The sequence below is a fragment of the Acinetobacter sp. YH12142 genome (assembly GCF_013418435.1).
In the GTDB taxonomy this organism is placed as follows: Bacteria; Pseudomonadota; Gammaproteobacteria; order Pseudomonadales; family Moraxellaceae; genus Acinetobacter; species Acinetobacter amyesii.
Window position 1 is genome coordinate 57,246 of the sequence record NZ_VPCB01000004.1, and the last position, 115,343, is coordinate 172,588.

The 115,343-nt window shown below is 39.9% G+C and carries 107 protein-coding genes, 6 tRNA genes and 5 pseudogenes (2 of these 118 cut by a window edge); 61 read left to right on the plus strand and 57 right to left on the minus strand.

The window, feature by feature from the left end; all coding sequences use genetic code 11:
* The 3 genes from FTU77_RS04855 to FTU77_RS04865 form a co-directional block, all read right to left on the minus strand.
* Positions 1-128 (minus strand): IS3 family transposase gene (locus FTU77_RS04855; protein WP_180054983.1); it reaches 1,095 nt to the left of the window's first position. Within the gene, positions 1-128 belong to an annotated coding region that runs on past the window's edge; the region does not span the whole gene.
* Positions 129-225: 97 nt separating this feature from the next.
* Positions 226-1,299, minus strand: coding sequence for a hypothetical protein (locus FTU77_RS04860; protein WP_180009941.1), 1,074 nt, complete (start codon positions 1,297-1,299; stop codon positions 226-228).
* Positions 1,300-1,386: 87 nt separating this feature from the next.
* A tRNA-Asn gene (locus FTU77_RS04865) sits at positions 1,387-1,462 on the minus strand.
* 251 nt (positions 1,463-1,713) lie between these two features.
* On the opposite strand from FTU77_RS04865, the gene FTU77_RS04870 reads away from it, so the two are divergent.
* Complete coding sequence (locus FTU77_RS04870; protein ID WP_180054985.1) at positions 1,714-2,172, plus strand: hypothetical protein; 459 nt, start codon at positions 1,714-1,716, stop codon at positions 2,170-2,172.
* 51 nt (positions 2,173-2,223) lie between these two features.
* Here the strand turns inward: FTU77_RS04870 and FTU77_RS04875 are convergent, their stop codons facing one another.
* Positions 2,224-2,661 carry a PaaI family thioesterase gene (locus tag FTU77_RS04875; protein ID WP_180055192.1) on the minus strand — a complete coding sequence of 146 codons (438 nt, stop codon included), beginning with the start codon at positions 2,659-2,661 and terminating at the stop codon, positions 2,224-2,226.
* A 91-nt stretch (positions 2,662-2,752) separates the two neighbouring features.
* Here FTU77_RS04875 and FTU77_RS04880 point away from each other — a divergent pair, with 91 nt between their 5' ends.
* Entirely contained in the window at positions 2,753-3,262 is a 510-nt protein-coding gene (locus FTU77_RS04880; RefSeq protein WP_180054987.1) for an MATE family efflux transporter, read from the plus strand.
* Positions 3,263-3,311: 49 nt separating this feature from the next.
* Here the strand turns inward: FTU77_RS04880 and FTU77_RS04885 are convergent, their stop codons facing one another.
* Both FTU77_RS04885 and map read right to left on the minus strand, forming a co-directional pair.
* Entirely contained in the window at positions 3,312-4,538 is a 1,227-nt protein-coding gene (locus FTU77_RS04885; protein ID WP_111883988.1) for a pyridoxal phosphate-dependent aminotransferase, read from the minus strand.
* Between the two features lie 270 nt (positions 4,539-4,808).
* Positions 4,809-5,636: a type I methionyl aminopeptidase gene (gene map / locus FTU77_RS04890; protein WP_180003232.1), complete on the minus strand. Its 828-nt coding sequence runs from the start codon at positions 5,634-5,636 to the stop codon at positions 4,809-4,811.
* 207 nt (positions 5,637-5,843) lie between these two features.
* Here map and rpsB point away from each other — a divergent pair, with 207 nt between their 5' ends.
* From rpsB to FTU77_RS04905, 3 genes are all read left to right on the plus strand, one after another.
* Positions 5,844-6,590 (plus strand): 30S ribosomal protein S2, encoded by a 747-nt coding sequence (gene rpsB / locus FTU77_RS04895; protein ID WP_078190314.1) that lies wholly within the window; start codon positions 5,844-5,846, stop codon positions 6,588-6,590.
* 141 nt (positions 6,591-6,731) lie between these two features.
* Positions 6,732-7,607 (plus strand): translation elongation factor Ts, encoded by an 876-nt coding sequence (gene tsf, locus FTU77_RS04900; protein WP_078190313.1) that lies wholly within the window; start codon positions 6,732-6,734, stop codon positions 7,605-7,607.
* 174 nt (positions 7,608-7,781) lie between these two features.
* Positions 7,782-8,291, plus strand: a complete 510-nt coding sequence (locus tag FTU77_RS04905; RefSeq protein ID WP_168378020.1) for a DUF3465 domain-containing protein — start codon at positions 7,782-7,784, stop codon at positions 8,289-8,291.
* Positions 8,292-8,544: 253 nt separating this feature from the next.
* On the opposite strand, the gene FTU77_RS04910 is transcribed toward FTU77_RS04905, so the two are convergent.
* From FTU77_RS04910 to FTU77_RS04940, 7 genes are all read right to left on the minus strand, one after another.
* A complete protein-coding gene (locus FTU77_RS04910; RefSeq protein ID WP_180054989.1) occupies positions 8,545-9,000 on the minus strand; it encodes a DUF962 domain-containing protein in 456 nt (151 codons plus the stop codon).
* A 152-nt stretch (positions 9,001-9,152) separates the two neighbouring features.
* A complete protein-coding gene (locus tag FTU77_RS04915; protein ID WP_078190310.1) occupies positions 9,153-9,767 on the minus strand; it encodes a septal ring lytic transglycosylase RlpA family protein in 615 nt (204 codons plus the stop codon).
* Positions 9,768-10,052: 285 nt separating this feature from the next.
* On the minus strand, positions 10,053-11,054 hold the full coding sequence (gene mltB / locus FTU77_RS04920; protein ID WP_078191987.1) for a lytic murein transglycosylase B: 1,002 nt from the start codon (positions 11,052-11,054) through the stop codon (positions 10,053-10,055).
* Between the two features lie 786 nt (positions 11,055-11,840).
* Complete coding sequence (locus tag FTU77_RS04925) at positions 11,841-12,491, minus strand: hypothetical protein (protein ID WP_180054991.1); 651 nt, start codon at positions 12,489-12,491, stop codon at positions 11,841-11,843.
* Positions 12,492-12,508: 17 nt separating this feature from the next.
* On the minus strand, positions 12,509-13,327 hold the full coding sequence (gene queF, locus FTU77_RS04930) for an NADPH-dependent 7-cyano-7-deazaguanine reductase QueF (protein ID WP_180054993.1): 819 nt from the start codon (positions 13,325-13,327) through the stop codon (positions 12,509-12,511).
* Positions 13,327-14,100, minus strand: a complete 774-nt coding sequence (locus FTU77_RS04935) for an ABC transporter permease (protein WP_180054995.1) — start codon at positions 14,098-14,100, stop codon at positions 13,327-13,329. The genes queF and FTU77_RS04935 overlap by 1 nt, the downstream gene beginning before the upstream one ends.
* Complete coding sequence (locus FTU77_RS04940) at positions 14,097-15,032, minus strand: ABC transporter ATP-binding protein (protein WP_180054998.1); 936 nt, start codon at positions 15,030-15,032, stop codon at positions 14,097-14,099. Before FTU77_RS04940 ends, FTU77_RS04935 begins: the two co-directional genes overlap by 4 nt.
* Before the next feature lie 188 nt (positions 15,033-15,220).
* Between FTU77_RS04940 and FTU77_RS04945 the strand changes: the two genes are divergently transcribed.
* From FTU77_RS04945 to FTU77_RS04970, 6 genes and pseudogenes are all read left to right on the plus strand, one after another.
* Positions 15,221-15,296: transfer RNA gene (locus FTU77_RS04945), tRNA-Arg, on the plus strand.
* 454 nt (positions 15,297-15,750) lie between these two features.
* Positions 15,751-17,565: an allophanate hydrolase gene (gene atzF / locus FTU77_RS04950; RefSeq protein ID WP_180055194.1), complete on the plus strand. Its 1,815-nt coding sequence runs from the start codon at positions 15,751-15,753 to the stop codon at positions 17,563-17,565.
* A gap of 19 nt (positions 17,566-17,584) precedes the next feature.
* The gene (gene uca / locus FTU77_RS04955) at positions 17,585-21,184 is read left to right on the plus strand and encodes an urea carboxylase (protein WP_180055000.1); all 3,600 of its coding nucleotides are present in this window, start codon (positions 17,585-17,587) and stop codon (positions 21,182-21,184) included.
* A gap of 2 nt (positions 21,185-21,186) precedes the next feature.
* A complete protein-coding gene (locus tag FTU77_RS04960) occupies positions 21,187-21,873 on the plus strand; it encodes a GntR family transcriptional regulator (RefSeq protein WP_180055001.1) in 687 nt (228 codons plus the stop codon).
* A 156-nt stretch (positions 21,874-22,029) separates the two neighbouring features.
* A pseudogene (locus tag FTU77_RS04965) lies at positions 22,030-22,431 on the plus strand (guanosine-3',5'-bis(diphosphate) 3'-pyrophosphohydrolase); the annotation flags it as partial.
* A gap of 524 nt (positions 22,432-22,955) precedes the next feature.
* Positions 22,956-23,105, plus strand: coding sequence for a hypothetical protein (locus FTU77_RS04970; protein ID WP_180055003.1), 150 nt, complete (start codon positions 22,956-22,958; stop codon positions 23,103-23,105).
* A gap of 30 nt (positions 23,106-23,135) precedes the next feature.
* Here FTU77_RS04970 and FTU77_RS04975 read toward each other — a convergent pair whose 3' ends face one another.
* Entirely contained in the window at positions 23,136-23,831 is a 696-nt protein-coding gene (locus tag FTU77_RS04975) for a pirin-like bicupin family protein (protein ID WP_180055005.1), read from the minus strand.
* A gap of 192 nt (positions 23,832-24,023) precedes the next feature.
* The gene (locus FTU77_RS04980) at positions 24,024-25,244 is read right to left on the minus strand and encodes a L,D-transpeptidase (RefSeq protein WP_180055007.1); all 1,221 of its coding nucleotides are present in this window, start codon (positions 25,242-25,244) and stop codon (positions 24,024-24,026) included.
* Positions 25,245-25,449: 205 nt separating this feature from the next.
* Here FTU77_RS04980 and hemE point away from each other — a divergent pair, with 205 nt between their 5' ends.
* The 5 genes from hemE to FTU77_RS05005 all read left to right on the plus strand — a co-directional run bounded on the left by hemE (position 25,450) and on the right by FTU77_RS05005 (position 31,440).
* Positions 25,450-26,520 (plus strand): uroporphyrinogen decarboxylase, encoded by a 1,071-nt coding sequence (gene hemE, locus FTU77_RS04985; RefSeq protein WP_180055009.1) that lies wholly within the window; start codon positions 25,450-25,452, stop codon positions 26,518-26,520.
* A 40-nt stretch (positions 26,521-26,560) separates the two neighbouring features.
* Positions 26,561-27,352 carry a DUF817 family protein gene (locus FTU77_RS04990; protein ID WP_180055196.1) on the plus strand — a complete coding sequence of 264 codons (792 nt, stop codon included), beginning with the start codon at positions 26,561-26,563 and terminating at the stop codon, positions 27,350-27,352.
* A gap of 150 nt (positions 27,353-27,502) precedes the next feature.
* Positions 27,503-27,973: a DUF3015 family protein gene (locus FTU77_RS04995; protein ID WP_078190276.1), complete on the plus strand. Its 471-nt coding sequence runs from the start codon at positions 27,503-27,505 to the stop codon at positions 27,971-27,973.
* Positions 27,974-28,082: 109 nt separating this feature from the next.
* Complete coding sequence (locus FTU77_RS05000) at positions 28,083-29,957, plus strand: DUF4105 domain-containing protein (protein WP_257223580.1); 1,875 nt, start codon at positions 28,083-28,085, stop codon at positions 29,955-29,957.
* Between the two features lie 106 nt (positions 29,958-30,063).
* A complete protein-coding gene (locus FTU77_RS05005; RefSeq protein ID WP_180055013.1) occupies positions 30,064-31,440 on the plus strand; it encodes a diguanylate cyclase in 1,377 nt (458 codons plus the stop codon).
* A 79-nt stretch (positions 31,441-31,519) separates the two neighbouring features.
* Here the strand turns inward: FTU77_RS05005 and FTU77_RS05010 are convergent, their stop codons facing one another.
* The 7 genes from FTU77_RS05010 to FTU77_RS05040 all read right to left on the minus strand — a co-directional run bounded on the left by FTU77_RS05010 (position 31,520) and on the right by FTU77_RS05040 (position 37,003).
* Positions 31,520-31,876: a cupin domain-containing protein gene (locus FTU77_RS05010; protein WP_180055016.1), complete on the minus strand. Its 357-nt coding sequence runs from the start codon at positions 31,874-31,876 to the stop codon at positions 31,520-31,522.
* 119 nt (positions 31,877-31,995) lie between these two features.
* Complete coding sequence (gene folE, locus FTU77_RS05015; RefSeq protein WP_171525937.1) at positions 31,996-32,544, minus strand: GTP cyclohydrolase I FolE; 549 nt, start codon at positions 32,542-32,544, stop codon at positions 31,996-31,998.
* A gap of 95 nt (positions 32,545-32,639) precedes the next feature.
* Positions 32,640-33,329: a Smr/MutS family protein gene (locus tag FTU77_RS05020; protein WP_180055018.1), complete on the minus strand. Its 690-nt coding sequence runs from the start codon at positions 33,327-33,329 to the stop codon at positions 32,640-32,642.
* A gap of 111 nt (positions 33,330-33,440) precedes the next feature.
* Positions 33,441-34,424 (minus strand): hypothetical protein, encoded by a 984-nt coding sequence (locus FTU77_RS05025; protein ID WP_180055020.1) that lies wholly within the window; start codon positions 34,422-34,424, stop codon positions 33,441-33,443.
* Positions 34,425-34,530: 106 nt separating this feature from the next.
* Positions 34,531-35,337: an indole-3-glycerol phosphate synthase TrpC gene (trpC, locus tag FTU77_RS05030; protein WP_180055022.1), complete on the minus strand. Its 807-nt coding sequence runs from the start codon at positions 35,335-35,337 to the stop codon at positions 34,531-34,533.
* 16 nt (positions 35,338-35,353) lie between these two features.
* Positions 35,354-36,400, minus strand: coding sequence for an anthranilate phosphoribosyltransferase (trpD, locus tag FTU77_RS05035; protein ID WP_078191968.1), 1,047 nt, complete (start codon positions 36,398-36,400; stop codon positions 35,354-35,356).
* 18 nt (positions 36,401-36,418) lie between these two features.
* Positions 36,419-37,003 (minus strand): aminodeoxychorismate/anthranilate synthase component II, encoded by a 585-nt coding sequence (locus tag FTU77_RS05040; RefSeq protein ID WP_078190263.1) that lies wholly within the window; start codon positions 37,001-37,003, stop codon positions 36,419-36,421.
* Positions 37,004-37,891: 888 nt separating this feature from the next.
* On the opposite strand from FTU77_RS05040, the gene glnA reads away from it, so the two are divergent.
* Both glnA and FTU77_RS05050 read left to right on the plus strand, forming a co-directional pair.
* A complete protein-coding gene (gene glnA / locus FTU77_RS05045; protein ID WP_171319222.1) occupies positions 37,892-39,307 on the plus strand; it encodes a type I glutamate--ammonia ligase in 1,416 nt (471 codons plus the stop codon).
* 96 nt (positions 39,308-39,403) lie between these two features.
* Entirely contained in the window at positions 39,404-39,682 is a 279-nt protein-coding gene (locus tag FTU77_RS05050; RefSeq protein WP_078191902.1) for a hypothetical protein, read from the plus strand.
* Positions 39,683-39,766: 84 nt separating this feature from the next.
* Here the strand turns inward: FTU77_RS05050 and FTU77_RS05055 are convergent, their stop codons facing one another.
* Positions 39,767-40,681: a polysaccharide deacetylase family protein gene (locus FTU77_RS05055; RefSeq protein ID WP_180055024.1), complete on the minus strand. Its 915-nt coding sequence runs from the start codon at positions 40,679-40,681 to the stop codon at positions 39,767-39,769.
* A gap of 202 nt (positions 40,682-40,883) precedes the next feature.
* Between FTU77_RS05055 and FTU77_RS05060 the strand changes: the two genes are divergently transcribed.
* The 4 genes from FTU77_RS05060 (at position 40,884) to FTU77_RS05075 (ending at position 44,299) form a co-directional block, all read left to right on the plus strand.
* Complete coding sequence (locus FTU77_RS05060) at positions 40,884-41,369, plus strand: chorismate lyase (protein WP_180055027.1); 486 nt, start codon at positions 40,884-40,886, stop codon at positions 41,367-41,369.
* Positions 41,370-41,391: 22 nt separating this feature from the next.
* Complete coding sequence (gene ubiA, locus FTU77_RS05065; RefSeq protein WP_180055028.1) at positions 41,392-42,273, plus strand: 4-hydroxybenzoate octaprenyltransferase; 882 nt, start codon at positions 41,392-41,394, stop codon at positions 42,271-42,273.
* Between the two features lie 122 nt (positions 42,274-42,395).
* Entirely contained in the window at positions 42,396-43,856 is a 1,461-nt protein-coding gene (locus FTU77_RS05070; protein ID WP_180055030.1) for a S9 family peptidase, read from the plus strand.
* A 182-nt stretch (positions 43,857-44,038) separates the two neighbouring features.
* Positions 44,039-44,299, plus strand: a complete 261-nt coding sequence (locus FTU77_RS05075) for a hypothetical protein (RefSeq protein ID WP_180055032.1) — start codon at positions 44,039-44,041, stop codon at positions 44,297-44,299.
* Positions 44,300-44,374: 75 nt separating this feature from the next.
* Here the strand turns inward: FTU77_RS05075 and FTU77_RS05080 are convergent, their stop codons facing one another.
* The 7 genes from FTU77_RS05080 to FTU77_RS05110 all read right to left on the minus strand — a co-directional run bounded on the left by FTU77_RS05080 (position 44,375) and on the right by FTU77_RS05110 (position 48,015).
* Positions 44,375-44,857, minus strand: coding sequence for a DUF2726 domain-containing protein (locus FTU77_RS05080; RefSeq protein ID WP_218947253.1), 483 nt, complete (start codon positions 44,855-44,857; stop codon positions 44,375-44,377).
* Positions 44,858-44,879: 22 nt separating this feature from the next.
* A tRNA-Asn gene (locus FTU77_RS05085) sits at positions 44,880-44,955 on the minus strand.
* Between the two features lie 257 nt (positions 44,956-45,212).
* Positions 45,213-45,288 (minus strand) — tRNA-Asn (locus FTU77_RS05090).
* Positions 45,289-45,505: 217 nt separating this feature from the next.
* Positions 45,506-45,581: transfer RNA gene (locus FTU77_RS05095), tRNA-Asn, on the minus strand.
* Positions 45,582-45,586: 5 nt separating this feature from the next.
* Positions 45,587-45,662: transfer RNA gene (locus FTU77_RS05100), tRNA-Asn, on the minus strand.
* 811 nt (positions 45,663-46,473) lie between these two features.
* Positions 46,474-47,100, minus strand: coding sequence for a superoxide dismutase (locus FTU77_RS05105; RefSeq protein ID WP_078192384.1), 627 nt, complete (start codon positions 47,098-47,100; stop codon positions 46,474-46,476).
* 156 nt (positions 47,101-47,256) lie between these two features.
* A complete protein-coding gene (locus tag FTU77_RS05110; RefSeq protein WP_180022627.1) occupies positions 47,257-48,015 on the minus strand; it encodes a Nif3-like dinuclear metal center hexameric protein in 759 nt (252 codons plus the stop codon).
* A 169-nt stretch (positions 48,016-48,184) separates the two neighbouring features.
* Here FTU77_RS05110 and FTU77_RS05115 point away from each other — a divergent pair, with 169 nt between their 5' ends.
* The gene (locus FTU77_RS05115; RefSeq protein WP_180026344.1) at positions 48,185-49,363 is read left to right on the plus strand and encodes a S1C family serine protease; all 1,179 of its coding nucleotides are present in this window, start codon (positions 48,185-48,187) and stop codon (positions 49,361-49,363) included.
* Positions 49,364-49,549: 186 nt separating this feature from the next.
* A complete protein-coding gene (locus FTU77_RS05120) occupies positions 49,550-49,807 on the plus strand; it encodes a hypothetical protein (RefSeq protein WP_078191893.1) in 258 nt (85 codons plus the stop codon).
* A gap of 104 nt (positions 49,808-49,911) precedes the next feature.
* On the opposite strand, the gene FTU77_RS05125 is transcribed toward FTU77_RS05120, so the two are convergent.
* The 3 genes from FTU77_RS05125 to lipA all read right to left on the minus strand — a co-directional run bounded on the left by FTU77_RS05125 (position 49,912) and on the right by lipA (position 54,406).
* A complete protein-coding gene (locus tag FTU77_RS05125) occupies positions 49,912-50,298 on the minus strand; it encodes a carboxymuconolactone decarboxylase family protein (RefSeq protein WP_005008801.1) in 387 nt (128 codons plus the stop codon).
* A 159-nt stretch (positions 50,299-50,457) separates the two neighbouring features.
* Complete coding sequence (locus tag FTU77_RS05130) at positions 50,458-52,971, minus strand: acyl-CoA dehydrogenase (RefSeq protein WP_180055037.1); 2,514 nt, start codon at positions 52,969-52,971, stop codon at positions 50,458-50,460.
* 421 nt (positions 52,972-53,392) lie between these two features.
* Positions 53,393-54,406, minus strand: a complete 1,014-nt coding sequence (gene lipA / locus FTU77_RS05135; RefSeq protein WP_180055039.1) for a lipoyl synthase — start codon at positions 54,404-54,406, stop codon at positions 53,393-53,395.
* 206 nt (positions 54,407-54,612) lie between these two features.
* Between lipA and sthA the strand changes: the two genes are divergently transcribed.
* Together sthA and FTU77_RS05145 are read left to right on the plus strand one after the other, a co-directional pair.
* Positions 54,613-56,028, plus strand: coding sequence for a Si-specific NAD(P)(+) transhydrogenase (gene sthA / locus FTU77_RS05140; protein ID WP_078190237.1), 1,416 nt, complete (start codon positions 54,613-54,615; stop codon positions 56,026-56,028).
* 142 nt (positions 56,029-56,170) lie between these two features.
* Positions 56,171-57,283: an AAA family ATPase gene (locus tag FTU77_RS05145; RefSeq protein ID WP_180055041.1), complete on the plus strand. Its 1,113-nt coding sequence runs from the start codon at positions 56,171-56,173 to the stop codon at positions 57,281-57,283.
* 34 nt (positions 57,284-57,317) lie between these two features.
* Here the strand turns inward: FTU77_RS05145 and chrA are convergent, their stop codons facing one another.
* Complete coding sequence (gene chrA / locus FTU77_RS05150) at positions 57,318-58,556, minus strand: chromate efflux transporter (protein WP_180055043.1); 1,239 nt, start codon at positions 58,554-58,556, stop codon at positions 57,318-57,320.
* A 336-nt stretch (positions 58,557-58,892) separates the two neighbouring features.
* Here chrA and FTU77_RS05155 point away from each other — a divergent pair, with 336 nt between their 5' ends.
* On the plus strand, positions 58,893-59,876 hold the full coding sequence (locus FTU77_RS05155; RefSeq protein WP_257223581.1) for an alpha/beta hydrolase: 984 nt from the start codon (positions 58,893-58,895) through the stop codon (positions 59,874-59,876).
* Between the two features lie 94 nt (positions 59,877-59,970).
* Here the strand turns inward: FTU77_RS05155 and FTU77_RS05160 are convergent, their stop codons facing one another.
* Positions 59,971-60,822, minus strand: a complete 852-nt coding sequence (locus FTU77_RS05160; RefSeq protein ID WP_180055046.1) for a pirin family protein — start codon at positions 60,820-60,822, stop codon at positions 59,971-59,973.
* A 102-nt stretch (positions 60,823-60,924) separates the two neighbouring features.
* On the opposite strand from FTU77_RS05160, the pseudogene FTU77_RS05165 reads away from it, so the two are divergent.
* Positions 60,925-61,836, plus strand: a pseudogene (locus tag FTU77_RS05165) (LysR substrate-binding domain-containing protein).
* 107 nt (positions 61,837-61,943) lie between these two features.
* On the opposite strand, the gene FTU77_RS05170 reads toward FTU77_RS05165, so the two are convergent.
* From FTU77_RS05170 to FTU77_RS05180, 4 genes are all read right to left on the minus strand, one after another.
* Positions 61,944-62,900 (minus strand): TauD/TfdA family dioxygenase, encoded by a 957-nt coding sequence (locus FTU77_RS05170; RefSeq protein ID WP_180055048.1) that lies wholly within the window; start codon positions 62,898-62,900, stop codon positions 61,944-61,946.
* Positions 62,901-63,121: 221 nt separating this feature from the next.
* Positions 63,122-63,256 (minus strand): hypothetical protein, encoded by a 135-nt coding sequence (locus FTU77_RS15965; protein WP_257220694.1) that lies wholly within the window; start codon positions 63,254-63,256, stop codon positions 63,122-63,124.
* A complete protein-coding gene (locus tag FTU77_RS05175) occupies positions 63,249-64,460 on the minus strand; it encodes an MFS transporter (RefSeq protein ID WP_168379181.1) in 1,212 nt (403 codons plus the stop codon). Before FTU77_RS05175 ends, FTU77_RS15965 begins: the two co-directional genes overlap by 8 nt.
* Positions 64,461-64,700: 240 nt before the next feature.
* Positions 64,701-65,759 carry an OmpW family protein gene (locus FTU77_RS05180; RefSeq protein ID WP_180055050.1) on the minus strand — a complete coding sequence of 353 codons (1,059 nt, stop codon included), beginning with the start codon at positions 65,757-65,759 and terminating at the stop codon, positions 64,701-64,703.
* A 444-nt stretch (positions 65,760-66,203) separates the two neighbouring features.
* Here FTU77_RS05180 and FTU77_RS05185 point away from each other — a divergent pair, with 444 nt between their 5' ends.
* Positions 66,204-66,383 (plus strand): hypothetical protein, encoded by a 180-nt coding sequence (locus tag FTU77_RS05185; RefSeq protein ID WP_078190224.1) that lies wholly within the window; start codon positions 66,204-66,206, stop codon positions 66,381-66,383.
* A 60-nt stretch (positions 66,384-66,443) separates the two neighbouring features.
* Here FTU77_RS05185 and FTU77_RS05190 read toward each other — a convergent pair whose 3' ends face one another.
* Both FTU77_RS05190 and FTU77_RS05195 read right to left on the minus strand, forming a co-directional pair.
* On the minus strand, positions 66,444-67,901 hold the full coding sequence (locus tag FTU77_RS05190; protein WP_180055198.1) for a sensor domain-containing diguanylate cyclase: 1,458 nt from the start codon (positions 67,899-67,901) through the stop codon (positions 66,444-66,446).
* A 196-nt stretch (positions 67,902-68,097) separates the two neighbouring features.
* Complete coding sequence (locus FTU77_RS05195) at positions 68,098-68,886, minus strand: hypothetical protein (protein ID WP_180055052.1); 789 nt, start codon at positions 68,884-68,886, stop codon at positions 68,098-68,100.
* A 282-nt stretch (positions 68,887-69,168) separates the two neighbouring features.
* Here FTU77_RS05195 and FTU77_RS05200 point away from each other — a divergent pair, with 282 nt between their 5' ends.
* The 8 genes from FTU77_RS05200 to FTU77_RS15970 all read left to right on the plus strand — a co-directional run bounded on the left by FTU77_RS05200 (position 69,169) and on the right by FTU77_RS15970 (position 78,953).
* Entirely contained in the window at positions 69,169-70,038 is an 870-nt protein-coding gene (locus FTU77_RS05200) for an IS982 family transposase (RefSeq protein ID WP_180055200.1), read from the plus strand.
* 126 nt (positions 70,039-70,164) lie between these two features.
* Positions 70,165-72,186 (plus strand): excinuclease ABC subunit UvrB, encoded by a 2,022-nt coding sequence (gene uvrB, locus FTU77_RS05205; protein ID WP_180055054.1) that lies wholly within the window; start codon positions 70,165-70,167, stop codon positions 72,184-72,186.
* A 152-nt stretch (positions 72,187-72,338) separates the two neighbouring features.
* A complete protein-coding gene (locus FTU77_RS05210) occupies positions 72,339-72,929 on the plus strand; it encodes a lipocalin family protein (RefSeq protein WP_180055056.1) in 591 nt (196 codons plus the stop codon).
* Between the two features lie 133 nt (positions 72,930-73,062).
* Positions 73,063-73,995 carry an EamA family transporter RarD gene (gene rarD, locus FTU77_RS05215; RefSeq protein ID WP_180055058.1) on the plus strand — a complete coding sequence of 311 codons (933 nt, stop codon included), beginning with the start codon at positions 73,063-73,065 and terminating at the stop codon, positions 73,993-73,995.
* 209 nt (positions 73,996-74,204) lie between these two features.
* The gene (locus FTU77_RS05220; protein ID WP_180055060.1) at positions 74,205-75,896 is read left to right on the plus strand and encodes a hypothetical protein; all 1,692 of its coding nucleotides are present in this window, start codon (positions 74,205-74,207) and stop codon (positions 75,894-75,896) included.
* 355 nt (positions 75,897-76,251) lie between these two features.
* Entirely contained in the window at positions 76,252-77,709 is a 1,458-nt protein-coding gene (locus FTU77_RS05225; protein WP_180004927.1) for a glyceraldehyde-3-phosphate dehydrogenase, read from the plus strand.
* Positions 77,710-77,916: 207 nt separating this feature from the next.
* Positions 77,917-78,291, plus strand: a complete 375-nt coding sequence (locus tag FTU77_RS05230) for a helix-turn-helix domain-containing protein (RefSeq protein ID WP_125278388.1) — start codon at positions 77,917-77,919, stop codon at positions 78,289-78,291.
* 29 nt (positions 78,292-78,320) lie between these two features.
* Positions 78,321-78,953, plus strand: coding sequence for a hypothetical protein (locus FTU77_RS15970; protein WP_257218977.1), 633 nt, complete (start codon positions 78,321-78,323; stop codon positions 78,951-78,953).
* Positions 78,954-79,003: 50 nt separating this feature from the next.
* Here the strand turns inward: FTU77_RS15970 and FTU77_RS05240 are convergent, their stop codons facing one another.
* Positions 79,004-80,200, minus strand: a complete 1,197-nt coding sequence (locus FTU77_RS05240) for an MFS transporter (protein ID WP_180026330.1) — start codon at positions 80,198-80,200, stop codon at positions 79,004-79,006.
* A 267-nt stretch (positions 80,201-80,467) separates the two neighbouring features.
* On the opposite strand from FTU77_RS05240, the gene cgtA reads away from it, so the two are divergent.
* The 15 genes and pseudogenes from cgtA (at position 80,468) to FTU77_RS05310 (ending at position 92,474) form a co-directional block, all read left to right on the plus strand.
* Positions 80,468-81,682: an Obg family GTPase CgtA gene (cgtA, locus tag FTU77_RS05245; protein WP_180007686.1), complete on the plus strand. Its 1,215-nt coding sequence runs from the start codon at positions 80,468-80,470 to the stop codon at positions 81,680-81,682.
* Between the two features lie 40 nt (positions 81,683-81,722).
* Positions 81,723-82,856: a glutamate 5-kinase gene (gene proB, locus FTU77_RS05250; RefSeq protein ID WP_180040485.1), complete on the plus strand. Its 1,134-nt coding sequence runs from the start codon at positions 81,723-81,725 to the stop codon at positions 82,854-82,856.
* Positions 82,857-83,048: 192 nt separating this feature from the next.
* Complete coding sequence (locus FTU77_RS05255; protein ID WP_180055062.1) at positions 83,049-84,239, plus strand: site-specific integrase; 1,191 nt, start codon at positions 83,049-83,051, stop codon at positions 84,237-84,239.
* 142 nt (positions 84,240-84,381) lie between these two features.
* On the plus strand, positions 84,382-85,098 hold the full coding sequence (locus FTU77_RS05260; RefSeq protein WP_180055064.1) for a hypothetical protein: 717 nt from the start codon (positions 84,382-84,384) through the stop codon (positions 85,096-85,098).
* A 129-nt stretch (positions 85,099-85,227) separates the two neighbouring features.
* Entirely contained in the window at positions 85,228-85,521 is a 294-nt protein-coding gene (locus FTU77_RS05265) for an AlpA family transcriptional regulator (RefSeq protein ID WP_103851209.1), read from the plus strand.
* A 3-nt stretch (positions 85,522-85,524) separates the two neighbouring features.
* The gene (locus FTU77_RS05270; RefSeq protein ID WP_180055066.1) at positions 85,525-85,743 is read left to right on the plus strand and encodes a helix-turn-helix domain-containing protein; all 219 of its coding nucleotides are present in this window, start codon (positions 85,525-85,527) and stop codon (positions 85,741-85,743) included.
* The gene (locus FTU77_RS05275; protein WP_180055069.1) at positions 85,740-86,246 is read left to right on the plus strand and encodes a BRO family protein; all 507 of its coding nucleotides are present in this window, start codon (positions 85,740-85,742) and stop codon (positions 86,244-86,246) included. The genes FTU77_RS05270 and FTU77_RS05275 overlap by 4 nt, the downstream gene beginning before the upstream one ends.
* Positions 86,239-86,607 (plus strand): hypothetical protein, encoded by a 369-nt coding sequence (locus tag FTU77_RS05280; protein ID WP_180055071.1) that lies wholly within the window; start codon positions 86,239-86,241, stop codon positions 86,605-86,607. Before FTU77_RS05275 ends, FTU77_RS05280 begins: the two co-directional genes overlap by 8 nt.
* Before the next feature lie 9 nt (positions 86,608-86,616).
* Positions 86,617-86,859, plus strand: a complete 243-nt coding sequence (locus FTU77_RS05285; RefSeq protein WP_180055073.1) for a hypothetical protein — start codon at positions 86,617-86,619, stop codon at positions 86,857-86,859.
* Positions 86,856-87,170, plus strand: coding sequence for a hypothetical protein (locus FTU77_RS15975; RefSeq protein WP_257223577.1), 315 nt, complete (start codon positions 86,856-86,858; stop codon positions 87,168-87,170). Before FTU77_RS05285 ends, FTU77_RS15975 begins: the two co-directional genes overlap by 4 nt.
* On the plus strand, positions 87,163-87,558 hold the full coding sequence (locus tag FTU77_RS05290; RefSeq protein WP_180055076.1) for a hypothetical protein: 396 nt from the start codon (positions 87,163-87,165) through the stop codon (positions 87,556-87,558). The genes FTU77_RS15975 and FTU77_RS05290 overlap by 8 nt, the downstream gene beginning before the upstream one ends.
* Entirely contained in the window at positions 87,555-88,019 is a 465-nt protein-coding gene (locus FTU77_RS05295) for a hypothetical protein (RefSeq protein ID WP_180055078.1), read from the plus strand. Before FTU77_RS05290 ends, FTU77_RS05295 begins: the two co-directional genes overlap by 4 nt.
* A complete protein-coding gene (locus FTU77_RS05300) occupies positions 88,016-90,133 on the plus strand; it encodes a YfjI family protein (RefSeq protein WP_257223578.1) in 2,118 nt (705 codons plus the stop codon). Before FTU77_RS05295 ends, FTU77_RS05300 begins: the two co-directional genes overlap by 4 nt.
* 240 nt (positions 90,134-90,373) lie before the next feature.
* Positions 90,374-90,697 (plus strand): annotated as a pseudogene (gene ssb, locus FTU77_RS05305) (single-stranded DNA-binding protein); the annotation flags it as partial.
* Positions 90,698-91,955: 1,258 nt separating this feature from the next.
* Positions 91,956-92,474: a GNAT family N-acetyltransferase gene (locus FTU77_RS05310; RefSeq protein WP_180055081.1), complete on the plus strand. Its 519-nt coding sequence runs from the start codon at positions 91,956-91,958 to the stop codon at positions 92,472-92,474.
* 58 nt (positions 92,475-92,532) lie between these two features.
* Here FTU77_RS05310 and arsH read toward each other — a convergent pair.
* The 6 genes and pseudogenes from arsH to FTU77_RS05335 all read right to left on the minus strand — a co-directional run bounded on the left by arsH (position 92,533) and on the right by FTU77_RS05335 (position 96,062).
* Positions 92,533-93,239, minus strand: a pseudogene (gene arsH / locus FTU77_RS05315) (arsenical resistance protein ArsH).
* Between the two features lies 1 nt (position 93,240).
* A complete protein-coding gene (gene arsB / locus FTU77_RS05320; protein ID WP_180055084.1) occupies positions 93,241-94,281 on the minus strand; it encodes an ACR3 family arsenite efflux transporter in 1,041 nt (346 codons plus the stop codon).
* Entirely contained in the window at positions 94,281-94,754 is a 474-nt protein-coding gene (locus tag FTU77_RS05325; protein ID WP_180055087.1) for an arsenate reductase ArsC, read from the minus strand. Before FTU77_RS05325 ends, arsB begins: the two co-directional genes overlap by 1 nt.
* Positions 94,751-95,080, minus strand: coding sequence for a metalloregulator ArsR/SmtB family transcription factor (locus tag FTU77_RS05330; RefSeq protein ID WP_180055089.1), 330 nt, complete (start codon positions 95,078-95,080; stop codon positions 94,751-94,753). Before FTU77_RS05330 ends, FTU77_RS05325 begins: the two co-directional genes overlap by 4 nt.
* Positions 95,081-95,193: 113 nt before the next feature.
* Positions 95,194-95,286: pseudogene (locus tag FTU77_RS16150) on the minus strand (hypothetical protein); the annotation flags it as partial.
* Between the two features lie 74 nt (positions 95,287-95,360).
* Positions 95,361-96,062: an SIMPL domain-containing protein gene (locus FTU77_RS05335; RefSeq protein ID WP_180055091.1), complete on the minus strand. Its 702-nt coding sequence runs from the start codon at positions 96,060-96,062 to the stop codon at positions 95,361-95,363.
* 484 nt (positions 96,063-96,546) lie between these two features.
* On the opposite strand from FTU77_RS05335, the gene FTU77_RS05340 reads away from it, so the two are divergent.
* Together FTU77_RS05340 and FTU77_RS05345 are read left to right on the plus strand one after the other, a co-directional pair.
* Positions 96,547-97,920, plus strand: coding sequence for a diaminobutyrate--2-oxoglutarate transaminase (locus FTU77_RS05340; RefSeq protein ID WP_180035339.1), 1,374 nt, complete (start codon positions 96,547-96,549; stop codon positions 97,918-97,920).
* Between the two features lie 2 nt (positions 97,921-97,922).
* Entirely contained in the window at positions 97,923-99,455 is a 1,533-nt protein-coding gene (locus FTU77_RS05345) for an aspartate aminotransferase family protein (protein ID WP_180055093.1), read from the plus strand.
* 355 nt (positions 99,456-99,810) lie between these two features.
* On the opposite strand, the gene FTU77_RS05350 is transcribed toward FTU77_RS05345, so the two are convergent.
* On the minus strand, positions 99,811-100,863 hold the full coding sequence (locus FTU77_RS05350) for a Rieske 2Fe-2S domain-containing protein (protein WP_180055095.1): 1,053 nt from the start codon (positions 100,861-100,863) through the stop codon (positions 99,811-99,813).
* Between the two features lie 410 nt (positions 100,864-101,273).
* On the opposite strand from FTU77_RS05350, the gene FTU77_RS05355 reads away from it, so the two are divergent.
* From FTU77_RS05355 to FTU77_RS05380, 6 genes are all read left to right on the plus strand, one after another.
* On the plus strand, positions 101,274-102,302 hold the full coding sequence (locus FTU77_RS05355; protein ID WP_373683468.1) for a substrate-binding domain-containing protein: 1,029 nt from the start codon (positions 101,274-101,276) through the stop codon (positions 102,300-102,302).
* Between the two features lie 99 nt (positions 102,303-102,401).
* Positions 102,402-103,781, plus strand: coding sequence for a phosphate ABC transporter permease subunit PstC (gene pstC, locus FTU77_RS05360; protein ID WP_078190189.1), 1,380 nt, complete (start codon positions 102,402-102,404; stop codon positions 103,779-103,781).
* Entirely contained in the window at positions 103,778-105,169 is a 1,392-nt protein-coding gene (gene pstA, locus FTU77_RS05365) for a phosphate ABC transporter permease PstA (protein WP_180055098.1), read from the plus strand. Before pstC ends, pstA begins: the two co-directional genes overlap by 4 nt.
* Positions 105,170-105,182: 13 nt before the next feature.
* Positions 105,183-106,106 carry a phosphate ABC transporter ATP-binding protein PstB gene (gene pstB / locus FTU77_RS05370; RefSeq protein WP_218947256.1) on the plus strand — a complete coding sequence of 308 codons (924 nt, stop codon included), beginning with the start codon at positions 105,183-105,185 and terminating at the stop codon, positions 106,104-106,106.
* A 190-nt stretch (positions 106,107-106,296) separates the two neighbouring features.
* Positions 106,297-107,259 carry a protease SohB gene (sohB, locus tag FTU77_RS05375; RefSeq protein ID WP_180009607.1) on the plus strand — a complete coding sequence of 321 codons (963 nt, stop codon included), beginning with the start codon at positions 106,297-106,299 and terminating at the stop codon, positions 107,257-107,259.
* A gap of 105 nt (positions 107,260-107,364) precedes the next feature.
* Positions 107,365-107,790, plus strand: a complete 426-nt coding sequence (locus tag FTU77_RS05380) for a hypothetical protein (protein WP_252725857.1) — start codon at positions 107,365-107,367, stop codon at positions 107,788-107,790.
* Positions 107,791-108,154: 364 nt separating this feature from the next.
* Here FTU77_RS05380 and FTU77_RS05385 read toward each other — a convergent pair whose 3' ends face one another.
* Positions 108,155-108,820 (minus strand): DUF2238 domain-containing protein, encoded by a 666-nt coding sequence (locus FTU77_RS05385; protein ID WP_180022795.1) that lies wholly within the window; start codon positions 108,818-108,820, stop codon positions 108,155-108,157.
* 212 nt (positions 108,821-109,032) lie between these two features.
* Here FTU77_RS05385 and FTU77_RS05390 point away from each other — a divergent pair, with 212 nt between their 5' ends.
* The gene (locus FTU77_RS05390) at positions 109,033-109,272 is read left to right on the plus strand and encodes a hypothetical protein (RefSeq protein ID WP_180055204.1); all 240 of its coding nucleotides are present in this window, start codon (positions 109,033-109,035) and stop codon (positions 109,270-109,272) included.
* 116 nt (positions 109,273-109,388) lie between these two features.
* Here FTU77_RS05390 and purB read toward each other — a convergent pair whose 3' ends face one another.
* The 7 genes from purB to dacC form a co-directional block, all read right to left on the minus strand.
* A complete protein-coding gene (purB, locus tag FTU77_RS05395; protein ID WP_180055100.1) occupies positions 109,389-110,777 on the minus strand; it encodes an adenylosuccinate lyase in 1,389 nt (462 codons plus the stop codon).
* A 56-nt stretch (positions 110,778-110,833) separates the two neighbouring features.
* Positions 110,834-111,565 (minus strand): high frequency lysogenization protein HflD, encoded by a 732-nt coding sequence (gene hflD / locus FTU77_RS05400; RefSeq protein WP_078190181.1) that lies wholly within the window; start codon positions 111,563-111,565, stop codon positions 110,834-110,836.
* A gap of 12 nt (positions 111,566-111,577) precedes the next feature.
* A complete protein-coding gene (gene mnmA / locus FTU77_RS05405; protein ID WP_168379207.1) occupies positions 111,578-112,714 on the minus strand; it encodes a tRNA 2-thiouridine(34) synthase MnmA in 1,137 nt (378 codons plus the stop codon).
* Positions 112,715-112,718: 4 nt separating this feature from the next.
* Positions 112,719-113,204, minus strand: a complete 486-nt coding sequence (locus FTU77_RS05410) for an NUDIX hydrolase (protein WP_078190179.1) — start codon at positions 113,202-113,204, stop codon at positions 112,719-112,721.
* Positions 113,205-113,449: 245 nt separating this feature from the next.
* A complete protein-coding gene (locus FTU77_RS05415; protein ID WP_257222267.1) occupies positions 113,450-114,043 on the minus strand; it encodes a hypothetical protein in 594 nt (197 codons plus the stop codon).
* Between the two features lie 37 nt (positions 114,044-114,080).
* Complete coding sequence (locus FTU77_RS05420; protein WP_180055102.1) at positions 114,081-114,623, minus strand: gamma carbonic anhydrase family protein; 543 nt, start codon at positions 114,621-114,623, stop codon at positions 114,081-114,083.
* Positions 114,624-114,726: 103 nt separating this feature from the next.
* Positions 114,727-115,343: the 3' portion of a D-alanyl-D-alanine carboxypeptidase PBP5/6 gene (gene dacC, locus FTU77_RS05425; RefSeq protein ID WP_180055104.1), read on the minus strand. 532 nt of this gene lie beyond the right edge of the window; 617 of the gene's 1,149 nt are visible here — the last part of the coding sequence; its start codon lies beyond the right edge, outside the window; it ends in the stop codon at positions 114,727-114,729.

The following is a 115,343-nucleotide window of genomic DNA, read 5'->3' on the forward strand; positions in this document are numbered from 1 at the left end:
CCATATTTTGCCTGAGCTTGTTTATAAGTAATTTGCCCTTTTTCTACTTCATGTACAACCATCATTTTAAAGGCGAAGCTATAATCACGTTGTGTGCGTTTAACTCGTTGTTCTTGTGCATGTTCCATAAAATAAGTCTCTTAAGGTGTAAACTTATTTCAGGACGGGACAGTGATTTAAAGAGAAAAAGCTCTGCGATTTGCGGAGCTTTTTTATGAAAATGATTTAGCTATCTTTAGGTTCAAGATAAAACATCGATAAACCTATCAATAAAATTAAACTGGTTTGAGTGAAAAAGTGTTTATTAAAACCACCATAATATTGCTGCGAATAGCCTGCAATCAGTAAACAACCCGTTAAATAAAGCAATCGATAATATCGGCTCTCAAAACAATAACAGACACTTGCAAAACATAAAATCAGGCAGCCAATCACCATATAATGGATATCCCAAATGATGGTGTTGATTGCAAATAAAAGTGCTGAAAGTGCGCCGATAGATAAATTACGCAGGCTTTCAAACCCTTGAAAAATGTGCATCAAAGCTAATATGAAGAATGGCAATAGAGCAAGTGCATATTTTATTCTTATACTGTTTTGCGTCATGAGCATAAAATTTTGCTGTTTCTCAACAATGGGGCTAGTACTGATGCTTAGCCTAAGCCATTGCAGGGTTAAGTGTTCAGGGATGTTGGCTTTAACTAAAAATTTGAGAGTGGCTTGTGGTGGAATAATATAATTTTCTTGGAATTCATGGCCATAAAACATCCATGACTTATTGGTCTCTAGTGTGTGATATTGCGTATTTTTTTGAGTTGAGATGTTAAAAAGTTGTCCAGTTGCATTTAACCCAGCTTTCATACATGGTGTTTCTTTCTCGTGAACAATACATAACGGCAGTACCGAAATTTCAAGATCTTTTCGAGTTTGTTGCTGACCTGCAAAATCGATATGAACATATAACTGATCAGATTGGTTTTGCAGCGTAATCGGTGTGCTTGACCAATATAGTCCTTCTGTCATCTCGTTCAATACAGATTCAGATATTTCGGGAATAGTATTGTGATTTTGAAACTGCTGAGGTGGAATCAACCATTGTAGCTTGCTGTCAAGAAGGGTGTTCGATTCACTATTATATAAATTGGGTGGTGTTTTGAAATGTTGCTCAATTTCACTTTCGGGTGTGCAGCTCACCAAATAAATTGCAAATGGGCTGATAAAAATTAAAAGAAAAATGAATGCAGTGAGATAGTGTTTTAAGGCAGTTTTATTTGATTCAGCATCAACTTGAATGAACATTTTTTTATTTTAATGACAATGACTTATAGATTATATGTAAATCATAGTCATTAAAAAAGCCCATTTAAATAAATGGGCTTTAGAATTTGGCTCTCCAACCTGGGCTCGAACCAGGGACCTGCGGATTAACAGTCCGTCGCTCTACCGACTGAGCTATTGGAGAATCTGAATGCGATTATAAGCAGATTTTGGGGAGGGTCAAGCTAAAAATACCAATATGAGGAGAAATGCGTGATAGATGTTTTTTATTTGAACAAAAAGAAGGATTTTTTAGAAAAAATGAATCTTAGGCTTGCAAAGAAAAAATTCAATTGATAGTCTGAATGCAACAACAGAGCGTTTAAACATATGTTTAAACAGTGTGGATTTAAACCCAACTTGCCAGCACTAAAATGGCTAAACAGGAGAAAGCGAATGAATACGCTGACTATTTCTCAGATTTTTTCAAAATTTTCTTTTTACCAAGAAAACTATCTTTCCATTATTAGTAATCAAGAGCAATATCAAACACCTGTCGAAGGTGCGTACGTTGACGTTTGGCCTTTGGGTCGACGTGACTTGGCATTGGGTGATTTATTACAACTGTGGTTTAGTGAAAAATGGTTGATCAACACGCCATGTCATTTACGTTTTGAACATCAAGATGATGGCCGTCGTGTGCCTTTGCAACGCAAGCAAGATTTGTATTTATACCAATTGGCCGGTAATGCGTTATCAGGCTCAAATCGTTCTAAAGTATGGTCTATTTCAGAACAACAAGAACTTCGTGTTGAGTTAGATAGTGCTTTAAAATATTACTGCTTTCAAAAGGGCAGTAATCGCATTGATCTAAGCGAAGGCCAATTAATTCGCGCCTTACATTCAGCAATTTAAGTTTGAATCATCATCTGCTCGCATTGAATTGCGAGCAGAAAAATAAAAATATTAAGGACGTATAATCATGCAAGTTGCAGTTGCATGTGCATAAAGTTTGCCATTGTCATCAATAATTTTCCCTTCAGAAATCCCTAAATTTGTACTGATATTAATGACTGTTCCTATCGCTGTAAGTTCAACATCCTTTGGGATTGGGCGACACATTTTTATATTTAAGTCGATGGTGCCATAACCTACACCTGCCTCTAATAACGTGTGAATGGCACAACCTGTCACAGAGTCGAGTACAGTAGCAGCAAAGCCACCATGCACGCCGCCTAGCGGATTTAAGTGTCGTGCATCTGCTTTAGCCTTAAAGCTAATACTGCCCTTAGATACTTCATAAGGCTGCATTGGAATAGTTTCGCTAATACTTGCAGGAGGAATTTTCCCTGCACACATGGCTTGTAGAAGTTGCAGTCCGGTCATTTCTTTTGGGTTCATTATTCTGGCCTATTTTACGAGTTCTAAAAAGGAATCTAAGTTTAACATAGCTAATTGTTGAAATTATTGTCAAGTTGATTCTTTGAAGCTTTCATTGAGTAATCTTGCATTTAGTATTTTGGTATCGGTTAAAATCGGAGAGGGGCGTGTTCAGGAGGCGTGGCATTTAACCGGTATAGCGATGAAGGTGGCTTTCGCGGTCGCCTTAACCGCCTCAATCGTTGTGGCAGTATTTCATCCCTATATGTTGCCCTTGTTCAGTAATGATAAAGATGTACTCAACGTGGTTTTCGCATTGGTGTTTTTATTGTGTTGGATGCATATCTTTGATGCGATATTAGTAGTTTCGGTCAATATGTTGAGGTGTTGGAAAGTTATTGTATTTCCGATGCTGGTTTATAGCAGCATGATTTTGGTTTTCGGGCTTGGTGGTGGCTGGTATTTGGCATTCCATCCTGTGACATGGTTGGGGCGCACGTACGATGCATTCAATATTCAAGGTTCTTGGATCATGCTGTGTGTTGCTTATACGCTGGCAGCAGTTATTTGCTTTATCTGCCTTAAATGGAAACATAGCAAATACTTTAAAATGGCTCAGATATAAAAAAACCCGCGAATATCGCGGGTTTTTTTGATTTGATCTTTAGATCAAATTATTTTTCAGCAGCAATTGAAGCAATCGCAGCGTCTACGCCTTCGATTGAATCAGCAGCTTTCTTGATACGTGCAAGCGCATCTACAAGAACTTCGTCTGCAGTTGCATAAGAAATACGCATGTAACCACCTAGACCGAACGCATCACCAGGAACTACGGCAACACCAGTTTCTTCCAATAACCATGCAGAGAATTCTGTGCAAGATTTTAAACCTTTTGCACGAATCAATGGGCGGATGTTTGCATATGCATAGAATGCACCATCAGCAGGAAGGCAAGTGATACCGTTGATGTCGTTCAAGCCTTTCACAACTAGGTCGTGACGGCGTTTGAATGCTTCAATCATTGGCTCAAGAACGTCTTGAGGACCATTCAATGCAGCTTCAGCAGCAACTTGTGAAATAGAAGTTGGGTTTGAAGTTGATTGAGATTGGATTTTTTTCATCGCACCAATAAGTTTAGCAGGGCCCGCTGCGTAGCCAATACGCCAGCCAGTCATTGCATAAGCTTTAGATACACCGTTAAGAACGATTACGCGATCGTAAAGGTCTGGTGCAACTGTTGCGATGTTGTAGAATTCGTCGTCCCAACGGATTGGTTCGTACATGTCATCAGAAGCAACTAAAACTTCTGGGTATTTACGTAGAACGTCAGCTAAAGCAAGTAATTCTTCTTTAGTGTAGATCATACCTGTTGGGTTAGAAGGGCTGTTTAGAACCACTAAACGAGTTTTGTCAGTGATTGCAGCTTCTAATTGAGCAGGCGTAATTTTGAAACGTTGGTCTTCACCACATTTCACGATTACAGGAGTACCTTCAGCAATGATCACCATGTCTGGGTAGCTTACCCAGTAAGGAGCAGGGATAATTACTTCGTCACCTTTGTTTAACAAAGCAAGTGCCAAGTTAAAGAAAGATTGTTTACCACCACAAGAAACCAAGATTTGGTTTGCAGCGTAATCAAGGTTATTGTCGCGTTTTAATTTAGCAATAATTGCTTTTTTAAGACCTGGAGTACCGTCAACAGCTGTATATTTAGTGAAGCCATTGTTGATAGCAGCAATTGCAGCATCTTTGATGTGTTGTGGGGTATCGAAATCCGGTTCACCTGCGCCTAAACCAATTACGTTTTTACCAGCAGCTTTTAATTCAGCAGCTTTGTTAGTAACAGCAAGTGTAGGGGACGGTTTGATGCTATTTACACGATCAGACAGACGTACGTCCACGGCAGTATTCCTTCTTATAGGGATTAAAAAATAAAAAGCACACTATCTTAGCTTAAATGCACAGTAATGGGGAGTGGCAAAATCAACAATGTGCAAAAAAGTGTGATATTCCATCCTAACCATATAATTGAGAAAATTTACATTGAGTTACTTAAATTTTTAATCAAATTTTATGGCAAATTCTTAAAGTCACGGACAAAAATAGGGCATAAAAAAGGCCACAATATGTGTGACCATTTTTAATAAAATTTTGTGCTTCAAATACTTTGCTTATTGAACAAAACGCGATAGATCTTCTTCAGGGCGAGCAGTTAGCACTTCTACACCATTTTTTGTTACAAGTAGCGTGTGTTCGTACTGTGCAGACAAGCTATGATCTTTAGTCACGACAGTCCATTTGTCGCCAAGAAGTTTGGTTTTCCAGTCGCCACCGTTCACCATTGGTTCGATGGTAAAGGTCATGCCTTCTTCTAAGATCATGCCTGTATTTGGTTGACCGTAGTGTAAAACTTGTGGTTCGTCATGGAAAACGGTACCAATACCATGACCACAGTATTCACGTACAACACCAAAACGTTCTGATTCAACATATTGTTGAATAGCATGGCCGATATCACCCATGGTTGCGCCTGGTTTTACCACCGCCATACCACGGTACATGGCTTCTTGGGCAACTTTGCATAAACGGTTCGCTAAAATAGTGGTTTCACCACCCACGATGTACATCATGTTGGTATCACCGTGGTAACCATCTTTAATCACAGTGACATCGATGTTTAAGATGTCACCTTTTTTTAACTTTTTGCTTTCAGATGGAATACCGTGACACACAACATGGTTCACTGAAGTACAGATCACGTGCTGGAACGCTGGACGACCCGGCGCAGCGCCATAACCTAAACAAGCAGGAATAGCTTCTTGTTTGTTGACAATATAGTCATGACAAATCGTATCAAGTTCTAGGGTAGTCACACCTGGAACAATATGCGGTTTGATCATATCCAAAACTTCTGCCGCCAGTCGACCCGCGACGCGCATTTTTTCAATTTCGTCAGGCGTTTTAATTAATCGACGTGGAGCTTCGTAAGTACTGTTCATGATCTCTAAAAACTTTTGGAAATTTGTATGTGACTATGGTATAAATAGCCGCCCATTTTATCAAATGCTTTTTCGTGAATATCTTTCACGAGCTTTGTGCGATGGGGCAATAAAATCCGCACATATATCGACACATTTCTCTGGGTGCCTTTTTAGGTGGAGAATGCGGGTATATGGAGGCCTAACCCAAACTTTAAGGTAAAGAAAATGGCAGATTACAACGTAAGCATGCGCGACCTTCTTCAAGCAGGCGCACACTTCGGTCACCAAACACGTTTTTGGAATCCAAAAATGCGCGAATACATCTTCGGCGCGCGCAACAAAATTCACATCATCAACCTTGAGCACACTGTTCCTGCGTTAAATGATGCTTTGAACTTTGCTAACAACTTGGCTAGCAAAAAGAACAAAGTTTTGTTCGTTGGTACAAAACGTGCAGCTTCTGCAATCATCCGTGAACAAGCTCAACGTGCAGGTCAACCATATGTTGATCACCGCTGGTTGGGTGGTATGTTGACTAACTGGAAAACTCTTCGCCAGTCAATCAACCGTCTAAAAGACCTTCAAACTCAATCTACTGACGGTACTTTCGCTAAACTTACTAAACGTGAAGCTTTAGAACGTACTCGTGAGATGGAAAAACTTGAGCGCGCTTTAGGCGGTGTGAAAAACATGGGTGGTTTACCTGACGCATTATTCGTAATCGATGTTGATCACGAAGCAATTGCAATTAAAGAAGCTAAAAACCTTGGTATTCCTGTTATCGGTATCGTTGATACAAACTCTAACCCAGACAACGTAGACTACGTTATCCCTGGTAACGACGATGCGATCCGTGCAGTTACTCTTTACGCTTCTGCTATGGCTGATGCGATTCTTGCTGGTAAAGAATATGCTCAATCACAAGCAAATGCACAAGCTAAAGGCGAAGAAGCTCCTGCTTCTGAGGCTTAATGCGTTTGACGTAAGCTTGTCATTTTTGCGACACGTGATGGTGGCAAAGTAAGCGTCATGTATGCAGACGGCCCAAGAGACAGCTCTGGGCCGTTTCTGTTCTAAAAAGAATTCATTTTCTACCGTATTTAGGAGATTAACATGACTGCAGTTACAGCAAGCATGGTTAAAGAATTGCGCGATCGTACTGGTCTTGCAATGATGGAATGTAAAAAAGCATTAACAGAAGCGGGCGGTGACATCGAATTAGCGATCGACAACCTTCGTAAATCTGGTCAAGCTAAAGCTGCTAAAAAAGCGGGTAACATTGCTGCTGACGGCGCGATCACTATCGCTCAAGAAGGCAACAAAGCAATCCTTGTAGAAGTTAACTGTCAAACTGACTTCGTTGCTAAAGACGAAAACTTTGCTGGTTTCTCTGCTAAAGTTGCTGCTGCTGCGCTTGCTGCTGGTGTAACTGACGTTGCTCAAATTGCTGAATTGAAACTTGAAGATGGTGCTACTGTAGAAGAAGCTCGTATCGCGCTTGTTCAAAAAATCGGTGAAAACATCCAAGTGCGTCGTGCTCAAATCGTTGAAGGCGACAACCTTGCAGTTTACAAACACGGTTTAAAAATCGGTGTTGTAGTTGCATACGCTGGTGATGCTGAAACTGGTAAAGGTTTGGCTATGCACATCGCTGCATTCAACCCAGTTGCTGTAAACGAAGCTGGCGTTTCTGCTGAACTTATCGCTAAAGAAAAAGAAATTGCTGAAGCGAAAGCAATTGAATCTGGTAAACCAGCAAACATCGTTGAAAAAATGGTAACTGGTTCAGTTCAGAAATACTTGAACGAAGTTGTTCTTGAGAACCAAATGTACGTTATCGACAACGATAAGAAAGTTGCAGAAGTTCTTAAAGCAACTGGTACTACTGTTGCTAACTTCGTACGTTTCGAAGTTGGTGAAGGTATTGAGAAAAAAGCTGAACTTTCTTTCGCTGAAGAAGTTGCTGCTGCTCAAGCTGCTGCAAAATAATCTCTGATTATTTGTAGAAAAAAGCCCTCGTTTTAGAGGGCTTTTTTTATGGCTGTCGCTTTACTGATTTCAAAGCTATTTAAACTTTATATTGTGTACATTGTTGTTCACAGATTCTATTTTTATCAATTTTAATGACTATAATGAGTTGAAAATTTAGATTTAAACTATCTTATGGCAAACAAAACAAACTTAACCATCGGCGGAATTATTGTTGCGCTTGCAGCAGCTTATTTCGGAATCGATTTACAACAACAAAAAACTGCACCAGTTCAGACGACAGCTGAACAAAACTCACAGCCACAAATAGAACCAGTACAACCCGCAGATGCTCAACAAAAAGGGCAGAGTGCTGAAGATATCATTGCGCATGCATTTAAAAGTAAACTCAGTAATGTTCAGGTTGAAGGTGCAGGTCAAGTGAAAGCGGTACTACGAGATGATAATGAAGGTAGTCGCCATCAAAAGTTCATTTTGACCTTAAATAATGGTCAAACGCTTTTGGTCGCGCATAATATCGATCTTGCTCCACGAATTGACGACTTGCAAAAAGGCGATACAGTTCAATTTTACGGTGAATACGAATATTCAGATAAGGGAGGTGTGATGCACTGGACACATCACGATCCGAATGGACGTCATCAGGATGGTTGGTTAAAGCATCAAGGTAAAACCTATCAATAAAAATCACGTAGTCATTTTTAACTTTAGTCATTTAAATGATCATGATTCAGATGAAGCTATCAACATAAAATTGGATTAACCATATTGAGTAAAAGCCAGTGTTTAAACACTGGCTTTTTGGATGTATAAATAGAAAAAATGATTGGAAATACCAGAGATAAATACACCTATAAACAATAGGGTTTTAAGCATCGAATATGAAGAAAACCGATGTGGAAGAAGTGAAAAAGAGATCTATGAAATTAATCATGCTTTAAATGCTCTTTATTTGCGATTTATGGCGTGCTTTCCAATTACCAAGTACTTTGCCTGAAAATGTATCTAAACACCAAATAGGGCCAATGAGGAGGAATTGGAGATCTTTGAAAAAAGAGGGCTTTTTACCTTCAATTTTATGGCCATAAAATTGACCAATCCATGCGAATACAAAGAGCGTGATATAAAAGCCATATCCAACTGGTAACACCCAAATTAGCCATGCCATGATTAACGTTAACGCGGCCATTGCAACAGCAAGGACAATGTCTAAACGTGCGTAAAAGATAAATGCTAAAGCAAGTAAGACAGCAGTAAGTAGCGCGCTAAAATGCGCCAATATGCCAATGATTGAAAAATAAATCGTGGGTACGCAAATCCAGTGAATCATTTTATTGGTTTTATTTTGATGACTTTCGCTGTATTCATCAAACCATTCGTTGATTGTTTTCATGATAGTCCTTAATCATGGGGAAGGACTTCAATATAAACAAGAATGCGGGAAGGGTCAAAATCAGGATTACTGATGATTTGAAAGGCTAAGAGGCTTCAAATAAAAAACCACGCTAGGCGTGGTCTGTTAACTGCAGTCACTTCATTGGAGAATTAAGAATTTGGACCGTCTACGCGTTCAATGCTCACATTTGCAGTACCTGCACTGGTAATACCCAATTGCTTAGCAGCACCATAAGATAAATCAAGAACACGGTTACCATGGAATGGACCACGGTCATTTACTTTCACCACGACGCTTTTACCATTATTGCGATTCGTAACACGAATAAAGCAATTAAGTGGCAGGCTACGATGTGCTGCTGTAAGTGCGTTCATGTCAAACGTTTCACCGCTTGCTGTTTTACGACCGTGGAATTGACGACCGTACCAAGAAGCAGTACCTGTTTGAGTGAACTTACGAACAGTATTCGATGCAACAGTATTTAACTTTTCAATCACTGAAGGCTCATCTTCAGGAATTTCGATTTTAGCAGCGATTGTTTGACGACGAATTTTATCGCCAGAACGCTCAGTGATTGAAAGGCTACTTAAATTCGTAAAGTTTGAATTGAAGCTTTGAGCTTCTTTATTCAATACACGAGCTGCAAGACGAGAGTTGTCATTATCATGATTGAATGATGACGACTGAACCATCTCAGCTTGTGACTGACTTAGCGCAACTGCCGTGGCAACCGCTAAGGCATATTTAATAATTGATGACTGCATTGTTTATCTCCCAATGGCATATTTACTGGTTCAACTAAGTCGCTGATATCCATGTAAACACGTCTGATATTTCACTTTTGCAACTACATTTAACGAGATGGATAATATTCATGCCATCAATAGGCTGTCTAGTGTTTAATTAAAATACTTTGAAAATGTCTAAAAAATTAACAATAGTTGGTTAAAAAATAATCAATAATGTAACAAGGTGTGTGAAATGACGATTAAATGCTCATTTTAATGAAAATATTTGTTGACTTTTTTCTATATAGGAAATAACCAGTCTTATCGACTGGTAACTTCAGTGCCTAAAAGCCATAGCGCAGTCGCATACATACGGCTTTTGTTATAGGTTGTAATGACCTGAAAATTTGGATAAGTGATGTAATAAATTGGTCCATAACTATCTTGCAATTGGATGACATTGACCAAATCGAGATCATCGATTTTTACTAATGGATTCATAGGGGTTACACCTTGAGCCTTGAGTACACCATATGGTGTTGGCTGGTTTAAATCCTTTGCAATAATAGCATCTGGGTTGTTTCCACTGTACCGAGCAGCAAAAGCAATTGGTTGATTACGCTGCCAACCATAATTTGCTAGATAATTTGCAATTGAACCAATGGCATCGACAGCCGAATTACGCAGGTCAACATGACCATTGCCATCGTAGTCCACACCAAATTTTGGAATGTTACTTGGCATAAATTGAGGATAACCCACAGCACCTGCATATGAACCGACGACAGAGTTGGTTGGAACACCGTCTTTATATGACCAAGCAATCAGTGCAGCGAGTTCATCTTGGAAATATTGCGCACGACGTTCATAGCCAAAACCAAGGGTCGCCAAAGCATCACGGGTGATAAAATTACCTTTATTGCTGCCATAGCCTGTTTCAACACCCAAAATGCCTAAAATCACGGATTGAGGCACACCAAATTGTTGTTCTGCACGATTTAAAGTGTCGGCATATTGATTTTTGAAGCGAACGCCGCGTTGAATTGTACTTTCAGCTAAAAAGTTGGTTTTGTATTGGTACCAAGGCTTTGATTCGCCAGGTCTATTCATAATGCTAATAATGTTGGGTAGGTTTTTACTGCCTTGCATTGCCCAATCAATTTGATTTTCACTCAGACCATAGGTTTGCATTGCATTTTGTTTAAAGCTTGCATATGCCGGATGAGATTGGAAGTCGTTAGCCTGACAAAAACTGGTCAGTGAAATTGAACCGGCCATAATGGCAATATGTGATAGTTTTTTATAAAAATTTCGATTTAGCATAAATAAAAAATTTCCAGTTGCTTTAGCGATGAGTATGAACAAAATTTCGAGGGGAAAAGATCCTGAAAATTGTGATGACCTTCTGGTTTCATAGCTCATTAAAGGTAAACGTTACCAATAGCAACTAAGATACCACTGACAGCGCATGCTTTCATAAATAGATATACAAAAAAAGACAAAGCAAAGGGTTTTTTAGCAGTTAACATATTGAAAAGTGACATATTCATTTACATAACTTGCAAATATTCACAAATCATTTGAAATAAAGATGACTCTAAAACCCATGCGTCATAAAAACGCAGAACGAGTAAACTTTATCGCGTTGCGAAATACTGTTTAGAAGCTACAAAAGTTGCAATGTTATATCTAAAAATAAAGGGACAGGATTAAAAAGGTACCGGTCTAAAACACCCATATGCAAGCAGTGTTTTATTCATTACATAGTTTTTGTTCGCCAGCGCTTCAATGCTGTTGAAAACGTCGCTATATAGTAGAAATATAGACTGAATGATAAAAAAGAAAGAGATTGAATCTTAAAATGGACGCATTGAAATTTAAGCCAAAATGACGGCTCACATTAAAATATGATCTATATTCAGGTTCTTCCTGTTCTTTGTAGATTTTTAAAAATTGTGGATATCAATGTACTGTCTTTCTTTTAATAAAAATCTGTTCAATTCTAGAACTGTGTTTGCATGACTATATAGTCATTGTATCGGGATTCGATTTTATGCATTTAACCATAAAAAAACCTAGCTGAAGCTAGGTTTTGACGAAAAGCGAGATTTATTTGTTAAACATCGCATCATGTGCTTCTGCAAGGGCACCTAGCTCTTCTTTAGTCAGATTTGGGAAAATCTTATCAATTGCAATATGAATAGCTTTAATCACAGCAGAAGAACCGATATCGGCTGCTTTACGTTTAATCATGCCTAAATCGAGAGTTTTATTAAAATCATTCATAAAATGACGCACTGCAGCTTCAGCAAACTGTTTATACAGTTCACCAAAAGCAGCTTTATTGATATCTGCGCCCGATTTAATTTCCGCATAACTATTTTTAAGGTTAGTGACTAGTCCTGCATCTAAGCTTAGACCTACACGATGAGCGCCGACTGTGTCCTGAAATAAACTTCGTTCTGAAAATTCAATGGATTGTTTCACCACATCATTCGGAGATTTACCCAGTAGCTGCTTTAACAATACAGCGACTGTTGATTTGACATAGCCAGCCAGTTTTTCTGCTGTGTCGCGCTTGTCGCTTGCAGGAAACAGATGAACAGGAGCTAATATAGTTGCACCAATGATTTCTTCATTAATCAGCAAAGCTGTTTTATCACGTAAAGGATAAAGTGGTTCACTCGAATTTTTTTTCGCGTGACCAGTTTGGATACTGCTTAGAAGTTCCTCAGAAGGAATAAAACCAAAAAATGGCATCACTAACCTCAATTTTTTTATTGTCGCGCCAATCGAATGGGGCGAGGCATCCATGTTAAATCCGATACACGACAAGGGTTGATATCCAATCCACCACGGCGTGTATAGGCAGCATATACCATCAGCTGACTTGGTTTTAAATGTTGCCAAATATCGGCAAACATTTGCTCCACACATTGTTCGTGGAAACCATTATGCTGACGGTAAGAAATAATATAAGCCAGAATACTACGATAACAAGGCTTAGTGCCTTTATACCGTATAAATACCGTTCCCCAATCAGGTTGACCCGTGACTGGACAGTTACTTCTTAATAAATGTGAATAAAGTTGAATTTCAACTTCATCTTGCGCTGCATCTTCATCTAACGAGAGTAAATCTGCATTTGGATGATTTTCTAACTGGGAGGGTTCTAAGTCATCAATACAGATGCCTTGTGGTTTTGAAATTTCAACATCATCAACATGAAAAAGATCAATAGTCACAGCAGCATTGGCTGCTGCCGATAAGTCTTTTTCAACGGTTGCTTTAAACGCTGCCTGAGAATCAAATTTGGTAAAGTTCATACTATTAAAGTAGAGCTTTAAAGATTTCGATTCGATCAGATTGTCTGTACTTGCAGGCAAAGTTAAACGGCCAATAGCGACTTGAGGCACACCTGAAGCATTTAACCAAGAAATTTCAAAAACATGCCACCAGTCTTTACCTTGGCGGATGCCTTCCACATGGGCATATTGTTCACGTGCAGTGGCACGTGCAATCGGAAACAGAATATCGGGTTGATATTCTGTTGGGTAGTTGGTGTCTTTACCTAAAAGGGATTGTTCTACACTCATTATTCACGCATTCCTGAACCACGAGAAAGTAAATGATACGCCACGCCATAAAGTACAACGCAACATGCAGTAATAACTGTCAGTGAAATGCCGACATTCACATCGCTATGGCCCAAAATACCGTAGCGGAAAGCATTGACCATATACACGACAGGGTTGATTAAAGAGAGATTTTGCCAAAAAGGACTCAGTGATGAGATGGCATAGAAAACACCGCCTAAATAAGTCAGCGGAGTCAGGACGAAAGTCGGGATAATCGAAATGTCGTCAAAAGATTTTGCATAAACAGCATTAATAAATCCGCCAAGAGAAAACAGCAGAGAAGTAATGAGAACTGTATATATAGTTACGAAGATATTGGTTAGGTGTAATTCAGTAAAAAATAGGCTCATCGCAGTGACAATAAAGCCCACTAAAACACCACGGCATACACCACCGATCACATAACCCCAAAGCACCATGTGTAATGGCACCGGGCTCATGATTAATTCTTCGATGCTTTTTTGAAATTTTGCACTAAAGAAACTTGATGCCACATTGGCATAGCTGTTGGTAATGACTGCCATCATAATTAAGCCGGGTACGATGAACTGCATGTAGCTAAAACCGCCCATTTGCCCAATGCGTGAACCGACTAAATTACCGAAAATCACAAAGTACAAACTCATGGTGATCGCCGGTGGGAGAAGGGTTTGCGGCCAAATACGCATGAAACGGCGAATTTCTTTATACACTAAGGTGTAGAGGGCAATACACAGTTGGTTAAAATTCATTGTGCTGCACCTTCAAGATTTTTTTCGACCATACGGACAAAAAGTTCTTCTAGTCGGTTAGATTTATTACGCATACTACGAACCTGAATACCTTGAGATTCCATGAGTTGGAATAGATCATTTAAGGTATGGGCTTTATCCATAGTGACCTCTAAAGTGACGGGGTCAACTAAGTTGAAACGAACACCAATAATTTCAATATGGACCGGTTCAATGGGTTCGGCTAAATCGAAAATAAAGGTTTCTTCATTCAATTGACTGAGGAAACCTTTCATGCTGGTATCTTCTTTAATCACACCACGGTCAATAATTGCGATTCGACGGCACAACATTTCTGCTTCTTCTAAATAGTGTGTCGTTAAAATAATAGACGTGCCTTTTTCGTTCATTTCAGTGAGGAAATCCCACATCGAACGACGTAGCTCAATATCAACACCAGCAGTTGGCTCATCTAAAATCAGCAGTTTAGGTTCATGCATCATGGCACGAGCGATCATTAAACGACGTTTCATACCGCCCGATAGCATACGTGCTTGGGTACTGCGTTTCTCCCAAAGGCCAAGTTTTTCTAAATATTCCTCGGCACGTTTCTCTGCAATCTTTTTGGGAATACCGTAATAGCCAGCTTGAGTCACTAAAATATCAAATGTTTTTTCAAATTGACCAAAGTTAAATTCTTGAGGGACAACACCCAAACACTGCTTTGCATGTGAGGGATGGGTATCTAAATTATGACCAAAGATTTCAACAGAACCAGAAGTTTTACGGGTAAGTGAACTGATAATACTAATCGTGGTAGATTTTCCTGCACCATTGGGACCTAAAAGTGCATAAAACTCACCTTTGGGTACTGTTAAATCAATACCTTTAAGCGCCTGAAACCCATTTTTATAGGTTTTTGACAGCTGCTTTAACGTTAGTGCATCAGTCATAAATAATTCACTCTATAAATAGTGTGAGTATTGTGCGATATCGGGGCAAATAAACCAAGTAAATCGTATGGAATTCTGCATTTTAAAAATAGAACGTTGTATAAAGCTTAAGCAGAAAAAAGCCTAACATCTATATAGTTGCTTTACCTTACAGTTTTTTTTGTTATGATGTGCGCAATCCAAAATAAGCGCTCATAGCTCAACTGGATAGAGTACAGGTCTCCGAAGCCTGTGGCGTGGGTTCGAGTCCCGCTGAGCGCACCATTTTTTAGTTTTGATTGTTTAACTAAATTTTGCAAATCAACTGCTTTTTTTATATCTCTATTTCTATTCATCCCAATCAATTTCAAAAAACAATATTGATGTATCTTTTTCCAAACACATAAATTTCAAAATATTTCTCAATCTTTTTATTGAAAGTTAAAAGTGATACAAAACTTTAAATTGAAAGCTTATAAATAGTGGCAATAGTAATTTCACTGTATTTATATCTGCATCTAAATGAAAAGAATCTATTGAAAACACGATTATAAAAGTCATGCACCAAAATAGTGGAGCTTGGAAACTTAATAGAACACTTATCGTTTTGTATTGCCTAAATAAAATAGGAAAACGATTGGTGTTTTAGTATTAACATACTGAAAAATAACAAAAAATTAATTTTGGCATAATGTGTGCAATACAGTATTCAAACTTGGATACAAGAATGAGCACATCAATGAACCCAATAAAAACTTTAGGCTGGACTTTAGCGGAATGGAAAGCGGGCTACGCAAACAACACACTTCAACTTGAAGACTTATATGCCTTGGTCGAGCAATTTGACCATCCAGATCCAGCATGGATTTCCATTGCATCTATAGAGCAATTAACTGCACAGGTTGACGCTTTAAAACAAATTGAAAATGCGACTGCCTTACCTTTGTTTGGTGTGCCTATTGCAGTGAAAGACAATATTGATGTGGCAGGCTTTGCGTCAACGGCTGCGTTTAAATTATTTACTGAAATTAAAACTGAAGATGCCTATGTGGTACAACGCTTAAAACAAGCGGGTGCGATTATTGTAGGCAAAACCAATTTAGATCAATTTGCCACAGGATTGGTCGGTACACGTTCACCATTTGGTGCAGTGCCAAATACTTTTAATCCTGACTATGTAAGCGGTGGTTCAAGCTCTGGTTCAGGCAGTGTGGTGGCGCGTGGTTTAGTCCCGATTGCACTCGGTACAGATACAGCAGGCTCAGGACGAATTCCCGCAGCATTTAATAATATTGTTGGTTTAAAACCGACCAAAGGTCGCTTTTCAAATACAGGCTTATTGCCTGCGTGTAAAAGCTTAGATTGCATTTCAATTTTTGCCTTAACCGTCGCTGATGCGACTGCTGTGGCAGATGTTATGGAAGGTTTTGATGTAAGCGACAGCTATTCACGTGTGAATCCTGCAACAGCGCCTGCAACGTTCAGCGCACAATTAAAGTTAGCCATTCCAAAACAATTAGAATTTTTTGGCGATGCTCAATCGGCGGATGCATTTCAGCAAGCACTGACTAAATTAAAAAACTTAGGCGCAGAACTGACAGAAATTGATTTCAGCGCTTTTAGTCAATTGGCGAGCCAACTTTACCAAGGGTCATGGGTCGCAGAGCGTACGGCAGCCGTAGCTGAAATTTTAGACAGCCATGCAGATGACTTTGATCCAACAGTTTTAGAAATTATTCAAAAAGGGCAGCAGTACACTGCGGTGGATGCTTATAACGCCGAATATTTAAAGCAAGATTTGGCACGCCAAATTCAGCAAACCTTAGCGCAATTTGATGCTTTAGTGGTGCCAAGTTCGCCAACCATTCACACACTGGCTGAAATGGCAGAAGCGCCAATTGAAAATAATAGCCACTTTGGCACCTATACCAACTTTACTAATTTAGCTGACCTCAGTGCCATCGCTGTTCCTGCAGGCTTTCGTGCCGACGGGCTGCCTTTTGGAATCACATTCATTGCACCGGCTTGGCACGATACGGCTTTAGCAAACTTTGCAGAAAAATGGCAAAACCATCTGAAATTACCACTCGGTGCAGTAGCGAAAACATTGCCTGAAAAAGCTTCAGTCATTTCTGCACCATCTGCACAGCATTTTCGCGTTGCAGTCGTAGGCGCACATCTCACAGGTATGCCACTCAATTTCCAACTGACAACACGTCAAGCCGTGCATGTCGAAACCACAACCACTTCTGCTGATTATGCCCTCTATGCACTGCCGGGCACTGTACCGCCGAAACCAGGTTTAGCACGTCAGGAATCGGGTCAAAAAATTATTGTCGAGCTTTGGGATATTCCAAAAGCACGCTTTGGTGAATTTGTTGCTGAAATTCCAACACCACTTGGTATGGGCAATGTCGAGCTTGCCGATGGACGTTGGGTGAAAGGCTTTATTTGTGAACCTTATGGCCTAAACGGTGCAAAAAATATCAGTGAATTTGGCGGCTGGCGCGCCTATATCCAATCACTGCAAGCAACAACAGCAAAATCAAATTAAAAAATTCGGGGAAATAATCATGTTTAAAACAGTGTTAATTGCAAACCGTGGTGAAATTGCTGTTCGTGCGATTCGTACATTAAAGAAACTCGGTGTTCAGTCGGTTGCCGTGTACTCAGAGACAGACCGTTATGCACAGCATGTCTTAGATGCAGATGTAGCGGTTTCACTTGAAGGTGTTAAACCTGCAGAAACTTATTTAAGTATTGAAAAATTGATTCAAGCAGCCAAACAAACCGGCGCTGAAGCGATTTTCCCAGGTTATGGTTTTTTATCTGAAAGTGCCGACTTTGCCCGTGCATGTGAGGAAAATGGTATCGCCTTTATGGGGCCAACGGCTGAACAAATTTTAGAGTTTGGTTTGAAGCATCGTGCACGTGAATTGGCGGCTGCAGCCAATGTACCTATGACACCGGGCACAGGTTTATTGGCAAGTTTGGATGAAGCGCTCGCATCTGCTGCAGAGATTGGCTATCCCATCATGCTGAAAAGTACTGCGGGTGGTGGCGGGATTGGTTTAACGCGCTGTGATGATGAACAATCATTAAAAGATGCGTATGAAAGTGTAAAGCGTCTAGGAGAGCAGTTCTTTAAAGATGCGGGTGTGTTTCTTGAACGTTTTGTCGATAAAGCCCGTCACGTAGAAGTACAAATTTTTGGTGATGGTTTAGGTCAAGTCGTTGCTTTTGGTGAGCGTGATTGTTCCTTGCAGCGCCGTAACCAAAAAGTCGTTGAGGAAACACCTGCACCGCATTTACCAGAAGCGACCCGTCAAAAATTGCACCGTGCTGCCGTAGAGCTCGGTCAATTGGTGAAATACCGCAGCGCGGGCACGGTTGAGTTTATCTATGATGCTGCCCGTGATGAAGTGTATTTCCTTGAAGTGAATACCCGTTTGCAGGTTGAACATCCAGTCACTGAAATGGTGACAGGATTAGATCTGATTGAATGCATGCTCAAAGTGGCAGCAGGTGATGCTTTGGACTGGGAAAAACTCAGCAATATTCAGCCCAATGGCGCTGCCATTGAAGTGCGAATTTATGCGGAAGACCCAGTGAAAAACTTCCAGCCAAGTCCGGGTGTACTCACGGATGTGTATTTCCCTGAAGACATCCGTGTGGATACGTGGGTATCTACAGGCACTGAAATTTCACAATATTTTGACCCGATGATTGCCAAAATTATTGTGCATGCAGCAGACCGAGACAGTGCGATTGCTAAGCTAAAAACAGCCTTGGCTGAAACCCGCCTGAATGGCATCAGTACCAACTTAGACTATGCGCATACCGTAGTGTCCGATGCACGCTTTGAAAATATGCAAATCTGGACACGTCTGCTGGATGATTTTAAATATGTGCCAAATGTAATTGAAGTGCTGCAACCGGGAACGCAAAGTACGATTCAAGACTATCCGGGGCGTGTGGGCTATTGGGATATTGGTGTACCGCCATCAGGCCCAATGGACGATTATGCATTTCAGTTGGCTAATCAAGTTGTCGGTAATCCAAAATCGGCAGCAGGTTTTGAGTTTACCTTACAAGGGCCAAGTCTTAAATTTCATGCCGATAGTATCGTAGCCCTTGCAGGTGCGCCATGCAGCGCGACTCTAGATGGCGTGAATATAGACTTTTGGCAGCCTATCAGTATCAAAGCCGGGCAAACTTTGGCGCTCGGACAAGTTGAATCGGGTTGCCGTACTTATCTTGCAATCCGCAATGGGTTAAATGTACCTGAATATCTAGGCAGCCGTTCAACCTTTGCATTGGGTAATTTTGGCGGTCATGCAGGACGAGTGCTGCGTGCAGGCGACATGATTAAAATGGTTAATCCAAGCCTGCCTTTAGATGGATTGGAAGTTGCTACAGCATCACCACAAGCTTTGGCAGCAGAGCGTATTCCAAGCTATGGCAAAGAATGGAAAATTGGCGTGCTGTATGGTCCGCATGGTGCACCAGATTTCTTTAAACCTGAATATATTGAAGAATTTTTTGCTTCAACATGGAATGTACACTTTAACTCAAACCGTTTAGGTATTCGCCTAACAGGCCCGACACCAAGCTGGGCACGTGAAAATGGCGGTGAAGCAGGTTTGCATCCATCCAATGTGCATGACTGTGAATATGCCATTGGTGCAATTAACTTCACTGGTGATTTCCCCGTGATTTTGGCGAAAGATGGCCCAAGCCTTGGTGGCTTTGTTTGCCCAGTCACCATTGCCAAAGCAGAACTTTGGAAGATTGGTCAACTTAAGGCAGATGACAGCATCAGTTTCTATCCGATGAGTGTGGAACAAGCCAATGCCTTGGAAGTTCAGCAAATTGCCGATATCCAAAACTTTGCTCAAGCACCTGAAAACTCAGAGGTGGCAAATTTTGAATGTAAGCCTGAAGGGATATTGGCTGTGCGTGAAGCTGATGCACATGCGCCAAAAGCGGTGTACCGTCAGGCAGGTGACAGTTACATCTTGCTTGAATATGGCGAAAACGTCCTCGATTTGGCTTTACGCTTACGTGTCTATCGTTTGATGCAGCTGATTCGTGAAGCGAACATTGATGGCATCTTAGAGCTTTCTCCAGGTGTGCGTTCACTGCAAATTAAATATGATGGATTGCGTTTCAGCCAAGCGAATTTGATCCAGTTTTTATTGGGACTCGAAAATGAGATGGGCGATTTGAGCCAAATCAAAATTCCATCACGAATTATTCACTTGCCGATGGCATTTGAGGATTCGGCCACTTTAGGGGCTGTAGAACGTTATCAAGAAAGTGTCTGTGCAAAAGCGCCTTGGTTGCCAAATAACGTCGATTTCATTCAGCGCATTAATGGCTTAGACAGCCGTGAGCAAGTCAAAGACATCATTTTCGATGCCAATTACTTGATTTTAGGTTTGGGCGATGTGTATTTAACTGCACCTTGTGCTGTGCCAATTGATCCACGCCATCGTTTACTCAGCTCGAAATATAACCCTGCACGTACGTTTACCGCAGAAGGCACAGTTGGTATTGGTGGAATGTACATGTGTATCTATGGCATGGACTCACCAGGCGGTTATCAATTGATTGGTCGTACCTTGCCTATTTGGAATAAGTTTAAAAAGAACAAGCAGTTTAGCGATCAGCAATGGTTCTTACGTTTCTTTGACCAAATTAAATATTATGAAGTGACTGAAGCTGAACTGGATCAATTCCGTGCCGACTTTGCCAATGGTGTGGCTGAAATCAAAATTGAAGAAACAGAGTTTGATTTTGCAGCTTATCAAGCCTTTTTAGAAACAGAGAAAGACAGTATTGCCGAATTTAAAGCACAGCAGCAGCAGGCATTTACAACTGAAGTTGAACGCTGGAAAGATGAGTTCGATGCACCTGCGGAAATGGAAATCCTGCAAGATGATACCGACTATAGCCAATTTGCAGCCTTGAATGCGTCGATGACTGGCAACATTTGGAAAATTTTTGTCGAAGCTGGACAGTCTGTGAAGAAAGGCGATACTGTAGCCATTATTGAAGCGATGAAAATGGAGCTTCCAGTCTATGCCGATGATGACGGTATCGTGAAAGCGATTATTTGCCGTGCAGGACAAACGGTACATAGCGGTGAGCCGCTGGTTTATATGGAATAAATATGACCTCAGCCATTGTTGGGAAAAGCTCAGACAACTTGTCTGAGCTGGTTTTCCAAAAAATAAAAAACGATATTTTTGATTTCCAGCTCAAACCGGGCGCACGTTTTACCGAATCTGAAATTGCCGAGTTGTATGAAGTGAGCCGTACACCCGTACGTCAGGCTTTATACCGTTTACAGCAAGCTGGCTATGTAAGAGTACATTTTCGTAGCGGTTGGGAGGTGAAGCCGCTGAACTTTAAAGCTTATGAAGAACTGTATGATTTAAGGATTTTGCTGGAGTGCTATGCCATTGAGCAACTTTGTAAAATGGAATCAACTCAGCTCAAACTGGCTTTACAAGACTTAGTAAATGTGTGGTGTATTCCGCCTGAGCAGTTTTTGCATGATTTAAAAACTTTATCGATGCAAGATGAAGCATTTCACTGCCAATTGGTTGAGGCAATCGGTAATAGTGAAATGGCGAAAGTGCATCGGGATGTCAGTGAAAAAATCCGTATTATTCGACGTTTAGACTTTTCTAAAGATTATCGAATAGAAGCCACTTATGCAGAGCATCAACAGATTTTACAATTGATCCTTGGACATAATGTGACAGTGGCATTGGAGAAAATGCGCAGCCATATTCAGCAAAGTAAAAAAGAGGTGAAAAAAATTACTTTGGAAATGTTGGCACGAATGGCATAGAAGTATTTTCAAAAGATCTAGCTCACGATAAGCCACGGTAGTGTATTTTACGAGTCAATCTGTGTCGTTCAAGTAGCGCTTAGAGCTACAAATATCTGTATTCATTGGTTAATATGATGGAGAAAAATAAAAAAGACCACGAAGGGGAGATTCTTTATTTCAACTTTAGAAAACGCGATTTCTTTGGCGACTGAACGCCATTTCGGACAAGTCGATAAAGCGGGTCAAGCTTATATTCAGCATCCACTTCGTGTGATGCAAAATGTGCAACATCCCGACGCTAAAATCGTCGCTGTATTACATGACATTTTAGAAGATACAGAGACAACGACGGATGAGCTTCATGCTTTAGGTTTTCAAGCCCATATTATCGACGCAATACAGGCACTGACTAAAACAACAGGTGAGAACCGATTTCAAGCTGCGCAGCGTACTGCTAAAAATGCAATAGCGTGTGAAGTGAAACTCAGTGATTTACACGACAATATGGATTTGTCTCGCTTAACTTTGGTCACAGCAAAAGATCGACGTCGTTATCAACAATATTTAAAAGTTAAACGTAGATTAGATCGTGCTCGGAGCGTCCATTTACATCTGATCGAATTAAATCTAACAACAGATTATCCGAGATTTCAATTTCAAAGTTCACAGCAAAATTTTCAGTATCTGCTCAATGCGATGTTTGATCTAGAGCATTCATTAGGTGGCATTCAGATTGGAAGTCCACAGGAATGGTGGATTTTATTTGAAGATGTCAGTGCATATTTTGCATATTGCCAAAGAATGGGAGTGGTTCCCAAGCAGGCAATATTCTTAAATTTAATTTTAACCATAGATCGAGACTATTTCGGGGGCATCTTTCAAACTGAACAAGATCGGCAATTATTTGCCTCTATGTTTTGCGTCTTTATGCAAAATCATTTTTATCGCGTGGAAACTGAAGGCTGATTAGATAGATTGCATCAGCAATAGAATAAAATCACCTTTGATTGATGAATTTTATCTAGATAATTAGATGCTGAGTGTCATTTAAGAATATCTCGAAATGCTTGATTTCGAGACTTTTAAAGTGATTCCATCCATTGACATCTCCAATAAAACATTTGGCCATGCTTGCTGAACCTTATGCCTCAATCCTACATGGCATCATGGTGGCTGCAGGATTTATCATTCCAACTTTGGTGTTGATGTGGTTGTATCAACGCAGTGAACGCCTAAGCCAAGCGGCATAAAAAAAGCCCTCACATTTGAGGGCTTTTTCGTTATTTTACTTCGGGTAAATCAAACCAAATCACTTGAGCATCTTCAAGCGCTTCAATTTTGCTAGCTTCTAGAAAGGCGATTGCGCCACCAGCTTCAACGGTATGTTCAGCAATTTTCACTGAGCCTGAAATGACATGCACATAGTTAATGTGTTGTGTTGCTTCAATGTCTAAAGATTGACCTTTAGAAATGACTGCTGTTTTCACTTCAGCTTGTTGGCGAATATGCATCGGTGCATTGTCATTCGGTCCAACAATTAAATGCCATTGATTGGGTTGATCACGTGGATCGCATTTAATTTGTTGATAGGTCGGCTCTGCATCACGTTCGTTTGGAATGATCCAAATTTGCAATAAATGAACATCTTCATCACCTTGGTTCATTTCACTGTGACGAACACCAGTTCCCGCGCTCATCAGCTGCCATTCACCCGCAGAAATGCCACCATGGTTGCCCATGCTGTCTTTATGCGTAATGGTGCCTTTTAACACACAGGTCAAAATTTCCATGTTGTCATGTGGGTGTTGACCAAAACCTTCATGTGCTGCAATTAAGTCATCATTAATTACACGAAGCGCACTAACGCCCATGTATTTCGGGTCATACCAGTTACCAAAAGAAAAGCTGTGTTTAGACTCAAGCCAGCCCATTTTTACGTGACCACGGTTTTCACTTGGATGTAAAAAAGCATTCATGGCATTCATCCTTATCTTAATTATTGAACATATGCCTATTTTAGGATTGAACTAAATAGTGATATATAGTTTTTTAGCGACAATTCATCCTATTTTTGCAACGCTCAGCCAAGATAGAGTTTTTTGTTATACATAAAGGCGCAACTATAAAAAAAGCCTGCACGAAGCAGGCTTTTTTAAATATGACTAAAATTATTCTAAGAATTTAACAGTCACACCAGATTTCACTTTCTTACCTAAATCATTTGCATCCCAGTTAGTCAAACGAATACAACCGTGTGATGCTGTTTTAGAGATAGCAGATGGGTTCGGTGTACCGTGAATACCGAATGATTTTTTGCTCAAGCCAATCCAGATATTACCAACAGGACCATTTGGACCAGGTGGTAAAGACAATGGTTTTCTGTTGTTGCCTTGAACAAAGTTAGAAGGTGAGTAGCTGTACCAAGGATTTGGTGCAACACCTGTAACTTTGTATGTACCTGTAGGTGATGGCGTATCTGAACTACCAATCGTTGCAGGGAATGAACCGATCATTTGGTTGCGGCTATTAAACAAGTAAAGTTGTTTCGCGCCTTTATGTGCAACGATTAAGTGAATATCTTCAGGAACTTCGTTACGAATATTCGCAACTAAGATTTTTTCACCAGCTTTTTTAAATGTCGCTTTTGGATTCAACTTTTTCAAAAAGTCTTCGTCCATGTGGAATTTTTCACCCAACATTTCAGTCACACGTGTGTAGTACAAGCCTTTCATTTTTGCTTGTAATGCATAGTCGTGTGGAATTGATGCTGCATAAGGACCTTTCAAGTCTGCATCAGTCAACGTGTATTCAATGAATGCAGGTTTAGAACCTTGTTTCGCAATCAGCGCATCCCAAGTTTCTTTAGTTAAAGTCCCTGTAGGTTTCAACCCATTCATTTGTTGGAATGAAGCGATCGCCTTTAGGGTATTTTTACCACTGGTACCATCAATTGCACCCGGTGAAGCATGTGCATTATTGAGCATGACATGCGCACGTGCATAAACAGGGAATTGACCTTTACCAATGTTGTCATACCACTGAGCATTATTTAGGTCATTTAAACCCCAAGCAACTTTGGCAGCAGGCGAAGTTGGTGTTGGAGTTGTAGCAGTCGCTGTAGCAGGTGCAGCACCGATGTCGGCTTTAACATCTTCTGATTGTTGCAAGCTGTCTAAAGTTTGCGATGCTTGGTTCAGATCTTCTTGTTCTTGAGCGCTAATCTGGCTAGTTGCAGATGAAGCTTCAGTCGCTAACGGATCAATGGGATCCTGAACTGCAACATTAGTCACTTTTTTTGGCGTTAATGGTTGTTCAGCAGTAGATGCGGCAATAGCTGTACCAGCAAATATGCAACTTAGGCTCAGTGCGAGCATGGTGCGAACGAACATGTAATTCAACCTTAAGAATTATTCATTTACTGTGTATTAAAAACTGGCTAAGTATTACAGAAAAAAAGTGGAGATGCAGTAGTTGTTTTGTGTAAATATCATTTTTGGTACTCAACATGATCGGTTTTTAAATGCTTGAGAAGTTATTATATTTACAACCTTTTTGATATGATGATGTGAATATCGAATTAAGTTGGGAAAGTGAATGACGACCTTAAAAAATGATCGTTTCTTGCGTGCCTTATTACGTGAACCGGTAGATGCCACTCCGGTTTGGATGATGCGTCAGGCTGGCCGTTATTTACCAGAGTATCGTGAAACACGTGCAAAAGCGGGTGATTTCCTATCCCTTTGTAAAAATACAGAATTTGCTTGTGAAGTTACTTTACAACCTTTGCGTCGTTATGACTTAGACGCAGCCATTTTATTTTCAGACATTTTGACTGTACCTGATGCGTTGGGTTTAGGACTGTATTTTGAAGCAGGTGAAGGTCCGAAGTTTCATAAAACTGTACGTACCGAACAAGATGTACTGAATTTACCTAAGTTTAATGCCAAATCTGACCTAGATTATGTCATGAATGCAGTGACTACGATTCGTTCAGCGTTGGGCGGACAAGTTCCTTTGATTGGCTTCTCAGGCAGTCCTTGGACACTGGCAACCTATATGGTGGAAGGCGGTTCAAGCAAAGATTTCCGTTTTACGAAACAAATGATGTATGCACAACCTGAAGTGCTGCATGCCTTATTAGACCGTTTGGCTGTGGCGGTGACTGAATATCTCAATGCGCAGATTGATGCAGGTGCCCAAGCCGTACAAATCTTTGATAGTTGGGGTGGGGCATTAGCACACCGTGAATACATCGAATTTTCACTAAACTACATGCAAAAAATCGTGGCAGGTTTACAGCGTGAAAAAGATGGACGCAAGGTTCCTGTGATTTTGTTTACCAAAGGTGGTGGTCAATGGTTAGAGCCAATGATTGCAACGGGTGCAGATGCCTTTGGTTTAGATTGGACTACGCCATTAAATGTGGCGCGTCAAACAGTTGCAGGCCGTGCAGCATTGCAAGGCAACTTAGACCCAGCAACATTGTATGGTTCGCCTGAAGCGATTGCGAAAGCGACGCGTGCCATGTTAGATGATGCATATGCCAACGGTGAAAAAACTGGTTATGTGGCGAACTTAGGCCATGGTATTACCCAGTGGGTAGATCCAACCAATCCGAAAGCCTTTATTGATACGGTACACGAATATAGTGCCAAGTATTTATAAGGCTTTAGGGAAATTGGTTTAGGATTCAACCGTGGTCAAGATGATAAAATCATGTTTTGAGTTCTCTTATAAGGCAGCTTCGGCTGCCTTATTTGGGATATTACTGCTGATCGCTTTTGCATTCACTGCAGCAATGGGAAGTCAGGAATATTTTGGCTTTTTCCGTTATGACTATTTATTGTTTTATGCACTGATCATTCAAGTGTGTTTACTCTGCTTAAAACTCGAGTCTTGGGCGGAAGCCAAAGTCATAGCACTGTTTCATATCCTTGCAATGGGGATGGAAATATTTCTGACCCATCCACATATTGCCTCATGGCAATATCCGCAGCCTGCGATTTTCAAATTGCTGACTGTGCCATTGTTTGCAGGTTTCATGTATTCGGCGGTGGGGAGTTTCTTTGCACGTTCGTTACGTCTATATCAGGTGTCGTTCAGTAACTTACCGCGTTTTGGCAATATGCTGTGCTTAGCCGTTTTGTCATATCTTAATTTTATGACCAAATTTTTTGTGCCAGATATTCGTATATTTTTGTTTGCTTGGAGTGTGGTGATCTTTTGGAAAACTAAGCTCAGTTTTCAATTACAAAATTATGTGATTCAGTTGCCGATGTTACCAGTACTGTTGATTTTGGCATTTTTGATTTGGATCGCAGAAAATATCAGTACTTTCTATCAAATTTGGTTATATCCAAGTCAGGTCGATGCATGGCATATGGTCGGTTGGGGGAAACTCGGTTCTTGGTATTTGTTGCTATTACTCAGTTTGGTTTTAGTGCTCAAAATTCTTGGAAAACGTGATGAAAATGGTACTTGGTTGCTCAAAAAATAGTGAAAAAGAACGTATTATTTTTAGCCAAAAGTTTTAGATGAAAATGTTTTGCCTTATCTGAAAGATCAAGTTAATCTACAGGTGTGTAATCAAAATTACACATGTTTTAATAATTAAAAACAATGGAATAAAATTCCCTGGAGAAGTGCCATGTTAAAAAAATTAGCTTTAGTTGCAGTCGTTGCACTAGGTTCTACAGCTGCTTTTGCTGACCGTGACGTAGGTTGTGGTGTTGGTTCTCAAGTTTGGGCTGGTCAATCAGGTAAAATTCCTAAAATTTTAGCTGCGACTACCAACGGTATTTTTACTAACCAGTTACTTGGTATTACTTTTGGTACTTTAGGTTGTAGCGGTACTGGTACAGTGACTGCTCAAGCGGTAACATTTACCAATGAAAATGCTGAATCACTTGCTCGTGATATGGCGGTTGGTCAAGGTGAGAGCCTGAATGTTTTGGCTGAGCTTTTAAACATCCAATCAACAGATAAAGCACGTTTCTTTGCTGTGTCTAAAGCAAATTTTGCTGAAATCTATTCAGCTGAAAACCAGTCTTCTCTACAAGTACTTGCTTCATTACAAAGCGTAATGGCGAAAGATGAAGTACTTAAAGCATACGTTTAATCGATGCTTTCAAAACCCTGTCTCTCGGCAGGGTTTTTTATTATCTAAAATATATAAAAATGGATTTGAATATAACTGAATGAAATCAACTGCTTTATTTTGTACCTTTATGATTCCGAGCATCTTATATGCTCAGCAAGTTGTAGATCCAAACCTCTCTAAAACCGTAGAGCTACAGCGATATATTGAACTTGCACAATCAAAAAAACTGTCTGAACACATCAGTTGGCAACGACTTTTATATACAGATCATAAAGGACAAAGTGAAGTTGCTTTTTCAGGTTACTTTCTAGCTGAAAATGGCCGTCAAAATGCCCAAGCCGAATTAGAGGCAGATGTCGCTGCACTGTTTCAAACCGCCGAACATAATCAAGCCTTTCGTTGTCGTTTCCCTGCGCGTAGTCAGTGGTTGATGCAAGAATTATCCATCCGTTCAGAGCAGTTACCAGTAGTGAGTTGCCCTGAGTTTGATGAATGGTTTGGGAAAATTAAGCCGTATAAAGCGACATTAATTTACGCCACAGACTTTATGGGGAATCCAAGTTCTATGTTTGGACATACCTTGTTGCGTCTCGATCCGAAAGATCAGAAAGAGCTAAATTTGGTGTCCTATGCCATTAACTATGCAGCGACAGTTGCAGGTGAAGATAACTGGTCTTATGCATGGAAAGGCTTAACAGGACAGTATCCTGGTGAATATTCCTTGATGCCGTACTACCGAAAGGTGAAAGAATATGGTGATTTTGAAAGTCGTGATTTGTGGGAATATGAGCTAGCACTGACCGAGCAAGAAACCAGTTATTTGGTTAAACATCTTTGGGAAATGCAAAATGTCAGTTTTCCCTATTATTTTGCCAGTGATAACTGTGCATATCGATTATTGGGCTTAATGGATTTGGTTCGCCCGACACTGAATTTAACCGAAAAATTTAAAGTCGCTTCCATTCCTGTTGAAACGATTAAAGCGATCAATGATGAACAACTGATTCAAGCAGCGGTGTATCGTCCTGCATTAGAAACGCAGCTTTTATCACAAGCGCAGCAACATGGATATCGTTTAGCACGTGAAGCGCATAAGCTCGCTGAAATTGAACCTGCGATGATGTCGACAGCACTCGCTCAGTTTAATGAAGCAGAGCAAGCGAAAATATTAGAAATGGCGTATGACCATCTGTATTTATTGCTGATTGGTCGAAAGGTGAGTGCGGAAGAAACGCAGCCTAAATTGCGTCAAATCTTGGCCTTACGTAGCCAATCTTCACAACCGAAACAACGGACTGAACCTAAGCAGCCAAGTCTAGACCCTGTCAATGGACATCATGCGCGAAATTTTTCAGCTACCGTGGGTGAAGTTCAAGGTGAAAAATATATCGAACTCGGTCATCGTCAGGCTTATCATGATTTGATCGATCCGCAAGGTGGCTTTCGGATTGGTACGCAGTTGATGTTTTGGGATGGCTCGATCCAATATCGTGACGAACAATTCAAGATCAATCATTTTGATTTTTTATCGGTCAATTCTTACAACCCAATCACGCCATTTAAAACACCACTAACTTGGGGTTTTAATTTTGGCTGGCAGCAAGTGTCTGTAGATGCAGGTCAATTTAGTGAAACGAAACAACATGGTGTAGCTGAATTAAAAGCTCAATCTGGATATAGCTGGGCCAATCAGGAACGCACACATTTGTGTTATGTGCAGTCTCAAATGCAGGTGCAGGGCGGCAAGTCACTCGATCAGGGATGGCGAGTTGGACTTGGGCCGACACTGGGTTGTCAAAATATTTGGTCTGAACGATTCAACAGTCTAGTGCAGGCAGAGCTTCCGTATTGGGAAGATGTACATCAGTGGAATCTGAAACTCGATGCTGAATTACAATATATCGTCAACCAACAAAATGCCTTAAGACTAGGTTATGAATACCAGCAGCAAGATGATCAAGCTTGGAATAAATTGAAATTGAGTTATGTATTTTTCTATTAATTTTTAAGATAGATAAAATGTGAAATATCAAATAAATTTGTTTTTTTATGTAAGTAAAGCAAGGTATGATTGCTAGCTTTGTAATAGCTGTGGTTTGTGTCACCGAATGAATCAAGAATGTATTACAGGTCTAAGTCAGACTTGGAAAGATATTTGTGATCAATATACTGAAAATGAACATCTTGCAGCATTGCAATTTATCCAAAGACATGTTGAACATTTAGTAACTGTTTTTTATGAACAAATGTCACGTGAGCCAGAGTCAGCTGAATTTTTTAAAGACGATATCATTCAAAAAAGGCTCATCGACACTTTAAGAAAATGGTTGTTAGAAACGTTTAATGTCGCACTGAATGGTGAATTTGAAAGCTCAGTCAAAAGACAGCAGAAAGTTGGAATGGTACACGCGCGTGTTGGTATTCCGTCATGGTTCATCATACGTGGTGTGCGTGAAATAGAACGTAAAATATTTGAAATTTTAGAGTTAAACCAAACACAAAATATTCTCCATATGTGTAGTTATATTGTACAAATTATGGGGTTCAGCACTGAAATCATGTGCCGATCTTATGAGATCAATACGGAAAAAAACCAAGAAACAAAACACAATTATCGCTTATTTTCTGCGATGCAAGATGTAGCAGTGCATAAAGATAAACAACGTGGTTCATTGCTCGATTGGGAAAATGAACTGATGTTTAAAATCTTTTCGGGCAATGTTGGTTTTTATCATCCCTTATTTTCAAAATCAGAGTTTGGGCTATGGTTCATTCATAAAGCGGCATATGCTTTTTCAGGTTCAGATCAGGTGCAACTGATTATTGACCGAATTTATGAAGTCGATCAATTAACCCAGCAAACGATGCAGATGACGGAAAAAGATCAGCTGCAACAGTTGATTCAACAGATTCGTGAATTGAACCGTGAAATTCAGCATTTAGTCGATCAACTATTTCAAGTGGCTGAATATATTGAGTCTGGCAATGATTCTTTAACTCAACTTCTGAACCGTCGTTATCTCAGTACTATTATTTCACGTGAAATTACCTTTGCGCGGCAAAATGAAACGCCGTTGTCTTTGCTCTCCTTTGACGCGGATTATTTTAAAATGATCAATGATAAGTTTGGTCATGCGGCAGGTGATCTTGCACTTAAATTTATTGCCGAAGCCTTACAGCGTTATAGTCAAGGTAGCGATTATGCATTCCGTATCGGTGGGGAAGAGTTCTTATTACTCTTGGTGGATACTGGTGTAAACCGTGCGATGAAAATTGCAGAAAATATTCGCCAATATATTGAAAAGGGCCTGATCCGAACGGCACAAGGTCAGCAATTTAGTTTTACCGTAAGTATTGGTTGTGTGCAGTATGATGGACATCCTGACTATCAGCGCTTTTTAGATGCAGCAGATCATGCCTTGTACGCAGCAAAAAATAATGGTCGAAACTGTATTCAAGTCACAAAGCATTTGTCGTATATCTAATTCATCCTGAGAATAAAAACTCCCACATATGGGAGTTTTTTTTATGGGTAAATACGCTTTATGCGAGATGTACCGTAATTTAAACTTCGACAACCACATAGTATTTTTTGACGGCTTCGACAACTTCAAACTTGCCCTGAAACGATGGGGGAATAATGCCCGCTTGGCCAGCGGAAACCTCGATATATCCGCCTTGTTGATCATGAATACGTACTAAACCTTCAAGGATTGTAAAAAACTCTTGTTTGTTCGGTGCAAAGACAATATTCCATGCGCCAATTTCACATTGCCAAATCCCGCAGTCCATATTGGGGTGTGCATACAGGCTTGCAGTTTCACGTTTGGGATTGCCCTGAACCAAACGGTCTGGGCGAGGGAAGTCTATGCTGTGTTCGGCTTGCGCTAAACCCTGACCGGCAATATATACATCTGACATGATTCATCCTGAAAATAGTGCTTTGCTATCAAAACAAACGATTTGCGACATTAAAACACAAATAAAAAAAGCCTCAAGAGTTTGAGGCTTTTTTTAAAGAGCTGACGCTGAATGTTCTATTAATAGCTTTCAGGTACAGCACTTAGGAATTCACGGCGTTCTTCTTTATTGGTTTTAAAGTCACCGACAAAAGAAACGGTACGAGTTGTAGATTCTTGTTTACCTACACCACGCATCATCATACACATGTGAGCTGAATCAATCACCACAGCAACACCACGTGCACCAGTCACTTCAGCCACAGCTTCAGCGATCTGCTGAGTGAGGTTTTCCTGAATTTGTAGGCGACGGGCAAACATTTCTGTAATACGTGCGAATTTTGATAAACCTAAAACATTGCCTTCTGGGAGATAAGCAATATGTACACGACCATAAAAAGGTAATAAATGGTGCTCACACAAAGAATAGAATTCGATATTCTTAACTAAGACCATTTCACGGTTACCGGATGGGAAAACCGCATTGTTGGTCACTTCTTCAAGTGTCTGGCTATAACCAGAAGTAAGATATGAAAAAGCTTTAGCAGCACGCATAGGCGTATCTTTAAGACCTGGGCGATTCAGATCTTCACCAACGGCAGTTAGGATATTTGCGTAGGATTGCTGCATAGACATAAGACGTGTTCACTTACACTGAGAGATTGAACAAGGACGGCATTGTAGCAGAAAACTATTACAATGCCTTCTTTTGGAGTTAAATCCGATTATTGTTTAAACTGTGGGTTCTTTTCTGCACGTTTAAGCAGAACCAGTACAGCACCTGTACCGCCTTGTTTTTCTGGGGCGCTCACAAATGCCAATACGTCACGGTGTTGACGTAACCAACTATTTACATAAGTTTTTAAAATTGCTTCTGGCCCTTTGCCATGCACAATTTTAATGACGTTTTGATTGTCATCTTTCGCCATTTGAATGATTTGCAGCACAGCCGAACGAGCTTCTTCTACAGTGCAACCGTGTAAGTCGACTGCTTCGAACCAACGTAGATTACCGGCTTTTAAATCTTCAAAAACTTTATGCTGTAAGGTTGCAATGCGATAGCTTAAGGCCGCTTGGCTGGCAACAGGGTTGAGCATCGCTTGAGTATCAGAAAGCAATGCATCATCTGTTTCCATAGGACCAATTGCAGCAGCACGTTTAGCCAACGTTTGCGCATCAGGTTTTTTATGACCCACTTTTTCCATTTTTGCAGTATTTCCTGCATTCATTTTTTGAACACCTTGCATTTGCTTTTGGAAAAGCGCGAAGTCTTCTTCCTGCTCTTGTTCAACAGTCTTTGGCGTTGGCTCAGGCTGTTTAGCAATCGTTGAGGAATGTGGATTCGTAATTTGCTTTTTAAAAGATTTCAGTAGGTTGTACTGATCTTTTGAAAGCGAAGAATCGTGTTTGCTCATAATGAAAAAACGGGAAATATACAAAAATTTAGTGCAATTATAGCCTTAAATGGCACTGATTTGAACTGGAAAGACTTTATATAAAGAAGATCTCTTAATTCATTACAAATCCTATTTGGGCTTCAAAGTTGAATTAATTAATTTAATAACTTTTTTATTTTTATATTGTTCTGCAAGAGCTAATGCTGATTGTTCTTCATTAAATTTAGAAATACACACGATTTCGGTTGAAGCGCCTTTTTCAAGTAAATAAGAAATTATCTGATATTGATTTAGGCGGATAGCTTTACCTAATGGGGAGCATCTAGTGAAATAATATGTTTGTGGTTCAACTTCATCTACTACAAGTTCATTTATTTTTCTCAGCTTCATTTTTTTGATGAAAGAAATATCTGTGTGCTCGATTGCCGCCATAATTAAGGTGGTATCATAAAATTCATTGTTTTCACCAAAATTTAAATATTCAAGATACAAATTTTTAGCTTTTTCATAATTATCAATATCATTTTTCTGTGTCAGGTTCTTTATCGCATTTTGGAAAAAATCATTCATATCATCAAAATTATTTATTGCTGCATGGAACATGAATAGATTTATTAAATATGGCTCATCAGCTAAATTCTTTTTCAATAAATGAGAATTATCTTTATAAAAAGTCTGTTCAAAATGATTTAATTTTTCCATGTAAATAGGGTGAGATTTAATATTGAGTGGTTTTGATAAAGAATTTTTATGTCCTTTAGAAATAGAAAAATAGGTTGAATTTTCAATATTCTTGTTTTTAGTATTGATTGAGAAATTAATGACTATTGGTAAGCCTTGATAACTAATGATTTCAATTTGATTCTTATTGAAATCATAATTTTTGCCCTTTAGCACGTGAGTATTTATATTTGGAAAAATTTGATTTAGGTCAATCTGAGCAGCAATGATGCCTTCGGGCATAGTGGAAATATTAAAGTAGAGGATATGATTTTGGTCAATAAGATACGGTGAGCCTGTATACAGAGTTATATTTTTTGCCCAACTTATCTGGTGTAGTGAAACCAAGATTAATGAAATGAATAGAAGAGTAGAAGCAATAATCGACTTCATTATTTTTAATTCTCAATTGAATAAAAATTATAAAAAGGATGTGTAATTTTTTTAATATGGATGCAAAGGAGAAAAAGGGTGAGCGAACTCACCCTACATATTCCATTTATATTTTATCAGGCACACCAAACAGCTCCTTAAACGCCTGATCAGGGCGTGGCTGCTTCATAAAACTTTCACCGACCAAGAAGGCATGAATGTCATGTTCTTGCATCATGGCAACATCTGCAGGTGTTGCAATACCGCTTTCTGTGACAAGTAGGCGAGAAGGCTCAAGTAACTTCTTCAAACGTAATGATGTATTGAGGTCAACTTCAAAGGTTTTTAAATTACGGTTATTGACGCCAAGTAGACAGTTGTCAGAAAGACGCATTGCACGCTCAAGTTCTTCTTCGTCATGTACTTCAACCAACACGTCGAGATTGTGCTCAAAAGCAGTTTTCGACATTTCTTCGAGTTGTTGATCAGACAAACAAGCCACGATTAATAAAATACAGTCCGCATGTAAAGCGCGTGCTTCAATTACGCCATAAGGATCAATTAAAAAATCTTTACGCAGCGCAGGTAAGTCACAGTTCTTACGTGCAATCTGAATGTTTTCATCGGCACCTTGGAAAAAATCCACATCGGTGAGAACAGACAAACATGCCGCACCAGCATCTTGATACTGCTGCGCAATTTCAGCAGGGTTAAAGTTTTCACGAATGATGCCTTTCGATGGTGATGCCTTTTTAATTTCAGCAATCACCCCCGGACGTTTAGAGCCGAGGTTTTGTGCAAAACCTCGAACAGGTGTAGCTGCTTGAGCTAGCTCTTCGACATCTTTATAGCTACGTTGTTTAAGACGGGCTGCAAATTCTTCTTTTTTACGGTCAACAATTTTACCTAAAATTGTATTGGCGATATCTACCATGATTTGAGTCCTAATCTTAAGCTTCGTATTCTTTTAAAGTTTTCGTAAATTCTGACAAAATGCCCATTTTCTCTAGAGCTTGACCGCCATAGATAATGTCATGTGCTAATGCAACACCTTGTTTATAGCTATTGGTTAAGCCTGAAACATAGATACCGGCACCTGCATTTAGGGCAATCATATTCGCGGCTTTATCACCGAGTGCAGATTTGTTTTTACCTAAAGCATCTTTAATTAATTTTAGACTTTCAGCCGCGCTATCTACAGATAGACCTGTTAAGGTTTGCGACTCGATATCTACAGCTTCAGGTTGAATTTCCCATTCAGTGACTTCGCCATCTTTGAGTTCTGCAACATAAGTACTTGATGCAAGGCTAATTTCATCTAAACCGTCTTTTGAATGCACCACCAAGACATGTTCTGCACCGAGTTGTTTTAAAACTTCAGCCATAGGACGACATAATTCTGTAGAGAAAACACCAATCACAAAACGTTTTACGCCGGCCGGATTCGTAAGCGGGCCAAGTAGGTTGAAAATACTACGGAAGCCCAATTCTTTACGTGGACCAGCAGCATATTTCATGGCTTTATGATGATTAGGTGCAAAGAGGAAACCCACGCCCATTTCACGAATACAGCGTTCAGTTTGCTGCATATTAAGGTCAAGGTTAATTCCTGCTTGTTCTAAAAGATCAGAAGAGCCTGATTTTGATGAAACACCACGACCACCATGTTTAGCAATAGTTGCACCTGCTGCTGCAATAACAAAACTAGACGCAGTAGAGACATTAAATAAGTTTTGACCATCGCCACCTGTACCAACGATATCCACCAAATGTGGCAAATCACTGACATCAATTTTGATCGCAAATTCACGCATTACACGTGCTGCGGCAGTGATTTCATCAATACTTTCACCTTTTTGGCGTAAGCCCATCATCAGTGCGCCAATTTGAGCATCGGTTGCTTCACCTTGCATGATGGTGCGCATCACTTCTTCCATTTGAGGTTGAGTGAGTTCAATATTTTTCGTGATGTTATTTAAAGCTTGTTGAATATTCATAATATTTTTTGCACTCGATTAAGCGTAAATTTCTAAGAAGTTTTTAAAGATTTGATGACCATGTTCACTAAGAATTGATTCAGGGTGAAACTGCACGCCTTCGACAGGCAATGTCTTATGTTTTACGCCCATGATTTCTTCCATCGTGCCATCTTCTTCATTGGTCCAGCAGGTCACTTCTAAACATTCAGGCAAAGTCGCTTGATCAATCACCAAAGAGTGATAACGCGTTGCTGAAAATGGCGAAGGGAGGTTGCTGAAAATGCCTTGATCGCTGTGATACATGTCAGATAAACGACCGTGCATCACTTTTTTAGCGCGAATAATATCGCCGCCAAAAGCTTGTCCTATGGCTTGGTGGCCTAAACACACACCGAGTAAAGGAATTTTTCCCGCAAAGTGTTGAATCGCAGGAATTGAAATACCTGCTTCACTTGGCGAACAAGGGCCAGGACCAATGACTAAATACTTCGGTTGCCATCGCTCGATATCTTCCAATGTCACGGCATCGTTACGTACAACTTTTACTTCCTGATTTAACTCGCCAAAATATTGGACGATGTTGTAGGTAAAAGAGTCATAATTGTCGATCATCAAAAGCATGAGCGTATTAACCTTTGAAATTTATGCACTTAACTGTGCTTAGAATAGTCCGAAATGATTCTAAATAGTTGTATATTGACCCAAATATCGTGTGGATATTTTAAATAGAAAAATAGTGAAATATTTAGAATGCAGCCAATCATAGCAAATATTATTCAATTTCTGCTGAACAATTTCGCCAAAGTTCATCGCAACTGAAATCATTTCAGCAAATTATCGACTTATAAATTTAGGATTTAAGTTGAACAAAGCAATAGGCTGAATTTAAGTGTTTAAAATGTGTTCAATTGATATTTTAAAAAGATCTGCTTACTGTCGTTAAAAATTGCAATTCAGGCGCTAGCTGGAAAAATATGAACCGTTTTGAAGCAAAATCACCAAAATGGAGCACAATTAATGCAAAGGTAGATTGATCAAAATTAAAACAAAATGGTTAAATCTACTTCAAAAAAAGAGTGCTTTAAGGGCTCAAAAAATCTAAATATCGATTATGAATATAGTGATTACGCTGATTTTTTTCCATCTATAACTAGCTAAACCATTAGTTTCTCTCGTATTTAAATTCGACCTTAAAGCTTGAATAAAATCTCAATGATTTTATCGTTGAAAGCGATTAATCATTTTGGTGCATACTAGTGCAAAACCAAGTTGCACTATTTTGATACACCTGCGAGAAGTTTTTAAACAAAAGTGATGAAGAGTGGCTGAATATGGTGCATTTACTGTTACACACAGTATAATAGTCGAAAAGCAAGGAGTTAAAATCTTCTATTCTGATAAGGAATTCAATATTTTAGCTTGGCTTTTAAAAGTTGGTACGGTAATTGCTTAATAACTACCAACTACTAACACGCACTTCAGTGTGCACAAAAAAATCATCGGAGCAAAATGAGCATGGCGAACAAGGTCCTTCAACTCATCCAAGAAAGTGGCGCAAAATGGGTCGATTTTCGCTTTACTGATACTAAGGGTAAAGAACAACACGTAACTTACCCAGCAGATTCAATCGACGAAGATACGTTTGAAGATGGCAAAATGTTTGATGGTTCTTCAATTGCTGGTTGGAAAGGCATTGAAGCATCTGACATGATCTTACGTCCAGATGCAGAAACTTGTTTTATCGACCCGTTCTTTGCAGAAGCTACAGTTGTTGTGACTTGTGATGTTATCGAACCTTCAACTGGTCAAGGTTATGAACGTGACCCACGCTCTATTGCTCGCCGTGCGGAAGAATACCTAAAATCAACTGGTATCGGTGATACAGCTTTCTTTGGTCCAGAACCAGAATTCTTTGTTTTTGACGAAGTAAAATGGGACATCGATATGTCTGGCGCGCGCCACACATTAATCGCTGAAGAAGCTGCTTGGTCTACTGGTAAAGATTATGAAGCGGGTAACTCTGGTCACCGTCCACGTGTGAAAGGTGGTTACTTCCCAGTCCCTCCTGTTGATTCTTCACAAGATATGCGTGCAGATATGTGTGCAAAAATCGAAGATATCATGGGCCCAGGTCGTGTAGAAGTACATCACCACGAAGTTGCATCTTGCCAGCTTGAAATCGGTGTAAGCTTCAACACTATGGTTCGCAAAGCGGACGAAGTTCAACAGTTCAAATATGCTGTTTGGAACGTTGCTCACCAATATGCTAAAACTGCTACATTTATGCCTAAACCAATGGTTGGCGATAACGGTTCTGGTATGCACGTTCACATGTCGATCTCTAAAGATGGCAAGAACTTGTTTGCTGGTGATGAATACGCTGGTCTTTCAGAAATGGCGTTGTACTTCATTGGCGGTGTGATCAAACACGCTCGTTCATTGAACGCAATCACAAACCCATCAACTAACTCGTACAAACGTTTAGTTCCACATTTCGAAGCGCCGATTATGCTTGCTTACTCAGCACGTAACCGTTCAGCTTCTATCCGTATTCCTTATGTTTCTAGCCCTAAAGGCAAACGTATCGAAGCACGTTTCCCAGATCCAATGATGAACCCGTACTTAGGTTTCGCTGCACTTCTTATGGCTGGTCTTGACGGTATTCAAAACAAGATCCACCCAGGTGAAGCTGCTGACAAGAACTTGTATGACCTTCCTCCTGAAGAAGAAGCTAAAATCCCTACAGTGGCTCATAGCTTAGATATGGCGCTTGAAGCTCTTGCAGCTGACCATGATTACCTTCTTAAAGGTGGCGTGTTCACTAAAGAAATGCTTGATGCTTACATCGAACTTAAAACTGAAGAAGTTCGTCGTCTTAACACGACAACTCACCCAGTTGAATTCGACATGTACTACAGCTTGTAATTCTGTATAGAATTACACTGTAAAAAGACCCGCCTTGTGCGGGTTTTTTTATGAGATGGGTTAAGATAATGCAAAGATTTGAATGAATATCTAAACATGGCAAAACCACGTAAAAAACATACCGGTTTTTTTCCTTGGATTGATCCAGCGGATCAAGCAAAGGGATTTAAACTCAACTTCTCAGAAGTGACTTATTTGGAAGTGGGGCGGACCGTTGAAGGTTATAAGCAGGCTGAATTTGTCGAACTGAAAAACCCAGAGCTAGCATTGGAATTTGATTACCCAGAAAGTTTTTATATTACGACCGAAGGGCTGGTTCTGATTAAAACGCCGCAAGGCAAGTTTGAAGCCATTGCCAAGACAGATAACTTTTAATTCCACACTAAAAAAATTGAACTGAAAAAATGACCTGCAACACAACAGGTCATTTTTATTGAATATCCAGTAATTCACCAACCGTCATTGCAAACCATGCTGTTTTAGATTATCGATTTCATAAGGCGCATCTTCGGCGGGGTAGCGTAAGTTTTCGAATCTTTTTGTTTTGGCAATCGACCAAATCACACTTTCACCCGCAGGGATGTTTTGGCTGCGCTGTGCATATAGTGGGTCTTGTAGGGCGTCTGCTGCTGAAATAAATGTCCAGCCATGCTGCTGAAAGGCGGTAATGAGATCTTTTAAAAATGCGGCATTAATAGCATTTACATGTAAAAGTAAAACATGCTGTGGCGAACGATTTATGGTGAGCTGGGCAAGTTGGTCATAATAATCTGCTCGGTGAAGCAGGTGAGTAATATATGCTTGTTTTAGTCGGTCTAATTTGTCCTGATCTTGCAGTTTGGCATAGTCGAGATATTTTCGGTTATAAAACCAGTCACTGGCATCGATACTCACACCGCCAATGCGGTATTGATGCTGCTCTAACCATAGATAGACAGCATCACGCTTTTTAGCGCTATTACCTTCTTTTAAAAAAGGATACCGGTAAATACGTGTGTAATTTGGCAGCGTTTTTAGCACGGTATCCGCCTGTTCAATGCTGTGCAGATAATCTTTTAATGTGACATTTTCTTTATTTAGATTTTGGTGCAGTGCACTATGATTGCCAATCAGATGGCCAGATTGTCCCCACGCTTGAATCAGTTGTTTACCTTGATAATCGCCAATTTTAATCAGGCTAGGGAAGACAATAGTTTTGATTTGTTGATCATGCAGATGTTTTAAAATTTGGGCATTGATTTGTTCCGCTTGTGCGTTAAACGCTGGATTTAATCCATCATCAAAACTGAGCGCAATAGATTTTGCTTGAGCCGTGATATTGGCACAAAGTAAAACGAAAAAAATAAAAACATATAGCGGCTTATATGGAAACATTATGCTTGTGTAATTTGGTGGTTATCCACGACATCATACTGTGTATGTGAGGTTTGTGTTGATTGCATATGTAATGAAGTGCTTAAGCTGTTTTGGTTTTGCTCATTTTACTGAAAACAAGCTATTGGTCATGAAAAACGATGTTGAGTTGGTTACACTAATGATTCGCTATACTCAGCAAATGGTTAAAGGGAAATGAAATATGCAGCGTCAAGCATGCGAAATGCGGGATAAAAGAATGTCTCCTGAATTAAGAACATGGTTGTATGCTTCGGGTTCATTAACCCAACAATTAACAGATTTTGCCCAAGGTGTATTTAAAGTTGAGCCGAGTATTGAGCAATTTCAACGCATAACGCTTCAAGATGCACGGTGGCTACAAATGCCAATACAGCACACAGCTTGGGTACGTGAAAGTTATTTATATGGCTGTGAAGCTGAGCCGTGGGTCAAGGCAAAAAGTATATTTCCAATCCTTAGCATACAAGGCCGTGCGCGGATTTTTCAGCATATTGGTAAAAAACCGATCGGACATTTTTTATTTCAGCGTACCAATCCGAAGTGTGAGCGGCGTGTACTGTGGCTAGACGATGGTTGGACACGTCAGAGCTGTTATACTTGGCATGGTTGTAAATTTATAGTTCAGGAAACTTTTTTAGCGAGTTTTGAACAATATTTGCAGAAATAACATTACCAGATGAAGGACAGTCATGGCCGTGGTGCAAAAGATTACTTGGCAGCAGCGTTTAGAAGCTTATTACTATTTATGTCGCTTCGATAAGCCAATTGGCACGGAACTGGTTTTTTGGCCAACCATGTGGGCACTGTGGATTGCCAATCAAGGAACACCGCAATTCAGTATTTTGATTCCCATGATTTTGGGCACGATATTTATGCGTGCAGCAGGTTGTGCGATTAATGACTTTGCTGACCGTAAAGTCGATGGTGCTGTGGAAAGAACCAAGCATCGTCCTTTAGCCACTGGAGTGATTAGTGCTAAAGAAGCCATATATGTGTTCTTGATCTTGGTGTTTGCTAGCGCATGTATGTTGTTCTTTTTACCGATAGAAACTTTTTATTGGTCCTTTGGGGCATTGTTTTTAGCGTTCATTTATCCCTTTATGAAACGCTACACGCATCTGCCACAAGTATTTTTAGGTGCGGCATTTTCATGGTCGATTCCTATGGCTTATACCGCTGTGGGGCAAACACCTGATTTGACTTGCTGGTTATTGTACTTTGGTAATTTGGCGTGGACCGTTGCGTATGACACACAATATGCCATTACTGACCGTGAATATGATTTGAAAATTGGCGTGAAATCGACTGCGATTTTATTTGGTAAATACGATATTGAAATCATTTCTTTATTACAGGCGCTAAGCATTGTATTGATTGGTTCTGCGTTGTATTTAGAAGATCTCTTGATGCTATTTGGTTTAGTTGCAATGTTGGCTGTGGCTGCCGATTTTATTTACCAATGGACTAAAACTAAAGACCGTGATCCGCAGTTATGTTTTTGGGCGTTTCGCCATAACCGTTGGGTAGGGTTTATGATTTTTATTGGAATTTTTATGGCATTGGCTCTTTAATGTCATTGATCTGAAACTGTTTAAATTGAACTAAAGCATCCTATTCGGGTGCTTTTTTTTATGCATTAATAAAAAGGCATGTAGTTTCATGTTTAAAGAATAATGATGAAAAAGGATATTTTATGAAACGTTCAAAAATAGCATTAGCTTTGACAGTTGCAGTTTCTATGCTGTCTTTAACCGCGTGTAATGACGATGATAATGACTCATCATCTTCGAATCAAAAATCAACATTTGTGTCTGAAGCAAATTATGCTTTAGATACTGTAGACAATACATCGTCCATTAAAGTCATGACGTATAACATGACCAATGTGCAGGGGAAAGCAGCAACAGCAACGGCTTTAGTGTTGTTTCCAAAAGCTACTCAACCTAAAGATGGTTATCGTGTGGTGGTATGGGAGCATGGAACAGTCGGAGCTGGAGATGAATGTGCGCCAAGTAAAAATGTAATTCATCCACGTTTTAAAATTCTAGCTAACACGCTTATGGCGGCAGGTTATGTAATTGTGGCACCAGACTATGAGGGTTTAGGAACCAAGGGAGTTCATCCATACCTTAATTTATCAAGTGCGGCAAATTCGGCGCTTGCTGCAGTTAAAGCGGCAAAAGAACATTATGGTAAGCAACTCAATGGTCAGTGGATGTCGATTGGTCAATCGCAAGGTGGTCATGCATCCTTAGGGACGGCGGAATTTGCGAATACCGATACTAACTATAAAGGTGCAGTAGCAGCCGCACCTGCGTCGAGTTTAGGCACGATTATTAAGATTTACTTAGATCCAAAACTAAATGTAGATGCAAATGGTCAACCTAAAGCCCATGGATTGAATAGATTGGATGAACAGTTGGCACAAGTGCGTTATGCACTTAGTATGGGGCAGCTTTCTGAGGTTCAAGCACAGGCGTTAATTGATCAAATTGCAGATGGCTATGCTGAGCTTTTGGCATATGCTGCATTGACCAGTTCGGGTATTAAAGCCTATGAGCCAAATTATGATTTAAAAAATATTTTTACTGCTGATGCTGGTGTTATTGCAGAAAAAGCCTATGGACGTACAGGGGATGACGGTGCATGTTTAAGTTATGCTGATCCAAATGGCGCAAATGGTTTGCAAGAACAGTTTAAAGCAGCTGTGATTGAATTCTTAAAAGATCCAACGCATATGGTTTCACAGTACGGAATTGATTTGAATAAAATCGATACCGATCCCGTTGTTCAGAAATTTTTAAATGATAATCAGCCAGCGACGAATGCAACTGCTGCCAAAGTAATTAAAGCCCCTGTTTATATTATTCAAGGTGAAGAAGATAAAGCTGTATTACCTCCTGTGACTCAAGCTTTATTTGAAAATATGAAATTGCAAGCGGTGAAATACTTCCCACAGGCAAAATATGAGGATGGATATTTATTGGATATTGTGCCAAAAGCAAGTCATACACAGGCGATTATCTGTAGAAATGCGCAAGCGGTCGAATTTATTCAAGCTAAAATGTCTGCAGGTACAGGTATTGTCTTAACCAATGAGCAAAAAGATGCAAGCCAAAGTCCACATTGTAAGGGGGTTGCTGCTTCAAGCTAAGTTTTTTCAATAATAAAAAAAGGAGCATGTCTCCTTTTTTTTGCATATTGGATTATTAATCATTCAATCCTTAAAAATGAGGGGCACAGTTAGTTCGAGCAAAGAATGTTATGAAGACTTGAGCGAATTTTGTTTTTTGCTATATTGGGCGTCGAATTATTTATGTATATGAAAGAATAGTTATGTCTGAAGTTAAGTCAAAACCCAATACCAAAAAGATGATCACTCTGATGGCACTTGGGCTATTGATTCCTATATTTTTGGTCAGTATGGCTTTTCTTGCAGTCAATAGTGATGCCAAAAACCAAGAAAAATATAAGCAACAACAAGCTGAGATGATTGAGCGTATTAAAGCAAAAGAAGCACAAGATGAGGCTTTGGCTGCTGAGGCTGACCAAGCAGTATCAGAAGTGCTGGCAGCTCAAGAGTCAAATGCTCAATAAAATTCTGCTTACGTTATGGAGGTGAATGCAATGCGCATTCACTCAATGTTCGATTGTACTTTAGGTATTTAACAACTATTTATTTACATCATGCCTGAGCGTGTGAACTGTTGGAATACTGGTATAGCGGATTACACGGTAGCCAGCTTCTTCAAGCATTGCATCACGTTCAGCATCTTCTTGCTCTTTGCCTATATGACTGGGGTCATCCAGTTCGATAATTACAAGCACATCGTAAGTTTGGTCAAGTATGACAAAATCAGTGACTTTTCGATTAAATCTATTTCTGATTTTGTAATTTTGAGTGGTGATCAGTGCGCTAAAAGCCACTTGTGCTAAAATGTGGTAGTCCGGAAATGCTTCATTTAAACGATGAAACATCTTACTTTCAAAGGCAGTGATTACACGACGTGGGAAAAACTTTTGTTTGCTTCTAAACAGTCTGGGAAAGACTAAGCAGACAAGGGCAAAAGTTGCCAAGCAACCAATAATAAAAAATGTAAACTGACTGAGATTTGGCACGAAATAAACTACATATATGAAAAAAGCCCACGTCATGATGCGTGGGCTTTTTAGAATTTGGCTCTCCAACCTGGGCTCGAACCAGGGACCTGCGGATTAACAGTCCGTCGCTCTACCGACTGAGCTATTGGAGAATCTGCACGCATTCTATGGGGCAAATGCAGAGAGGTCAAGTCAGAATTGCAAAAAATAAAGAAATTTAGGCTGAATGTATTAAATATAAACACCTTTAATATAAAGCGTTTTTAAAACTTAAGCTTTGACTATTCTTTCTAATGTAGATGGAGAGGTGGGTGAATAGTTTTTGTTATTGAGTAAGTTATTCTTATTTTAAAAAGAAAAGTCAGAGCATAAAAAAAGCCCACGACATAATGCGTGGGCTTTTAGAATTTGGCTCTCCAACCTGGGCTCGAACCAGGGACCTGCGGATTAACAGTCCGTCGCTCTACCGACTGAGCTATTGGAGAATCTGAAACGGATTCTAAAGATGTATGGCAGGGTGGTCAAGCCTGATTTAAATAAAATACAGAAAAATCAAATTAAGTGTTTTAAAAATAGCCGAATCAGACAAGTTAGTACTTATACGGATACTTTTAGGAAAGCATAAACAAAAAAGTAGGTATGCTTTGCTTAAACAACAGGCAATAAAAAACCCACTTCGTAATGAGTGGGTTTTTTAGAATCTGGCTCTTCCACCTGGGCTCGAACCAGGGACCTGCGGATTAACAGTCCGTCGCTCTACCGACTGAGCTATGGAAGAATAGATGGCTCTCCAACCTGGGCTCGAACCAGGGACCTGCGGATTAACAGTCCGTCGCTCTACCGACTGAGCTATTGGAGAATCTGATGCGCATTTTAGGGATGAATTTTAAAGTGGTCAAGCAGATTTGATGAAATGACTATTTGAATGTTTTTTTATTGTTCAAGTCTAGAAATTTTTTCTTAAATAGTGGTTATTTTTGAAGTTTTTTATATCATCTAGGTTGCTGATTTGCTTTATCGTCAAATTTTGTAGATTTAAATTTTTAAGCGTAGTTATGCGTTTCTCTTGATCTAAAGGAATTATAATTTGGAATAATAAATATATTTCTAAAATTTGATGGTTTGCGAAGGTATCTAAATGAAATTTAGAAAAAGACATAACAGGTTTAATGGTGTTTTGGTATAGATTAAAAAGATTTTGATTGTGTTTGAATACAATCCTTAATAAATATTCATTACCGACAGGTAATAGTTTGTAGTGACTTTTTGTGTTGTTAATGGATATGCTTTCTATTTGATCATAGTTAAACTGAATTTTCATTATATAAAGTTGAATTATACAATGACTTTCGAAAAATCTAATTTGTGGCAGTCCATTTTTGATGATAAGTAAAATTAAGACGAATTCCATAATTGATAATCCAGTCAGTATTAGTGCTGAATTAAAACTATATTTAATAGATTCTTGAACATAAGAGTAACTCACATACTGGATTATAGTGATAAAGATAAACATCACTAATATTTTGGTATATTTTGCTTTTATGATTAGTAATGGCTCTTGATTCATTCTTTTGTGTAATATTGTTTGTTGTGGCAGTATGATATTTAAAGCATAAAAAATCACCCTAAAAGGGTGATTTTTTTGACTTTTGAATAAGTTTTAAAACTTATTTTTCAACGCCAGCAGCTTGACCTGCATATTTAGCGTTTGCATAGTCCCAGTTCACTAGGCTTTCTAAGAAAGTAGAGATGTATTTAGGACGAGCGTTACGGAAGTCGATGTAGTAAGCGTGTTCCCAAACGTCGATAGTCAACACAGCAACTTTACCGTGAGCAAGTGGAGTGTCAGCATTTGAAGTTTTAAGGATAGAAAGGTTGCCGTTTACTTCGTCAGCAACTAACCAAGCCCAACCTGAACCGAACTGAGTTGCAGCAGCATTTGCAAATTCTTCAGCGAATTTTTCGTAAGAACCAAAAGCTTCGTCGATTTTAGCTGCTAAAGCGCCAGTAGCTTTACCGCCACCGTTTTTAGCCATACAGTTCCAGTAGAATGTGTGGTTCCATACTTGAGCTGCATTGTTGAAGATACCAGCTTTAGAAGCATCGCCTTTAACAGCAGTGATGATTTCTTCTAAAGTTTTGCCAGCAAGGTCAGTACCTTCAATTGCTTTGTTTAGGTTAACCACATAAGTATTGTGGTGTTTGTCGTGATGGTATTCTAAAGTTTCTTTGCTGATATGAGGAGCAAGATCTTCGTAACCGTAAGGTAACGCTGGTAAAGTAATCGTTGTCATGTTTTCAATTCCTTGCATTTTGCTGGGTTTTGACATTAAGTGCCGTTATTGTAATAGATTCTTGCAGTAAAATGCGCATTGCTTATAAATAACAATACAGAATAAAGCCTGAAAATATACGTATAAGGACTGAGCCAAAGACCTAGACGATTTAAATTAAATCGGGTTATTTAATTCGAAATAACTATACTCAATATTGAACTGTTCTGAAATAGCTTTTGCGAGTCGTTGTACACCATAACGCTCAGTTGCATGGTGTCCACATGCATAATAATGCACGTTTAATTCTTCAGCCTCGTAAAAAGTACGTTCGCTCACTTCACCTGAAATGTAGGCATCACAATCTAAAGCAGCCGCTTTGCCAATAAAGTCCTGTGCGCCGCCCGTACAAAAACCAATTTTTTGAATAGATGGTTTATCTGCAGGCAGGTGAATGGCATCAAAACCTAATTTTTCAGAAACGAAGTCTTTAAATGCCGCTGGAGTCATGGATTGTTTTAAATAGCCAACATTGCCAATAGGATGACGTTCAGTAGGATCTAAAGCTTCAATATTTTCTAATTCGAGCAAATCTGCTATCGCTGCATTATTACCTAAAGTAGGGTGACTATCTAAAGGTAAGTGATAACCAACGAGTGAAATATCGTTTTTGATCAGGCTTTTGATGCGTTTGCCGCGCATACCTGTGATTGGGTAAGCTTCACCTTTCCAAAAATAACCATGGTGTACCAATAGCAAATCAGCTTTTTCTGCTATCGCGGCTTCAATCGCTGTTTGTGATGCGGTAACTGCACATAAAATTTTATGCACTTCTGCTGAGCCTTCAATTTGCAAGCCGTTGGGAGCATAGTCTTTAAATTCATGTGCTTTGAGTGTGCTGTCACACCACTGAATAATTTCACTTAACTGAGCCATATACTGTCCAAAATCTCAAAGAGATGAATCAAAATTTACGATTGTTTAAATTGTAACTAAAGAATCACAAATCTCTGTATTTATTTTTAATTTTGTTGAAAAGATTACATTACAATACGATATAAATTATTTAGCCATCAATGAATTATAAAATTTAGAGGATATAGACGTGCGTCGGACCTTTACATGGTTACCTTGGGTATTATTAATACTTGTGATCATCGGTTTCTTTACATGGCAACAGGTTCAAAAACCTAAAGCACCCATTGCCCCAGATGGGGTTAAAATGCCTGCAGAAAAGGTTGAGCCCCTCATTGATACGTCGCGTACAGGCGGTGTAGTTTCGTATAGTGCTGCGGTAAAAGTTGCTGCTCCAGCGGTTGTCAATATTTTCACTACGCAAAAAGTGAAACAATTGGATCATCCTTTATTAAATGATCCTGTTTACCGTGAGTTTTTTGGTAATCAACTTCCAGATCAAACCAATCAAAACGAAAATAGTTTAGGTTCAGGTGTGATTGTTCGTCCAGATGGCTATATTTTGACGAATAACCACGTGATCGCACAGGCCGATCAGATCGTTGTGGCTTTACATGATGGTCGTCGTGCTGAAGCGAAAGTTGTGGGTACAGACCCAGATACAGACCTAGCTGTGATTAAGATTGAAATGAGTCAATTACCGGTTTTGCCATTTAAGCTAAGTGGCAATGAAGTCGGTGATGTCGTCCTAGCGATTGGTAACCCTTTTGGCGTGGGTCAGACGGTTACGCAAGGGATTATCTCAGCTACAGGTCGTTCAGATTTGGGAATCAACACTTACGAAGACTTTATTCAAACAGATGCGGCGATCAACCCCGGCAACTCTGGTGGTGCTTTAATTGATGTTGCAGGGAACTTAATTGGTGTAAATACCGCGATCTTCTCGCAGTCAGGTGGCTCTTTGGGGATTGGTTTTGCCATTCCTGCAAAAGTATGTCAACAAGTGCTGAACGCTATTTTAAAAGATGGGCGAGTGGTTCGTGGTTGGTTAGGTATTAGTTTACTTCCAATTAAACAAGAAAATATTTTAGATCCACGTGTGAATGGTGTGATTGTCGCAGATGTCATTCGTAATGGACCTGCAGCACAGGCAGGTTTAAAACGTGGTGATAAAATCGTGAAAGTGAATAATGAGCTGATTACCTCGACTTCGCATTTAATCAACTACGTTGCACAACAAGCGCCATTGAGCACTATGCAAATTGAGATTGAGCGAGACGGAAAGGCGATGACATTGCCGGTACAAGTGGGAGAGCGTAAACTGCAAACTCAAAACAGTGACTCGCAATATATTCCATTACCCCGCTAGCATAGAAAATCCCTCTTCATGAGGGATTTTTTTTGAGTTCCTTTTTTTGTATATCGCTTTGAAGAGCTTCGTTTGCGCCAAACAATGCGCTTTGAAATTGAAATATCAATTACAAAAATGCATTGCACGCTTTGCTGAATTTGGCTTAATTTATAAGCAATAATAATCAGATAAGCGTATAAGAATATGAGCTTTTTACCCGCAGAACATGCCAAAGTTTTATCCAGTCAAGCCAATTTAGATATCGCCTTATATAAGACACGTTTGGCTTTGCTGATTGAAGAAAATGCCAAACAGGGGAATACCGCCGTATTTACGGTTTTACCCAAGCATTTAGCTTTAGAAGAGATTCGAAGTTTATCTGCTGAACTTACAGAATTGGGATATCAAGTTCGATTTGAAGTGAATGAATTTTTTTATAATTTTAATGTGTACTGGATTTGATTCGGGATTCACGACATTTAAGGTCGTAAGTTAAAAACAAGATGAAACCCTTTAGAAAACCACGATAATCGCAGTTTTCTAAAGCTGTTTTATAACGTAGCGACTTATTCAGATTTTTGATAGTCGTTAATGACTTCAAGCGCCGCACGAAAGGCTTCTTGAGTCGCTGGTGCACCACAATATGGCAAACTATGAAGTAATACTTCCTGAATTTCTTCTACAGTCGCCCCATTATTTAAAGCACCTCGGACATGACCTTTGAGTTCTGTCGGACTTTTTTGTGCAGTTAAAAAGGCAATGGTAATCAGTGAGCGATATTTACGGGGTAAAACGCCTTCACGCTGCCAAGTTGAACCCCATGCATGCTCATTAATCCAATCTTGCAAAGGTTGAGTAAATGGCACGGTATTGTCTTGAGCACGTTTAACGAAACTTTCACCCATAACTTCAGTACGAACTTTTAAGCCATTTTCATAATCTTGTTGTGACATGTAGCAAACCCTCTGTGATGTAATTTTGCAGTACAGCCTATACCTTTGACTCTGCGATACCATTGGCTGATGGTCGTATAAAAAAGCCATCCCATTGTTTAACAGTGGAATGGCTTTTATTTTGAGAAAAATAAAGCTTAAAAGCGATGCAGAAGCTGATTAATAACGCAGGAAGGCTTCTGGTTCATCATCGGTGTGTTGTTGCTTTTTCACTTCTGGTGCAACGGTTAAATGTGGATTGGATAGCTCAAGTTCGTGGATGAGTTGCATATCGAAAACATCTGTGAGCATACTGTCATAGCGTTGAATGTTGTAAGTGCTGAGCTGTTCAGCTTCGGAGGCAGTAATGACTTTTTGTGCAATGGCATCGGCTATATGTGCTTCAAAAGTTAAACCTTTAAATTGGCCTTTAGATTCAGCTTTTTTAAATTGGTTCCACAGCGGTTCAATTTTCAACAATTGTAAAAAGGCATTTTCCATACGACCAGAAACTTCATCTGCTGCAGTGCTGTAATACACGTGCTTTTTCAGTTCTTGGCGGAAAGTATTATCTAGCATCATTTGAGTGGCAACTTCACGTTTTAAATGGTCTGTAGGTTTGGCAACAACTCGTCCAAACGGAAAGCAGATGATTTTTACTACACTTGCCGCTAGTCGCATTGGGAAGTTATCAAATAAGCCATGGAAAGCTTCTTCGACATTGTACAAAGCTTTATCTAATGCAAGTTGTGCATGTAGTTGTTCAGCTTCGCTTCTTTGACCTTGTTCATAATATTTAAGAATAGCTGTCGCTATAAATAAATAAGAGTGAATGTCTGCAAGTCGTCCAGAGAGCATTTCTTTACGTTTAATATCGCCGGCTAAAAGGCCAAGACACATATCTGCAGTCAGCGCGAAATCAGCACTGAATCGATTAATTTTTTTATAGTAGGGGTGGCTAAATTCATCTGCTGAAGCAGGTGAGTCTGATGGACCACCTGTGAACGCATAAGCAAATGCGCGTGCAGTTCGGTTAAAGGTATACCCTAAGTGCTTAAAGAGCATTTCATTGAATGTATTGAGTGCAGTGTTTTTATCTTCGGCTTGAAGTAATTGCAGCTCTTCAAATAAATATGGATGGCACCGCATTGAGCCTTGTCCAAAAATCATCAGAGAGCGACTTAGAATATTGGCACCTTCGACAGTAATTGACACAGGAATGGCCTGATAATTCAAAGCTAAAAAATTACGAGGTCCCATTTGTACGGCACGTCCACCGACGATGTCCATGCCGTGATTCACCACTTTACGCATGGTTTCAGTGGCATAGTATTTGGCCATTGCAGTCATTACAGCAGGTTTGCCGCCTTGGTTTAAACCACATGTCACCAAATAGCGGAATGCTTCAAGCATATAAGCATCTGATGCGATATCACTCGATGCTTCTTGCACACCTTCAAAATTACCTACAGAAATTTTAAATTGCTGACGAACTTTGGCAAATGCACCAACATTTAAATATGCCATTTCTCCGGCTGCCGTTGACAACGCAGGGAGTGAAATACCACGACCGACCGCTAAACATTCCATCAGCATACGCCAGCCTTTGCCGGCATTTTCAATCCCACCAATGATCCAGTCTAAGGGTATAAACACATCTTTGCCTTCAACTGTCCCATTCATAAATGGTGAGCCTGGATTATGACGAGGGCCTGTAATGACACCGTCATGACTCGCCGGTAGCAGCGCGCAGGTGATGCCATATTCCGTTTTATTTTTATCTCTCAATAAGCCATCTGGATCGTAAAGTTTAAATGCCAGACCAATGACGGTAGCAATTGGTGCAAGAGTAATCCAGCGTTTGGAGAAGTTCATGTTTAAGCCGAGCACCTGTTGTCCCTCAAAAGTGCCATAACAGACGACACCTGTATCTGGAATAGCGCCTGCATCTGAACCGGCTTCAGGGCTGGTGAGTCCAAAACATGGAATTTCTTCACCTTTGGCAAGGCCAGGGAGGTATCGATCTTTTTGTGCTTCGGTACCATAGTGTAGAAGCAATTCCCCTGGTCCAAGCGAGTTGGGCACCATACAACTGACTGCGGCAGTCAGTGAGCGGGATGCAATCTTGCTCATGACACGGCTTTGTGCAAATGAACTAAATTCACGTCCTCCATACGATTTTGGAATCACCAGTCCTAAGAAACCATTATCTTTAATGAATTGCCAAGCTTCTGGTGGGAGGTCTTTATGTTTATGGTGAATATCCCACTCGTTGAGCATGCTACAAAGTTGCTCAACTTCATTATCAATGAAAGATTGTTCTTCAGCACTGAGCTGAGGATAGGGATAAGCCTCAAATTTTTTCCAATCAGGCGCGCCCATAAATAGCTCTTTTTCCCACCAACTGGTTCCTGCATCCAATGCTTCACGTTCCGTAGTACTCATACTCGGCATCGCATTTGCTAAGGATTTATAGGCAGGTTTGGTGAGCAGATTGAGTCTCAGTGGGTCAATCAGCACGATTAAACTTAAAGCAATTAGAGGGATGCCAAGTATTAATGACCATGGGCTTAAAAAGGCGAGTGCAATTGAAACGAATATCAGTGTTATTGCGCCTACAGCTCGTGAAAGTTCAAAGAAAAAAACGGCCCAAAGAGCAAAAATAAAGAGTACGGCACTGAGTATAAATAGCATTTGTTATGGCTCCAGTGACAAGGGCCAGAGCGTTATGCGTTTAAAACAGCCTACATGCGTTTAAAATGATCTCATCTTTTGTCTTTCTGATTTTAAAGTGCATGAGACTGTCAAAATGGCATCACTCGGCTGGTGAGTATGATTGGACAATTGCGCGAATATCATGAAAGCGCAAATAAAGTGTTATCAATAGATTGATTAATAAATAATCACAACACAATCCCTATCGGGCAAAGAAATGTCACATTACGTAAACTTGGATAATTCGATATATTGGATGAATATTGGATACTGTTTAAGGAACACACAATTTTCGAAAGATCTTATATTGGGAAACGAATTGGGCTTAGTGTGAAAGCCACAAAAAAAGCCCTCAATCAATGAGGGCTTTTAATTTGCGATGTTTTAAATCTTAGTGTAATTAGGCTTCAATCGCTTGAACTGCAATTTTCTTTGCAGGATCAGTTTTACGACGTACCGCAGGCACTGGCTCACCATAGTATTGACGGTCAGCAAAGTAACTTGAACGGACCATTGGTGCAGCCCAAATGTTTTTGAAACCAAGCTTTTGGCCATGTGCAGTGTAACGCTCAAATTCTTCTGGGCTTACAAAACGGTCAATAGGGGCATGTTCTTTAGAGGGCTGTAAGTACTGACCAATGGTGACATAGTCAACATCATGTGCTTTTAAGTCGTCTAATAACGCGATCACTTCTTCTTCAGTTTCACCAATACCGACCATCAAACCACATTTAGTTGGTACATCTGGGCAGTATTCTTTAAACATTTTTAATAAGTTTAGAGAGTGTTGGTAGTCAGAACCTGGACGCATTGCTTTATACAAACGTGGCACAGTTTCAATGTTGTGGTTAAACACATCAGGAGGGCACTCCGTCATGATACGAAGGGCAACATCCATACGACCACGGAAGTCAGGAACTAGAATTTCCAAAAGTGTTTTTGGGCTCAAGTTTCGAGCTTCTTTAATACAGTCAACAAAGTGCTGTGCGCCGCCATCAACTAGGTCATCACGGTCGACCGACGTAATTACGGCATATTTCAAACCTAGATTGGCAATGGTTTCTGCCATGTGACGTGGTTCATCTGGGTCAAGAGCATTGGGACGACCATGCGCAACGTCGCAGAATGGGCAACGACGAGTACAGATATCGCCCATAATCATAAAGGTTGCAGTACCGCCACCGAAACATTCAGGTAAGTTCGGGCAAGCCGCTTCTTCACACACGGTATGTAATTTTTGTGCGCGTAAAGTTGTTTTAATACGTTGAACTTCATCAGGGGCAGCCATTTTGACCCGAATCCAGGCAGGCTTACGAGGCGTTTCAACCGTTGGCACGACCTTCACAGGTATGCGAGCGACTTTTTCTGCGCCACGAAGTTTTACACCCTGTACAGGTTTACGGTTCTCAGACATATTCAACTTTTCCACTGTTTTTGACGAGGAGATATTCAAAAAATTAGCTCGATCATTATAGCGGACTTGAGCTTAAATAGGGGGAAAACGATATTCATATAATAAATGTGGTTATCACATAATATATGTGAGCTAAATATCCAAAAAAGTTAGGATATACGTCATAATACAGCCTAGATTAAAGAATATTTGTAAAGGAGCGTTGAATGCCACGTAAGAAAGAGGTCGTTAGTGGAACTTTCGTGAAATACGATGCGGTAGTTCTGGGTTCTGGCCCTGCGGGTGAAGGCGCTGCAATGAAACTTGCTAAATCAGGTAAGCGAGTTGCAATTGTAGATATGCGTGAACAGCTTGGTGGTAACTGTACCCATGTAGGAACAATTCCAAGTAAAGCATTACGTCAGACCGTTTCAAGCATTTTACGTTACCAACGTGACCCTATGTTCCAAAAAGTCGGTGAATGGAAACAGTTCACGATGAAACAGGTGTTACGTAATGCGCATAAAGTGATTCAACAACAAGTTGAAACGCATTCACGTTTTTATGACCGTAATAAAATTGATATTTTCCACGGCCGTGCGTATATCCAAGATCAAAACACTGTTTTGATTTTTAGCAATGAAGGTATGACGGAAACTTTAGTATTCCAGCAATTAGTGATTGCGACAGGTTCACGTCCTTACCGTCCTGCTGCTTTAGACTTTAATCATCCTCGCGTATTTGATTCAGACAAAATTTTGGATCTGGATTATTCAATCCAAAAAATCATCATTTATGGTGCAGGTGTGATTGGTTGTGAATACGCGTCTATCTTTATTGGTCTAGACCACAAAGTTGACTTGATCAATACACAACACAAATTACTCAGTTATTTAGACGATGAAATTTCAGATGCATTGTCATATCGTTTACGTGAGCAGGGTGTACTGATTCGCCACAACGAGCAGATTGATCATCTTGAAACACATGATGATCACGTGGTTCTTCACTTGCAAAGTGGTAAGAAAATTAAAGCGGATGCGATTTTGTGGTGTAACGGCCGTTCTGGTAATACCGATGGTTTAGGCCTAGAAAATGTAGGTATTAAACCAAACAGCCGTGGTCAATTAACTGTGAATGATCAATATCAAACTGAAGTAGAGAATATCTTTGCTGCGGGTGATGTAATCGGTTGGCCTTCACTTGCATCTGCTGCATATGACCAAGGTCGCTGTGCTGGTTCTAACATGAGCGGTGAAGAAGGAATTGCACCTGTAACGGATATTCCTACAGGTATTTATACAATTCCTGAAATTTCTTCGATTGGTAAAACTGAACAACAGTTAACTGAAGAAAAAATTCCGTATGAAGTAGGTCAAGCATCTTTCCGTCATTTGGCACGTGCGCAAATTACGGGCGACACCGTGGGTGAGCTTAAAATCTTGTTCCATCGTGATACTTTAGAAATTTTAGGTGTTCATTGCTTCGGTAATAATGCTGCGGAAATTATTCACATTGGTCAGGCCGTGATGAACAGCCCGAACAATACGATTAAATATTTCGTAGAAACCACATTTAACTATCCGACTATGGCGGAAGCGTACCGTGTTGCAACATTGAATGGTATGAACCGCTTATTCTAAGGTTAAATTTAACTTAGATTGTGCAATGAAAGACCCGTAAGTTTCGGCTTGCGGGTTTTTTATTGTTAGAATAAAGTGCATGAAAAATATACAAGCAATAAACTTATAATCATCAACATTTCCAACTCATTTTAGGTAACCCATGACGATCCGTTCAGTGACTATTCAAGGTTTTCGATCTATTCATCATATGAATTTGACCTTGTCGCGTCTGAATATTGTCAGTGGTCCGAATGGTTGTGGTAAATCCAATCTATATAAAGCTGTACGTCTCCTACATGAAGCTGCAAATGGCCAATTATCCCAAGCTATTGCAAATGAGGGCGGGATTCAAAAAATCATGTGGGCAGGTGGTCACCGTGCGGGTGATCGATCGAAAGACCCTAAGCGCATGAAGCTTGCTGTGGAGATGGAGCATTATGAATATCAACTTGAAATTGGTTTTCCTGAACCGCTCATCACCTTGTTTGCACTCGATCCTTTGGTCAAACTAGAAGGAATTTGGTTGAGCGGCTATCTACGTCGAAAAATGAGTGAGTTGTTGGAAAGAACCAACCAAGCGGCATTTCTTAAAAATGTTGATGAAGAACGGATTGCTTATCCGATGGCATTAACACCAGAAGAGTCGGTGTTTGGACAATTGTCCGATCCACACTTATATCCCGAAGTTTCACAAGTGCGTGAGACCATGAAAAACTGGCGCTTTTATCATGAGTTTTCAGTCAGTGGAAATTCACCGATCCGTGTCCCACAGGTGGGTATTCGTTCGCCGGTTTTAGCGCATGATGGCACAAATTTAGCCGCAGCCTTTGAAACTTTACGTGAGCGTGGCAACAGTGAAACCTTGTTTGAAGTACTAGAAAAAGCCTTTCCGCAGACCCAATTTTATGTGCAGGAAATGGGTGGGCGCTTTCAAATGATGATGCAAAAGCAAGGGATCTTAAGACCTTTGGAAAGTGCCGAATTTTCAGATGGGACTTTACGGTTTTTGTGTTTAGCTGTGGCTTTATTGAGTCCAAGACCCCCAAATTTTATGGCACTGAATGAGCCAGAAAATAGCTTACATCCCGATTTATTACCTGCCTTGGCGATGCTGATTGCCGAAGCAAGTCGCTATACGCAGCTTTGGTTGACCACACATTCCAATGAACTGGTTGAAATGATCAAACAGTATAGTGATGTGCAGCATTATCAACTAGATCAGGTCGAGGGGAAGACCGTGGTCAAGGGTGCAAGCTTAATCGATGAGGATTAGATTATTCCTTTAGCTATAGTTTTTTTGCTTAAGTTTAAAAAGGTAGAAAAGTTAAAAAAGCATAATAGCCGATAAAACTGCTTATTAAGCTAAACCAGACTGGCAGCTTGCTGCGAAGTAAAGCAATAACGACGGCAACAAATATAAAGTCCGTCCATTGAATGATGTATTTTTGGCTCATTTGAAATAGTAGACACAGTAATAGACCGACGACAGCTGCATTGATTATTTTTAAGGTGCCAAAAAGCATCGGGTATTTCATCAACTTATTCCAAAACGGTAATAAGCCAAACAATAATAAAAATGATGGTAAAAATATCGCCACAGTCGCGAGTACAGCATTTAAGAGTAGCACATCAGTCATGGGTAAAAGTGTGCCGAGATATGCGGCGAAACTAAACAAGGGTCCGGGCATGAGTTGTGCAAGGGCATAGCCTAAGTCAAAATTTTCATTACTGATCAGTCCTGTAGAGACAAAGTCCTGATGTAAAAATGGCAAAATAATATGTCCACCACCAAAGACGAGGGACGCTGTGCGGTAGAAGCTTTCTAAGCTGAAAGCCAATATATTGCTATGTTGTATATCGAAGAATGGCGGAACGAAAAAAGGGCTGATAAAGGCGAGAAGCCATAGCCAAGAGGTGCGAGTATTTTCATGTGCATTCTGGCTAAAATTGTCATGTTTGGGTGGAACTGTTTCGGCGATATTTGGCTTTTGGCTGCGTAATTGATTTGACGATAAAACTAAACCGATAATTGCAGCAGTTAAAATCACCAAAACTTGATTCAGAGAAAACTGAAAAAAATAAATAAAAATTGCAGCCAATAGCATGACTAAATACTGAAATTTTGTTTTACAAAAGCTTCGCGTCATTTGCCAAAACGCCCATGCAACCACAGCAAGGACGATTAACTGAATAACATGAAAGAATAAAGTTGAGAGTTGATTACTGAGTTTTAGACTTAAAGTGGCCGCAGCACACATCAGCAGGGCTGAAGGTAAAGTAAATCCTAACCATGCAAAACAAGCACCTTGATAGCGGTTGAGTTGAAATCCAATCGCCATGCCGAGCTGGCTACTTGTTGGGCCTGGAAGGACTTGAGCCAAGGCAAGCAAATGCACATATTCATGCTCCGTTATCCATTTTTCTTGTTTCACAAAATATTGAAAAAACAACACTAAATGCGCAGCAGGTCCACCAAATGCAATACACCCTAATCTTAAAAAGGTGAGAAAGATGACAAGGTTTCGTTGTGGTATGGACTGGCTCATGCGTTACCAATATTAAAAATCGAAATAAGGTTATGAATTTCTAAAGGATAAAATCTTGAATGTTAAAAGATTTTAAAGGTCGATTATTGCAGGAGCATGTAAGTCCTGCTTCAAATATATTCTGAAGCACTTTGCAGAGAAAACGATAATTGGATAAAGTGACATAGTACTGTCCCACATACACATGGCATCGGTTTCTGCCGCTGATTAGCATCAGCATTTACACATAAAATATTTTGTCTAAAAATGACTTCTCCAAAATCAGACACCTTATCAGAAATTTTGAGTGCCTTATTTAAGTGGTTGATGAGTGGCATTGCATCGTTACTTTCAATCATGGCATTTGCAGATGATCAGCTACCTGCTACACAAGCATTAGCAAGTTATGCAGATCAAAACAGTTGGCAGGACATTCAGCCCTATCTACCTAAAGAATACCATTTAACCGAAACGCAGCGCCCTAAAGAAGAGTGGTGGAATTGGCAGGGTCATACTGTTCACTTAGATACCTATCGAAATTCACAGGCAAAAGTGAAGGTGATTCTGTTTCATGGTGTGGGAACAAATGGTCGACAAATGTCGATGATTTTGGGTCAGCCTTTGGCACAGAGTGGCTATGAAACTATCGCTATTGATATGCCCGGTTATGGCCTAACTCAAGTCAAAAAGGGCTCTAAAACTCGTTATGATGATTGGGTTCAAGCAGGTAATGACCTCATTGAAGCCGAGCTACAAAAAGATCATCGTCCTATCGTTTTGTATGGGCTTAGTGCAGGTGGTATGTTGACCTATCACGTGGCGGCAAAAAATAAAAAGGTGAAAGGTATCGTCGGTATGACCTTTCTAGACACTTCAAATAAAACTGTGCGTGATCAAGTCTCTTTGAATAAATTTATGAGCCGCGTGGGCAGCCCACTGGCTCATGTGACAGCACATACACCATTTTCAGCATTGCCAATGCCGATGCGGTGGGTAAGTAAAATGCATCGCTTGGTGAATAATGACGCAGCATTGCAGGTCTTTTTAAAAGATAAAACGTCAGCTGGGAATAGTGTATCGGTTAAATTTCTAGATTCGTATTTATATTATAAAAATGACACGCCACCGGAGCAGTTTAATGTCTGCCCAATTCTACTAACGCAGCCTGAACAAGACCGCTGGACGCCTTTGGCTTTAAGTCAGCCATTTTTAGCACGGATTCACCAAGTTCCAGTCGATGTCGTGCTGTTGAAAAATGCAGGACATTATCCTTTGGAACAGCCGGGACTTGAGCAAATGGTCAATGCAATAGATGCGTTTTATCAAAAAGTCACGCAATAATCTGTTGAAAGCGTGATGCGTAATTCATACCAACATAGATATAAAAAAACCGCCAGAAGGCGGTTTTTTTATTGGGACTTTATCGTGGAAATATTTAAGCAAAATGACCATGTTGAAAATCATAAAATGCCTGGCGTATTTCATCTTCAGTATTCATGACGAATGGTCCATGTGCCGCAATCGGTTCATTTAAAGCTTCGCCACTTAAAATAAGCAGTTTGGTTGTTTCAAAAGATTTAAGTTTCAAGGACGATACTTGGTCACTCACATATAAAGTCTGTTTCGCATCAAAGCGTTGACCTTCAATTTCGATCGCCCCACTTAATACAAAAATCATGTTATTCCACTGTGGGTTGAATGAAAATTCCTGTTCAGCATTTGCATTCAAGCGCACATCCAATACATTCATCGGGCTAAAAGTTTCAGCTGCGCCCAATGTGTCTTCAAATTGGCCAGCAATGACGCGTACCACGCCAGCATTTTGTGCAAGTTTAACTTCAGCAATATTGGTTGTAGTCAGTTCTTGATAGCGAGGTTCAGTCATTTTCGCATGACGAGGTAAATTGACCCAAAGTTGTACCATGTCTAAATTTCCGCCTGTTTTGGCAAAATCTTTAGAATGATGTTCTTCATGCATAATGCCTCGACCCGCAGTCATCCATTGCACTTCGTCTTTGGCAATGCTGCCGTGATTTCCTTTAGAGTCAAAATGCTCCAATTCTCCTTCATAAACAATGGTTACTGTTTCAAAGCCACGATGTGGATGTGATCCAACACCACGTTGATGATGACTTGGAGAGAAGTGATATTGGCCGGTATAGCCCATAACGAGAAATGGACTGGTTTGATTGCTCATTTCTTGCATAGGGAGCATAGAGTTTGTTGGGAAGCCATCGCCCACCCAAGTACTACGATCACTATGATAAACACGTTTGATTGAATTCATAATTCAGCCCTCAATATATTGCTTCTGAGATCTATTATTGAGGTATAGTGAGGGAATGACAGGGCGAAAAACTCAACAGATTATTCTAAAAATGAAACAATCATGCAAAATTTAAATGACTATTACTACTTCGTGCAATTGGTGAAATACCAAGGTTATACCAAAGCCAGTGAAGCATTGGGTATTACAAAATCTAAACTATCACGCCGTATTACAGAATTAGAGACCCGTTTGGGTGTACGTCTGATTCAGCGGAATACGCGAAAATTTACTGTGACTGAAATAGGACAACAGTTCTATTTACATTGCTTAAAAATTTTAGAGGAAGTCAGCGAAACGGAAAATTTTGTGCTCAGTACGTTGAACGATCAACTCTGTGGCCAGATTAAAATTTCTTGTCCTGTGGCTTTGGTGGAAATGCCTGTTGCAAAAATGGTCACCGATTTTATGCAGCAATATCCAGACATCAGTGTGCATCTGATGGCGACCAATCATCGGGTTGATGTTATCGAGGAAGGCGTAGATTTAGCCATTCGTGTGCGTAATATGCCTTTATTGGATAGTGATTTGATCGTTCGAGATTTAGATGCTTGGGATCATGTTTTGGTGGCATCGCCACAACTTTTCTTCGAGCGTGAAATGCCATAGCAATTGGCTGATATTCAAAATTTTCCGTGTATTGGTTTTGACCGGCCTAAACATTTTTGGGATTTCCGACATCGTGAAAAAAGTGAAACTCAACAAATTGAATTTCATCCACGCTTAAGAACTGACAGTTTTAGTGCCATGATTTCTGCTGTTATTTCTGGCGTGGGAATCGCTTCTTTGCCCAAAGTGTTTGTACGTGATGCTTTAAAAAGTGGTGAGTTAATTGAACTGTTTCCTGAATGGCAATTGCCGCAAGGGGTCATCCATGTTGCATACGCGACACGACAAGGCATGCTGCCGGGTGTGCGTGCGATGTTAGATCATTTAATTTCAGGTTTTAAGGCATTAGATATAGATCATCCGTAATTTGAGCAGTGTTCTTATTGTTTTAAAATTTTAATTATTTGGAGTTATTGCTCAAACACGGATTTTACAGGGTTATTTATTTTTTATTGTTGGCATGAAGTTCAACATTAGTATGGTCGTCCTCCTGCTAAGCTAATTCGCTTTAATAAGCGGCGTTGGTCTGAAGGGAAAGGGCGGCGTGAGTGTAAAGTGGCTTGGTTATCCCAAAATACAATGTCACCTTCTTCCCATTGATGTTCATATCGAAACTCAGGTTTTAATAAATGTTCACGTAAAGATGCAATCAATTCACTGCCCGACTGATCATCGTAGTGAACCAATTCCACTTCAGATCGTTCATTTAACCACAGACCTTTACGGCCACTTTCTGGATGGGTACGTACAAGCGGATGTGGATAGGCATGTCCAACAATCGGTTGGTCTTTGAAACGGTAAAGCGGTGTAGCTCTATATCCCGTTGTGCCTTTATTATTTTTGGCACGGACAAATGGGTTGTAGGTAATGAGTTGAAGTTGGTCTAAATGTTTTTGTGTCGCTTCATTTAAAGCTTCATAGGCTTTAATGGTGTTATACCATGAGGTTTGTCCACCGTCTTGTGGCAGTTCAATGGCATAGAGTAATGAACCAAATGATGGCAGTGGAGTCCACTGATGATCTGCATGCGCAGCCAATTCACCATGTCCAGTATAGTCTCCTTTACCGACTGCATTTGACACAGGTACGACGTCTGGTGGTGTACCGGTATCATCTTGTGACGCCAGCACAGGAATATCTGCACCAGGACTGAAAATTGAACCGAAGTAGCTTGCAAACGCGAGATACTGTAAATCATCTAAACTTTGATGTTTAAAAATTAAAATCAAGTGTTCTGCCAGCGCTTGTTTTAAACGGTAGATGGTTTCCCCAGACTGTGCTTTACGCGCATCTAAACTATAAACCACAGCCCCCAAAGCTTGGTCATGTTGCGCTTCAATACGAATTTCATTGCCATCTTGAAATTGTTCTGCTTGATGCCAACGTGGAGCATCATGGATGGCTTGTGAAAGTTGAGTTAATGCGGTCATTTCATAAGTTCTCAAATTGTTCTTTATTGAGACTTAATCTATGAAAGAAAGTGCAGGTTGGAAAATTAAAAAATAAGCTAAGTTTATGAAAAAACTTATTATTAATACTAATATGTTGAAAATTCAGCTTTTATTGAATCGTGTAGAAAATAGCTAAAAAACTGCTGTTGTAGTGTTGATAAAACAGCAGTTTGGGGCGGAATTAAGATTTCAATACGTCTTTAATGCGCACAAAACGCTTGGTTAAAGTATTCGAATAATTCAGGCGTTTGGCTCCATAAGCCGATGGACAATGCCAACAAGGCCAGAATACTGATGCCAATACTGAGCCGGAACCACAGTGTTGAATTAGTCATGAATGACACTTTCCTCATTAACCATGAAATGTACCAATACTCCAAAAATACTCAGGACAATCGAAAAAATCCAAATGGCATTATAGTTACCGGTTATATCGTGGTTCACACCACCCAACCAACCACCAAAAAATGAACCGACTTGATGAGTAAAGAATACGATACCACTTAGCATACTGAGATATTTAACGCCAAACATATTGGCTACAATACCGTTGGTGAGCGGTACGGTAGAAAGCCATAGTAGACCCATAATGACGCCAAATGCATAGATTGTCCATGTGCTTAAAGGCAGCAAAAGAAAGGCAATAATGGCAATGCCACGTAAACCATACAGTCCCATTAACAGCTTTGGTTTGGAATATTTGCCACCGAGCCAACCTGCTGTGTAGGTGCCGACAATATTAAACAGTCCAACGAGCGCTAGGAAAATAGTGCCTGTAGTGGCATTAAAGCCATGATCGATTAAATATCCCGGAAGATGGATGCCAATAAACACCACTTGGAAGCCACAGACAAAGAAACCGAGTGCTAGAAACCAAAAGGGTTTATGCTCCCAAGCCAATTGCAAAATTTGTTTAAAAGTCAGAGAGGCTTCATGCGTATTGGTTGCATTTGGTGCAACATACATTGGTGCTTTTAGCATCCAAGCTAAAGGAATAATAAGTGCAATTAAAATGGCGCTGAGCACCAAAGCCGACGACCAACCAAATTTTTGCAACAACAGTAATGTAGAGGGCAGCATAATGAACTGACCAAAAGAACCTGCTGCACTGGCAATACCCATGGCTAAACTACGTTTTTCTGGATGCGCTGCACGACCTACGGCAGAAAGTAATACTGGAAAAGATGTGGCTGAGAGGGCTAAACCCAGGATTAAACCTGCACTTAAATTAAGCAGTAAACCGGTAGAGCTGATGGCCATGAGTAATAGTCCGAGGGCATATAATGCACCACCGACGGCGACCACGATCTTACTGCCATATTTATCTGCAAAAGCCCCAGTAATCGGCTGCACAGCACCCCAAATTAAGTTTTGCATGGCAATGGCAAGGCTAAATACGTTATGTCCCCAACCAAATTCATCACTCATCGGCACGAGATAGAGGCCAAATGCATGACGCACCCCTAAAGACAATGCCAAAATAATTGCACTGCCAATGAGCATGTAAATCAGGGGCTTCGAGAAACGAGTATCAGACATACAGCAGTCTACATTCTTTAAATTTAATCCAATGGTATTCGAATAAACGCAGAGTTGCGATTAAATTTAATTCACCAAACAATAAATTTTTTTTATAGGTAACTATGGATGAATAAAGGAAATTGACACAGCGGAAATTCAAAAGTGTTTAAAAGAGATTGAAAAGGTATCTCAGAATAAAAGACCATATAAAAGCCAATAAAAAAGACGACCGTAGTCGTCTTTTATATATGTTATTTATTAGAAACGCATACCGATACCTGCATATGCAAGGATCGGGTTTACTTCAATATCCGCTTTAGATTTGATCAGTTCGCCGTGTGTCGCATCTGTAACGGTAATGGTTGTTTCATTTTGAAGGTGTGCATAGCTAACAGAACCTACAGCAAACCATTTGTCATTGAAGTCATAAGTAAAACCAGCTGTCACAACAGGAGCAAAAGCATCAGAAGCTTCTAACTCAACTTTTGGATTTGCCTTACTTGGTTTTCCTTCTAAAGAAGCGCCTGCATTACCTTCTTTAATGTTGGCAATCATGTGACCTGCGGCAATTAAATCTTTCTCAATTTGTGGATTCATTTCCAACTCATTGAAGTAAGCATACATCACGCCTAGACCCACATAGGGACGGAATTTATTGACGCCAGTTTTACCGAAGTGATATTGGATTTCAGCAGCCGGAGTCCATGCACGTGCAGAAGCTGCTGCACCATGTGCGCCTAAGTCGGTAATGAAAATATCATTTTCAAGTTCAAGATTTCCCAGTGCACCGCCGAGTGGTTTTGCAATGGCAGAAAATGGTGCATAAATTTTCCCTGAGCCTTGTAAATCAACTTTTGGCGGAATACCCGCTTTCATTTCTAGTGATACATTGTCAGTGAAGAAATAGTTGGTCATGATCCCAAGCGTGGTGACGTCGTCTGCTTCAAGACCTGTCCCTGGATTGTCCCATTGTTCAAGTCCTGAAATAGTGGCTTTACCACTCATTTCAGCAGGAACAGTGTCCAAAGTATTTAGCGCAACTTCTAGTAGGGGCGGAACTTTGTACCCTTCTCGAATATTGTCTTTTACTGTTTGTGATTTAACTTCGCCAACATCTGCCTCATAGCCTTCATTGATGGCAGTATTTACACGGAATGGCTGTGCTTTACCTTGTGGCATAACATGTAGAGCACCAACAGAGACAGAAAAACGTTTGAAGCCATCGCCATCTTTTAAACTAAAATATGGTGAGTCTGCATGACTGAGCATAGGTAGGGCAGCCATAGAAGCAGCAATGCACAATACACTTTTTTTCATTTTAAAGGACTCCATGTCCGTAAATTGATAATAATTTTTCTAAGTGCCCATTATTCAAAATTAGTGCGTAAAAAATGTTATAGAAAACAAGAATAAACGTAATAGTCCTGTAACATTCTTGATGATTTGTATTATTTGAAGACTTTAATTAGGTATTTGTGTAAAAAAATCGAACATTTTTGAAATTTAGAAATGGTTCTATCTATTTGTATATATTCAATATTTATTGACATAAGTGACAGTGTATTGGTTGATTTGGGTCAATAAAATAGTTTAAAACGACCATATTCAAAGCACTTTTTTGTGCTGTTGTCCTCTATAGATATAAAAATTCATATCTAATCATTGGGTCTTTATATGTCAATCGTGGCTAATCTCTCAAAGCCTTTTACACCAAAACCATTTTTTTTGTACAATAGCGCCAGATTCAATTGAGTTATTCGTATGAGTACGCAAAACCCTCCCAAGAAAAAGGCTTTAGTCAATTTGCCTTTTCCGATTAAAAAAGCTGAAGATAATGCTTCGGATGAAATCTTTGAAGATATGCGTCCAAAACCTCAGCGTTATGCTGACCGTACTTGGATGCCACCACGCGGTACACGTCGTTCGATGGGTAAGCGTTAAAAGATTTAAATAAAAAAGCCATGGTACAAACCATGGCTTTTTTATTGCAAATTATTGATGTTAATTGCGTATTTCAGACTGAATTCTTCGGTCTTTATTGAGATAATACTTTTTCTTCTGACGATACATGTCCAAATCGGCACGTTTAAGCATATCGTCCATCCGCTCATTCAGCTCATTGGTGGCACAGCCAATCGAGATACTCATCGGTTGATTAGAATAAAATTGGTTATCGACCAATAACAACTCATTCAAACTTTGTAAGCAGTTTTGCAGCGCCGCATCATCTGCACCAGGTAATAGAATGACAAATTCATCACCGCCAATGCGCGAAGCAGAATAGGGCGTATGCTGAATAAGTTGGTTTAAAATGTTGCCCAGACGTCTGAGGATACTGTCACCAGCATCGTGCCCAATACTGTCATTGAGTTCTTTTAGTCCATTTAAATCAATAAAAATACAAGAAACAGGACGTAATTGATTGCGTTCGAGACGATTGAGTTCTGCGATATAAAATGAACGGTTATAGAGTTTGGTCAGGACGTCATGTTTACCTAAATATTCAAGATAATTTTCAGCCTTTTTACGTGCGGTAATATCAGTCAGAGCAACCTGCACGGTGCTCCAGTCGTCGAGATAATCAGGAAATACGGTAAATTGCAGCAAGACATGGCGAATACTGCCATCAAGTGCATAATTTACGGCTTCACGTTGATGATGTAGATTGCCATTCCAAAGTTCAATCAACTGTTCTTTAAAGGTTTGCAGCATTTCTTTGGCAAACACTTTATGTACATTTTTGAGCAATATTTCTTTGTTCTGAGCGCCAAATAAATCAAGCGTGGCTTGATTGACGTCAACGATCAGTATTTCCTTAATACACTCTTGTACAAAATCGGGGTGAACATCCAAAAATGTCACAAAATCTTCTATACCTAAAGCGCGAAGTTGATCTAATTTTATTTTAATCCGGCTGAAATCTTCGACCCAAAGAGAGGTCGGAGAATAATGAAAACGCGCTTCTGCCAAATGACGACTTTGTTCTTGTAAACGACAAGCTTCGGTATAAGAAGTGATATCTTCAGTCGTAATTAAGACGGCAGATAAATCCTGCTCATGACTCGGTAGCACGATGCCCTTCAGTTGAATGTCTAGGCGTTGTCCACTGAGCGTATAGTTCACGGCAGAATGGGAAAAATGCGTTTCACCATTCCACAATGCAACCAACTCTCTAATGTGTGTTTGACACATCTCCGCCTGAAAAACGAGATCAAGGTTTTGACATAAATGTTCAAAGTCACGTGCTTGATACAGTTCTAACGTTTTTGTATTGACCTGTAAGATTTTTATTTTTCTTGCACATTGCAGAATACGTGATTCATCTTGTTGAAGAAAAGTGGAGAGATCCTGCACACCTTGCTGACGCCAGAGATCAAATTGTTTTTTGACTTCACTGTAATCTTCAAGCCACATGGCAATGGGGGATAGCTCAAAAAAAGGAGAATCTAGCATGTCTATTTTATGTGCTCATCATTCTTTATGATAATTACAATATGTAGTATAAGACGAAAAAAATGATATTAAAATAATGTGATATGTAAAATAAACTTTATTTTTAATGTGACTTAAGTCGCTAAAAGTCATTAATCCACATTAGATTAAAAGCCAATGTAGACTTTGGCTTTTTTGGGGGGAAATGTGGTGAAAATAGTCTTTAGCGGCTGGCTTTACGAGCTTTATTTTCAGGCTTTGGTGCAGCGATTTCACGTTCAGCTTTCCAAACATCAATAAAATCTTTTTCATTAATATTGTACAGTTCAAGTAGGGCTAAAATGACACCGCCAAACATCATTGGGCCTTCTGAGTTGCTTTGAAACTCAAATATTTTCCCATTCAGGGCATGCAAAATATCTTCAATTTCAAAAATACGGTCACGACCATTGCTATCTGTCGGGTACATTTGGGTATTCAGCACAATTTTCGCAAGACTTTTTTCATTATCTGTTAAGGCCAGAACATCAACCAATTCATCTGCCGAAGGTGCAAAAATTACTGAGTCTTGAAAAATTGTATGTAGAAGTTTCGAAGTAAGTTTAGGTAAAGCTTTTTCAACGAAAGGACGGAATGAAATTGGAAAAATAACATTTCTGGAAATCCCCTTAAACATGGGAGCAATTTCTTCAACTTTATAGCCAGCGACACCACAGCCAATCGACGTAATGAAATATTTGGTCTTGGGATGATTCTTGGTATAGATTTTAAAATCATCAACATAATGTTGAATCTGAGACAATGGCATTTGTTGTAAATGCTCATTCATTGTTGGAATCGCAAAACTTTGACCTGCCCATCCACGACCAATACCATTCATTGCACCAAAATGCTCTAGTGCGGTACGCGCTGCACCGCCAGCATGTCGACCTGCCATATTGCTGCCAAAAACAAAAATGGTATCTTCAGCTAAGTTTTTAACAATACTTTCGTCATGATATTGATAAGTCATAAAGTTTGATCTGTGGCGTCCTTTTATTCATGTTGCAGGTGAAATTTAGCTAGGTCAAGTATCTATCTTGGTTAAATGAACGCTTTATCTATAAGTTTTTTAGCCTAAAGAGTTTCTTTAAAAAAAATTGGCTCAATCAGGTGCTTTATATTTATGAAGATGACGAAAAAATCTAGAAACACATACTAAATAACCCGAATCGCGGATAAGAAATAAACTTGAAAATAAGAAGACTAGAGCCATCAGTTGAGTTACCACACAAAACTCACAACTCTAGTCCTAATGTTCAATAGTACCGAATTATTCTGCGTAATTGATGATTTCTTTCTTAAATTTGAAGCAACTTATTGGAACTTTCTCAAACAAAATAGCCATTCTTTAAGAATCAGACGTGCTCATCTGACGATCTCAGAAATCTGCTTTATTGCCATTTGGTATAAATGTTCTTATTTCAGCAATTTCAAAGCCTTTTTCACATGGTTAAAAGAAGATAAAAGACATTTGTTTAAAAGCTTACCATGTTACCAACGGATGATTCATCTGATCAATATGCACCAATTAGCAATACATGCTTTACATGTGGCTCTGATGAAAGGTCAAAATACCCAATATTTGTGGATTGATTCAACGACTTTGCCAGTCTGTAAAAATCAACGTATTCAACGCCATAAATCATTAGCTCAAATAGCATCTCGTGGTAAAAGCTCGATGGGCTGGTTTTATGGCTGTAAGCTACATATTGCGATGAACCCATTTGGTGAAATCGCTTGTTTTGCTTTATCAAATGGGCATATAGCTGACATAAAAATGGTTGAGCAATTGGCTGACGGCTTAGAAGCAAAGCTATATGGAGATCGTGGTTATATCAGCCAGGAACTAAAAAGCAGGTTAAAAGATCAAGGTATTGATTTAATTACTTACCATCGAAAAAACATGCAATCCATCCAACTATCTGCATCAGATGAATATCACTTAAGACAACGAAATAAGATAGAAACGTTATTCAGCTTATTGAAAGGACAATACAATTTAGTGACGAGTAAAGCTCGTAGTATTCATGGATTTCTGAGTGGGATTTACGCATCGTTATGTGCATATCAACTTAATCATCAAAATAAACCAACAATTCAAATTATGGAATCATTGGCTTAAGCGGGATTCGGGTTAAATAAAGATTAATTCTGTCTGTAAGAGACTTTGGCTTTTTACATAAATTTAGCGTTGTTTTGTGCAACTTTGCCCTCATAATAAAGCCATATAAAACTGTTGAAGAAGAGTGTGATGCAGGAACAGCCTTTTGAACTGGTAACACAATATCAGCCGGCAGGTGATCAGCCTCAAGCGATTGAGAAATTGGTGAAGGGGATTGAAAAAGGAATGCATGATCAGTTGCTCTTAGGGGTAACAGGTTCAGGTAAAACCTATACCATGGCAAATGTGATAGCACGCACGCAACGTCCAACGATTATTATGGCGCATAATAAAACTTTGGCTGCGCAGCTTTATGGCGAGTTTAAAGCCTTCTTTCCGCATAATGCCGTGGAATACTTCGTCAGTTATTATGACTATTATCAACCCGAAGCCTATGTTCCATCTTCAGATACTTTTATTGAAAAAGATTCATCGATTAATGATCATATCGACCAGATGCGTCTTTCGGCAACACGGGCATTATTAGAGCGACGTGATGCAATTATCGTAGCGTCAGTTTCAGCTATTTATGGTCTGGGTGATCCCAATGCTTATATGAGTATGCTTCTGCATATCGTGGAAGGAGACCGTATTAGCCGTGATGATATCATCCGTCGTTTGGTGGAAATGCAATACACCCGAAATGAACTCGAATTTTTACGGGGCACATACCGTATTCGTGGTGAAATTATTGATATTTTTCCTGCTGAATCTGATCAAAATGCCATTCGAATAGAGTTATTTGATGATGAAGTTGATTCAGTTCGATGGTTTGATCCATTGACGGGCAGAATGGTCCGTAAAGTGCCACGGATTACGATTTACCCAAAAAGCCATTATGTAACACCTAAAGATAATTTACAGCGTGCAATTGGGACGATTCGTGAAGAACTCGCAGAACGACTAGGATTCTTTCGTGCAAATGATAAATTACTCGAAGCACAGCGTATCGAACAACGTACACGGTATGATTTAGAGATGATGCAGCAGCTTGGCTATACTAACGGTATTGAAAACTATTCACGCCACTTGTCTGGCCGTCCTTCTGGTGAAGCACCTCCGACTTTGTTTGATTATGTACCTGATGATGCCTTATTAATCATTGATGAATCGCACGTTACCGTTCCGCAAATTGGGGCTATGTATAAAGGTGACCGTTCACGTAAAGAAAATTTGGTCAATTACGGTTTTCGTTTACCAAGTGCGCTTGATAACCGCCCAATGAAATTTGAAGAATGGGAGCGGATTATTCCTTCGACCATTTATGTCAGTGCAACGCCTGCACATTATGAAATGGAAAAGTCTGAACAAGTCGTTGAGCAAGTGGTTCGACCCACAGGTTTGGTTGATCCTGAAATTGAAATTCGTCCAGTGTTAACGCAAGTGGATGATGTATTGTCAGAAATTAATAATCGGAAAAACTTAAATGAGCGTGTATTGGTTACGACATTAACCAAACGTATGGCAGAAGATTTAACTTCATATTTGAAAGAATATGGCATTAAAGTCGCTTATTTACATTCAGATATTGACACTGTTGAGCGCACTAAAATTATCCATGAATTGCGTTCGGGTGTATACGATGCAATTGTTGGGATTAACTTACTACGCGAAGGCTTAGATATGCCAGAAGTGTCTCTAGTAGCCATTTTAGATGCAGACAAAGAAGGCTTCTTACGTTCTGAGCGTTCTTTGATTCAAACCATCGGTCGTGCAGCGCGTAACTTAAATGGTAAAGCGATTTTATATGCAGATCGTATGACCGACTCCATGCAAAAAGCCATTGATGAAACGGATCGTCGTCGTAATTTACAGATTGCATTTAACCTTGAGCATGGCATTACGCCACGCAGTGCAGTGCGTCAAAACGTCAATGATATTGATACTGGTGAAGTGCTGACAGATGATGAAATCGATGCAAAAATTTCAGATCAGTCCAAAGCATTAACTGCAGATGAACGTCATTTGATGTCTGATCCAAAACTTTTAGCAAAACATATGAACAAGCTGGAAAAAGAAATGCTGAAAGCATCGAAAGATTTGCAGTTTGAACAAGCTGCTCGATTACGTGATGAAATCTTGCGTTTAAAAGCACAGATGATTTCATAATTTTGTTAGACAAGATGCGGCATATTGTCTGAATTACATACATAATTCAGACAAGAAAATGATTTTTAGAGCAATTTTTTCCGCTAGAGTAAAAACACGAGAGAGAATTACTTAATTTTCATCGAATGTTTTGCATCGAAATGAGGCATAAAATGACAACAACGAATCTTCCGAAAGCTGGTTTTAAGCTCGCAAAAATTGCACTTGGTGCAGCAGTGTTAATTGGTTTGGGTGCAGCCACAATGGCCTATGCACAGACGAAACCTTTACAGACTGTGGAAAAAGTTGAGCTCGATCGTTATTTAGGGATGTGGTATGAAGTAGCTCGTAAGCCTATGGTTTTTCAAAAAAGCTGTGACCGTGATGTGACTGCGGTTTACACGCTAAATGAAAATGGCAATATTAATGTAAATAATCGCTGTGTATCTAAAGATGGTACCAAGAAGCAATCAATAGGCGAGGCATTTGTACAAAATGCACCGTTTAACACGAAATTAAAAGTTAGTTTCTTACCAGAAGCCATTCGTTGGTTGCCTGTGGGGCGTGGTGATTATTGGGTACTCAAAGCCGAGGAAGACTATCAAACAGTTTTGGTGGGTGAGCCACGTCGTAAATATATGTGGGTTCTTTCTCGTTCGGCTCATCCAGATCAGGAAGTGATTCAGGAATATTTAAATTATGCGCAATCTGTTGGTTATGACTTATCAGATATTATTCATACCAAGCAGACAGTAAAACCATAAATCTAAATATTTGAACAAATGCTAAAAAACCATGCCTGTGCATGGTTTTTTATTTGCTAGAATGTCTCTGCGAAAAGCTTGATCAATCAAGCAAAATATCAAATTTATGGTGTATTCGGGACTGGAGTGAAAGATGTATAAAGGCGTTGCATTGTCTGTATTGGCATCGGTCACTTTTGGTATTTTGTATTTCTTTACCATCTTTTTAAAACCTCTAGATAGCGAGCAAACTTTTGCATGGCGCATGTTAGCGACCTTGCCATTTTTAACCTTATTTATGTGGTGGATGAAAGATTTAAACAAAGTCAGTGAAATTTTTTGGCGAGTGGTTAAGCAGCCGATTTTTCTACTTTGGTTAATTATCAGTTCTTTTTTATGTACCACACAGCTTTGGTTGTTTTTGTGGGGGCCAATTAATGGCCGTGGACTAGAAGTTTCTTTGGGATATTTTTTACTTCCCTTAGTGATGGTTCTAGTCGGATGTGTACTGTATAAAGAAAAACTTTCTAAATGGCAGATGGCTGCCGTGGCACTGGCAATTTTAGGTGTCGGTCACGAAATTTGGCGCATTGGCAGTATCGCGTGGGAAACTGTTTATGTCGCTGTGGCTTACCCGATTTATTTCTTTTTACGTCGTACCTTTAAAACTGATCATTTGGGTGGTTTTTGGTGGGATCTTTGCTTAATTCTGCCTGTAGCCTTTTATTTAGGATTTATCCATAGCGATAGTTTAGCGCTGATGTCGTTATTCCCTCATCTGATTTTGGCGGTTTTGGGACTTGGTTTTCTGAGTGCGCTTGGCTTAGGTAGCTATATGTTGGCGAGTCGTTATTTGCCATTTGTGATTTTTGGTTTGTTGAGTTATTTAGAACCCGTGTTGTTAGCCTTTGCATCGATCGCATTGGGAGAGCGAGTAGAAGCAGAAGAATGGCTGACCTATATTCCAATTTGGGGTGCCGTTTTGTTATTGGTGATAGAAGGCGTCTTGCATCTGTTTAAACAAAAGCAAAATGAACGTGCGCTAGCTAAAAATGTAAAAGCGTTAAATGATCGAATCGATTCTTAGACTGAAAATATTGGTACGATAAATTGATCAGTTCACAATTAACACTTGCTGTTTTTTAAGAAAATCTTAAACTTAGAAAATTAAAACACACCATGATTCAATTCATTGTTTAGGAAGAACAGTATTGAATGATGGTGTACAAAAATATTTATTTTAGATAAAAATAAACTGAAATCGATAAAAGATTGATTAAAGAATCAAGATACAGGATGCAGTCAGTGGTTGTCCCATTTCATCTAAGCACTAAACTTTTACAGCTAGAGCCTGTGTTGGATCAGCATTGGCGGAGTATCGTGTCTGAATTGTGCACTGATCTTGATCAATCCAATTTACCGCAGATACAGCAGGTGTTATCGCAAAAAGGAATTCGTTGGGAGTCTTCATCACAGTCGTATCAACTTGATGTGCCGATGAATTTGGGCATGCTGATGAAAGTACTAAAATATGATGTCATGCGTGAGCATGCACAGTATTTGGCAACAAAGCTCGAAGAACTTCGAACATTGACAATGAGTATTCAAATTGCGCATAAATTAGAAGAAAAATTAATCTATATCAATAAAATAGATGCAGAAGAAGATTTTGAATTGCAGCAAAAAAAAAACATATTACATCGGCATTTTATTTTAAATGCCGCACAAATCATTCGTGAAATGGATTTGCTTGCGCCGAGTGATGCACGTCAACTCACTGCCCAGCAAGTCAAAATTTTCTTGATCGAAGTTTTTTTAAAGTCACATCTATTGGGGCAAGTTTTTGATGCAGCTATCCCGAATTCGTCTTTGATTTGGCAACATCCGATTTTTAAATACTATTTAAAGCGTGAACAAAAAACACGATATTTACAAATCGTACAAACATATGAGTTTATTTATATTTTGTCGCCTGATTTAGATTGGACGACGCAGTATTCAGCAACTCGGTTTTTATCGACAAAGTATAATGACGCCTTAGCAGACGACGTTTTTGATGGGGCAGCTATAGATTTAACTACTGCTTTAGAAAATCAGCAAATAGAACAATTAAAAATTCAAGTCTCAAAGCTAGCATCCATTGCAGGTTTTATACATTTAGATCTACAAAATTTAATGCAGCAATTATATACACGGGTGGATAAGCATCTGCTTTTAATGCTACATGTAGAGGATGCCATTCAATTGGCAACGGTTTTACCAACTTTTGAGCAGCAGTTGAATGCATTGATCTTGAAGCCATTGCATCAGACTGTTCAATATCAACTGAATGAGCAGATACAGCATGATTTTGTCTTTTTTTATAGCATGCAAATATCTCAGAAGCTCATCACGAGTCTAAGAGTCTTGAGTAGTTGCACAAAGTTTGAGGCAAGTTTGGAGTTGAAACGACAGCGACTTCAACTACAGGCTTGGCAGGTACTTTTGTTGAAACGGCGTGCTCAAATTTTTCATGTCCAAAACGAAGATGATTGGGAGTTTCATCATCAGCAGTCACAGCAAATTCATACGGCATTGAAAGCGCTCTTGCAGACGACCGAGGACGAGGATCAACAGCAGATCTTTGCTGCTGAAGCCGTCGTAGAAAATATGGGTACCCATGGCTCGCATGTTGGATTTTCTAAACGCATGACGAAAACAGGGGATTATGAAAGCCTTGAAGCCGATGCTTTAAAAGCGCAGCAACAAAAAAAGCGCCAGACTTATATGCAGGTTTTAATGTTGCTGAAGGAACATGCGTCACAGCTCGTCAATCTCGATTTTGAGCCATGTGAAAATGCCTTAAAGGTGCAGTCTTTTAGTGATCGGAGATATTTTGCGATTAGTGCTGGAGAGAATGGTTTAAATGCACTACCGAAAATATTAGAGCTGAGTGTCAATTTCTTTGAGTTTAATCTGGAAAATTTTGCTGAGAATCTGAAGAATTAACTGAATTTTAAATATTGATCTGACTTCAAAAATCCATTGTTTTGCCCAAAATAAAAAAACACCACAATTTGAAAAATATAAATATTCGTGCATCTTTGAGCTAAATGTGCTGAGATCTGGTTGATAAAACTACATTTGAAATTTTGTGACAAAAATCTGCGAAAAAGCCGGTTTTTCAACTTTCGGCTATAAAATCATAATACTAATCATGATTATTTTGAAAATTGATAGTGAATATATAACAAAATAACCTTGTCGAAATCTGCTTTTAGATTCATTAATTTTCAGTTTTCCATTACAATTGTGGGGTTTTGAAATTTATGCTTAGATTTACAATTAATTAGAGGACGTATCTGTGAGCAAAGACACTATCGTTGCCCTACATGCAGAGCACCAAGGTCGCTGGAAAAACCGTGAAGAAATCGCGGAACGTATGATTGCCCTAGTGGGTCAGTTATATCGTGAAAAAAACATCGTAGCTACAGTATACGGTCGTTCTTTAATTAACCGTTCGGTTATCCAAATTCTTAAAGCGCATCGTCGTACTCGCGTACTTGACGTTGAACTTTCAGTTGTGAACACTTTCCCAATTCTTGAAGCTTTGGCAAAAATCGAAAACATCGGTACTGCTGAAATTGATCTTGGCAAACTTGCTGTTGAGTTCAAAGAAAAAGGCGGTGATGTTGACGCATTCGTTGCTGACGCTGTGAAATCACTTGAAGGCAATGCAACTAACGTTGAAAACCGTGATGTTGTTCTTTACGGTTTCGGTCGTATTGGTCGTATCCTTGCACGTTTGATGATCAGCCAATCTGGTCTAGGTCGTGGCCTTAACCTTAAAGCAATCGTTGTTCGTAAATCATCTGACGGTGACTTAGAAAAACGTGCGTCTTTGTTACGTCGTGACTCTATTCATGGTCCATTCGCAGGTACGATTTCTGTTGATGAAGAAAACGAAGCAATCATTGCTAACGGTAACTTCATCAAAGTGATCTATGCGTCTAACCCATCTGAAGTTGATTACACTGCTTACGGTATTAACAATGCACTTGTAATCGATAACACAGGTAAATGGCGTGATTCTGAAGGTCTTGCACAGCACCTTAAATGCGCTGGCGCTGCACGTGTAATTCTAACTGCACCTGGTAAAGGTGACATGAAGAACGTTGTATACGGTGTGAACCAAGCTGACATCCTTGATGAAGATACAATCATCTCTGCTGCAAGCTGTACAACAAACGCGATCACACCAACACTTAAAGTGTTAAATGACAAGTACACAGTGATTAATGGTCACGTTGAAACAGTTCACTCGTTCACAAACGACCAAAACTTGATCGACAACTACCATAAAGCTGACCGTCGTGGCCGTGCTGCAACATTGAACATGGTTATTACTGAAACAGGTGCTGCTAAAGCTGTTGCTAAAGCACTTCCTGCTCTTCAAGGTAAATTGACTGGTAACTCAGTACGTGTACCTACTCCAAACGTATCTCTTGCAATTTTGAACCTTACTTTGGGTCAAGATGTTGACCGTGAAGAAGTGAATGAATACATTCGCCAAATTTCAATCAACTCTAACCTTCAAGGTCAAATCGGTTATACAAACTCAACTGAAGTTGTATCGTCTGACTTTATCGGGTCACGTACTGCTGGTGTGTTTGACGCTCAAGCGACAATCGCTTCTGGTAACCGTTTAACTGCTTATGTTTGGTACGATAACGAAGTGGGTTATAGCTGCCAAGTATTGCGTATTGCTGAGCAAATGGGCGGCGTAAGCTATCCAAAAATTCCTGCTGAAACGAATGCATAATTTGTGAAAGCTAAAAAAGAGCCTCATTTGAGGCTCTTTTTTATTGTGGAAAATAAAGTTGGCCAATCAGCTTAATAAAATCATATACATTAATTGATGGAAAATTCACCTTGATACGCTCATATGAATCTGTTAGCTTACAAATGGTAAGTACATTAAAAATAGTAAGTAATAACTAAAAACCGTGATCAAGAAAGGAACTCTTCAATGACCAAGTATGCAATCAGTCCATTGTTGGGACAGGTGCTATCTAATGAATGCCCATCCCGTGAAATACTGGAACATCTCACCAATAAATGGTCAGTGCTAGTATTGCGCTGTTTAAGTGAAGGTGTACATCGCTTTAGTGAGCTGAAACAGCGAATTGAAGGGGTCAGTGAAAAAATGCTGGCGCAAACCTTAAAAATGCTGGAGCAAGATGGTTTTATTTTAAGAACGGTGTATCCGGTTGTGCCACCCAAAGTGGAATATCAATTGACCATTACCGGTTCGCAAGCAGCAGAAAAAATAAACTATTTGATTGGCTGGGTAGAGCGCAGTTTGCCAGAGATTTTGGAAAATAAAGAGCGTGTTACTAAATAAAAATTAAATTGCTTTTGGGGAAGCAATAGATGAAAAAATCAGAAAATTTGATTGCGACAGTGTTAGCAGTCTACGCAATTATCTTAACCTTATGCATCGCTATTTATGCAATTTTTAAAAGTTTAGAAGTTGATATTACTTTAGCGACAAATCTTTTGCTTTGGTCGGCGGGGATATTTGCTCCAATAGCGGTCTTAATGACTTACACGAATTGGCGAGAGCAAAAAGGCAGTGAATTAATTGCTGCTCAATCTAAAGATTTAATAATTTATTTAAAGGAATATAAAGCTCAAACTAATAAGCTTCTGGCGCTTGTACTTAATAACTATTTAAATGAATTAGATAATGAAATGATAAAAAAATTTTTAGGTCCTAAAATCGAGCCATGTGAAATCAGAAGGATATGGGGTTCTTTAAGTCCCCTAAGGCAAAATATAAATGATGCTTTGAGTTTTATAAATTTTAATCAAGATAATAAAAAATTAGGAAAACTGATCGACGAATATCGTGAGCTTGCTAGCAAAATTGACTCGCATATATATGGAATAAATAATGAGGAAATCTATCATCAGTTTTTTAGGATAGCATTTTCTGAAAAACTTGATGAATTGATTGAGGAGATGTACGAATATGCGTTATATCGAAAAACATTAAATTTTTAATTAGTAATGAGAAAAGGAATAAACCATTCGATTTATTCCTCATAAAACACTTAATTTTTAACCATCTTATTAAAATCCCACCGATCAATCAGTAAAATTCCAATCGAAAAAACCAAAGCTAGAATCACACAACCCATCCAACCAAAATGCTGCCAGGCATATACTGCACCGAGTGAACCTATAGCTGCACCAGTAAAGTAAATCGTCATATACACCGCATTAATTCGCGAACGGGATTTAAGATCAATCCGATAGACCAAATTTTGATTGAGCACGTGAAATGCTGTTAAACCAAAATATGCCATGAGTACGCCAATCGCATAAATCACGATATTTTGCTGGGCAAAAAATAGAGGGATAGTTGAGAAAAACATCAAAGCAATACAGAGTTTTGCTACAAAGTTTTCTCTACCTTGTCCCACAATTTTACCCGACCAACTTGATGAATAAATCCCGATCACACCAAGCAAGCCAAACAGACCAATTTCAAAATCAGTAAAGTAATATGGCGCACTGCCTAAGACAAAAGTCATAGAGGTAAAAATCATCGACAAAATACCAAAACCCAAAGCACCAGCACAGGCACGACGAATCAGATGTGGATTATTTTGAGCAATGATAAACAACGAGCGGTAAATTCCTATCATTGTTAAACCTGCTTGCGGCGTCGTGTTCGGAAGTTTTTTCCACATGATCATCGCAAAACCTAAAGTGATGATACCACTGGTGAAATACACAGCATTCCAGGACCAATAGGTCGATACAAAGCCTGCAAATGTTCGCGATAAAATGATGCCCATGACCAAGCCGCTCATGAGTTTACCTACAGTGGCTGCGCTGGATTCGGGTGGGCTAATACTCGATGCAAAAGGAATTAGGACTTGTGCCGAAATTGCGCCAAACGTCGCACAAAGGGTAAATAGATACAGCGTGCTTAAGTTGCTACTTAACGATAATAAAATCTGAGAAAGAGCAGCAAAGACCATTAAGCTAACAATGAGTTTGCGCTTATTTAAAAAGTCACCTAGTGGGACCAAGAGCATTAAACCTAAAACATAGCCAATTTGTGCAATCACTACAGTCAAACCAGCTTCACTGGTGCTAATGCCTAAACCTTTTTCAATCGAATAGATAAGCGGTTGATTAAAATATGCTGATCCTGCGCATAGACCACAAGCAAGTGCCATCAATAAAACAAATTGTGATGACAATGGACTGATAGTATTCCTTTCCTTAGGATTTGACATAACAAAAACTCTGATTGCAAGAATTGCACTATATGAAGATGTTACGACAAGCAGAAATAACAAAAAACAACCAACTTAGCGTTGCGAGCTATATGTACATCAGACGATCAATTCAAGCTGGATTGTACTTTTAAAATTTTGATACAAGCTCAAAAAAAATCTGCTTGAAATGCATGATCTTCATGGAATAGTGAATAAATATAGTCGAGAAATTCTTTAAAATATGGCAGAATAAGCGGTTTTAAAGTTTTTAGAGGATTGGCAAATATGCGCTTTGTTGATGAAGCAGTCATTACCGTAGAGGCTGGCGACGGTGGCAATGGCGTAGCCAGTTTTCGCCGTGAAAAATTCGTACCATTTGGTGGTCCAGATGGTGGTGATGGTGGTCGTGGCGGTAACGTATACGTTCAAGCCGACAACGACACAAGTACCCTAGTAGATTATCGTTATACACGTAAATTCCGTGCAGAACGTGCTAAAAATGGTCGTGGAGCGAACTGCTCAGGCCGTGGCGGTGAAGATACCGTATTGCTCGTTCCAGTGGGCACAACAATTGTAGATACAGAATCTGGCGATATCATCGGCGACTTAGTGGCTGACGGTCAGCGTGTGTTAGTGGCAGCAGGTGGTGAAGGTGGTTTGGGTAATACTCACTTCAAATCTTCAACCAACCGTTCTCCACGTAAATGTACACACGGCTCAAAAGGCGAATATCGTGAAATTCGTCTTGAATTAAAAGTACTCGCAGACGTTGGTTTGTTGGGTATGCCAAATGCAGGTAAATCAACCTTTATCCGTGCAGTTTCAGCAGCAAAACCAAAAGTTGCAGATTATCCATTTACCACTATGGTGCCAAACCTAGGTGTGGTTGATGCCGATAGTCACCGCTCATTTGTAATGGCGGATATTCCGGGTCTAATCGAAGGTGCTGCAGAAGGTGCAGGTCTAGGTATTCGATTCCTGAAACACTTGGCACGTACACGTATTTTATTACACATCGTAGATGTTCAACCGATTGATGGTTCTGACCCTGCGTACAATGCAAAAGCAATTTTGGAAGAGTTGAAAAAATTCTCCCCAACGCTTTCAAAATTACCTGTTGTATTGGTACTCAATAAAGTAGACCAATTGGCGGCTGAAACGCGTGATGAATGGTGTGATCACATTCTCGAAGAGTTGCAGTGGAAAGGCCCTGTATTCAAAACTTCAGGTTTAACATTTGAAGGTACTAAAGACGTTGTGTACTACCTGATGGATCAAATTGAAGAACAGCGCGAACGAGAAACTGAAGATCCTGAATATGCTGCAGAAGTTAAAGCGTTCCGTGATCAGCTTGAAGTTGAAACACGTGAGCAAACGCTTGCTGCGAAAGAAGCATATCGTGAAATGCGTCGTCAACAACGTCTGGCAGGTCAAGGTGAAGACTTTGATGATGAATTTGAAGACGGTGATGATGAGGCAGAATCGTACTACGTACGTTAATTGCTGAATAAGTGTCAAAGCAAACAAGTCTGAGGACAAGATGATAGAAGTGGTAGATGGGCAACGTCAGCTCAAGGGTTGTAAACGTATCGTTGTTAAAATCGGATCATCACTACTCACAGCAAACGGAAAAGGGTTAGATCTGGATGCAATCTCGCATTGGGCGGGACAAATTGCAGAACTACACAATGCAGGGCACGAGATCATTCTTGTGTCTTCCGGTGCTGTGGCTGAAGGGATGGTTCGAATGAATCTGGACAGCCGACCCACAGATCTACCCAGTCTTCAGGCTTGCGCAGCCATTGGACAAATGGGTTTAATACATACTTGGTCAAGCGTTTTAGAACAATGTTCTATTCGTACAGCTCAAGTTTTATTAACCCATGATGATTTGGCTGACCGTCGTCGTTATTTAAACTCTTGTGATGCCTTGCAGCATTTGATTGATTGGCGTGTGATTCCTGTGATCAATGAAAATGACACAGTGTCGACTGACGAAATCCGCTTTGGCGATAACGATACTTTGGCTGCGATGGTGGCTGGACAGGTTCATGCAGACCTTTTGGTGATTCTAACTGACCAAGAAGGCATGTTTGACTCAGACCCTCGTTCCAATCCAGATGCAAAACTGTTTCATACAGTACGTGCAATGGATGAATCATTATTCGATATGGCTGGCGGCGGCGGTAAATTCGGTCGTGGTGGTATGTTGACCAAAGTTCGTGCGGCACGTTTGGCAGCCAAGTCCGGTTGTCCAACAGTCATTGCGAGCGGTGATAGCGACAATGTGCTTTCACGTGTGATGGCAGGTGAATTACTCGGTACCTTATTCATTACGGACAATGATCGTGTGACAGCCCATCAACAATGGTTAGCTGCACATTTACAAACAGCGGGTCGTTTAGTAATTGATGATGGCGCAGTCAAAGCCATTCGTGATAATCACCGCAGTTTATTACCTGTCGGTGTGAAAGCTGTTGAAGGGCATTTCGAACGTGGTGATGTGGTGGAATGTGTCGATACACAAGGTCATCGTGTTGCCGTAGGTCGTGTAAACTTCAGTTCACGTTCGGCCGAAATCGTCAAAGGTTTGGCCTCAGATAAAGTTCATCAAGTTTTAGGGGAAGCCCGATCACTTGAAATGATCCATCGCAATCATATGGCAATATATTAGCAAAAACCTACCATAACCTAACATAACGTGAAGGCTTGATTCTGTAAGGGATTGAGCCTTTTTCTTGTGTGGTGCAATAACATACAATAAACTACGATGGGAGGTTAAACGGAGGTTAAATGGGAGGTTAAAAAAATTAATCGCCATAAATTCTAAAGCCTCTTAATTGTATGAATTATTGAGGAAATAATAATGCTGTCTAAATTGCAAATTGATGCTATTAAGCCAACCTCCAAGCTACAGAAAATTAATGATAGTGAGATGCTGTATTTATTCGTATCCCCGACAGGTCGTAAAACTTGGAAAGTGCTTTATACGCTTGATGGGAAAAAGAACACAATCACACTGGGAGAGTATCCAAAGGTACTCAATGCTAAAGATGCACGTTTAAGACGTGACGAGATAAAAAAACAAGTATCAGAGGGCATTAACCCGACTGAGCAAAAACGACAAGAAAAGATTAAAGATTTATCAGAGATGAGTTTTGCCGACCTGATCCAGCTTTATGCTGAAAAAGTCACACCACACAAAAGGGGCGGACGTGTGGAAACCGTTATTTTGAGTAGCTATATAAAATCATTTCCCCGATTGATGAAGAAACCAGTAAACCAACTAGGACAGCTAGACATGATTCAATTTAGGGATGAGCGATTAAAAAAGGTAAAGAGTGCGACAGTAGCTAGGGATTTGGGCTTATTAAGTGCTGTATTCAAGTATGCACGACAAGAACTAAGAATTATGAGCAGCTCCCCATTGGACGACATAGCCAAGCCAAAGCAGTCACCTAGTAGAAATAGACGTATTTCACAAGATGAGATAGACCAAATTTTGCAGGCATTCAAATATGATGGACGTTCCCAGCCAATCACTAAGAAACAACAAACAGCATGGGCGTTTTTATTTGCTATTGAAACAGCAATGAGGGCAAGTGAGATAACAGGCTTAAAGTGGGCGGACGTTTACGACAAGCATGTCGAGCTGGAGCTCACAAAGAACGGCGCAGCTAGAAAAGTGCCTTTATCCAAGCGAGCTATTGAGCTTCTAAGTTATATGCGAGGAATAGACGAAACCGATGTATGCACTCTTAAAAATAAGGTGGCTGATGGTGAAGTGGGTAGAGGTGCATTGTCAGCATATTTTAACCAAGTGGTGAAAGGTAAATTAAAAATTAATGATTTAACTTTTCACGATACCCGACATGAAGCCATTTCACGCATGGTTAAAAATGCCAAGCTCCCAGTAGAGGTACTGGCAAAAATTACAGGCCATAAAACCATAAGCATTTTAATTAATACCTACTATAACCCCGACATTGAAGAACTAGCCAACCATCTACACAAGGAAGATGACCCCGATATTATCTTGTTTAAAAAGTCTGTTTGAGTACGACAAGCTAGGACGTTCAATAACTAGCAATTACTTAATTATTTGATATATTGATTCAGCTAGGTATAGGAGGCATCCGACAAGCAAGTACCCAACTTGTTTACCTAGCTACTTTTTGGGGGGTGCTGTGGGAGGCAATATGTTGGTTATTCACGAGAAAATAACGGTTGAAGATGCTTTAAATTTTGAGGGTGATAATTTTATATTTTTCAAACAGATTTTTTCAAGAGTATGCGAGCTTTGTAGTCGAGATATTGATGATACTGCAAACCTTAAAAAAAACTACGAAGAACAACTAAAGAAAGAGTTAGTCAGGGGCAGAACTGGAGCTATTGTCGATATTATTAGGGATATAAAAGATGAGCCGAGGCTAGATAAGCGTAAGGCTCAGATGATTTATTTTAGTGCAATTTACACTCTTGATAATGCCTTTGCGTATTGTTGGTCTGTGAATATGAGAGAAACAAATTCTCTTAGTAAACTTATTTTTGATAAATCTAATAGTGCTAGCTTAGAAGCAACATCCCTTAGCACTATGCTTAGTAGTTTAAATACATTAGAGGATATAACCTCAAATCATTTTACAGGTGAAGTAACACGTCATTTTGTAGATAAAGCGATAAAAAAAGCCATCAAGCAAGAAAGAGAGCCTCAAAGTAAAGGTGGAAAGGTCAGAGCAGAAAACTATAAGCAAAATAATGAGCTAGCCTTTAAACACATAGAGGAATTATGGGATACAGGACAATGGGCAAAAGCCTCTAAATGTGCAGAGGATATTTTTAATTTGAAAGAAATTGAACTACCCTACACAACTGTATACAACCATTTAAGAAGCTATATAAAATCAAAAAAATGATTTTTGCTAGCAGATATTAAAAACAGCCACTACATATCAAAGTTCACTAGCACACTGATATTAATATAATAAAATCAAAAACATACTAGCACCCAAGCAATAACGCTTTATGAATTGCAAGGGTGCAATATGCTATACACAGAACAATATGCTCGTATTAAACAATTAGCGAGCGCACCATCTACCCCCGAAAAAATCTACACAGTAAAGACAGGCGAAAATGCAGGCATGAAACGCAAAGTTAATGCCAAGCCTGAGCGTGTCGGATTACTCCCAGTCAGTGAAAAAACAATTTGGACTTGGGTCAAGCAAGGGAAATTTCCGCAACCTCTTAAAATCAGTGGCAACGTCACTGTATGGCGTATGTCTGAGGTGCAGGCATGGATTGAAGAACAAGCCACCATTGCAACGATGGAGGCTTAATCAATGAATAACACCCAATTAAAACAAGTCCTAGCACACCTCAAGCAAGGAAAAACTATTTCACAAGCCGAGGCCATTGACCTTTTTAACTGCTACCGCCTGAGCGCAATTATTCAGCGTTTACGGTGTGCAGGCTATGACATTGCGACCCATAACGAGCGCAATAAGTCAGGCATTGGCCGACATGCACGTTATGAGCTTATGAAAGAGGTGGCAGCATGAACCCATCTATTTTTAATTTCAATGAACACGGCGTTCGGATTGTCTTAGATGACAGTAAAGAACCGTGGTTTTGTTTGACTGATGTTTATAAATCTTTAGACATAAGCCGTACATCACGACTATTTCGAGAGTTAGATGCAAAGGGTGTGGCGGATTGCCACATCCTCACAAATGGCGGTACTCAAAAGCTCAAGTTTATTAATGAGCCGAATCTATACCGCATTATTTTCCGATCCAATAAAAAAGAAGCGTTGAATTTCCAAAACTGGGTATTTTCTGAGGTACTGCCAAGCATCCGCAAGACTGGGAGTTATTCAGCAAGACAGACAGCCTATGAAGAATTAAACCGCCTATGTATGCAGGAAAAGACCCAAAAGGCTAAAGGTTCATTTCATGGCACTGGATTAGTGAACCATCGTTATTCAATGCGAGATTTAAACCTAAGAATTACAACATGCAAAGCAAATTTACAGCTTACTTTTGAGGGGGTAGACAATGAATAAACATGTACACCCTGAGTTTTTCAAAGCCTTCGACCACTACAAAGCAATGCTGGCCCAGTATGGGGAACACCACCCCATCACAGAGCAGGCCCTCATTTTGACTATGCACTACACGCCTGAGTATATCAAAGAGGAAATGCACCAAAAGGCGAAGGAATTAAACCTATTGCCACCGCCAAGCGGTTACACGGATGACGGCGAACCCATGTACCGCCTAGAGGACATTGCAAAGCATTTCGGCATTTCGTTTGAAGAAGCAGAACAGCATTTATTGCAGATGATGGATAACCGCCAAAAGGTCGGTTTATCGAATGACGGCGTTTTGATTAATTCAGATATTCATATCAACCGTGTGCAGTGAGGTGAAGGCATGAAAGACATTGTATTAGCTTCATATCGCACTAACACCGATGCAGATATTGAGGCAGATTTAATCGTAAACAATGAGGCTTGTAGTTTTATCGAACTAATCACCGTAGGCGGTGGAGTTCAGGCCATTGATGACGGTATGAAGCAACTTATGCAAAACCCTCAAGCCACTGGCGTTGTGGTGCTGCATGGGGAGAGCTTACAGCAGCTTATTGATGCTTACTTGAAAGGAGCAGAAGCATGAAAAACAAGTTATTCAATATTGCTAACATGCCAAAGTATAGTTATATTAATCGGGCTTTGAGCAAAATCTCAAAGTTAGCTTTGGTCGGCTATGAATATCTAGCGCATACAGTCCGCTTTAAGGGCTTTTTTTGTATGCGTAATATCTCTATGCATTCGCATTTTATGGCGAAGCTGGAGGGGGACACTTTCGAGTGTGCCAGTTACCTAGATTACTGGTCGACCAACCCCCTTCAGCTTTGCCACCTTAATTACTTGGTCGTAATTGGCAGAGCTTCTAAATCAAATCTAGGAGCGCATTCTCATGCCTAATCAAATCAATAAATCAGCTCAAAACTTTTTAGAAAATGCTCAAGTCATTCTTGAATCACTGGAAGGTACATTGCTTCGCTTATATGTGAGCTATGACCAGCACGATATATCCGATAACAAAGCAAAGGCGATGCTTGAAGTATGCGAAACGCTGGCAAATGCTGCTTTAGAAGATATTGAAAGTGCGAGCGCAAAAACAATACTAGACATCTCAATGATTGTTAGCCTTGCTACTGGCATTTTATACACGCTTGAAGAACTGGCGCATTTAAACCTAGCAAAAGGCCATACAGCAGCAGCTATAAACGGATTAACTCTAGTTTGTAGCACATTAAATGAATTGCTAGAAACTGCGGTGAATTATGTGATGAAAGGGGGTGCGAAATGAACAAGCAGACTTCAAAACTAGCTTGGCACTACACCACTGGCACGAAGTTCAAGCAGATTGTAGAAAGTGGCTACCTAGACCCTAAAAAGACAGTTACACCACCGAACGAAAAACCTATTTTATGGTTCTCTAAGCACCAGCATTTTGAGCCAACAGCACAGAAAGCAAAAAGACTGCCAACAGGTCAAATCGAGAACTTAGGCATGATGGGAACGTATGAAATGGGTGGAGGTTTAATCCGTTTCGGCTATCCAATTGCAAAGCTAACCGAATATAAAAAGCTATGCAGACAAGCAGGCATTGCCATGTTCGATGTATTGTCACTTGAACGAGTTGGATTGTCGCAAGGGGCAAAACCTACCGACTGGATGGGAACTCTAAAGAAAATTGATATTCAGGATTGCATCATAGAAGTGTTTAGCGGTGATGCTTGGGTGAATGTGAAAGGGGGTGAAGTATGAATGCAAAAATCACTCTTAACGCTCCCTTAGTGGTCAGCACTGATCCAGTGACAGGCAATATAACTGAATTTCATTCGATTGAAGATTTTACGACAGGCTGTATTGATGAGCGCAATCTTAAAGTTAAGCCTGAGAGCTATATTTATTCTGAATTGCCGAATTATAACTGTGAAGAATGCACAGTACTGCCTTATGTGAATCCTGAGCAATTGAGCGAAATTGTAGGCTATGCAGTCAAAGGCATTGCCAAAAAATACGACACGGATCAGACACCCCACAAAGAAATTGATTCTAAAGAAGTATCTTTTTTGATAGGCAAAGCTGGAGTATTCGCAAGCAACACAAATAATAAATATATGCCGTATGTTCTAGGTACAGACAATATAAATTTATTTGTGAAACTTGCTAAGGCTGGCGAATCGGTTGTACTTCATAACGATATTGATGAAGCGTATCAGATTATAAACAACGGTATGCCTGAAACAATATTTAGAATGATGGTGGGCTTTAATCTATCTGAACAGAATCAGGATTTATTTGTTCAGGTGAATGATAGTTTTAAAACACTTCCACCAAATCAGATAAAGCAATTTTTCCTTGATAAAAAACAGCAGATCGAAAAATCAATCGAATCTGATTTACTTATACAGCCTCATGCCGAGGGCGAACCAAACCAAGATGCAACCCCTCAAGATTGGGGCGAGTTATTGCCGTTATCTCAATCAGAAACCGTTTTAAATCCTTATCCGATACATGCGTTGCCACCACTGGCACAGGAGGCAGTAAGGGCTATTTCTGAGCATGTGCAATCACCAATTGCCATGACTGCTCAGTGTGTTATTGGTGCTATGTCGCATATTGCACAGGCCCAAGTTAATGCTCCCCATCCATTTAATGCACACGGCGAGCCATGCAGTTTATTTTTGCTTACAGAGGGGCAAAGTGGCAGCCGCAAGAGTACAAGCCGAAACCTAGCAGATCAGGCCATTATTAAGCATGAACGCAAACAGTACGAGGCATACAGGCAAGAGCTGGAGCAATGGAAAAGCGGACAGGCTGGATTACCTAAAAAAGACCGTGAGGCATATTGTGCAGAGAATCCACCACCTAACGACCCTAGCACCCTATACAGCGATATAACCCTTGAATCTATTGCAGGGCTTTTCATTGACGGCGTTTTAAGTAATGCGTCCATTGCCAGTGATGAAGCAGGGCAATTTTTCGGCGGTCATAGCATGAAAGCCGATACACGTAACCAAGCACTAGGAGGCTATGCAAAGTTATTTGATGATGGTTTTGTGGAACGTACCCGATCCAAGTCTAATTTGAACGGCAGTGGCCGAGCTTATGACGTTAGATTGACGTTTAATTTACAGGGACAGCATGAAGTTCTAGCAGAAGCATTAAAAGACCCAGTGCTAAGGGGACAAGGCTTTTTACCTAGATTCATTCTAACCATCCCTGAAAATCTAGCAGGCACACGCCTACAAGATGCAATCTATAGAAATAAGAATGCAAGCACTGACCATAGACTTATAGCCTACTGGACACGTTGCGAATATCTACTTGATGACTGCCCTCAAGTGAAAGCCGAGCATGAATTACATAATGGGCGATATGTTCTGCCTATGAATGACGAGGCAAGGGAGATAGATGCAGCGTTCTATAATATGTTTGAAGAATTACAGGGCAAAGGGAAACGCTACGAATACCTACAAGCGTTCGCTAGTCGTGCCAGTCAATTAGCACGCCGTCTAGCTACTGTGTTCGCTTATTTTGAGGGCTTACAGTGGATTGATGCCAAAACCCTAAAGGGAGCTTGTGAGGTTGTTAAACATTCATTAAATGAGTGGGCGATGTATGCAGAAATTGAGGTTAAAGCGGAAAGTGATGCTGAAAAGTTGATTAAGTGGATTGCCAAAAAGTGCAATGACCAAAAGACCGACCGCATAGCGTACTCAAATGTTCAAACTTCATGCCCTAGACCCATGCAAAAGAATAAAAACCTTTTGGAAATGGTTATTCAGCAACTAGAAGATTCACACTATATCAAGATCGAATCTATAGGGCGCACAAGGTACGTTGTAATTCACCCTTTTTTAGTAGAATCGTGACTAAGTGACTAAATGGGCCTGAAAGCCTTACAGCACAAGGCTTTTCACTTAGCAGTCATGGTTTGACTAAGTGACTAAGTGACTAAATGGAATTAATCATTTAATTTTTTAGTTTAGTCATTTAGTCATAGCGGTTTTAGGTGACTGCTAAACAGAGAGCCTTATATATCAATAGTTACAGGGCTATTTAGTCATTTAGTCAGACTTTTGAAGAAAAATATATAAATTGAGAATTGAACAATGCCAAACGTAAACAAAGCAACTGTGATGGGTGTATTAGGCCGTGACCCTGAAACTAAACAATTTCCCAACGGTGGCAGCATTACTACATTCAGCGTTGCAACTTCCGAATTTTGGAAAGACAAGACCACAGGCGAGCGCAAAGAAGCGACTGAGTGGCACAGAATCACCACTAACAACCGATTAGCCGAGATTGCTAGCAAGTACCTCAAGAAGGGCAGCAAGGTTTATATCGAGGGCAGCTTGCGTACAAGGAAGTGGAAAGACAATAAAGGAGCGGATCGGGAAGTAACCGAGATTCGAGCCGATGAACTGCAATTGCTGTGATGCTAGATAACTCGGTATTAATTGATAGCTCCCTAAATATGGGGAGCTTTTTTATTGGATAAAACGCTTCTTTCATAGGGTGAGTTTTGCAAAATCATTTCTTTCATAGGATTGTTTCGCAAATGATGCTTTAGATCGGCACGGTTTATCGCAAAAATAAGGTAAACCCATTTTGTGCAACTACGTGCAACAAACATTCTCTTTTTTATAGAGTGCAAGTGTGATTGTTCTATCAATAATTTATTGTTTTCTAAGGTGAGCGCAAAATTGCGTTGGCTAACCAGTGGGGGGAGTTCATAACTTATGGACTGGCCCAAAGCGGATACCGCAGCCAATCGCACGTATAAAAAAATTTCTGTTTTGTTAAAAAGTTAACTTTTTGTTAACTGCTACGGCGTTCTAAATGTCAGGTTTTGTCAGGTTGTGAACTTAGGATTACTTAGGATTTATGCAGTCTGCAACCATAGGTTTTGATAGGTTCTGACTAACATTTACTAACAGGTGCAGCGTTTTAAATAACAGGTTTTGACAGGTTATCAATGTTAAGTTTTGACAAGTCCGAGCAGTAAGTGAAAAGCAGTATTTTGTAGTAGTACGGGCCGTAATCTAACCGTCCTGATTTCAGGTTTTATCAGGTTCAAACCATAACAATTGATAACAGGCAGCACCGCAAAGGATGCCGTAATCATGCCGTAATGAAAGTGAGGTTTTGTGAGGTTCAAAGCGTTTGAGCATCTTTGAATATAAGGTTTTATAAGGTTTTGTATTTTTGAAACTGAAGTTTTCTATAGTAGGACGGCGCAAAATTGCGCTCAGTGAATACCGTTTCTCACTTTTGAGTTTTGCTTTTAAAACATGGATTTAGCCAACGCAATTTTGTATTTCGCAACAACTACGCGCGCGAGTACCTTAAAGATACTCACAAAGGATAGGGTTCTAAATCTGACCCTACCTGAGCCACAAATAAGGGGAGCAGCTTTAAATACTCTATTCCGCTCCATCAAAAAAGAGGAGGCGAACAAAATAATTTATTGTTCAAAATAGGGGGGTACAGAACACGATTGGAGGTTAAGTGGGAGGTTAAATATTTTGACCTTATAAAATAATATAATTAAAACAGTATCTTATGAGCTTTATATATCGCAATCATATGTCGATTTACTAAATTGAAAATCAAAATCCTGCTTCCGAGCGGGATTTTTTATGGCATGCCATTTGAATATAACGATAAAAATAGAAATAAGAGGAAAAGAAGATGAGCGAAATTCAATATTTAAACATTCAAGATCTAAAAGATGAGCAGGCTCAACTGTGTGAATTATTGGCACAATGTGTGCAAGATGGTGCATCACTGGGTTTTTTAACTAAAGAATCTAAGTCGCACTATGATGAATATTGGTCTGCTGTGGCAAAGGATATTCAAAAGCATAAAACCTTTTTGTGGGCGGCGCTACAAAGCGGTGAAATTGTGGGCACAGTACAATTGGTTCGTGCCACCAAAGCCAATGCACTGCATCGTGCTGAGATTGAAAAACTTATGGTGCATCCAAAGGTACGTCAGCGAGGCATTGCTCACCAACTATTAACACTTGCAGAAGATCAAGCAAAACACTTGAACTTGAAATTACTCGTACTTGATACCCGTACAGGCGATGTCGCTGAAAAGCTGTATGAAAAATTTAACTTTATAAAAGCCGGGATCATTCCGCAATTTACATTGAGCCATACGGGTACATTAGATTCAACGACATTATTTTATAAATTATTGGTTTAAGTTAAAGTTGATGAAATTTTTAGACCAAAACTCCTGCACAGATGCAGGAGTTTTTTCATTAAAGGTTCTTTTGATTAACCCGTTTAGAGAGTTCTTCCGCACTTTCAACTCGTTCAGAATAACGATCTGTGAGGTAGGCAGATTGACCACGTGTGAGTAGGGTAAATTTATATAATTCCTCCATCACATCGACAATGCGAATGTAATAGGAAGATGGTTTCATGCGATCATTTTCATCAAATTCTAAAAATGCTTTCGCAACGGAAGATTGATTTGGAATCGTGATCATCCGCATCCAACGCCCAAGGATTCGCATTTGGTTAACAGCATTAAAAGATTGCGAACCACCACTGACTTGCATTAACGCCAGCGTTTTACCTTGAGTAGCACGAATGGCACCTGCGGCTAAAGGAATCCAATCAATTTGTGCTTTTAAGATAGAACTCATCGCGCACCATGTCGTTCTGGCGAACACCAAACCATGCCTTCAGACCATGTAAGCAATTTATGTAATTCCTGAACTTTGGGATGTGAGGTTTCAGCATCTTCAGGCAGAGGAAGACCTTTAGGATGAAAGATTTTGACTTCTGCACCAAAATGTTCAAGGATTCGACCCGCCTCCAATACCGTTAAGCGGCTAAATGAGCGTTCACGGTTGGAGCCATATAGCAGCAGAATGCGTGGCGGATGTTCAAGTGCTTTAGCTTGAACTTGTTCAAAACGCGGTGTTTCAAGTAGATCTAGTTGAATATTGGGGAGCTTCATTTTAGTTCTCTTTATACCATTTGCGTTTTAACCATAGCGATACACTCACTAATGCAATAAGCACAGGCACTTCAACCAATGGGCCAATAATCGTGGTAAATGCAATCGGAGATGCAATGCCAAAGGTCGCGATGGCAACAGCGAGGGCAAGTTCAAAATTATTACCTGCTGCGGTAAAGGATATGGCAGTGGTTTTGGCGTAGTTATTGCCCATCCATTTGCTCATCAAAAAGCTAATGAAAAACATCACCACAAAGTAGATTGTGAGGGGAATGGCAATACGCAGTACATCCATCGGAAGGCTCACGACATCTGCACCTTTGAGGCTAAACATCACCACAATAGTAAAGAGTAATGCGATTAAACTGATGGGGCTGATTTTGGGTATAAATTGATTTTTATACCAATCCAGACCTTTTTGTTTTACCAATATGGCACGCGTCAGGAAACCGAGTAGGAAGGGAATACCTAAATACACCAATACTGCATGTGTGATGGTCCAAAAGCTGACTTGGATCACTTGCGCTTCTATACCAAAATAAGGCGGTAAAAAACTCAAAAAGAACCATGCGTAGGTACTAAAAAATGCAATTTGGAAAATACTGTTAAATGCCACTAAAGCCGTAACGTATTGGTTGTCCCCACAAGCTAAATCATTCCAAACCAAAACCATCGCAATACAACGTGCTAAACCAATCAGAATCAAACCGGTCATGTATTCAGGGTAGTGTTGTAAAAACACGATAGCCAAAATAAACATCAGGCAAGGTGCGATTAACCAGTTTTGAAGTAGTGAAAGGTATAAGGTACGTTTATCTTTAAACACTTCAGGCAGGGCTTTGTAATCCACTTTAGCTAAAGGCGGATACATCATCAGGATTAAACCAATGGCAATCGCAATATTGACATCACCGATATTGAGTTGATTTAAAGCCCTTGAAGCACTTGGAATATACACGCCAATCGCAATGCCTAGCCCCATTGCGATAAAAATCCATAGCGTTAGATTGCGGTCTAGAAATGACAGTTTTGCAGCAGCCATTATTGAATCTCTGAAATTTTTTGGATTTCTTTGTTAAGCTCTTCACGACTTAATTGCTTAAAATCGAGTGCAAATAAAGCATCTAAACGGCGGTTAATATGTGCCACGGTATCAAGAAAAGCTGCAAGTTTGATGTCATCTGCAAGCTCTAAATGGGAAGGATCTTCTAAGCCCCAGTGGGCTTTGATGGCAGAGCCAAAGTAAATTGGGCAAGCTTCTTGAGCAGCAGAACCACAGACGGTAATTACCACATCGGGTTGGTATTGTTCACATGCTGCGATGGATTTACTCGACAAACCCTTAGTCGGTAGATTGAGGTTGTGTAGGGTTTCCAAGGTAAACGGGTGGACTTGTCCTGAAGGTTTACTGCCTGCGCTATAGGCACGGAAACCTTCAGGTGCACGCTTGTTAAACAGTACTTCGGATAAAATGCTGCGGCAGCTATTGCCAGTACATAGAAATAAAAAATTCATAGAGTTTCACACAATGTGGTAGTGCCTTTCGGAGAGTTTAAATCGAGATCTTTAAATCGTTCTTGGTGACGCATGACATCAAGTATTTGTGTACACCAAGTAGGCAGTGCAGGGTGAATGGAGTAATAGACCCATTGACCTTTGCGTTGATCACTCAAAACACTAGATGACCGTAGTAGCGCTAGATGGCGCGAAATTTTGGGTTGGCTTAATTGAAGTGATTCGGTGAGTTCGCAGACGCAGAGTTCACCTTTACAAGCCAACAGCATGATGATGTTCAGACGAGTCTCATCTGCAAGTAATTTGAAAAATTCAGTCTGTTCCATGTTTATCTGTATATATGGATTTTCATATATCTTTACATATGAATATGTGGATGTCCATATATATTATTCAATAAAAATCCCACACTTGGTGGGATCTTTATATTTAGACCAGTTTAAAAGTCGAATGAAGTTTGTAAGAAGAAGGTTCGTGGCTGACCAATATATTTACCATCGGTTGCATCTGATGAACGGGTGAAATACTGTTTGGTTTAAATAAAGATTAGATGGAATTTATAGTTAAAAAACCGCGCTAAAGCACGGTTTTTTAAAATGAATTTAATTATTTGAACTGGATAGAGCCATTTGCACTGACCGTGATTTTAGATTCACCACCTGCCATTTCTTGTTCAGGAATAGCATCGGCACTTGCAGCTTTCATCATCGCCATACGCGGAACTGGCTGACCACCATAATTGCTGGTATTTAAATTAATATTAACTAAGTTGTAGCCTGATTTATTCCATGCCTGAGCGAGCGCTTGGGCACGTTGTTGAAAGTTTTTGGATACTTCAACCATCAGTTCATTTTCAACTTTTTTACGCTGTGCATCTGACACACTAAAGCTGATGGATTGAGTTTGGAAATTTTGTTGTAACTCGCTCACCAATTGGCTAGCTGCTTTAAAGTCTGTACTTTCTAAACGCACTTCGGCACGACCACGCCATTCTTTCAATTTACGACTGTCATTGTCATAAATCGGGTAAGTGCTTTGAGATCCCGTTTCGATTTTTACCGCAGGGTATTTACGGGCTGTGTTCACCGCTTGGGTCATCAATTGGTTGATTTGGGTAGCAAGTTCAGCCGGTTGTTTATTTGATTTTTCAATATATAAAACGGCATGCATTTGGTCGTTTGACACTTGGCGAGTAGCATCCGCCTGAATGTTCACGATGTTGTAATTGAGTGGGGCAGCTGCTTGAGTTGCTGCTGCCAAACCTAGACCGGATGCTAATAAAACAGTGGATAAGATAATTTTACGCATTGTTATGACCTATTCTTCTTTCAGAATGACTAATTTAGCTTATGCTGTTATCTTAAAAGGTGATTATGATGGATTAAAGGAAAATCTGTGGTGGGATTGTAAATCTTTCAAGAAAAATAAATGTAGTGCTTGATGAATATTTATTTAAATAATCAGTGCTTAGTTGTTTAATTAATTGAAGATTACAATAATCATTCATAAGTTGTAAAAAAGCATAAAATAAAAAGGTTTTCTTTGTTTTGTCACACTGTAAGATGATAATTCAAGATATCCATGGAATAGATCTGTTTTTTCTCTAAATTATCTTTTTATTTGATCATAAAAGTGATTTATTTTCTTGAAAAAGTCTGTATCATCCGCCTCCTAGTTAGCCCATACTCAAAGAGCTTTTAAAGCTAACTAGAAACTCATAAAGCACCGAGTCAAAGGACCGCAAGTCACCCGACTTATTTCTTTCAACCCATATCAGAGATGGTAATTCGATATGAGCGTTTCTTCTGTAAACCCTGCCACTAATTCTACTAACGAATACTATTTGACTCGCCAAAGCCAGATGGAATCCAATGTTCGTAGCTATCCGCGTAAACTTCCACTTGCGATAGCAAAAGCTTTAGGTTGTTGGGTTACTGATGTTGAAGGTACAGAGTACCTCGATTGTTTAGCTGGGGCAGGAACATTGGCATTAGGCCATAATCATCCTGCGGTAATTCAAAGTATCCAAGACACACTTGCAAGTGGCCTCCCATTGCATACTTTGGATTTAACAACGCCTTTAAAAGATGCTTTTACTGAAGCACTACTTGAGCAATTACCTGGTGGTAAAGAAGAGTATTGTCTACAGTTCTGTGGTCCGTCTGGTGCAGATGGTACAGAAGCAGCAATTAAGTTAGCAAAAACATACACTGGTCGTAGTTCAGTAATCAGCTTCTCAGGTGGCTACCATGGTATGACTCACGGTTCTTTAGCAATGACAGGTAACTTGTCTGCTAAAAATGCTGTGAACGGCTTAATGCCGGGTGTTCAATTTATGCCGTATCCGCATGAATACCGTTGCCCATTAGGCATAGGTGGTGAAGCGGGTGTAGACGCATTAACGTATTATTTCGAAAACTTCATTGAAGACGTAGAAAGCGGTGTAACGAAACCTGCAGCTGTAATCTTGGAAGCAATCCAAGGCGAAGGCGGTGTAGTGACTGCACCTGTAAAATGGTTAAAGAAAATCCGCGAAGTGACTGAAAAGCACAACATCGTGTTGATTCTTGATGAAGTACAAGCGGGCTTTGCACGTTCAGGTAAAATGTTTGCCTTTGAACATGCAGGTATTGAGCCAGACGTCATTGTAATGTCTAAAGCGGTAGGTGGTAGCTTACCACTTGCAGTATTGGGCATTAAACGTAAGTTTGACGCATGGCAACCAGCGGGTCACACGGGTACATTCCGTGGCAACCAACTTGCTATGGGTACTGGTCTTGCAACAATCAAAACCATCAAAGAGCAAAACTTGGCTCAAAACGCACAAGAGCGTGGTGACTTCTTACAAGCTGAAATTAAAAAATTAGCGGTAGAATTCCCATGTATCGGTAACGTACGTGGCCGTGGTTTGATGATTGGTGTTGAAATTGTTGATGAACGTCAAAAAGCAGATCACATGGGTTCTTTACCGGGTGATTCTCAATTGGCAGCAGCAATTCAAGCAGCATGTTTCAACAATAAATTGTTGTTAGAAAAAGGTGGTCGTAACGGTACAGTCATTCGTTTACTTTGCCCATTGATCATCAATCAAGCTGAATGTGAAGAAGTGATCGTTCGCTTCAAGAAAGCACTTGCTGAAGCACTTGTTGCAACTCGAGGCGCGTAATAATGGTTGATTTTGCAGAACATCGTAAAGCGTTATTCTGCAATGATGCACAATCCATTGCTGACTATCAGTCAGCAATGGATTCAGCTGTAAAAGCTGTATCTGCATGGTTGCAAAATGACAAAATGTACACAGGCGGTAGCATTAAAGAGCTTCGTAGTGCAATTGCATTCAATCCTTCTAAAGAAGGTATGGGTGTACAAAAATCACTAGACCGTATGGTTGAGCTGTTCTTAAACAAAAGCTTAAAAGTACATCACCCACATTCTTTAGCGCATTTACACTGCCCAACAATGGTAACAAGCCAAATCGCTGAAGTGCTGATCAATGCGACTAACCAATCTATGGACTCATGGGATCAAAGTCCTGCAGGTTCATTGATGGAAGTTCAATTGATTGATTGGCTTCGCCAAAAAGTGGGCTACGGTGCAGGTCAAGCAGGTGTATTCACCTCTGGCGGTACACAGTCTAACTTGATGGGTGTGTTACTTGCACGTGATGCGTGCATCGCGAAAAACTGGAAAGACGAAAACGGCAATCCATGGTCTGTTCAGCGTGATGGCGTACCATCTGATGCTATGCGTAACGTCAAAGTGATCTGTTCTGAAAATGCGCACTTCTCTGTGCAAAAGAACATGGCGATGATGGGCATGGGCTTCCAATCTGTCGTGACTGTTCCTGTGAACGATAACGCACAGATGGATGTAGACGCACTTGAGAAAACCATGGCTCATCTTCAAGCTGAAGGTAAGATCGTGGCATGTGTGGTTGCAACTGCGGGTACAACCGATGCAGGTGCGATTGATCCACTGAAAACTGTTCGTGAAATCACCAACAAATATGGCGCGTGGATGCATATCGACGCAGCTTGGGGTGGTGCTTTAATCTTATCGAATGACTACCGTGATATGTTGGATGGTATTGAGCTTTCTGATTCGGTAACGCTTGATTTCCATAAGCATTACTTCCAAACGATTTCATGTGGCGCATTCTTGCTGAAAGATGAAGCGAACTATCGTTTCATGCATTATGAAGCTGAGTACTTAAACTCTGCTTATGATGAAGAGCATGGGGTTCCTAACTTGGTGTCTAAGTCACTACAAACAACTCGCCGTTTTGACGCGTTGAAATTGTGGATGACGGTTGAAGCGCTAGGTGAAGAGCTTTACGGTTCGATGATCGACCACGGTGTAGGTCTAACACGTGATGTTGCAGATTATATCAATGCAACTGATGGTCTAGAAATGCTGGTTGATCCTCAATTTGCATCCGTATTGTTCCGTGTGATCCCTGAAGGTTACCCAGTTGAATTGTTAGATACATTGAACCAAAACGTAGCAGACGAATTGTTTGCACGTGGTGAAGCGAATATTGGTGTAACTAAAGTAGGTCAGGTTCAATCTTTGAAAATGACCACTTTAAGCCCAGTAGCGACTTTAGACAACGTGAAGAATTTGCTTGCTCTGGTGCTTGCAGAAGCGGATCGTATCAAAGGCCCAATCGCTGACGGTACATATACACCTGCAATTGACTAATTGTCATTTTGTAGTTGTAGAAGAAGGGGCTCATTTGAGCTCCTTTTTTTTAAATGAAAAGGCGCTTAATTTATTACATGGCCGCAATTTTTCATTGAGAGATGATAGTTTACTGCGTAGGCAGATTGTTACTTTGAGGGATCAAAGTAACTAAAATCCTTCTCAGGCAAAAGGTACATCCATGTGACCATTACCTTATAGTGACATCCCTGTCTCCAGTCGCGATAGTCATTGATGTTTATCATTTGATGAATGAGATACCACAATATTTATAACCAATATAAGGCTTGTAAAGGAGTTTCCCTCTCCTTGTAGGAGAGGGTTAGGGTGAGGTGAATGCAATACGATATTGATGTTATGCCGCAAACAATGGACTAAAACCTTTTTTACGCAATAATTTGCGGTACATGCTGGAACTGCGGTCCGCTGGAAAATGCGCTTCGATGCTTAAATCCAAAGGCAAATATTCAGGCTTTTGTGATTCAGAGACTAAGCGGTCTTCCTCAAATATTTTCAGGTTAAAGTCGTAAGCATCTTCTACAGGCAGGTCTTTGTCATAGTTACGGCAAATCGGTGCAAATAGACGGGTAGAACGAGCAGTCATCGGTGAAGCCGCATTCATAATCACTTGCTTGCTGTTATTTGGAAAATGAATCGTCAGCGTTGCGGTAAACGGCAGATGAATTTCAAAATGGCGCAGCCATTGAAAGCCATCTTGTCCACGTTGTTCTAAACCAATCGGGTAGCGCCCAACACTGCTCCAGTAATCTGCATGGAATCCTGTTGCAGTTTCAATGGTTTTATAGTCAGGTACTTCTGTATTTTCAGGGTCACCAAAAGTTTCTGGATGTACCCATGCAAAATGCGCGACATCAATAAAGCCTTCAAGCTGCCTGCCTGCGAAGCATTGAAAATCGACCGTTGGGCAAACCAATTGCTGAAACTCGGATTCATCCCAATATGGCATTGCAGGGATATTCGGTGCAGCCTCTTTAGCGGCAGTGAGGGAGCACCAAATTAAGCCATAACGTTCGACAGCTGCATAAGTTCGTAAATTAAAGCGAGGGGAGATCTTGTGATCGGGATGTGCGGGTATACGGTTGCAATGCCCATGTTCACCAAAGCGTAAGCCATGATAGCGGCAGACTACCCCTAGACCATCATTTTTGCCTAAACTTAGCGGTACGCCCCTATGCGGGCAGGCGTCTTTAGCGACAACCAGTTCATTTCCCATTTTATAGATAACGAGCGGCATATCTAAAAGCACAGTGCCATAAGGCTGTTCTGTAATGTCTCTCGATAAAGCAATCGGATACCAATATTCTGCAAGTAAGTGCCAGTCATGTTTTTCAAAAGTCATATGCACAGGCAAGTCCGGATTAAATGTCGCAATGGCTTTACTGGTCATTTTAGGCTCTGTTTTTATGTAAACTCGCATATTGAGCGAACTAAAAATGTAATGAAATTTCAATTATTGGAATACGGAGGAATAAAAAATCGAACATGCAAATCTGCAACATTCAGAAAAGGAGGGGAAATTGAAAAAAGAAAATAAGACAAAAGATGACACGGACATGAATTCTTACGAATAACAAAGTAGAAATAAATAAGACCAATACTTTGAAGAATTTCATTACATATTGAAAAATAAAGAATTATATTTAAATCAATGTGCAATCATCAATTATCATAAAAGCGTCATAAAGATGTAACCTAACTGTCATACTCTAAAATCAAAATGCAGATATCGAAAAAGTACAAGACTTTAAAAACAAAAGTGGCGTACTCCAATAAATGCATCAATTAAGAGAGATGAGAATGCGCTTAAATCATATCGCACTTGCTATGGTACTCACTACTGGGGCAACAGTCGCTACAACTGCAAATGCAGCTCGTGACACGATCCAAATTGCTGGTTCTTCAACTGTACTGCCTTATGCAAGTATTGTTGCAGAAGAATTTGGTAATACATTTCCTCAATTCAAAGCACCTGTCGTAGGTTCAGGTGGTACTTCAGGCGGTTTGAAACAGTTCTGTAACGGTGTTGGCGACAACACAATTGACGTTGCAAATGCCTCACGTCAAATTAAGGATACTGAATTAGCTGCATGTAAAAAAGCAGGTGTTAACCAAATTTTAGAAATCAAAGTTGGTTATGATGGTATCGTATTTGCTTCAAATGCGAAAAAAGCAGCATTTAAACTTCGTCCACAACACGTGTATGCCGCTTTGGCTGCTGAATTACCATCTCAAGGCAAGATGGTTAAAAACCCATATACGCGTTGGAATCAAATTGACCCGACATTACCAAACGAAGCAATCACTTTAGTTATTCCTGCATCAAATCATGGTACACGTGAAGTATTCCAAGAAAAAATGGTAGAAGCAGGTTGTGAGACGTACTCAGCGATCAAAGCTTTAGATAAAGATGCTCAGAAAAAAGCATGCTCAACTTTCCGTAAAGATGGTCGTGTGATTGAAATTGCGGGCGACTATACAGAAACATTGGCACGCTTAAAAACGTCTCCTAATGCAGTAGGTGTATTCGGTCTAGGTTTCTATGACCAAAACCGTGACAAGCTACGTGTAGCAACAGTGAATAATGTAGCGCCGTCTGAGAAGACAATTTTAAATGGTTCATACCCAGTATCTCGTCCATTGTTCTTCTACGTTAAAGGCGAGCACTTAAAATCAATTAAAGGCTTAAAAGAGTTCACAGAATTCTTCTTAAGCAAAAAAGTATCAGGTAAAGGTTCTAAGCTAGAAAAAGCAGGCTTAATTTCAATGTCTGATAAAGAACGCGCTGCAGTTCTTGCAAACTTTAAAGCTGGTAAAGCAGTTAAATAATTGGATTGAAACAGCCAATGGCAGGATTGACCTGCCATTGGCTTTTTGCAAAGAAACAGTTTTTTCAAGAAGGGCTTTTGAAAAAACAGTGGAGATTACATGAATCTGCTACTTATTGGTGTGTTGCTCGCAATTATTGCAATCGCTTATCAAGTTGGACTGACTAAAAGTCGCAAACTTGCAGGTAAAGGCAATAACTCAGCAATGTTGCATTCACGACCGGGCTATTATGGTGTTTTGGTCGCTTTATGGTGTGGGATTCCCGCTTTTCTAATCTTGATTGTTTGGAACTTGGTTGAACCGAGTATTTTTCAACACGTTATTTTAAATAATGTCCCTGAAAATATTCGTCTAAGTTTAGATCCTGCAAGCACGAGTGTAATGGTTGACCGCGTTCAAGCGATTGCTTCTGGTTTTGGAGTAAGTGATACGCCAGCTGCATATGAACTTGCAGCAGCAGAACAGTTAAAGAAAATTGAAAACATCGGCTCATATGCAAAATTGGCCGTTGTGATTTGTGCGGCATTGATTGGTTTAGTCATGGCTAAACGCCGCATCGCAGAAAAATATCGTGCACGTAACCAAGTCGAAAAAGTCATTAATATCGCATTGGCATTATGTTCCGGTGTCGCAATCCTGACAACAGTTGGCATTGTGATGTCGATGTTCAGTGAAGCCATGCGATTCTTTAGTTTTGTCAGTCCACTCGATTTCTTCTTAGGCACTGAATGGAATCCTGGCTTTAGTACATCAGGCAATGCCGAAGGTAGTTATGGTTTGCTGCCACTCCTTTGGGGCACACTTATGGTTAGTGGTATTGCGCTATTGGTTGCTGTTCCAGTCGGTTTGATGATTGCGATTTACTTGGCTGAATATGCCAAGCCAAGTTTCCGTGCTTGGGCAAAACCTGCCATTGAAGTTCTCGCAGGTATTCCAACCATCGTTTACGGTGTATTTGCCTTAATGATTATTGGACCCTTTGCAAAACAGCTCGGTGCATATATTGGACTCGATATTAATGCAACCAGTGCTTTAACAGCAGGCTTTGTGATGGGGATTATGATTATCCCATTCGTTTCATCATTATCTGACGACATCATTACCCAAGTCCCTCGCGCGCTTCGTGACGGTTCACTCGGTTTGGGTGCGACAAAATCAGAAACCATTCGCCAAGTAGTGATTCCAGCTGCATTGCCGGGCATTATCGGTGCATTCTTATTGGCAGCATCTCGTGCGATTGGTGAAACCATGATTGTAGTGCTTGCAGCAGGGAACAGTCCTTTACTGCATATCAACCCACTCGAAGCGGTGTCTACCGTCACCATTACCATCGTAAACCAATTAACAGGTGATACAGACTTTGCGAGTCCTCAAGCATTGGTTGCTTTTGCACTCGGTTTAACACTGTTTGTGATTACTTTAGGTCTGAATATTGTTGCACTGTACATTGTGCGTAAATACCGTGAGCAATACGAATGAGTACGACGAATACATCAAACATGGATCAAAAATTTGATTCACAGGCAGCCGCTGAGCTTCGTGAAAAACGTAAGAAAATCATTGAAAACTCTTTGGCGAAAAGACATCGTAAAGAAAAGACCTTCCGTGTCTTGGGCTTTAGTGCAGTAGTGACTGGTTTATTTTTCGTCGTGCTATTGTTTGGTAGTATTTTAGCCAAAGGTTTACCTGCATTTTGGCAAAGCTCAATGACGGTACCTGTGTTTTTTGATCCAAACATTGTCAAAGTTGGTGCGAAACCAATTCAAAAACAAGGTGAATCACCTGCACAGTTCCAAGAGCGTTACATTGCTTGGCAAACTGAAATGGGCATGGTGGATTGGGATGCGCTGATTGTGAATGGGATCATTGCAAAAGATCCAGCGATTGCCTCACAACGTGATGATCTCAACAGTTTATATACAAGTTCAGAAGCTTATCGCTTACGTGACATGGTAATGGCAGATCCGTCATTGATTGGTCAAAAACAAGATTTAAAAATCCTTGCAGATGCCAATGTCGATGTCTGGTTAGCTGGTAATATTGACCGTAGCTTGCCTGATGAACAGCAGCAATTGAGCCCTGAAGTACGCCAACTCGCAGATAAACTTAAAGCTGACGGTGTGATATCTAACTCATTTAATACTGAAATATTTAAAAATCCAGACTCTCGTAGCTCACCTGCAACTTCAGGTTTAGCAGGGGCGTTTATGGGTTCACTCTTCATGATGCTGATCGTGATCATTATTTCGATTCCAATTGGTGTAGCATCCGCAATTTACTTAGAAGAATTTGCACCTAAAAACTGGATTACCGATGTTGTCGAAGTCAACATTAACAATCTAGCAGCAGTACCTTCAATTGTCTTTGGTTTGCTTGGTGCTGCAATCTTTATTGGTTGGATGCATATGCCGCTTTCGGCTCCTGTGGTTGGTGGTTTAGTCTTAAGTTTGATGACTTTACCAACGGTCATTATTACTACACGTGCTTCACTAAAAGCTGTTCCGCCATCGATTCGTCAAGCCGCATTAGGTTTAGGTGCTTCACGTTTACAAACTGTATTTCACCACGTCTTGCCACTGGCATTACCAGGTATCTTAACCGGTGCCATTATTGGTGTTGCGCAAGCGCTAGGTGAAACTGCTCCATTATTATTGATTGGTATGAGTGCCTTTGTGGCAAGTGTACCAGCCACTCCTTTAGATCAATCCACTGCATTACCTGTACAAATTTTCCTTTGGCAAGGTAACGAACTACGTAACTTCTTTGAAGGGCGTACCGCAGCAGCAATCATTGTACTTCTTGCTCTCATGATCGGCTTAAACAGTTTAGCGATCTGGTTACGTAAGAAATTTGAAGTACGCTGGTAATTGAGGGCATTATATGAATAGCGTCGTTACAACAGAAAAGAATTCCTTAGATCAGGATAAGTCCGTGAATCCAGAACAAACACAATTTACCTCTGCACAGGGCAGCCAAAAGCAAACCAATACTGCGTTTGTGTCACAATTCGATACGCAATCTAGCGCGAAAAAAGATGCGAAATCGAGCAATGTGAAAATCAGTACCAATGATGTGCATGTGTACTATGGCGAATCTGAAGCGATCAAAGGCATAGATCTGAACATTTATGAAAATGAAGTGATTGCCTTTATTGGTCCGTCTGGTTGTGGTAAGTCAACTTTCCTACGTACGCTCAACCGTATGAATGACACGATTGATTCTTGTCGTGTGACAGGGCAAGTGCTTATGGATAATCAAGATATCTATGATCCAAATCTCGATGTGGTGTTACTGCGTGCCCAAGTGGGTATGGTTTTCCAAAAGCCGAACCCATTCCCAAAGTCTATTTTTGACAATGTCGCTTATGGTCCAAAATTGCATGGTTTGGCACGTGACAAATACGACATGGAAGAAATTGTTGAAAATAGTCTGCGTAAAGCAGGCCTTTGGGATGAAGTGAAAGACCGTTTGAACCAACCGGGTACAGGACTTTCAGGTGGTCAGCAGCAACGTCTATGTATTGCGCGAACCATTGCTGTCAGTCCTGAAGTGATTTTAATGGATGAACCTTGTTCAGCACTCGATCCAATTGCAACAGCAAAAGTAGAAGAGCTCATCACTGAACTTTCAGCGCAATATACCATTGCGATTGTGACACACTCGATGCAACAAGCAGCGCGTGTTTCTGACCGTACCGCATATTTCCATTTGGGTGATTTAATTGAAGTGAATTCCACTGAAAAAGTCTTTACCCAACCGGATCATCAGCTTACAGAAGCCTATATTACCGGTCGTTTTGGTTAATCTAGACTGTTTAAAAATAGAGCCGAAAGGCTCTTTTTTTATGAAGTCAATAATTAGGTCAAAAAGTCTTGATAAAAATAAAATGCTCAATTTGGCTCAATGAGAATTATTTTCAAAAAATAGATTGAATTTTTGTGATGTAACCCACATGTTATACAACATAAATATGAATTAAATGAGTTTCAATTTTATGCTATTTCATAATCCCAAGTTGCCTGCGGAAATTCGTGTAAGCCACTTAAATGCACGTATCAATGAACAACGAAAAAAAATTGCGCAAACGACTGCATCTAAACTTGAGCTGCTGCAACTAAGCCAACAATTATCAAAAGAAGCGCGCGCACGTAAAAAGAATAACCAAAAAATTTATGTAATCGATTTTAATGGTGATACCGCTGCATCTGCGGTAACGAGTCTACGTGAAGAAATTACCCTGATCTTAGCGACAGCAAAAGCAGGACGTGACCGCGTGGTTTTACGTTTAGAAAGTCCAGGCGGGATGGTGCATGGCTATGGTCTGGCCGCTGCACAATTGGTACGTTTACGTGATGCTGGATTTAACTTAACCATTTGCGTGGATAAAGTTGCTGCAAGCGGTGGCTATATGATGGCCTGCATTGCAAATGAGATCGTTTCAGCACCATTTGCCGTGGTGGGTTCGATTGGTGTAGTTGCACAAGTGCCGAACTTTAACCGTTTATTGAAAGAAAAACATATCGATTTTGAACTGTATACCGCGGGTCAGTTCAAACGTACCGTAACTATGTTTGGTGAAAATACTGCTGAAGGTAAAGCCAAATTTGAAGAAGAGTTACAGCAAACCCATAACTTGTTTAAACACTTTGTTGAAAAATACCGTCCTCAGCTTAATGTCGATAAAGTTGCAACAGGTGAGCATTGGTATGGTCAAGATGCAATGGATCTTAATCTAGTCGATAAATTGCAAACGTCAGATGAATATCTGTTAAGTCTCATGCCACAACATGATGTATATATGATTGAAACCCGCAAAAAACCAACACTTGGTGAGAAGTTGGGCTTACAAGCAGCGCAAATTGCGGACTCATTGGTTCCTGCAGTCATGTCTAAAGTGATGGAGTCATTGAGCAAAGCTAATGCAAATATCGTTCAATTAAAAGATCTAAAATTTTAAAATCTTTATGCTTATAAAGTATTTAAAGCTCACTTCGGTGAGCTTTTTTTATGCTAAACGATGCTGTTGTGATAGATTGCGTTGCGTACATAGATATTGATGATAATGATGTCTAATTTTCTGTTTATTTTAGGTGGTGTCATTTGCCTAATGGTTTGGCCTTGGCTATATTTGCTGCATTTTCAAAGTGTGAAAAAATCTGTGCTGAAACAGTATGCTGCGCTGTTTGGCCCAGCAGCAACACTGTTGGCAGGCTATATTTATTGTTCATCACTACAGGTAGATGTTCGCTCTGAAGCCTGCGGCACTGTTGTGGCCTATCAGAGTTATATGAGTAGCGGAAATATAAATAAAAGACAGCCTTTTGAGCGGGTTGAAATTTTAGTGAATCATACAAAATATACACGGCATTTTCGTATAGATGATGATCTACAAAAAATGCCAGCGGGAGCAAAAGCGTGCTTTCAGTATTATGACCGAAAATTGAATCCGCAAATGTCAGATTCAATCTTAATTCAATGGACTGCTTAAATATTTAACTGATGTTACGCAGTAACACCAGAAGTGCAATTTGATTCAAATAAAACAACGATACGCGGTAACGTCATCCGCAAGTGTTTGAGACAGGGCTGCTTCTAATCAAAAATGTTTTTGCGATACTTTGAATACGTAGACGCGAGCGAACGAGTTTTGCGGTGAGGAGCATTGCTCCGCAAGATGGTTTCCTTGCGAAGCTTCGCTTCTCATTTTGCCGAATGAGAAACATCGTTTCGTAAAAGTACCTCCAGCCGAAGGCTAATCCCGTTATTCAATTCCTAGATGTAAGACTCCGTCGAATAGACTTAAAAATCATTTTTAAAATGAGAAATTACTTCTAGGTGCGTAACATCAGTATTTAAGATAAAAAATATTCAGGCTTTTGTTTAGCGTTATTCAACAAATTTGATGTCATTAAACAAATACCACCAGTGATCATCGCACCAAGTGTTGCAAGTAGCATATCTTTATGTGCATCCCAAATATCACCTTGTTGCCCATTATAATTTTCAGCTTCTTCTGGTGATAAGCCAATGGCAATCAGCCATTCGATCCATTCATAAAATAAACTGGTCGCCATGACGAATTGTACGACCAATAAAAAGAGTGTTCCGGCTTTTAACTGCGGTAGCCAGATTTGAAATATGCGATAAAAGAACGGGTAGAGCAGCAAACCATAGGCAAGATGTACAAGCCGATCATACATGTTCCGACTCCATCCCATGCTTTGATCAAGGTTGAAACCGAAGAGAGCTTGTGTCCATTCAGAATAAGGTACATAAGAATATAAATAATGGGCACCGATGACATGAATCAGTAAAAAGCCAAGATACAGACAAACTGTTCTGAAAGTTAGTCCTATTTTATAGAGGAAAACGAGCAGCACGATCAGCATAAACGCTGTGCCGATTTGATGGAGGATATATGCTTCCATTTCTAAAGGTTGGATACTGGCGATCACAATGGCAAGAGTTAATAACGCAAAAGCTAAGATGTGCTTAAGTTTTAATTTGAAATCAATCATGAAAAGGCAAAGCTCAAATTTTTTATCGGTGTGCAATGTTTATAATTCGCGGCAAGTATAGCCATAATGCGATGAAAAGTGATAGTTAGACGGCGCTAGAATTTGTGCATTATTTTTTCAAATGTCTTTAGTTTGCGGCTGGGGATAAGTATTTTTAAAAAGATTGTATTAAACTCAGATGAATATCGATGTTTAAGTATTTGGTAGTAACTATGGCCGTTGTTGAGGCATTTATTGCGACTCAAAATTGTTATTTTAACTATGAGTTTGAAGAACTTAATTTAACAGGTGATTTTCCAGAAGAGCTCTCTGTGTCTTTGCGCGGCATGATGTTTCGCCATAAGATTCAATATCCCGATACCACATATTATGTTTATTATTCAGATGTTTTAACAGGCTGTGAATTACAAAGGATGAAAGATGATTGGGCGAAATATTGCCCTGCAGAATAAAATTGCGTCTAAATTTTCTATCTCCTTGCGGAGCATGCTCCTCATCTCAAAGAGAGCAGAAGTATTATAAATAAAAAACGAGGCATGAAGCCTCGTTTTTTTTGATCTATCTAAAATTAGATTTTAGAAATAAGATCTTTAATGTTTGCTGCTTGAGTTGATGCATTACCTGTATATGTTGCAGGTGTCATTTCTGCAAGACGCGCACGGTCAGCTGCAGGAACAGCTTCAAGCTCATTACCATTTACGAAATCAACCATCATGTCGCGAGTCATTGCTTGACCACGAGTAAGGGCTTTAAGTTTTTCGTAAGGTTTTTCAACTGCATAACGACGCATCACAGTTTGAATCGGTTCTGCAAGCACTTCTTGCGCATGGTCAAGGTCTTCTAGAATACGTTGAGCATTCAATTCAAGTTTACCAATACCTTTAGAGCAAGCTTCAAATGCGATCAAGCTTTGTGCAAAACCAACGCCCATGTTACGTAGAACAGTAGAGTCAGTTAAGTCACGCTGCCAACGAGATACAGGAAGTTTTTCACCAAGGTGAGCCAATACCGCATTCGCAATACCCAAGTTACCTTCAGAGTTTTCGAAGTCAATTGGGTTAACTTTATGTGGCATTGTTGAAGAACCAACTTCGCCTTCTTTCAAACGTTGTTTGAAGAAACCAAGTGAGATGTAGCCCCAAACGTCACGGTTAAAGTCGATTAAGATTGTGTTGAAACGACGTAGCGCATCAAAAAGTTCCGCCATGTAGTCATGCGGTTCAATCTGAGTCGTGTACGGGTTGAAGGTTAAACCTAAAGACTCTACAAAAGCTTGAGAATGAGCAGGCCAGTTAATTTCAGGGTAAGCAGAGTAATGAGCGTTGTAGTTACCTACAGCACCGTTAATTTTACCTAGAAGTTCAACTTGTTTGAATTGCTTGATTTGACGCGCTAAACGGTAAGCTACGTTCGCCATTTCTTTACCCAAAGTTGTTGGGCTAGCAGTTTGACCGTGTGTACGAGACAACATTGGTTGTTCAGCATGTTTTTCAGCCAAAGCAACGATTGAATCGATGATTTGTTGCATCGCAGCAACTAAAACTTCACGGCCATTTTTAAGCATTAAAGCATGAGACAAATTGTTGATGTCTTCAGAGGTACATGCAAAGTGAATGAATTCACCCGCATTTTTAAGCTCATCAATATGTGCAATTTGTTCTTTCAGGAAATACTCAACCGCTTTAACGTCATGGTTTGTCGTACGTTCAATTTCTTTAATGCGGTTTGCATTTTCTTCAGAGAAATTTGCAACGATTGCGTCAAGTGCAGCATTCGTTTCAGCACTGAATGCTGGAACTTCTGTGATTTCTGGACGGTTCGCAAGCGCTTGTAACCAACGCACTTCAACAGTCACACGAGCATGGATTAAACCAAACTCAGAGAGGAAAGGACGTAGAGCATCACATTTGCTTGCGTAACGTCCATCTAATGGAGAAAGTGCGGTTAAAGCGTTCATAGCGATTCCTTAAATTTTGGAATTAAACGTAAAACAAAAAGCCCGTACTGCATCAGTTAAACCACCTGATACTGTAAACGGGCAAGATCTTGAATATCTTGTAGTAGCTTGCGCTTACTGAAAATCATACCCCATGAGCTACCACCGAGCTGACGCCATAAATGTGCCATTTGTAAGCCGGTAAATAAGGTGGCGCGAATGCGATTGGTATGAGAAGTGTCTTTAAATGCTTCGGCATTACCACGAACCATAATACGTGGATTAATTTGGCCTGCAGTTTCAATATAGGTTTGGGCAAGGTTTGCAATGATACTTGGATGTAAATAATTATTATCAAAAAAGGAAAGCTGTCTTAGAATTTTTTGTTGGGATTGTTCGATGATTTCGACAAATTTAGGATTGCTATAGACTTTCTTTTCTAACTGCAATAACGCCATCGCATAGGTCATGGGTAGCTTAGTATTGGCAAGTTTAGGAAGTCTAGATTTGGGAGATGTATTGAAGGGTTGAGTAATGCTACTTTCTAAGGTTTTTAATCCCAGCGAAATATCCGCCAAGCCACTAAAAAAATCAAGCGTCTGACTAGACTGATTCGACTTAGGACGGATATTTAAACTGGCTTTAATGAGATGTTCAAAATAAAAGTTACCGCTTTCCCCGATACTCTGTTGCCCAGTCAATGCAGTCATGTGGGTCAGCTGTGTCGCTTGAAAAACAGCAGCTAACGCCAATGCACGATTTTGGCGAGTATTCAGAGTCTGAGGCTGTTGAAACGGTAACTCTGTCATCCGAAACAATCCTTATTCAATAAAATCCGGTTTAGGCGCATTGGTATGATGAATCACACCACCCCCTAAACAAACTTCACCGGTGTAGAACACCACACTTTGACCCGGTGTAACAGCACGTTGTGGCTCATCGAATTCGACACGCACACCATTTGGCGCTGTAGGGTCTTTAAATATTGTACAGTCTTGGTCAGGCTGACGATAACGAGTTTTCGCTGTGCAGCGGAAGCCTGATTCAGGAATCTCTTGTTCACCAGCCACCCAATCAATCGCTTCAGACCATAAAATGGTGCTTTGCATGAGTGGATGTTCATGACCTTGACCAACGACTAGGCGATTACCTTCGATATCTTTATGCAGTACAAACCAAGCGCCTTCTTCAGCACCTTTTAGACCACCAAGACCGATGCCACCACGTTGGCCGAGCGTATAGTACATTAAGCCGTGATGTTCACCAACCTCTTTACCCGTGTCTAGGACGATTTTTCCGGGTTGAGCAGGTAAATATTGCTTTAAGAAGTCATTAAATCGACGTTCGCCAATAAAGCAAATTCCTGTTGAATCTTTTTTCTTCGCGGTGATTAGACCTAATTCTTCAGCGATTTTACGCACTTGTGGTTTTTCAATTTCACCCACAGGGAACAAAGTTTTGTTAATTTCACGACCATGCACTGCATGTAGGAAATAGGTTTGGTCTTTGTTGTTGTCTAGACCACGCAGTAGAGGTGCATACTCTTCACCACGTGAATTTTTTAGCGTTTCACCACGGCGGCAATAGTGGCCTGTCGCAATAAAGTCAGCACCTAAGTTGACAGCATGGTCTAGAAATGCGCGGAATTTAATTTCTTTGTTGCAGAGAATATCTGGGTTTGGTGTACGACCTGCGGCATATTCTTCTAAGAAATGCTCAAAGACACGGTCCCAATATTCCATCGCAAAGTTTGCGGTATGAAGTTTGATACCAATTTTGTCACAAACGGCTTGAGCATCGGCAAGATCTTCCATTGCCGTACAGTATTCCGTGCCGTCATCTTCTTCCCAGTTTTTCATGAAAAGACCTTCAACTTGATAACCTTGTTGAAGTAAAAGTGCTGCAGATACAGAAGAATCTACACCACCAGACATACCGACGATGACACGTTGTTGCATAGGATTAAGCATCCAAATTTGAAATTAAGGGAGAATTTTGGTGCTCGTAAATGAGCGATAAAGGAAATTTTTGACCTGAAAGAGCATCTTGCACAGCTTTGATGACTAATGGACTACGCGCACGGGCAGACTCAATGAGTTCATCAAGCGTCATCCATACTGCACCGACAATACCTGTGTCTAATTGTGCATCGGCATGGTGCTGAATGTCTTTAGCTAAGAAACAGAAACGGAAATAAGTACGATCAGGGAACATCGGAGGAGTATAAGTATACATGCCTAGGAGGTTCGTGATTTCTACATCGTGACCTGTTTCTTCCATGGTTTCTCGAATGGCTGCTTCAATAATGGTTTCGCCAGCTTCGACATGACCTGCAGGTTGATTAAATACAGTATGGGTCACACCTTCTGTATGTTCTTCAACAAATAGGAATTTTCCGTCTTTTTCAACGACTGTCGCAACAGTGACGTGAGCAGTCCAAGCGGTCATAGAAAAGCACCATGGGGTAAAAACGCTATTCTACAAAATTTAGGGAGCGGTGGCTATGATTGATTTTTTTCTTAATTTCTTTTGTTTATAGTAAGAAAAATTGTTAAATAAATAAAAGTGTATTGTTTTATTAGTTAGTGAAATTATAGTTTTAGCTCAGTACTAACCGAATTGTTAGAGATTTAACATTACTGCTTTTCAAAACTACTTGCTTAATAAAGTAGTAATGTTAAATATTTAATTTTTTATTCAATGAAGGGAATTTTACTCTCTCGAGGCAAATCTGGGAATAATGTGTAAATCATATCAGGATTCTTTTGCAGACCCGCACCATCAATGTATTTCCATTCCTTACTTTCAATTGGACGTACTGCAAGCATGAAGGACAGATCACCTGTCATTTTGCGGCCATTCATAGAAATCGTGACTTGTTTGGGTACTGCACAAAACTCATTTCTGCCAATGATATAACTTTGTTTAGGAGCATATGTTTCAACTTGAGAGACATATATTTTATTTTGTTTAAAGGAGTTTGCAGCAAGTTCTAATATTGCATTATATTTATCTTTACCGCCTGCATAATTGATTATAGATGATTCTGTTTTTTCGGCGATTAATGCATAGTTACCCTTATTCAAGGCTGTGCCGATATCTTTAATTTCTTTGGCAATGATTTTTTCATAATCATCTTTACACTGCGTTGAATTCGCAAAAGCAGTTGCAGAGCTTGAAATTACGCCTGCAAAAAATATTCTAGTAATGAATAAAGTATAAGATTTAATCGACATTAAAGAGTTACTCTGTATTTGAATTTGTCTGTCAATGAAACGTTGAGACATAAGCTGGAACTGTTAAAACTAAAAACGGATGCGTATATTATTTATTTTGATCAAGATAATTATTCGACACCTTCACATAATTCTGTGCTGAATAAGGCAAGAACGCTTTTTCTTTATCGGTCAGTGGTCGAACTTTCTTAACAGGACTACCGACATATAAATAACCACTTTCAAGAACTTTATTGGGTGGAACAAGCGAACCCGCGCCAATCATCACATCATCTTCAACAATTACATCATCTAAAATAATCGTACCTATACCGACTAAAACACGATTACCAATGGTACAACCATGTAATTTCACGTGATGACCAATCGTCACATCTTCACCAATAATCAGTGGAGAACCTTCAGGCTTATCGGCTTTTTTATGACTCACATGCAACATTGAGTGATCTTGCACATTAGAATTTTTACCAATACGAATGTGGTTTACATCACCACGAATCACAGCAAATGGCCATACCGAGACATTTTCAGCCAATACAACATCGCCAATCACCATGGACATTTCATCAATATAACAAGTGTCATGAATACGTGGGGATGTGTCTAAATAAGGGCGGATGTTTTGGCTCATAGGTAAGTCATCTACAGGTTTTTAGGCAGTATAAAATAAAAAAGCACCTAGACCGAAATCTAGATGCCTTCACTTTAGTCTTAATATCAAGTTTTCATCAAATTTAGAATAAGTTGCTAAAGAATTGTTTGATGTGATCAATCATTTTTGCAAAGAAACCGGCTTCTTCAACATTTTGTAGAGCGACAAGCGGTTTTTCAGCAATGACTTTGCCATTAAGTGTTGCAACATATTTACCAACCACTTGACCTTGTTTTAAAGGAGCAGTCAATTTAGGTTGAACAACCAATTGAGTTTTAATGGCGTTCGCTTCGCCTTTAGGCATCGTCACGTTAAAGTTTTCAGCTAGACCTACTTGAACTTCATTGTCTTTACCGTACCAAACTTTTGCTTTTGCAAGCACTTGTTTAGCAGGTTGAACTTTTACAGTTTCAAAGTTTGCATAACCCCAAGCTAAAATTTCACGTGTTTGAGATGCACGTTCGTTCATGCTTGGCGCACCAAAGATCACTGAAATTAAACGTAAAGGACCACGTTTAGCTGAAGTCGTTAAGCAGTAGCCAGCTTCTTCAGTATGACCAGTTTTTAAACCATCTACACTTGGGTCAGTATAAAGCAGGGCATTACGGTTGCCTTGCTTAATGCCATTGAACGTAAATTCTTTTTCAGAGTAGATCGGATAGTATTTTGAACTGTCATGAATGATATGTTGCGCTAGAG

What these genes read in the sequence shown, in the direction of transcription:
- FTU77_RS04910 (WP_180054989.1), bottom strand. Translation starts at nt 9,000, where the DNA reads ATGAAAACAATCAACGAATGGTTTGATGAATACAGCGAAAGTCATCAA.
- FTU77_RS05295 (WP_180055078.1), top strand. Translation starts at nt 87,555, where the DNA reads ATGAACAAGCAGACTTCAAAACTAGCTTGGCACTACACCACTGGCACG.
- FTU77_RS05345 (WP_180055093.1), top strand. Translation starts at nt 97,923, where the DNA reads ATGGTTGATTTTGCAGAACATCGTAAAGCGTTATTCTGCAATGATGCA.
- glnA (WP_171319222.1), top strand. Translation starts at nt 37,892, where the DNA reads ATGAGCATGGCGAACAAGGTCCTTCAACTCATCCAAGAAAGTGGCGCA.
- FTU77_RS05285 (WP_180055073.1), top strand. Translation starts at nt 86,617, where the DNA reads ATGAAAGACATTGTATTAGCTTCATATCGCACTAACACCGATGCAGAT.
- FTU77_RS04870 (WP_180054985.1), top strand. Translation starts at nt 1,714, where the DNA reads ATGAATACGCTGACTATTTCTCAGATTTTTTCAAAATTTTCTTTTTAC.
- FTU77_RS05060 (WP_180055027.1), top strand. Translation starts at nt 40,884, where the DNA reads ATGCAGCGTCAAGCATGCGAAATGCGGGATAAAAGAATGTCTCCTGAA.
- FTU77_RS05120 (WP_078191893.1), top strand. Translation starts at nt 49,550, where the DNA reads ATGAGCTTTTTACCCGCAGAACATGCCAAAGTTTTATCCAGTCAAGCC.
- FTU77_RS05175 (WP_168379181.1), bottom strand. Translation starts at nt 64,460, where the DNA reads ATGTCTGATACTCGTTTCTCGAAGCCCCTGATTTACATGCTCATTGGC.
- FTU77_RS05080 (WP_218947253.1), bottom strand. Translation starts at nt 44,857, where the DNA reads ATGACGTGGGCTTTTTTCATATATGTAGTTTATTTCGTGCCAAATCTC.
- FTU77_RS05270 (WP_180055066.1), top strand. Translation starts at nt 85,525, where the DNA reads ATGAATAACACCCAATTAAAACAAGTCCTAGCACACCTCAAGCAAGGA.
- FTU77_RS05260 (WP_180055064.1), top strand. Translation starts at nt 84,382, where the DNA reads ATGTTGGTTATTCACGAGAAAATAACGGTTGAAGATGCTTTAAATTTT.
- FTU77_RS05020 (WP_180055018.1), bottom strand. Translation starts at nt 33,329, where the DNA reads ATGAGCAAACACGATTCTTCGCTTTCAAAAGATCAGTACAACCTACTG.
- FTU77_RS05410 (WP_078190179.1), bottom strand. Translation starts at nt 113,204, where the DNA reads ATGACCGCTTGGACTGCTCACGTCACTGTTGCGACAGTCGTTGAAAAA.
- FTU77_RS05070 (WP_180055030.1), top strand. Translation starts at nt 42,396, where the DNA reads ATGAAACGTTCAAAAATAGCATTAGCTTTGACAGTTGCAGTTTCTATG.
- FTU77_RS04940 (WP_180054998.1), bottom strand. Translation starts at nt 15,032, where the DNA reads ATGACTGATGCACTAACGTTAAAGCAGCTGTCAAAAACCTATAAAAAT.
- sohB (WP_180009607.1), top strand. Translation starts at nt 106,297, where the DNA reads ATGCTATTTCATAATCCCAAGTTGCCTGCGGAAATTCGTGTAAGCCAC.
- FTU77_RS05155 (WP_257223581.1), top strand. Translation starts at nt 58,893, where the DNA reads ATGGCATTTGCAGATGATCAGCTACCTGCTACACAAGCATTAGCAAGT.
- FTU77_RS05310 (WP_180055081.1), top strand. Translation starts at nt 91,956, where the DNA reads ATGAGCGAAATTCAATATTTAAACATTCAAGATCTAAAAGATGAGCAG.
- pstB (WP_218947256.1), top strand. Translation starts at nt 105,183, where the DNA reads ATGAATAGCGTCGTTACAACAGAAAAGAATTCCTTAGATCAGGATAAG.
- hflD (WP_078190181.1), bottom strand. Translation starts at nt 111,565, where the DNA reads ATGACAGAGTTACCGTTTCAACAGCCTCAGACTCTGAATACTCGCCAA.
- FTU77_RS05005 (WP_180055013.1), top strand. Translation starts at nt 30,064, where the DNA reads ATGAATCAAGAATGTATTACAGGTCTAAGTCAGACTTGGAAAGATATT.
- map (WP_180003232.1), bottom strand. Translation starts at nt 5,636, where the DNA reads ATGAACAGTACTTACGAAGCTCCACGTCGATTAATTAAAACGCCTGAC.
- FTU77_RS05025 (WP_180055020.1), bottom strand. Translation starts at nt 34,424, where the DNA reads ATGAAGTCGATTATTGCTTCTACTCTTCTATTCATTTCATTAATCTTG.
- chrA (WP_180055043.1), bottom strand. Translation starts at nt 58,556, where the DNA reads ATGAGCCAGTCCATACCACAACGAAACCTTGTCATCTTTCTCACCTTT.
- FTU77_RS05075 (WP_180055032.1), top strand. Translation starts at nt 44,039, where the DNA reads ATGTCTGAAGTTAAGTCAAAACCCAATACCAAAAAGATGATCACTCTG.
- FTU77_RS04925 (WP_180054991.1), bottom strand. Translation starts at nt 12,491, where the DNA reads ATGCCATTTTTTGGTTTTATTCCTTCTGAGGAACTTCTAAGCAGTATC.
- FTU77_RS05110 (WP_180022627.1), bottom strand. Translation starts at nt 48,015, where the DNA reads ATGGCTCAGTTAAGTGAAATTATTCAGTGGTGTGACAGCACACTCAAA.
- FTU77_RS05200 (WP_180055200.1), top strand. Translation starts at nt 69,169, where the DNA reads ATGTTCAATAGTACCGAATTATTCTGCGTAATTGATGATTTCTTTCTT.
- hemE (WP_180055009.1), top strand. Translation starts at nt 25,450, where the DNA reads ATGACGACCTTAAAAAATGATCGTTTCTTGCGTGCCTTATTACGTGAA.
- trpD (WP_078191968.1), bottom strand. Translation starts at nt 36,400, where the DNA reads ATGAATATTCAACAAGCTTTAAATAACATCACGAAAAATATTGAACTC.
- atzF (WP_180055194.1), top strand. Translation starts at nt 15,751, where the DNA reads ATGAACCCAATAAAAACTTTAGGCTGGACTTTAGCGGAATGGAAAGCG.
- FTU77_RS05350 (WP_180055095.1), bottom strand. Translation starts at nt 100,863, where the DNA reads ATGACCAGTAAAGCCATTGCGACATTTAATCCGGACTTGCCTGTGCAT.
- FTU77_RS05300 (WP_257223578.1), top strand. Translation starts at nt 88,016, where the DNA reads ATGAATGCAAAAATCACTCTTAACGCTCCCTTAGTGGTCAGCACTGAT.
- FTU77_RS05105 (WP_078192384.1), bottom strand. Translation starts at nt 47,100, where the DNA reads ATGACAACGATTACTTTACCAGCGTTACCTTACGGTTACGAAGATCTT.
- FTU77_RS15965 (WP_257220694.1), bottom strand. Translation starts at nt 63,256, where the DNA reads ATGACTAATTCAACACTGTGGTTCCGGCTCAGTATTGGCATCAGTATT.
- FTU77_RS04980 (WP_180055007.1), bottom strand. Translation starts at nt 25,244, where the DNA reads ATGTTCGTTCGCACCATGCTCGCACTGAGCCTAAGTTGCATATTTGCT.
- FTU77_RS05210 (WP_180055056.1), top strand. Translation starts at nt 72,339, where the DNA reads ATGACAACAACGAATCTTCCGAAAGCTGGTTTTAAGCTCGCAAAAATT.
- FTU77_RS04860 (WP_180009941.1), bottom strand. Translation starts at nt 1,299, where the DNA reads ATGTTCATTCAAGTTGATGCTGAATCAAATAAAACTGCCTTAAAACAC.
- pstA (WP_180055098.1), top strand. Translation starts at nt 103,778, where the DNA reads ATGAGTACGACGAATACATCAAACATGGATCAAAAATTTGATTCACAG.
- FTU77_RS15970 (WP_257218977.1), top strand. Translation starts at nt 78,321, where the DNA reads ATGAAAAAATCAGAAAATTTGATTGCGACAGTGTTAGCAGTCTACGCA.
- cgtA (WP_180007686.1), top strand. Translation starts at nt 80,468, where the DNA reads ATGCGCTTTGTTGATGAAGCAGTCATTACCGTAGAGGCTGGCGACGGT.
- purB (WP_180055100.1), bottom strand. Translation starts at nt 110,777, where the DNA reads ATGAACGCTTTAACCGCACTTTCTCCATTAGATGGACGTTACGCAAGC.
- folE (WP_171525937.1), bottom strand. Translation starts at nt 32,544, where the DNA reads ATGCAGCAATCCTACGCAAATATCCTAACTGCCGTTGGTGAAGATCTG.
- rpsB (WP_078190314.1), top strand. Translation starts at nt 5,844, where the DNA reads ATGGCAGATTACAACGTAAGCATGCGCGACCTTCTTCAAGCAGGCGCA.
- FTU77_RS05420 (WP_180055102.1), bottom strand. Translation starts at nt 114,623, where the DNA reads ATGAGCCAAAACATCCGCCCTTATTTAGACACATCCCCACGTATTCAT.
- FTU77_RS05160 (WP_180055046.1), bottom strand. Translation starts at nt 60,822, where the DNA reads ATGAATTCAATCAAACGTGTTTATCATAGTGATCGTAGTACTTGGGTG.
- tsf (WP_078190313.1), top strand. Translation starts at nt 6,732, where the DNA reads ATGACTGCAGTTACAGCAAGCATGGTTAAAGAATTGCGCGATCGTACT.
- FTU77_RS04960 (WP_180055001.1), top strand. Translation starts at nt 21,187, where the DNA reads ATGACCTCAGCCATTGTTGGGAAAAGCTCAGACAACTTGTCTGAGCTG.
- FTU77_RS04935 (WP_180054995.1), bottom strand. Translation starts at nt 14,100, where the DNA reads ATGAATTTTAACCAACTGTGTATTGCCCTCTACACCTTAGTGTATAAA.
- FTU77_RS05145 (WP_180055041.1), top strand. Translation starts at nt 56,171, where the DNA reads ATGACGATCCGTTCAGTGACTATTCAAGGTTTTCGATCTATTCATCAT.
- FTU77_RS05275 (WP_180055069.1), top strand. Translation starts at nt 85,740, where the DNA reads ATGAACCCATCTATTTTTAATTTCAATGAACACGGCGTTCGGATTGTC.
- FTU77_RS05355 (WP_373683468.1), top strand. Translation starts at nt 101,274, where the DNA reads ATGCGCTTAAATCATATCGCACTTGCTATGGTACTCACTACTGGGGCA.
- pstC (WP_078190189.1), top strand. Translation starts at nt 102,402, where the DNA reads ATGAATCTGCTACTTATTGGTGTGTTGCTCGCAATTATTGCAATCGCT.
- FTU77_RS05220 (WP_180055060.1), top strand. Translation starts at nt 74,205, where the DNA reads ATGCAGTCAGTGGTTGTCCCATTTCATCTAAGCACTAAACTTTTACAG.
- FTU77_RS05010 (WP_180055016.1), bottom strand. Translation starts at nt 31,876, where the DNA reads ATGTCAGATGTATATATTGCCGGTCAGGGTTTAGCGCAAGCCGAACAC.
- FTU77_RS05415 (WP_257222267.1), bottom strand. Translation starts at nt 114,043, where the DNA reads ATGTCTCAACGTTTCATTGACAGACAAATTCAAATACAGAGTAACTCT.
- FTU77_RS05290 (WP_180055076.1), top strand. Translation starts at nt 87,163, where the DNA reads ATGCCTAATCAAATCAATAAATCAGCTCAAAACTTTTTAGAAAATGCT.
- trpC (WP_180055022.1), bottom strand. Translation starts at nt 35,337, where the DNA reads ATGGTAGATATCGCCAATACAATTTTAGGTAAAATTGTTGACCGTAAA.
- sthA (WP_078190237.1), top strand. Translation starts at nt 54,613, where the DNA reads ATGCCACGTAAGAAAGAGGTCGTTAGTGGAACTTTCGTGAAATACGAT.
- ubiA (WP_180055028.1), top strand. Translation starts at nt 41,392, where the DNA reads ATGGCCGTGGTGCAAAAGATTACTTGGCAGCAGCGTTTAGAAGCTTAT.
- FTU77_RS05055 (WP_180055024.1), bottom strand. Translation starts at nt 40,681, where the DNA reads ATGTTTCCATATAAGCCGCTATATGTTTTTATTTTTTTCGTTTTACTT.
- FTU77_RS05125 (WP_005008801.1), bottom strand. Translation starts at nt 50,298, where the DNA reads ATGTCACAACAAGATTATGAAAATGGCTTAAAAGTTCGTACTGAAGTT.
- lipA (WP_180055039.1), bottom strand. Translation starts at nt 54,406, where the DNA reads ATGTCTGAGAACCGTAAACCTGTACAGGGTGTAAAACTTCGTGGCGCA.
- queF (WP_180054993.1), bottom strand. Translation starts at nt 13,327, where the DNA reads ATGAGTGTAGAACAATCCCTTTTAGGTAAAGACACCAACTACCCAACA.
- FTU77_RS05170 (WP_180055048.1), bottom strand. Translation starts at nt 62,900, where the DNA reads ATGACCGCATTAACTCAACTTTCACAAGCCATCCATGATGCTCCACGT.
- FTU77_RS05335 (WP_180055091.1), bottom strand. Translation starts at nt 96,062, where the DNA reads ATGCGTAAAATTATCTTATCCACTGTTTTATTAGCATCCGGTCTAGGT.
- FTU77_RS05325 (WP_180055087.1), bottom strand. Translation starts at nt 94,754, where the DNA reads ATGAATTTTTTATTTCTATGTACTGGCAATAGCTGCCGCAGCATTTTA.
- FTU77_RS05195 (WP_180055052.1), bottom strand. Translation starts at nt 68,886, where the DNA reads ATGACTTATCAATATCATGACGAAAGTATTGTTAAAAACTTAGCTGAA.
- FTU77_RS05130 (WP_180055037.1), bottom strand. Translation starts at nt 52,971, where the DNA reads ATGCTATTTATACTCAGTGCCGTACTCTTTATTTTTGCTCTTTGGGCC.
- FTU77_RS04995 (WP_078190276.1), top strand. Translation starts at nt 27,503, where the DNA reads ATGTTAAAAAAATTAGCTTTAGTTGCAGTCGTTGCACTAGGTTCTACA.
- FTU77_RS05185 (WP_078190224.1), top strand. Translation starts at nt 66,204, where the DNA reads ATGAGTACGCAAAACCCTCCCAAGAAAAAGGCTTTAGTCAATTTGCCT.
- FTU77_RS05050 (WP_078191902.1), top strand. Translation starts at nt 39,404, where the DNA reads ATGGCAAAACCACGTAAAAAACATACCGGTTTTTTTCCTTGGATTGAT.
- FTU77_RS05330 (WP_180055089.1), bottom strand. Translation starts at nt 95,080, where the DNA reads ATGGAACAGACTGAATTTTTCAAATTACTTGCAGATGAGACTCGTCTG.
- FTU77_RS04915 (WP_078190310.1), bottom strand. Translation starts at nt 9,767, where the DNA reads ATGCAGTCATCAATTATTAAATATGCCTTAGCGGTTGCCACGGCAGTT.
- FTU77_RS15975 (WP_257223577.1), top strand. Translation starts at nt 86,856, where the DNA reads ATGAAAAACAAGTTATTCAATATTGCTAACATGCCAAAGTATAGTTAT.
- FTU77_RS05390 (WP_180055204.1), top strand. Translation starts at nt 109,033, where the DNA reads ATGGCCGTTGTTGAGGCATTTATTGCGACTCAAAATTGTTATTTTAAC.
- FTU77_RS05180 (WP_180055050.1), bottom strand. Translation starts at nt 65,759, where the DNA reads ATGAAAAAAAGTGTATTGTGCATTGCTGCTTCTATGGCTGCCCTACCT.
- FTU77_RS05255 (WP_180055062.1), top strand. Translation starts at nt 83,049, where the DNA reads ATGCTGTCTAAATTGCAAATTGATGCTATTAAGCCAACCTCCAAGCTA.
- FTU77_RS05265 (WP_103851209.1), top strand. Translation starts at nt 85,228, where the DNA reads ATGCTATACACAGAACAATATGCTCGTATTAAACAATTAGCGAGCGCA.
- arsB (WP_180055084.1), bottom strand. Translation starts at nt 94,281, where the DNA reads ATGGCTGCTGCAAAACTGTCATTTCTAGACCGCAATCTAACGCTATGG.
- FTU77_RS05000 (WP_257223580.1), top strand. Translation starts at nt 28,083, where the DNA reads ATGATTCCGAGCATCTTATATGCTCAGCAAGTTGTAGATCCAAACCTC.
- FTU77_RS05385 (WP_180022795.1), bottom strand. Translation starts at nt 108,820, where the DNA reads ATGATTGATTTCAAATTAAAACTTAAGCACATCTTAGCTTTTGCGTTA.
- FTU77_RS05380 (WP_252725857.1), top strand. Translation starts at nt 107,365, where the DNA reads ATGATGTCTAATTTTCTGTTTATTTTAGGTGGTGTCATTTGCCTAATG.
- FTU77_RS05280 (WP_180055071.1), top strand. Translation starts at nt 86,239, where the DNA reads ATGAATAAACATGTACACCCTGAGTTTTTCAAAGCCTTCGACCACTAC.
- proB (WP_180040485.1), top strand. Translation starts at nt 81,723, where the DNA reads ATGATAGAAGTGGTAGATGGGCAACGTCAGCTCAAGGGTTGTAAACGT.
- FTU77_RS05240 (WP_180026330.1), bottom strand. Translation starts at nt 80,200, where the DNA reads ATGTCAAATCCTAAGGAAAGGAATACTATCAGTCCATTGTCATCACAA.
- uca (WP_180055000.1), top strand. Translation starts at nt 17,585, where the DNA reads ATGTTTAAAACAGTGTTAATTGCAAACCGTGGTGAAATTGCTGTTCGT.
- mltB (WP_078191987.1), bottom strand. Translation starts at nt 11,054, where the DNA reads ATGCTAAATCGAAATTTTTATAAAAAACTATCACATATTGCCATTATG.
- FTU77_RS05040 (WP_078190263.1), bottom strand. Translation starts at nt 37,003, where the DNA reads ATGCTTTTGATGATCGACAATTATGACTCTTTTACCTACAACATCGTC.
- rarD (WP_180055058.1), top strand. Translation starts at nt 73,063, where the DNA reads ATGTATAAAGGCGTTGCATTGTCTGTATTGGCATCGGTCACTTTTGGT.
- FTU77_RS04905 (WP_168378020.1), top strand. Translation starts at nt 7,782, where the DNA reads ATGGCAAACAAAACAAACTTAACCATCGGCGGAATTATTGTTGCGCTT.
- FTU77_RS04975 (WP_180055005.1), bottom strand. Translation starts at nt 23,831, where the DNA reads ATGAATGCTTTTTTACATCCAAGTGAAAACCGTGGTCACGTAAAAATG.
- mnmA (WP_168379207.1), bottom strand. Translation starts at nt 112,714, where the DNA reads ATGCAACAACGTGTCATCGTCGGTATGTCTGGTGGTGTAGATTCTTCT.
- FTU77_RS04990 (WP_180055196.1), top strand. Translation starts at nt 26,561, where the DNA reads ATGATAAAATCATGTTTTGAGTTCTCTTATAAGGCAGCTTCGGCTGCC.
- FTU77_RS05230 (WP_125278388.1), top strand. Translation starts at nt 77,917, where the DNA reads ATGACCAAGTATGCAATCAGTCCATTGTTGGGACAGGTGCTATCTAAT.
- FTU77_RS05340 (WP_180035339.1), top strand. Translation starts at nt 96,547, where the DNA reads ATGAGCGTTTCTTCTGTAAACCCTGCCACTAATTCTACTAACGAATAC.